This window comes from Nitrincola schmidtii (assembly GCF_008973715.1).
Classification (GTDB): domain Bacteria; phylum Pseudomonadota; class Gammaproteobacteria; order Pseudomonadales; family Balneatricaceae; genus Nitrincola; species Nitrincola schmidtii.
Genome location: NZ_WBOL01000005.1, coordinates 1 through 115,343, shown reverse-complemented (window position 1 = coordinate 115,343; position 115,343 = coordinate 1). Strand labels below are relative to the sequence as shown.

106 protein-coding genes, 4 tRNA genes and 1 pseudogene (1 of these 111 running past the window's edge) are annotated in these 115,343 nt (G+C 45.1%); 45 read left to right on the top strand and 66 right to left on the bottom strand.

What is annotated here, in order from left to right:
* The 3 genes from F7R24_RS06120 to F7R24_RS06110 all read right to left on the bottom strand — a co-directional run.
* Window positions 1–1,157: the beginning of a response regulator gene (locus F7R24_RS06120; protein ID WP_151670363.1), read on the bottom strand. The gene continues 1,951 nt to the left of window position 1, outside the view; the window shows 1,157 of its 3,108 coding nt (coding positions 1–1,157); it begins with the start codon at window positions 1,155–1,157; its stop codon lies off the left edge, out of view.
* A gap of 25 nt (window positions 1,158–1,182) precedes the next feature.
* Window positions 1,183–6,273 (bottom strand): PAS domain-containing protein, encoded by a 5,091-nt coding sequence (locus tag F7R24_RS06115; protein ID WP_151670362.1) that lies wholly within the window; start codon window positions 6,271–6,273, stop codon window positions 1,183–1,185.
* Window positions 6,274–6,542: 269 nt separating this feature from the next.
* Complete coding sequence (locus F7R24_RS06110; RefSeq protein WP_151670361.1) at window positions 6,543–7,313, bottom strand: dienelactone hydrolase family protein; 771 nt, start codon at window positions 7,311–7,313, stop codon at window positions 6,543–6,545.
* 331 nt (window positions 7,314–7,644) lie between these two features.
* Between F7R24_RS06110 and F7R24_RS06105 the strand changes: the two genes are divergently transcribed.
* Entirely contained in the window at window positions 7,645–8,559 is a 915-nt protein-coding gene (locus F7R24_RS06105; protein ID WP_151670360.1) for an MBL fold metallo-hydrolase, read from the top strand.
* Window positions 8,560–8,612: 53 nt separating this feature from the next.
* Here F7R24_RS06105 and F7R24_RS06100 read toward each other — a convergent pair whose 3' ends face one another.
* From F7R24_RS06100 to F7R24_RS06080, 5 genes and pseudogenes are all read right to left on the bottom strand, one after another.
* Window positions 8,613–9,056, bottom strand: coding sequence for a DsrE family protein (locus F7R24_RS06100; RefSeq protein ID WP_151670359.1), 444 nt, complete (start codon window positions 9,054–9,056; stop codon window positions 8,613–8,615).
* Window positions 9,057–9,123: 67 nt separating this feature from the next.
* Window positions 9,124–10,608: pseudogene (locus F7R24_RS06095) on the bottom strand (solute carrier family 23 protein).
* A 104-nt stretch (window positions 10,609–10,712) separates the two neighbouring features.
* On the bottom strand, window positions 10,713–13,025 hold the full coding sequence (locus tag F7R24_RS06090; protein ID WP_168926784.1) for an EAL domain-containing protein: 2,313 nt from the start codon (window positions 13,023–13,025) through the stop codon (window positions 10,713–10,715).
* Between the two features lie 36 nt (window positions 13,026–13,061).
* Window positions 13,062–13,649: a GAF domain-containing protein gene (locus F7R24_RS06085; RefSeq protein WP_168926783.1), complete on the bottom strand. Its 588-nt coding sequence runs from the start codon at window positions 13,647–13,649 to the stop codon at window positions 13,062–13,064.
* Between the two features lie 117 nt (window positions 13,650–13,766).
* Complete coding sequence (locus tag F7R24_RS06080) at window positions 13,767–15,716, bottom strand: methyl-accepting chemotaxis protein (RefSeq protein WP_151670356.1); 1,950 nt, start codon at window positions 15,714–15,716, stop codon at window positions 13,767–13,769.
* A gap of 254 nt (window positions 15,717–15,970) precedes the next feature.
* On the opposite strand from F7R24_RS06080, the gene katG reads away from it, so the two are divergent.
* The 7 genes from katG (at window position 15,971) to ubiT (ending at window position 22,821) form a co-directional block, all read left to right on the top strand.
* Window positions 15,971–18,148 (top strand): catalase/peroxidase HPI, encoded by a 2,178-nt coding sequence (katG, locus tag F7R24_RS06075; RefSeq protein ID WP_151670355.1) that lies wholly within the window; start codon window positions 15,971–15,973, stop codon window positions 18,146–18,148.
* A gap of 210 nt (window positions 18,149–18,358) precedes the next feature.
* Complete coding sequence (gene ppk2 / locus F7R24_RS06070) at window positions 18,359–19,444, top strand: polyphosphate kinase 2 (protein ID WP_151670354.1); 1,086 nt, start codon at window positions 18,359–18,361, stop codon at window positions 19,442–19,444.
* A 252-nt stretch (window positions 19,445–19,696) separates the two neighbouring features.
* Window positions 19,697–20,398 carry an energy-coupling factor ABC transporter ATP-binding protein gene (locus tag F7R24_RS06065; RefSeq protein WP_151670353.1) on the top strand — a complete coding sequence of 234 codons (702 nt, stop codon included), beginning with the start codon at window positions 19,697–19,699 and terminating at the stop codon, window positions 20,396–20,398.
* Window positions 20,395–21,030, top strand: coding sequence for an energy-coupling factor transporter transmembrane component T family protein (locus F7R24_RS06060; RefSeq protein WP_151670352.1), 636 nt, complete (start codon window positions 20,395–20,397; stop codon window positions 21,028–21,030). Before F7R24_RS06065 ends, F7R24_RS06060 begins: the two co-directional genes overlap by 4 nt.
* Entirely contained in the window at window positions 21,017–21,571 is a 555-nt protein-coding gene (locus F7R24_RS06055) for a biotin transporter BioY (RefSeq protein ID WP_151670351.1), read from the top strand. Before F7R24_RS06060 ends, F7R24_RS06055 begins: the two co-directional genes overlap by 14 nt.
* A gap of 16 nt (window positions 21,572–21,587) precedes the next feature.
* Window positions 21,588–22,187, top strand: a complete 600-nt coding sequence (locus tag F7R24_RS06050) for a helix-turn-helix domain-containing protein (RefSeq protein ID WP_151670350.1) — start codon at window positions 21,588–21,590, stop codon at window positions 22,185–22,187.
* A gap of 106 nt (window positions 22,188–22,293) precedes the next feature.
* The gene (ubiT, locus tag F7R24_RS06045; protein ID WP_151670349.1) at window positions 22,294–22,821 is read left to right on the top strand and encodes a ubiquinone anaerobic biosynthesis accessory factor UbiT; all 528 of its coding nucleotides are present in this window, start codon (window positions 22,294–22,296) and stop codon (window positions 22,819–22,821) included.
* Between the two features lie 12 nt (window positions 22,822–22,833).
* Here ubiT and F7R24_RS06040 read toward each other — a convergent pair whose 3' ends face one another.
* Window positions 22,834–23,781 (bottom strand): U32 family peptidase, encoded by a 948-nt coding sequence (locus F7R24_RS06040; protein ID WP_151670348.1) that lies wholly within the window; start codon window positions 23,779–23,781, stop codon window positions 22,834–22,836.
* 7 nt (window positions 23,782–23,788) lie between these two features.
* Window positions 23,789–24,784: a ubiquinone anaerobic biosynthesis protein UbiU gene (ubiU, locus tag F7R24_RS06035; protein ID WP_151670347.1), complete on the bottom strand. Its 996-nt coding sequence runs from the start codon at window positions 24,782–24,784 to the stop codon at window positions 23,789–23,791.
* 145 nt (window positions 24,785–24,929) lie between these two features.
* On the opposite strand from ubiU, the gene F7R24_RS06030 reads away from it, so the two are divergent.
* On the top strand, window positions 24,930–26,030 hold the full coding sequence (locus F7R24_RS06030; RefSeq protein WP_151670346.1) for a malate dehydrogenase: 1,101 nt from the start codon (window positions 24,930–24,932) through the stop codon (window positions 26,028–26,030).
* A 3-nt stretch (window positions 26,031–26,033) separates the two neighbouring features.
* Here the strand turns inward: F7R24_RS06030 and nadC are convergent, their stop codons facing one another.
* The gene (gene nadC, locus F7R24_RS06025; RefSeq protein WP_151670345.1) at window positions 26,034–26,876 is read right to left on the bottom strand and encodes a carboxylating nicotinate-nucleotide diphosphorylase; all 843 of its coding nucleotides are present in this window, start codon (window positions 26,874–26,876) and stop codon (window positions 26,034–26,036) included.
* An 88-nt stretch (window positions 26,877–26,964) separates the two neighbouring features.
* Between nadC and ampD the strand changes: the two genes are divergently transcribed.
* From ampD to F7R24_RS06010, 3 genes are read left to right on the top strand one after another with little or no spacing between them, the layout of a single operon-like run.
* A complete protein-coding gene (ampD, locus tag F7R24_RS06020) occupies window positions 26,965–27,552 on the top strand; it encodes a 1,6-anhydro-N-acetylmuramyl-L-alanine amidase AmpD (RefSeq protein ID WP_240776009.1) in 588 nt (195 codons plus the stop codon).
* A complete protein-coding gene (gene mnmC, locus F7R24_RS06015) occupies window positions 27,539–29,470 on the top strand; it encodes a bifunctional tRNA (5-methylaminomethyl-2-thiouridine)(34)-methyltransferase MnmC2/FAD-dependent 5-carboxymethylaminomethyl-2-thiouridine(34) oxidoreductase MnmC1 (RefSeq protein ID WP_168926782.1) in 1,932 nt (643 codons plus the stop codon). Before ampD ends, mnmC begins: the two co-directional genes overlap by 14 nt.
* Before the next feature lie 54 nt (window positions 29,471–29,524).
* Window positions 29,525–30,175 (top strand): CBS domain-containing protein, encoded by a 651-nt coding sequence (locus F7R24_RS06010; RefSeq protein ID WP_151670343.1) that lies wholly within the window; start codon window positions 29,525–29,527, stop codon window positions 30,173–30,175.
* A 51-nt stretch (window positions 30,176–30,226) separates the two neighbouring features.
* Here the strand turns inward: F7R24_RS06010 and ligA are convergent, their stop codons facing one another.
* The 11 genes from ligA to ccmA are packed head-to-tail and all read right to left on the bottom strand — an operon-like array spanning window position 30,227 to window position 41,874.
* Window positions 30,227–32,593 carry an NAD-dependent DNA ligase LigA gene (gene ligA / locus F7R24_RS06005; RefSeq protein ID WP_151670342.1) on the bottom strand — a complete coding sequence of 789 codons (2,367 nt, stop codon included), beginning with the start codon at window positions 32,591–32,593 and terminating at the stop codon, window positions 30,227–30,229.
* Window positions 32,594–32,644: 51 nt separating this feature from the next.
* Window positions 32,645–34,750 (bottom strand): cell division protein ZipA, encoded by a 2,106-nt coding sequence (gene zipA, locus F7R24_RS06000; RefSeq protein ID WP_151670341.1) that lies wholly within the window; start codon window positions 34,748–34,750, stop codon window positions 32,645–32,647.
* 51 nt (window positions 34,751–34,801) lie between these two features.
* Entirely contained in the window at window positions 34,802–36,055 is a 1,254-nt protein-coding gene (gene ccmI, locus F7R24_RS05995) for a c-type cytochrome biogenesis protein CcmI (RefSeq protein WP_151670340.1), read from the bottom strand.
* Entirely contained in the window at window positions 36,052–36,573 is a 522-nt protein-coding gene (locus F7R24_RS05990) for a cytochrome c-type biogenesis protein (RefSeq protein ID WP_151670339.1), read from the bottom strand. Before F7R24_RS05990 ends, ccmI begins: the two co-directional genes overlap by 4 nt.
* Window positions 36,570–37,109 (bottom strand): DsbE family thiol:disulfide interchange protein, encoded by a 540-nt coding sequence (locus F7R24_RS05985; RefSeq protein WP_151670338.1) that lies wholly within the window; start codon window positions 37,107–37,109, stop codon window positions 36,570–36,572. The genes F7R24_RS05990 and F7R24_RS05985 overlap by 4 nt, the downstream gene beginning before the upstream one ends.
* A 2-nt stretch (window positions 37,110–37,111) precedes the next feature.
* Window positions 37,112–39,082 (bottom strand): heme lyase CcmF/NrfE family subunit, encoded by a 1,971-nt coding sequence (locus F7R24_RS05980; protein ID WP_151670337.1) that lies wholly within the window; start codon window positions 39,080–39,082, stop codon window positions 37,112–37,114.
* Between the two features lie 2 nt (window positions 39,083–39,084).
* Window positions 39,085–39,549 carry a cytochrome c maturation protein CcmE gene (gene ccmE / locus F7R24_RS05975; RefSeq protein ID WP_151670336.1) on the bottom strand — a complete coding sequence of 155 codons (465 nt, stop codon included), beginning with the start codon at window positions 39,547–39,549 and terminating at the stop codon, window positions 39,085–39,087.
* Window positions 39,546–39,692 (bottom strand): heme exporter protein CcmD, encoded by a 147-nt coding sequence (gene ccmD / locus F7R24_RS14895; RefSeq protein WP_276613239.1) that lies wholly within the window; start codon window positions 39,690–39,692, stop codon window positions 39,546–39,548. Before ccmD ends, ccmE begins: the two co-directional genes overlap by 4 nt.
* A 34-nt stretch (window positions 39,693–39,726) precedes the next feature.
* Window positions 39,727–40,488, bottom strand: coding sequence for a heme ABC transporter permease (locus F7R24_RS05965; RefSeq protein ID WP_276613237.1), 762 nt, complete (start codon window positions 40,486–40,488; stop codon window positions 39,727–39,729).
* Window positions 40,489–40,498: 10 nt separating this feature from the next.
* A complete protein-coding gene (ccmB, locus tag F7R24_RS05960; RefSeq protein ID WP_151670334.1) occupies window positions 40,499–41,233 on the bottom strand; it encodes a heme exporter protein CcmB in 735 nt (244 codons plus the stop codon).
* Between the two features lie 5 nt (window positions 41,234–41,238).
* Window positions 41,239–41,874, bottom strand: a complete 636-nt coding sequence (gene ccmA, locus F7R24_RS05955; RefSeq protein WP_151670333.1) for a cytochrome c biogenesis heme-transporting ATPase CcmA — start codon at window positions 41,872–41,874, stop codon at window positions 41,239–41,241.
* 131 nt (window positions 41,875–42,005) lie between these two features.
* Between ccmA and F7R24_RS05950 the strand changes: the two genes are divergently transcribed.
* On the top strand, window positions 42,006–44,168 hold the full coding sequence (locus F7R24_RS05950) for a flagellar hook-length control protein FliK (RefSeq protein ID WP_151670332.1): 2,163 nt from the start codon (window positions 42,006–42,008) through the stop codon (window positions 44,166–44,168).
* Window positions 44,165–44,455, top strand: coding sequence for an EscU/YscU/HrcU family type III secretion system export apparatus switch protein (locus F7R24_RS05945; RefSeq protein ID WP_151670331.1), 291 nt, complete (start codon window positions 44,165–44,167; stop codon window positions 44,453–44,455). The genes F7R24_RS05950 and F7R24_RS05945 overlap by 4 nt, the downstream gene beginning before the upstream one ends.
* A 27-nt stretch (window positions 44,456–44,482) precedes the next feature.
* On the opposite strand, the gene F7R24_RS05940 is transcribed toward F7R24_RS05945, so the two are convergent.
* The 11 genes from F7R24_RS05940 to F7R24_RS05890 form a co-directional block, all read right to left on the bottom strand.
* Complete coding sequence (locus F7R24_RS05940; protein WP_151670330.1) at window positions 44,483–44,914, bottom strand: SufE family protein; 432 nt, start codon at window positions 44,912–44,914, stop codon at window positions 44,483–44,485.
* 55 nt (window positions 44,915–44,969) lie between these two features.
* A complete protein-coding gene (sufT, locus tag F7R24_RS05935) occupies window positions 44,970–45,503 on the bottom strand; it encodes a putative Fe-S cluster assembly protein SufT (protein ID WP_206057484.1) in 534 nt (177 codons plus the stop codon).
* A complete protein-coding gene (locus F7R24_RS05930; RefSeq protein ID WP_151670329.1) occupies window positions 45,503–45,862 on the bottom strand; it encodes a HesB/IscA family protein in 360 nt (119 codons plus the stop codon). Before F7R24_RS05930 ends, sufT begins: the two co-directional genes overlap by 1 nt.
* Window positions 45,863–45,889: 27 nt before the next feature.
* The gene (locus tag F7R24_RS05925) at window positions 45,890–47,143 is read right to left on the bottom strand and encodes an aminotransferase class V-fold PLP-dependent enzyme (RefSeq protein WP_151670328.1); all 1,254 of its coding nucleotides are present in this window, start codon (window positions 47,141–47,143) and stop codon (window positions 45,890–45,892) included.
* Entirely contained in the window at window positions 47,136–48,446 is a 1,311-nt protein-coding gene (gene sufD, locus F7R24_RS05920; protein WP_151670327.1) for a Fe-S cluster assembly protein SufD, read from the bottom strand. The genes F7R24_RS05925 and sufD overlap by 8 nt, the downstream gene beginning before the upstream one ends.
* The gene (gene sufC / locus F7R24_RS05915) at window positions 48,446–49,195 is read right to left on the bottom strand and encodes a Fe-S cluster assembly ATPase SufC (protein ID WP_151670326.1); all 750 of its coding nucleotides are present in this window, start codon (window positions 49,193–49,195) and stop codon (window positions 48,446–48,448) included. The genes sufD and sufC overlap by 1 nt, the downstream gene beginning before the upstream one ends.
* A gap of 39 nt (window positions 49,196–49,234) precedes the next feature.
* Complete coding sequence (sufB, locus tag F7R24_RS05910; protein WP_151670325.1) at window positions 49,235–50,671, bottom strand: Fe-S cluster assembly protein SufB; 1,437 nt, start codon at window positions 50,669–50,671, stop codon at window positions 49,235–49,237.
* A 21-nt stretch (window positions 50,672–50,692) separates the two neighbouring features.
* The gene (locus F7R24_RS05905; RefSeq protein ID WP_151670324.1) at window positions 50,693–51,856 is read right to left on the bottom strand and encodes an IscS subfamily cysteine desulfurase; all 1,164 of its coding nucleotides are present in this window, start codon (window positions 51,854–51,856) and stop codon (window positions 50,693–50,695) included.
* 18 nt (window positions 51,857–51,874) lie between these two features.
* Window positions 51,875–52,360 (bottom strand): Fe-S cluster assembly transcriptional regulator IscR, encoded by a 486-nt coding sequence (gene iscR / locus F7R24_RS05900; RefSeq protein ID WP_151670323.1) that lies wholly within the window; start codon window positions 52,358–52,360, stop codon window positions 51,875–51,877.
* 120 nt (window positions 52,361–52,480) lie between these two features.
* Window positions 52,481–53,260, bottom strand: coding sequence for a serine O-acetyltransferase (gene cysE, locus F7R24_RS05895; RefSeq protein WP_151670322.1), 780 nt, complete (start codon window positions 53,258–53,260; stop codon window positions 52,481–52,483).
* Window positions 53,253–54,053, bottom strand: a complete 801-nt coding sequence (locus F7R24_RS05890) for an RNA methyltransferase (protein ID WP_151670321.1) — start codon at window positions 54,051–54,053, stop codon at window positions 53,253–53,255. Before F7R24_RS05890 ends, cysE begins: the two co-directional genes overlap by 8 nt.
* A 226-nt stretch (window positions 54,054–54,279) precedes the next feature.
* On the opposite strand from F7R24_RS05890, the gene F7R24_RS05885 reads away from it, so the two are divergent.
* Complete coding sequence (locus F7R24_RS05885) at window positions 54,280–55,080, top strand: inositol monophosphatase family protein (protein WP_240776008.1); 801 nt, start codon at window positions 54,280–54,282, stop codon at window positions 55,078–55,080.
* A gap of 148 nt (window positions 55,081–55,228) precedes the next feature.
* On the opposite strand, the gene F7R24_RS05880 is transcribed toward F7R24_RS05885, so the two are convergent.
* The 11 genes from F7R24_RS05880 to F7R24_RS05830 form a co-directional block, all read right to left on the bottom strand.
* Entirely contained in the window at window positions 55,229–56,521 is a 1,293-nt protein-coding gene (locus tag F7R24_RS05880) for an adenylosuccinate synthase (protein WP_151670320.1), read from the bottom strand.
* A gap of 32 nt (window positions 56,522–56,553) precedes the next feature.
* Window positions 56,554–57,726 carry an ATP phosphoribosyltransferase regulatory subunit gene (locus F7R24_RS05875; protein ID WP_151670319.1) on the bottom strand — a complete coding sequence of 391 codons (1,173 nt, stop codon included), beginning with the start codon at window positions 57,724–57,726 and terminating at the stop codon, window positions 56,554–56,556.
* 186 nt (window positions 57,727–57,912) lie between these two features.
* Window positions 57,913–58,794 carry a protease modulator HflC gene (gene hflC, locus F7R24_RS05870; protein WP_151670318.1) on the bottom strand — a complete coding sequence of 294 codons (882 nt, stop codon included), beginning with the start codon at window positions 58,792–58,794 and terminating at the stop codon, window positions 57,913–57,915.
* Window positions 58,795–60,024, bottom strand: coding sequence for an FtsH protease activity modulator HflK (hflK, locus tag F7R24_RS05865; RefSeq protein WP_151670317.1), 1,230 nt, complete (start codon window positions 60,022–60,024; stop codon window positions 58,795–58,797).
* A gap of 69 nt (window positions 60,025–60,093) precedes the next feature.
* The gene (gene hflX / locus F7R24_RS05860; RefSeq protein ID WP_151670316.1) at window positions 60,094–61,398 is read right to left on the bottom strand and encodes a ribosome rescue GTPase HflX; all 1,305 of its coding nucleotides are present in this window, start codon (window positions 61,396–61,398) and stop codon (window positions 60,094–60,096) included.
* A gap of 9 nt (window positions 61,399–61,407) precedes the next feature.
* Window positions 61,408–61,647, bottom strand: coding sequence for an RNA chaperone Hfq (hfq, locus tag F7R24_RS05855; protein ID WP_036519535.1), 240 nt, complete (start codon window positions 61,645–61,647; stop codon window positions 61,408–61,410).
* Window positions 61,648–61,763: 116 nt separating this feature from the next.
* Window positions 61,764–62,669: a tRNA (adenosine(37)-N6)-dimethylallyltransferase MiaA gene (gene miaA / locus F7R24_RS05850; RefSeq protein WP_151670315.1), complete on the bottom strand. Its 906-nt coding sequence runs from the start codon at window positions 62,667–62,669 to the stop codon at window positions 61,764–61,766.
* A gap of 25 nt (window positions 62,670–62,694) precedes the next feature.
* Window positions 62,695–64,569: a DNA mismatch repair endonuclease MutL gene (gene mutL, locus F7R24_RS05845; protein ID WP_151670314.1), complete on the bottom strand. Its 1,875-nt coding sequence runs from the start codon at window positions 64,567–64,569 to the stop codon at window positions 62,695–62,697.
* On the bottom strand, window positions 64,569–66,002 hold the full coding sequence (locus F7R24_RS05840) for an N-acetylmuramoyl-L-alanine amidase (protein ID WP_240776007.1): 1,434 nt from the start codon (window positions 66,000–66,002) through the stop codon (window positions 64,569–64,571). The genes mutL and F7R24_RS05840 overlap by 1 nt, the downstream gene beginning before the upstream one ends.
* 9 nt (window positions 66,003–66,011) lie before the next feature.
* A complete protein-coding gene (tsaE, locus tag F7R24_RS05835) occupies window positions 66,012–66,485 on the bottom strand; it encodes a tRNA (adenosine(37)-N6)-threonylcarbamoyltransferase complex ATPase subunit type 1 TsaE (protein ID WP_240776006.1) in 474 nt (157 codons plus the stop codon).
* Complete coding sequence (locus F7R24_RS05830; protein WP_338087090.1) at window positions 66,478–67,995, bottom strand: NAD(P)H-hydrate dehydratase; 1,518 nt, start codon at window positions 67,993–67,995, stop codon at window positions 66,478–66,480. The genes tsaE and F7R24_RS05830 overlap by 8 nt, the downstream gene beginning before the upstream one ends.
* Window positions 67,996–68,031: 36 nt before the next feature.
* Here F7R24_RS05830 and queG point away from each other — a divergent pair, with 36 nt between their 5' ends.
* Entirely contained in the window at window positions 68,032–69,168 is a 1,137-nt protein-coding gene (gene queG, locus F7R24_RS05825; RefSeq protein ID WP_151670451.1) for a tRNA epoxyqueuosine(34) reductase QueG, read from the top strand.
* Here the strand turns inward: queG and orn are convergent.
* Entirely contained in the window at window positions 69,122–69,664 is a 543-nt protein-coding gene (orn, locus tag F7R24_RS05820) for an oligoribonuclease (RefSeq protein ID WP_151670312.1), read from the bottom strand. The two genes, queG and orn, sit on opposite strands and share 47 nt — an antisense overlap.
* A 136-nt stretch (window positions 69,665–69,800) precedes the next feature.
* Between orn and rsgA the strand changes: the two genes are divergently transcribed.
* From rsgA to ygfZ, 4 genes are all read left to right on the top strand, one after another.
* A complete protein-coding gene (gene rsgA / locus F7R24_RS05815) occupies window positions 69,801–70,826 on the top strand; it encodes a small ribosomal subunit biogenesis GTPase RsgA (protein ID WP_151670311.1) in 1,026 nt (341 codons plus the stop codon).
* 34 nt (window positions 70,827–70,860) lie between these two features.
* Window positions 70,861–72,513, top strand: a complete 1,653-nt coding sequence (locus F7R24_RS05810; RefSeq protein ID WP_151670310.1) for an HDOD domain-containing protein — start codon at window positions 70,861–70,863, stop codon at window positions 72,511–72,513.
* Window positions 72,510–73,370, top strand: a complete 861-nt coding sequence (gene asd / locus F7R24_RS05805) for an archaetidylserine decarboxylase (RefSeq protein WP_151670309.1) — start codon at window positions 72,510–72,512, stop codon at window positions 73,368–73,370. The genes F7R24_RS05810 and asd overlap by 4 nt, the downstream gene beginning before the upstream one ends.
* 87 nt (window positions 73,371–73,457) lie before the next feature.
* Window positions 73,458–74,411: a CAF17-like 4Fe-4S cluster assembly/insertion protein YgfZ gene (ygfZ, locus tag F7R24_RS05800; RefSeq protein WP_168926781.1), complete on the top strand. Its 954-nt coding sequence runs from the start codon at window positions 73,458–73,460 to the stop codon at window positions 74,409–74,411.
* Window positions 74,412–74,421: 10 nt separating this feature from the next.
* Here ygfZ and ung read toward each other — a convergent pair whose 3' ends face one another.
* The 6 genes from ung to F7R24_RS05770 all read right to left on the bottom strand — a co-directional run bounded on the left by ung (window position 74,422) and on the right by F7R24_RS05770 (window position 79,300).
* A complete protein-coding gene (ung, locus tag F7R24_RS05795; RefSeq protein WP_151670307.1) occupies window positions 74,422–75,105 on the bottom strand; it encodes a uracil-DNA glycosylase in 684 nt (227 codons plus the stop codon).
* Window positions 75,106–75,127: 22 nt separating this feature from the next.
* The gene (lysS, locus tag F7R24_RS05790) at window positions 75,128–76,633 is read right to left on the bottom strand and encodes a lysine--tRNA ligase (protein ID WP_151670306.1); all 1,506 of its coding nucleotides are present in this window, start codon (window positions 76,631–76,633) and stop codon (window positions 75,128–75,130) included.
* A gap of 35 nt (window positions 76,634–76,668) precedes the next feature.
* Window positions 76,669–77,763: a peptide chain release factor 2 gene (prfB, locus tag F7R24_RS05785; protein ID WP_151670305.1), complete on the bottom strand. Its 1,095-nt coding sequence runs from the start codon at window positions 77,761–77,763 to the stop codon at window positions 76,669–76,671.
* A gap of 170 nt (window positions 77,764–77,933) precedes the next feature.
* Complete coding sequence (locus F7R24_RS05780; protein ID WP_151670304.1) at window positions 77,934–78,368, bottom strand: c-type cytochrome; 435 nt, start codon at window positions 78,366–78,368, stop codon at window positions 77,934–77,936.
* 72 nt (window positions 78,369–78,440) lie between these two features.
* Window positions 78,441–78,971, bottom strand: a complete 531-nt coding sequence (fldB, locus tag F7R24_RS05775) for a flavodoxin FldB (RefSeq protein ID WP_240776005.1) — start codon at window positions 78,969–78,971, stop codon at window positions 78,441–78,443.
* Window positions 78,971–79,300 (bottom strand): phasin family protein, encoded by a 330-nt coding sequence (locus F7R24_RS05770; protein WP_151670303.1) that lies wholly within the window; start codon window positions 79,298–79,300, stop codon window positions 78,971–78,973. The genes fldB and F7R24_RS05770 overlap by 1 nt, the downstream gene beginning before the upstream one ends.
* A 285-nt stretch (window positions 79,301–79,585) precedes the next feature.
* Between F7R24_RS05770 and F7R24_RS05765 the strand changes: the two genes are divergently transcribed.
* Together F7R24_RS05765 and F7R24_RS05760 are read left to right on the top strand one after the other, a co-directional pair.
* Complete coding sequence (locus F7R24_RS05765) at window positions 79,586–80,386, top strand: tetratricopeptide repeat protein (RefSeq protein ID WP_151670302.1); 801 nt, start codon at window positions 79,586–79,588, stop codon at window positions 80,384–80,386.
* A gap of 80 nt (window positions 80,387–80,466) precedes the next feature.
* A complete protein-coding gene (locus F7R24_RS05760; RefSeq protein WP_151670301.1) occupies window positions 80,467–80,922 on the top strand; it encodes an RDD family protein in 456 nt (151 codons plus the stop codon).
* 3 nt (window positions 80,923–80,925) lie between these two features.
* Here the strand turns inward: F7R24_RS05760 and lptG are convergent, their stop codons facing one another.
* The gene (lptG, locus tag F7R24_RS05755; RefSeq protein ID WP_151670300.1) at window positions 80,926–81,984 is read right to left on the bottom strand and encodes an LPS export ABC transporter permease LptG; all 1,059 of its coding nucleotides are present in this window, start codon (window positions 81,982–81,984) and stop codon (window positions 80,926–80,928) included.
* Window positions 81,981–83,087, bottom strand: coding sequence for an LPS export ABC transporter permease LptF (gene lptF, locus F7R24_RS05750; RefSeq protein ID WP_151670299.1), 1,107 nt, complete (start codon window positions 83,085–83,087; stop codon window positions 81,981–81,983). Before lptF ends, lptG begins: the two co-directional genes overlap by 4 nt.
* A 97-nt stretch (window positions 83,088–83,184) precedes the next feature.
* Between lptF and F7R24_RS05745 the strand changes: the two genes are divergently transcribed.
* The 3 genes from F7R24_RS05745 to F7R24_RS05735 all read left to right on the top strand — a co-directional run bounded on the left by F7R24_RS05745 (window position 83,185) and on the right by F7R24_RS05735 (window position 88,109).
* Entirely contained in the window at window positions 83,185–84,708 is a 1,524-nt protein-coding gene (locus F7R24_RS05745; RefSeq protein WP_151670298.1) for a leucyl aminopeptidase, read from the top strand.
* Complete coding sequence (locus F7R24_RS05740; RefSeq protein ID WP_151670297.1) at window positions 84,708–85,145, top strand: DNA polymerase III subunit chi; 438 nt, start codon at window positions 84,708–84,710, stop codon at window positions 85,143–85,145. The genes F7R24_RS05745 and F7R24_RS05740 overlap by 1 nt, the downstream gene beginning before the upstream one ends.
* A 126-nt stretch (window positions 85,146–85,271) precedes the next feature.
* Window positions 85,272–88,109 (top strand): valine--tRNA ligase, encoded by a 2,838-nt coding sequence (locus F7R24_RS05735; RefSeq protein ID WP_151670296.1) that lies wholly within the window; start codon window positions 85,272–85,274, stop codon window positions 88,107–88,109.
* Between the two features lie 90 nt (window positions 88,110–88,199).
* On the opposite strand, the gene F7R24_RS14890 is transcribed toward F7R24_RS05735, so the two are convergent.
* The gene (locus F7R24_RS14890; protein ID WP_276613236.1) at window positions 88,200–88,334 is read right to left on the bottom strand and encodes a hypothetical protein; all 135 of its coding nucleotides are present in this window, start codon (window positions 88,332–88,334) and stop codon (window positions 88,200–88,202) included.
* Between the two features lie 185 nt (window positions 88,335–88,519).
* Here F7R24_RS14890 and F7R24_RS05730 point away from each other — a divergent pair, with 185 nt between their 5' ends.
* Entirely contained in the window at window positions 88,520–88,720 is a 201-nt protein-coding gene (locus F7R24_RS05730) for a hypothetical protein (protein WP_151670295.1), read from the top strand.
* A 388-nt stretch (window positions 88,721–89,108) separates the two neighbouring features.
* Window positions 89,109–89,369, top strand: coding sequence for a hypothetical protein (locus F7R24_RS05725; RefSeq protein WP_151670294.1), 261 nt, complete (start codon window positions 89,109–89,111; stop codon window positions 89,367–89,369).
* A gap of 73 nt (window positions 89,370–89,442) precedes the next feature.
* Here F7R24_RS05725 and pdxH read toward each other — a convergent pair whose 3' ends face one another.
* Window positions 89,443–90,093 carry a pyridoxamine 5'-phosphate oxidase gene (gene pdxH / locus F7R24_RS05720; protein ID WP_151670293.1) on the bottom strand — a complete coding sequence of 217 codons (651 nt, stop codon included), beginning with the start codon at window positions 90,091–90,093 and terminating at the stop codon, window positions 89,443–89,445.
* 131 nt (window positions 90,094–90,224) lie between these two features.
* On the opposite strand from pdxH, the gene F7R24_RS05715 reads away from it, so the two are divergent.
* Window positions 90,225–90,905, top strand: a complete 681-nt coding sequence (locus F7R24_RS05715; RefSeq protein WP_240776004.1) for a hypothetical protein — start codon at window positions 90,225–90,227, stop codon at window positions 90,903–90,905.
* A gap of 26 nt (window positions 90,906–90,931) precedes the next feature.
* Here F7R24_RS05715 and F7R24_RS05710 read toward each other — a convergent pair whose 3' ends face one another.
* Window positions 90,932–91,915, bottom strand: a complete 984-nt coding sequence (locus F7R24_RS05710; protein ID WP_151670292.1) for a hypothetical protein — start codon at window positions 91,913–91,915, stop codon at window positions 90,932–90,934.
* A gap of 109 nt (window positions 91,916–92,024) precedes the next feature.
* On the opposite strand from F7R24_RS05710, the gene F7R24_RS05705 reads away from it, so the two are divergent.
* The 8 genes from F7R24_RS05705 to F7R24_RS05670 all read left to right on the top strand — a co-directional run bounded on the left by F7R24_RS05705 (window position 92,025) and on the right by F7R24_RS05670 (window position 98,850).
* Window positions 92,025–93,398, top strand: coding sequence for a class II fumarate hydratase (locus F7R24_RS05705; protein WP_151670291.1), 1,374 nt, complete (start codon window positions 92,025–92,027; stop codon window positions 93,396–93,398).
* Window positions 93,399–93,521: 123 nt separating this feature from the next.
* A complete protein-coding gene (gene dapC, locus F7R24_RS05700) occupies window positions 93,522–94,718 on the top strand; it encodes a succinyldiaminopimelate transaminase (protein WP_151670290.1) in 1,197 nt (398 codons plus the stop codon).
* A 17-nt stretch (window positions 94,719–94,735) separates the two neighbouring features.
* A complete protein-coding gene (locus tag F7R24_RS05695) occupies window positions 94,736–95,116 on the top strand; it encodes an ArsC family reductase (RefSeq protein WP_151670289.1) in 381 nt (126 codons plus the stop codon).
* Entirely contained in the window at window positions 95,109–96,137 is a 1,029-nt protein-coding gene (gene dapD / locus F7R24_RS05690) for a 2,3,4,5-tetrahydropyridine-2,6-dicarboxylate N-succinyltransferase (RefSeq protein ID WP_151670288.1), read from the top strand. Before F7R24_RS05695 ends, dapD begins: the two co-directional genes overlap by 8 nt.
* 32 nt (window positions 96,138–96,169) lie before the next feature.
* Complete coding sequence (dapE, locus tag F7R24_RS05685; protein WP_151670287.1) at window positions 96,170–97,309, top strand: succinyl-diaminopimelate desuccinylase; 1,140 nt, start codon at window positions 96,170–96,172, stop codon at window positions 97,307–97,309.
* Window positions 97,306–98,193: a putative RNA methyltransferase gene (locus F7R24_RS05680; RefSeq protein WP_240776003.1), complete on the top strand. Its 888-nt coding sequence runs from the start codon at window positions 97,306–97,308 to the stop codon at window positions 98,191–98,193. The genes dapE and F7R24_RS05680 overlap by 4 nt, the downstream gene beginning before the upstream one ends.
* A 2-nt stretch (window positions 98,194–98,195) precedes the next feature.
* Window positions 98,196–98,486 (top strand): hypothetical protein, encoded by a 291-nt coding sequence (locus F7R24_RS05675; RefSeq protein ID WP_151670286.1) that lies wholly within the window; start codon window positions 98,196–98,198, stop codon window positions 98,484–98,486.
* Window positions 98,470–98,850: a hypothetical protein gene (locus F7R24_RS05670; protein WP_151670285.1), complete on the top strand. Its 381-nt coding sequence runs from the start codon at window positions 98,470–98,472 to the stop codon at window positions 98,848–98,850. The genes F7R24_RS05675 and F7R24_RS05670 overlap by 17 nt, the downstream gene beginning before the upstream one ends.
* Before the next feature lies 1 nt (window position 98,851).
* Here the strand turns inward: F7R24_RS05670 and F7R24_RS05665 are convergent, their stop codons facing one another.
* Window positions 98,852–99,298, bottom strand: a complete 447-nt coding sequence (locus tag F7R24_RS05665; protein ID WP_151670284.1) for a hypothetical protein — start codon at window positions 99,296–99,298, stop codon at window positions 98,852–98,854.
* Between the two features lie 121 nt (window positions 99,299–99,419).
* Between F7R24_RS05665 and greB the strand changes: the two genes are divergently transcribed.
* Window positions 99,420–99,902 carry a transcription elongation factor GreB gene (gene greB, locus F7R24_RS05660; protein WP_151670283.1) on the top strand — a complete coding sequence of 161 codons (483 nt, stop codon included), beginning with the start codon at window positions 99,420–99,422 and terminating at the stop codon, window positions 99,900–99,902.
* Between the two features lie 12 nt (window positions 99,903–99,914).
* Here greB and F7R24_RS05655 read toward each other — a convergent pair.
* The 5 genes from F7R24_RS05655 to F7R24_RS05635 all read right to left on the bottom strand — a co-directional run bounded on the left by F7R24_RS05655 (window position 99,915) and on the right by F7R24_RS05635 (window position 101,455).
* Window positions 99,915–99,990 (bottom strand) — tRNA-Lys (locus F7R24_RS05655).
* 17 nt (window positions 99,991–100,007) lie between these two features.
* Window positions 100,008–100,083 (bottom strand) — tRNA-Lys (locus tag F7R24_RS05650).
* Between the two features lie 29 nt (window positions 100,084–100,112).
* Window positions 100,113–100,188 (bottom strand) — tRNA-Asn (locus F7R24_RS05645).
* A gap of 37 nt (window positions 100,189–100,225) precedes the next feature.
* Window positions 100,226–100,313 (bottom strand) — tRNA-Ser (locus F7R24_RS05640).
* Between the two features lie 83 nt (window positions 100,314–100,396).
* Window positions 100,397–101,455, bottom strand: coding sequence for an AraC family transcriptional regulator (locus F7R24_RS05635; RefSeq protein ID WP_240776002.1), 1,059 nt, complete (start codon window positions 101,453–101,455; stop codon window positions 100,397–100,399).
* A gap of 229 nt (window positions 101,456–101,684) precedes the next feature.
* Here F7R24_RS05635 and F7R24_RS05630 point away from each other — a divergent pair, with 229 nt between their 5' ends.
* Both F7R24_RS05630 and F7R24_RS05625 read left to right on the top strand, forming a co-directional pair.
* Window positions 101,685–103,637: a DUF1302 domain-containing protein gene (locus F7R24_RS05630; RefSeq protein ID WP_151670282.1), complete on the top strand. Its 1,953-nt coding sequence runs from the start codon at window positions 101,685–101,687 to the stop codon at window positions 103,635–103,637.
* Window positions 103,638–103,652: 15 nt separating this feature from the next.
* Window positions 103,653–104,993, top strand: a complete 1,341-nt coding sequence (locus F7R24_RS05625) for a DUF1329 domain-containing protein (RefSeq protein ID WP_240776001.1) — start codon at window positions 103,653–103,655, stop codon at window positions 104,991–104,993.
* An 86-nt stretch (window positions 104,994–105,079) separates the two neighbouring features.
* Here the strand turns inward: F7R24_RS05625 and F7R24_RS05620 are convergent, their stop codons facing one another.
* Complete coding sequence (locus F7R24_RS05620; protein ID WP_206057483.1) at window positions 105,080–105,586, bottom strand: NlpC/P60 family protein; 507 nt, start codon at window positions 105,584–105,586, stop codon at window positions 105,080–105,082.
* Between the two features lie 183 nt (window positions 105,587–105,769).
* Here F7R24_RS05620 and F7R24_RS05615 point away from each other — a divergent pair, with 183 nt between their 5' ends.
* The 4 genes from F7R24_RS05615 to F7R24_RS05600 all read left to right on the top strand — a co-directional run bounded on the left by F7R24_RS05615 (window position 105,770) and on the right by F7R24_RS05600 (window position 110,117).
* Window positions 105,770–107,110, top strand: a complete 1,341-nt coding sequence (locus F7R24_RS05615; RefSeq protein ID WP_151670281.1) for a DEAD/DEAH box helicase — start codon at window positions 105,770–105,772, stop codon at window positions 107,108–107,110.
* 77 nt (window positions 107,111–107,187) lie between these two features.
* Window positions 107,188–107,901 carry a cupin domain-containing protein gene (locus F7R24_RS05610; RefSeq protein WP_151670280.1) on the top strand — a complete coding sequence of 238 codons (714 nt, stop codon included), beginning with the start codon at window positions 107,188–107,190 and terminating at the stop codon, window positions 107,899–107,901.
* Window positions 107,898–109,004, top strand: coding sequence for a flavin monoamine oxidase family protein (locus F7R24_RS05605; RefSeq protein ID WP_151670279.1), 1,107 nt, complete (start codon window positions 107,898–107,900; stop codon window positions 109,002–109,004). The genes F7R24_RS05610 and F7R24_RS05605 overlap by 4 nt, the downstream gene beginning before the upstream one ends.
* 189 nt (window positions 109,005–109,193) lie before the next feature.
* Window positions 109,194–110,117: a histone deacetylase family protein gene (locus F7R24_RS05600; RefSeq protein ID WP_151670278.1), complete on the top strand. Its 924-nt coding sequence runs from the start codon at window positions 109,194–109,196 to the stop codon at window positions 110,115–110,117.
* Between the two features lie 74 nt (window positions 110,118–110,191).
* On the opposite strand, the gene F7R24_RS05595 is transcribed toward F7R24_RS05600, so the two are convergent.
* The 3 genes from F7R24_RS05595 to F7R24_RS05585 are packed head-to-tail and all read right to left on the bottom strand — an operon-like array spanning window position 110,192 to window position 112,908.
* On the bottom strand, window positions 110,192–111,586 hold the full coding sequence (locus tag F7R24_RS05595; RefSeq protein ID WP_151670277.1) for a TRAP transporter large permease: 1,395 nt from the start codon (window positions 111,584–111,586) through the stop codon (window positions 110,192–110,194).
* A 2-nt stretch (window positions 111,587–111,588) separates the two neighbouring features.
* Window positions 111,589–112,137, bottom strand: a complete 549-nt coding sequence (locus F7R24_RS05590; RefSeq protein ID WP_151670276.1) for a TRAP transporter small permease subunit — start codon at window positions 112,135–112,137, stop codon at window positions 111,589–111,591.
* A gap of 30 nt (window positions 112,138–112,167) precedes the next feature.
* On the bottom strand, window positions 112,168–112,908 hold the full coding sequence (locus tag F7R24_RS05585; protein WP_151670275.1) for a sulfite exporter TauE/SafE family protein: 741 nt from the start codon (window positions 112,906–112,908) through the stop codon (window positions 112,168–112,170).
* Between the two features lie 168 nt (window positions 112,909–113,076).
* On the opposite strand from F7R24_RS05585, the gene F7R24_RS05580 reads away from it, so the two are divergent.
* Both F7R24_RS05580 and F7R24_RS05575 read left to right on the top strand, forming a co-directional pair.
* Window positions 113,077–114,003, top strand: a complete 927-nt coding sequence (locus tag F7R24_RS05580; RefSeq protein ID WP_151670274.1) for a DMT family transporter — start codon at window positions 113,077–113,079, stop codon at window positions 114,001–114,003.
* Between the two features lie 109 nt (window positions 114,004–114,112).
* The gene (locus tag F7R24_RS05575) at window positions 114,113–115,207 is read left to right on the top strand and encodes a TRAP transporter substrate-binding protein (protein WP_151670273.1); all 1,095 of its coding nucleotides are present in this window, start codon (window positions 114,113–114,115) and stop codon (window positions 115,205–115,207) included.
* Window positions 115,208–115,343: the final 136 nt, after the last annotated feature.

Below are 115,343 nucleotides of genomic sequence, written 5' to 3'. Positions count from 1 at the left end.
TGTCGCATACCAGCTGACATAGGCTCATTGAGTTGTAACTCACTTAAACCGATGACGGCGTTTAAAGGGGTTCGGATTTCATGGCTCATATTGGCCAAAAATTCAGATTTTGCTTTACTGGCTTTCTCAGCAACGTCTTTAGCTTCTAACAGACTTTTTTCATGTTGCGTTTGTTCTGCATATTGTTCTGAGAGGTCAATTGCTGCTGAGGCTATGTAATCCGGATCATCTCCCTCTCCCTTCATCACCATGCCACTCATTAACATCGGAAAAGTATGACCTTCTCTCGAATAGTGCCAAATTTCGGTGGGTGGAAAATAACCCTTGAGATCAAGTTCATCAAATACTTTGTTAACCGCTTGACGTTGTTCATGGTTATGAAAAACGGATATATGTTGACCAATTAACTCTTCAGGTTTAAAACCATGGACCCTAGCAAAGTAATCATTTACGTAGATCACATTCCCTTTTAAGTCATTGACAACATGGCCAAACAGTGCGTTATCTGCCATAGACTTAAAATGTCTAGCATCGGTTTCCGCTTTATGACGCTTACGCATCACAAACACTAACGCAAAAATAATCGTGAAGGTAATCGCTAAGCCGAACACCAGTAGAAATACGATTTGTCGACTGCGATGTAACAGGTCTTCTGTTTGTTGTTCAACCAAGGCTTCGAGTCGATCTTGATAGTGCCACATGCCATAGGAAAGATTTCTTCCGGGTGTAATGTCTTGCACCATAGACAACAGAAGTTGACGATCGCCACGCTGATAAGGGTGCGAATACACTTCTACCGTTCGCACTTCACCGTTGGCTAAACGATGCCTAAAAATAAAATAGTTGCGCCCTTCTGATGCAGCATAAGCTCTCTCTTCAGCTATTTGCTCTGGGCTAAGCGTATTGATATCTGAAATAAGTAACTGTTTAAAGTCTTCAGGTTGATAGCCATAGAAGGCTTCTGCTGCTGGATTAGCATCGACAATCACGCCACTGGCTGGCTCAATCCATAACATGGGAACACTATGACGTTCAAAGAAGTCATCTAAACTGTCAGCCAGTAGCGGATTTATCTGGAAGAAAAGGCAGAAGAGTATCAGTAAAATCAAACACACATAACGCTGTGTTCTTCGAGCAAGCCCAGTAACAATACACATCAAATACTACTCTTAAAGAGGGATACTAGCCCTCTAGTGTGTTTAACACTTTACCAAGCCTGACTAATGCTTGATCGTAATCAAGTTGTTCAATCGCTTCCATGAAAGTAAGCCAAACTGTCATCACTTCTATGGGCATCTTATCACGCATAGCATGCAACCGTTTTTCAGCAACAAACTCACTTTTACTGAGTGACTGCTGTAATTGTTTCAATTCCAGCAGAAGTTGTGGTGTCAGGGTATTATGCGTTTGCTCTAATTCTGCCTCAGAGGTCAATACAGCAGTTAACAAGGTTTGCAACTCTGTCAGCGTAGCATCTATCAGTCTAGTCAATCTTTCAAGATCATGCGATTTAAACAAGTTCTTTCGCTTAAGTGATTGATCTAGGTCAACCAAAGCATCATATAAGGAGACAATAGCAAGATTACCACAGACTCCTTTCAAACCGTGAACGCGCTTTTGCATAGCATCAAATTGATGTGAATCACTGTCAATATTGAGTTGCGCCAACTCACAAAGTAACTGATCTCTTTCTTCAGTCAATTGCCTAGCAAACTTACCGAGCAATTTAAAATACAAAGGCTTGTTACCTGACATCAAGGCCATTCCTTGGTCTAGGTCGATCATCTTCTCGGCCAGAGTGTTCTCTGATCCATGAAGATCAGCTGAATTCAGATCTATCCAGTCAGCGGGTGTTATATGAGGTAACCAGCGTGCTAGCATTTGATTGAGAGTGGACGGATCTATAGGCTTGGATAAGTGATCGTTCATCCCTGAAGCAAGTGCCTTATGCTGATCTTCAATTAAGGCTGCGGCGGTTAATGCGATTATGGGTCGGTCATAGCCTTGTTGTCGTAATAATCGAGTGGCTTCGTATCCATCCATAAATGGCATCTGTATATCCATCAATACTAAATCGTATGAAGCATCACGGAGCATTTGAACGGCGACTTGACCATCATCAGCCAAATCAACCTCAAGCCCTAAGCGGGTCAATTGATTTTTCGCCACTTCTTGATTAATCACATTATCTTCAACAATCAGCACCCTACCCTTAAACTGATCAGGTAAAATGCTTTCTTCTTGCTGAGCAATTAATTCATCCATTTGATCATCGCTACAGGGCTGCAATGCTAAAGAAAAGCTAAATTCAGAACCCTGTTTGGGATGACTGACGACCTGAATTCCCTGACTACCCATCGCTTCAAGTAAGCGCTGACTAATCACTAAACCCAGACCTGAGCCGCCATAATTCCTAGTAATTTTTGTATCTGCTTGGCTAAACGCCTGAAAAAGTCGCTGCTGCTGCTCTTCAGAGATTCCTATTCCTGTATCCTGAACGCTAAACTTTAGCAATCCATTGTTATTTAATTGTTTTTGTTCATTTATACTAAGCGTTACACTGCCTTTATGGGTAAATTTCAACGCATTGCCAAGCAAGTTGGTTAAAACCTGCCGAAGTCGTAACTCATCACCCACGTAGCCTCTTAGAGCTTTCGAATCAATGTTAAATTTGAGTTCTATGTTTTTATTAGCGGCTAACTCTTCAAAAACCATTTTCAAATGAGAAACGATGTTTGCAATGACAAAAGGTTGGGGATCTATCGTTAACTTGCCAGATTCAATCTTGGAGAAATCTAGGATGTCGTTGATGATACCTAACAGCAAACGACCTGACTGATTGACCTTTATCAAACGATCCTGAAGTACTGAAACCGTATTAATTTCATGTGCATATTGACTCAGTCCAATGATGCCATTCATCGGCGTACGAATTTCATGGCTCATATTTGCCAGAAATTCTGATTTGGCTCTGTTGGCCTGCTCTGATTCCAACATCGCCTCTTTTAAAGCGCGTTCGTGGTTAATTCGTTCGGAAATATCCGTACAAAACGCCATCACACCGAATTGATCAATAGCCACTCCACTGAAAGCGACAGGGACAGTGTGTCCCTGTTTGTGACTCAAATGGACTTCGGTTTGAACGGATCCATCTCTTTGTAACGCATCATTTAATTCTTTCTGGTGAGATTCATATTCGTATGGATAGAGATCGCTAATGGAGAGTGTTAGCAATTCTTCTACAGCGTAACCCAACATTTCACAACCGGCCCTATTCACCTGTGTGAAATGACCAGACTGATCTGTGACAAAAACGCCAACCGTAGACTCTTGCATGAAGAGTTTTAGTCGATATTCGATAGAGCGCTGTTCTGTCAGTAGTTTAATTTTCACTAACGCCAACTCGATGAGCTGTGCGACAGATGCCATAAACAATTTGTCTTCTGCTGTTGGCTCATAAAACTCATCTAGCCAATTAAAAACCAGTATATGGAAGCTTTCATCAGAAAAATTAAACGGAAACCAACTGAGCGACTTTACTGCCAACTCTTCATGTAAGAACGAGGCAAATCCATCTTGCTTAATCAATGGATGAATAGTGTGCTGATGACTAACGATCCAATCTGTTGTTTCTCTCATGTGAGCCATAGAGTTTGCCAACAAATCTAAATCTAAATCTAAATCACTCAATACATTAAGCGGCTTCTTGCTATTAATTTGTTTTAGCCATTCCGTTACACCCAATATTTTTTGTTCTTCTAAATCAATTTTGTATACGATCCCTCTATCAGCATTGAGTGCTTTGGCCATACTTTCACAAGCTGATGCTAAGATCGATAAAGGTTCATCTTTAGCTGCAATCGTCAGCGCTATCTGATCAAGCGCAGTCCGGTAACGAGTGTTTCTTTCTTCAATAAATCTGGCTAATTCAGCTGCTTTTTCAGTGGCGGTGACATCTCGATTGACACCCACAACACGCATAGGGTCTCCGTTGACCTTCCGGACTACCCGTGCCTGACAATGCAAATAACTAATGCGGTTATCCAAAGATCTACGAATAGGAAAGGTAAAGGAAAGTATCGAGTGTTCTCTTAAAGCTTCTTGAAAGTGACCTAGCACTTCTGAACGATGATCGGGTAATACTAAGCTCAACCAGTCTTGCAGACGATGTTTGAAGGTCAATCGAAAGACACCATAAAGCTCAAACATCTGATCATCCCAACTGAGCAAGCCAGACTCAATATCATACTCCCAAACCCCTAACCCTGCAGACTCAGTCGCCAGCATTAAGCGCTCGCGACTGAGACCAAGCTCTGTTTCAATTAACTTACTGTGGGTGATGTTCGTGTGAGTACCCATCATATAGATAGGTTGATGCCGTTGATTGAAAACCGTTACCTTTCCACGGCTTTGTATCCATACCCAAGAACCATCGGCATGAAGTAAACGAAATTGTGCATGTAAACTTTGGCCAAGTTGAATACTTTTTTTGACCGTGCCCATGGTTTTATTCAGATCATCTGGATGCATCAAGGCTTCAAACGTTGCCAGAGACATATCTAACTCACTGGATTGATAACCTAATTGTTGATAGGTGATATCTGACCAGATCACTTGATTGCTGGATAAATCCCAACTCCAAAGACCGGTATCCGTAGCCTCCATCGTCAACTCGAAACGTTTGCGAGTTTCTTCCAACATTAACTGATCTTGTTTGTACTCAGTGATATCGTTGATATAGCCATTCCAAAGAATCGATTCATCTTGCATTTTTGTCGGTGATGCACGCCCCTCCAGCCATATCACTCCTTTAGAAGGATGAACATAACGATACTGAAGATGCCAAACTGACAAATGATGTGCTGAATACTCTATACTTTTTTTGACTGCCTCAAGATCATCAGCGTGGAGTCTATCAAAGACTATACTTGCATCACTGACAACCTGTTCAGGAGTGTAACCATAGACATCTAGCATGCCTTGTGTCGAAAAAGGAAAACAACTGGTTCCATCGGGATAGAAACGGAACTGATAAAGCATACCCGGCGTATTTTCTGCTAATTGATCGAATTTTAGTTTCTGTTCATAAGCCTCAGTGACATCGGTATGACTACCAATGACCCTAACAGGTTTACCATCATCATCTTTTGTGAAAACCTGACCTTTATCTAATATCCATTTATAAGAGCCATCTTTGCAACGCACTCGATGGGTATTTTCATAAAGCAAGGTTTGACCACTGAAATGACGTTCTAAATCAGCATAAACCTCTGCGATGTCATCTGGATGAATACGCGATTCCCACTCCGATAAACTGTCGCCAATTTCATCGTCCCGATAACCCAGCATCGACTTCCAAATAGGTGAGAAATACACCTTGTTCGTGCGTGCATTCCAATCCCACACTCCCTGATGAGTTCCCTCAAGAACCGCCTTCCAACGCTGCTCATTTTCAAAGATGGTTTGAGCTGACTGAGTGCGTGCCTCCTCCTGTAAACCTAGCTCACGCCAATGTTCAATCAAAAAAATAACTAACTCTTTCTGATGCAGCAAACCAACTAGATTACCGAACTCATTAACGACCCCAAGGCGCTTGTGTTGATATTGTTGAATACTAGCCAAAGCTTCAGAGAAAGAGCAGTTTTCACGAATACTAACGAGAGGAAAAGATGCGAAGTTGTTTATCGAAAGTGACAAATCTGCACCGTTAAGAAGCGCCTTGAGCATGTCCGTTTGCGTGATAATTCCTAGTGTCTGGTCATGCATTCTGACCACACAGGAAGTATGTCCAGCGATGTGCATCTTTAGCATGGCAGCTTTTAGACTGACACCTTCTATCACTTCAGTGAAGTCAATGAGGCTACCTATCTCACCAACAGCATTGTCCGAATGAAATAATTCAGGGTCTAATGATTTAATGATATTGCTGTAACTAATAATACCTTGCAGGTTGCAGTGATCATCAATCAGGCAAAGATGCTGAGAATAAGACCCCTCCAGCATCATCAAAGCATCACTAACCGCGACGGATGACTTAACACATTTTACTTGCGGTAGACTGGCATCCGCTAACAGCGTATTAAAGCCTACCCCTGCTAACTGAAGTGTCACCAACGCCCTTGTGGTGACAATTCTAAAGCGGGCATCATCGGTGACAATAATCGAATGCACGTCCTTTTCTGACATCTTCTTCAATGCGTCATAAAGTGTATGCCTAGCATCAAGAGTCACTACTTGCGGTGAAGCGATGTGATGTAACGACAATCCGAGCATTAATGAAACATCTCAAAACACCAATCGGGCTTATTAAGTCAATTTAAGCATCAAAACGACAAAGATACCCAATTGCAATCGGAAAATCATACTCTGAAATTACTATTTGTCTTTAATCATGATTTAAAGCATGGTTTTTTAAGTTAACTGGTAAAGTTTAAACACCCTGTCACAAATATGACAAAGAAAAGCATTCCCTTCAGATCAAGAGCAGTCAATGACGATTATTGCTTAAGGTCAGTTAAACTTAACCTTGTCTAATTAGATAATCATGGCATTTGTTTATTCAAAAATGCTTGAAGTGCGGACCAAGATTGTTGATCTGCAGAAAAGTCATAATCACTACTTGAGTAAACGGTAAACGAGTGCAGTGCACCACCGTATATCTGTGCCGAGTGTTCAACACCATTCGCTTGTAAATCATTCAACAGTGCTGCCAGTTCATCCATTCCAGATACTGGATCAGCAGAACCATGAAGCAGCAGTACAGGCGCTGTTACCGCAGTGTAATCTTGCCCTTCAGGTAAACTCAATCCACCATGAAATGACACAAAACCGTCAGTTTCCATGCCGGCTCTCGCCATCTCTAAAACAGCCGCACCTCCGAAACAGTAACCCATCGCCACAACGCTTTCTGAAGCTCCAGGTATAGATGAAACCTGATTTAAAGAACCCGCTAAACGACGCCGAAACTCGTCTCTATCTGCGTAAAGCGCTGAAGTCAGCTGACGATTTTCATCGATTGACTGTGGTAGTTTTCCCTGACCAAACAGATCAATGGCAAAGGCGGTATATCCCATCGTTGCAAGCATATCTGCTCTTAGGCGCTCATAGGATGTCAATCCATCCCAATCATGTATGATTAATGCTGTTCCCTTGCTGCTGTCTAAACGACTGTTATATGCCACATAGCCTTCATAAGATTGACCATCGATCTCATAAATATACTGAGTACTGACTATCTCTGCTTGTGCATTAACGACGACACTACACATCACTATGCCCAGACAAAAGCTAGATGCTTTAGCGGTTAGATTCATTTATTTGTCCTCACCATTGCGTTTTTGTTTTAATTTAAACCACTAAGGTTTACTCCATCTTACAGTGATGCAACGCGTTAAGATCACTCTTTTTCACCAGCACATGCAACTTAGACGCGGCATTCATAGCAAATGCAATATGAAATGAACTGATGACATAGCGTTTGACAATCGAAATAATAGTTATACCTTTATTCCATTTGGATATTTAAGTGTTATATTAGCGTTACATAAAGAAAACTCTATCGATCTCTTATTTGTATCAACAGTTTTCGCTAGGCTAGGAGCATGAATCCTTTATTGCCTATTTACGTTTTTAAGGAGACACTTCATGAGTCACACAAACGATGCACCAGTTGGCAGCCCTATCAAACCTATCGTGAAAACCTTTTTTGATGAGCCGACCAATACGTTCAGTTATGTCGTTAAAGATCCAGCATCCAACAGCTGTGCGATCATTGATTCCGTTCTGGATTTCGACTATGCCAGCGGTACAACCGATATCGCATCAGCTGACCAGATTATTGACTATGTTAAAGGTAACAACCTAGAGGTTGAGTGGATTCTTGAAACCCACGTCCATGCAGATCACATCTCTGCCGCACCCTATTTGCATCAACAACTGGGCGGTAAAACTGGCATTGGTGCGATGATTACGGTTGTGCAAGATACCTTTGGTAAAGCATTTAATGCAGGAACAGAATTTGCTCGCGACGGTAGCCAGTTTGATCAACTCTTCAAAGAGGGTGATACCTTCAAGATTGGTCAACTAGAAGGATATGTCATGCATACTCCAGGTCACACACCTGCCTGCTTGAGCTACGTGATGGGTGATGCTGTATTTGTTGGCGATACCTTGTTTATGCCTGACTATGGCACTGCACGCTGCGACTTCCCGGGTGGTGATGCAAAAATACTGTATAAGTCTATTCAGAAAGTCCTGAGTCTACCGGCTGATACACGAATTTTCCTATGCCATGATTATAAAGCGCCAGGTCGTGATGAATATGTCCATGAGACAACGGTTGCGGATCAACGCCAACACAATATTCATGTTCATGACGGCATCACTGAGGAAGAGTTTGTGAAAATGCGAACTGAACGTGATGCGACACTTAAAATGCCGACGCTGATTTTACCTTCAGTACAGGTCAATATGCGCGCGGGTGAAATGCCACCAGCCGAAGAGAATGGTCAGGTTTATTTGAAGGTTCCGGTAAACCTGTTCAAGAAATCTGATCAGTAATCTAGTCATAAAAACAGGGCTAAAGAGCCCTGTTTTTTATCACGCCAAAAAAATTAGAACGTAAACACGCGAGTGTTTTCTTCCATCATCTTCTCAGCCATCGCCGGCGGTGCCGCGACTTCAACACCATCACGCAACGCTTCTTGAGTGTTACCGCTGTTTGGTAGGTAAAGTGCACATACGCTGATAGTTGCACCGTTTTGCTGTAAACGCATCATTAACTGTTCTGGCGTAACATCATTAGGCTTCAACAGCTCACTAGTCGTGTCTTGTAAAGCCAAATCAGCCGCTGCATCACATAGCAATACATCAACGTGAACACCCTGACCTTGCATGGCATTTCCTAGCACCATTGCCATTCCTTGAGTCATCAAAGAATCACTGTTCAGCATAATTAATGCTTTTTCGCCTGAATGTTGGTGATTGTCAGCTTGAACAGCTAATGGTGCCAATAAAGTTGCACCCAAAACACAAGCGGCTAGTTTTAATTTCATCATGCTTTTCTCCTTATGATCACTTAGTAATAACTAAATAACATATTAGCATAACCTAATTATATATGCATTAAACTCCCTGATTGGAAGACTTGAAGGCAAACCATCCAAAGAATGCGGCCATCACTAAATAACCCAAAGTGAAGTCCTGTGAGGCGTTAAAAGATAGTTCAGGTGCATGCATCAGGCCTACAAAAGAACAGGCTGCCGCGACTAACGCAAACACAGCTGCCTGACGAAATCTATGATCAATCACGGAGACGGTCATCGCACCTAACAGAATGGCGGTAAACATCGCGCCCTGACCCAATACGACAATGGCGCTGGAAATATTATCAACCACTTCTCCAGCACCACGATTGAATCGAGTCATGACATAATTAGCGAAATAAGGAAGCATCGCCAAGGCAATGGCAGGATAGTAACGCGTTTCGTTACTTTGGAAGGCTGTGGCTATCATCGACATGCCGACAAATACCAGAATGGGCGCTACCACAGATACCGGTATAATCGCTGCCAAGACTGCAATCAAGCCAAACATCGTTGCTAGTCCATAAACGACACCATTCAGAATACTGTATCCACGACCCGCACCCATCCATTTGGATCCAACGGTGGCAATATAGACAGTGGTCGGGAAAACACCACCAAACACGGCACCGATCATCGTCCCCACACCATCAACTGCCTGGCATTCACGCACATCATACTTATCACCGGCAGCTTCCATCGCCTCAACGTTATTCATCGTTTCTATGGCATTATAAAGCGTAATGGGTAGCACCACCGTCAGTATGGCTAACATGCTAGTAAACAGCAGACCTAGCCCTTCAAACCAAGCTAATCCTGGCAACAATGGATAGAAGCCCAAATGAGTGAAGGCATCGCTGAATTTGCTGGTATCTGCTGCTCCGATTAAATAGGCCATCGCCGTACCGACAATAATCGCAAACAAAGACGCTGGTATTTTGAACGGCATGCTCACTCTAGCCACTAAGCCAACGATAATAATCGCCAGCACTAACAGCCCAATGACAGGAATTTCCAAGGTCTTAAATAGCATCTCACCGGCAATAAAGGTCAATGCGACCCCAGCGACAGCACCTAGCATTGCCGCACGCGGGAGATGAGACTGAATCCAGCGACCAATGACACTGATGCACATTTCGATTAAACCACTGATAAAACAAGCGGCAACAGCTATCTTTCATGCCATCATTTCATCCCCTGTCAGTGATTTTGCTGGCAGTAAAACGCCAAACAAAAACACGAACATCACCGGGGTACTGATACCGTAAGATAACGCGGTCACATCGGCTCGATTCTCTTTACGCGCCAAACGCGCCGCGCTCCAAGCATAATAGAAATTACCGACCATCACCGCGACGGCGGCACCCGGTAATACCTGACCAAAAACAATCGACGTGGAAAATCCCATACCTAGCATGGTGATCGCAATGATGACAAAGTTGGCGATATTATTCTGAAACAGGGCAAAAAAGGCGTCCGTATCTTCCTTTTTATACCAAGGGTAATGAACAGGATTTGAATTCATAGGGGGGCGAGACTCTTTAAATGAACGTTTAATAACGTGCTTGATAAAATAAGCGCAGTATTTTAACGATTATCGCCTGAGTCGACCACTGTGAAAGACCTTATCTAGCAGAGCACTGTATCCGTTTTAAGCCACTCCGTTGGGGCGTTCCATGTCTTATGCCACAAAATTACCTTCTCGGCTGGCATGGGTCTGGCAATCACATACCCTTGCGCGGCTTGACAGCCAACATCAATCAGCAAGCAACCCGCTTCAATAGACTCCAAGCCCTCTGCCATTACCTCTATATGAAAAGCCTTTCCTAAACCAATGATACTTTCCAAAATGGACAAGTCATGTTGACTGGTCAAAATGTCTTTAATAAAACTCTGGTCAATTTTAAGAACCTGTATCGGTAACTGTTTCAAATAGGCCAACGAAGAATAGCCAGTACCGAAATCATCCAACGCTATACTGACCTTCAAGTCATTACAAGCTTTCATGGTCCGTATCGCCGCAGGCATATCTTCCAGTGCACTGGATTCCAACACTTCCAACTCCAAACTCGAAGCAGGTACGTCCGAATATTTTTCTAACAGCTCTTTTAAGCGCACCGCAAACTGACTGTCTTGCAGTTGCATGCCACCTAAATTAACACTGACATGGGTTTTGAAGCCCTGATGTAACCAACGTTGCATCTGCCTTAGTGCCGTTTCGATAACCCAATAGCCAATTTCAATAGATAATGGATAGGTTTCTATCACCGGCAAAAACTCACCCGGTGAAATCAGTCCTTTATCGGGATGCTCCCAGCGGATTAGGGCTTCAAAGCCGATCACCTGTCCTTGGGTTAAGTTAACTTTAGGTTGGTAGTACAACACAAACTCATCACGGATGAGTGCCTGATGAATACGTTCCAGTGTTTGATAATAACTTCGTGTGCTTTGTTCTTGATTATTATCAAACAGGTGAAAGCGTTGATTGCCTTTAAGTTTTGCTTGATACATGGATTGTGACGCTTGTCTGATCAGCGTATTGGGGTCACAAAGATTATCGTTGGAGTAGCTGCTGACTCCCGCACTCACTTGGATGTTGATCTCATGCTTATCTAAATGGAATGGAGCTGAAATCTCCGTAAACAAGCTGGATATCTGTTTTTCTAAATCATAATCATTCGAAAAATCTTGCAGAATGAGCACAAACTCATCACCTCCCAAATGATAAGCATGACGATCGATTTGTGTGAGTCTTAAAAACCGTCTGGCCACTTTCTTTAGCAGTTGATCCCCTTGCGACACGCCATACAAATCATTGACGAGGTTAAAGTTGTCAATATCAAGATAGATCAGTGCAATGGCTTGATCTGGTGTGTTTTGTATACGATCAGTTAAATAACTAATCAGGGATGCCTTGTTAGGAAGACCGGTGGTCGCATCATGGTAAGCAAGATGTTCAAGCGCTTTTTTGTGTTTAACACGTTCAGAAATATCTCTAACCACTGCAATCATGTAATGTCGTCCCTTTTCTTCAAAAGAGAAGCCTAAGGTAACTTCCACATCAAGGTATTCATTTTTTGCCGTTAAGATAGTACTTTCGATCTTGTCGTTTGACGTATGCAAGAGTCGTGGACTTTCTGGATGAAAGAATTCTTCAAAGGGTTTTCCTAACACCTTATCCACAGGGAATCCACAAAGTGTTTCAGCTGCACGATTCATATCTGTAAGGGATTCGTTCACTTTATCCACAACAAAGACAGCTTCAGGGATGGAAGCAAATAATGCCTTAAAACGATCCTCACTATTGCGTAACCGTTCTTCTATCAGTGCCTCACTGACATTTTTTAACTGTTGCTCTGCTTTTTCACGCGCGTGTTTTTCACGCATTAAATCCACAGTCCGCTCTGATAACTTACGGTACATACCCAGCACCGCATTAATAAGCGTGTCTAATGACCGGTTCACTTCATCATCGGCCAAGCGTTTAGCTTTATCGATCCTCATTCCCTGTTTGAGGTTCTGCACAGTAATTGCCATACGTCGATCTGAATCGAGAATATGAAAAGCTAACCAATGCACAAGATAGCCAAAGAGTCCTTCTAAAACACCGGATTCTTCGGGATTTTGCTGAGCATACTGCAGCACTTTTTCACGAAACTGTTGGTGAATTGAGCAATGATTTTGGTAGGCAGGATCTTCCTTGAAGTGTTCTTCCCAAATAGTTTCTTCGGTATCAAAATGATAGTCAGCATAATTGACCAATCCCTGAAAAAGGCCATCTAGCCCCTCTGCATCACCACCCTCCACGAAATAAGCAGCTAACTGATTCAGATAGTCAACTAAGCGCTGATGTTGTGCGTCGATCAAATCTATCCCCGTGCAGAAATGATCATTCCAAGGAAAGATTTCAAAACGGGATAGCTGTTCCATGCGTTGACTCATGATCATTACCTTTTTACTTTTAAAGGAGCCATGATTTTATTCATCATCGTGGGTTGTATTAGTTTCAGATAAGCTGGTTTTTTTATGAGCATGCGAATCATGTCTGATTGAAGAAACACATTCTAATTTAGCTTTTTCTAGCTGACTTTCTATCTGGTACAGTCGAATAAGTTCTTCAAGCTGATCGGCTAAGAAACGCAAATTTCTCATCTCTGCAAGTGAATATGACCGAGGCGAATGATCAATAATGCAGAGAGTTCCTATCGGATTCATGCGATCAGGACGAAGCACAGCACCAGCATAAAAAACAACCTTGGGATCATGCGTAACGAGTGGGTTATCTCTAAATCGAGGGTCAAGCCTGGCATCGGGAATCAGCATCAATTCAGGTTCAGATAAAGCATGGCTACAGAAGGCAATATCTCGATCCGTCTGGTAGACATCAAGACCAATTTTGGATTTAAACCATTGGCGATGCTCATCGACTAGTGAAATCAACGCTATGGGAACATGATAGAAATCTGCTGCCAACTGCGTTATTTGATCGAAGTGTTTTTCAGCTTCTGTATCAAGAATGTGAAGCTCTTTTAAAAAACGCAGTCGATCGGATTCGTTGAATGCCAAAATAGAAATCCTTTTTAAGGCTGTAAAGTGTTTATATTAGAAAACATTTTAAAATACGTCTATGTATTCAAGGCCACACTTACTTAATTTGAAACAAGCGTGGCGAATTTAGGTCTTTTAATAATTAAACCGAGATACAGAGCTCTGCATCTCTTTAGATAGTCTAAGCAATCCATCTGCATGCAGAGCACTCTGCTCGGCATTTTGTGCAGCACTAACCGCGAGATCTTGTACCCGTGTAATGCTCTGATTAATTTCATTGGTTGCAGCGGTTTCTTCTTCCGTAGCAGCGGCTATTTGCGTATTCATATCACGAGTTTCGGTCATCATTTCTGCTAAATGATTTAACTGTTGATGAGTATTCTTCACCAACTCCAAACTTTCTAAGGCATGATCTCGATTACGCATCATGCTTTGAACAGCCACTTTAGTGTGATTCTGCAACGTTAATACGGTGCTTTCAATTGTCTGAGTCGACTCGTGCGTTCTTGCAGCTAGATTTCTAACCTCACCGGCGACCACTGCAAACCCTCGACCTTGCTCACCCGCTCTTGCCGATTCTATAGCAGCGTTTAAAGCCAATAAATTAGTCTGCTCGGTAATATCACGAATGACCCTGACCACCTCACCTATAGAATTAGATTCTCCCTCGAGCGCAAGGATGTCATCAGCCGCCTGCTGAATTTCTCGTGTCTGCTGTTCAATCATGCTTACGAGTGAATTCATGGTGTCTTTTGAATCATTTACTGCTTGATGAGCTTTTTCACTAGTCGCTAAGGTTTGTTGTGCATGCTGAGCCACTTCATTTACTGCGGCACTCATTTCGGTGATGGCTGCAGCAATTTGAGTCACTTCCGCCTGTTGCGTGTGAGCACCTTCAAAAGTGATATCAGTTGAGGATTCAAGTTCTTTACCTGCTTTTTCGATCTGCATACCTTGTGCAGCAATGCCTCTCACCAAGTTTTGAATATTATCAGCGAAACGATTAAAGCTTAGAGCAACTTTGCCTATCTCATCTTCTCGTTTCACTTCGAGTCGATGGGTTAAATCACCCCGTCCATCGGCAATATCTGCCAAAGCATCCGCTATTTTACTAATCGGCTGTGTAACTAACTGTCGGGTCAAGAAAATAGCAACTGCTACCATCGCCAGAACCAGCAAAACCATCGCTAATAAAAGCGAATCTGCTAGCGTTGTCGCAACTTTAATATCCTGCTTTAAAACGTCGGCAGGTATTCCTACCATGTGCATCGCTAGGAGTTGGTCGTTAGCACCTACAACAGGTCGATTCACCGAAAACCATTGATCATCCAAATGTGCCATCACACTTGAATGGTTTTGGAGTATGACGGCTTTAGCGAAGCCAACAACGTCGTCTGAAAACCATCGGTCATTTGCTAACACCCAACCTGAATGCACTTCCGTATTGTTTCTAGCAGGTGCGCTAGAAGGTAACTGCGCCGCATTCAACACCATCAAGTAGTTAATATTCTCGTTACCAAAATCACGACTGATACTTCCCACCCCTTGTGTCATTTCAATAATGCCAACTAATTGATCCTGAAAGACCACCGGAGCAAAGGCACGAATCAAAACATTACCATTGGGATCTGGCTCAAAGGCGGCTTGAGCCTGCCGATCCGACTGTGCAGCACGAAAACCTCCTAAACGGGTGTCAATCGGTTGAGAGCGCTGAGCACTTTCATAAAGCGTGGTTCCATCTGGAAGATACAGATGAACGTGAATGCCTTGGTAGTTAGTAAACTTACCATAGGCTTCTCGAAGCTGATTGACGATTGTTTCAGCAGAGCCTCTATTCCGACTCATCATTGCCATGCGCAGGTCTGGATCGCTTGCTAGGGCAACAGCGTTGGTAATACCCACATCAAATTTGGTTTCAAAACGGTTATCTAGGGTTTGAAGCATCTCCGTGGTACGACGATCAATGGCCTGCTGCTCTAGGCCAGAGCGCACATAAAATGCATAGATTACTGCAACACTTAAACACACTAAACCTACAACTAATAAAGAAATAGTCATACGATAACTTAGGCTGATTGACTTCATCTAAAGATCTCCAGGTTAGGTCTGACTTTATATTAGTCGCTTTTGATGTATTAGATAAAGATTTAAGCATATTTGAAACCTTAATTTGACTCTAATCAACTTAACTATAGCCAATAACTATCAAATCGATGTTTATAAAAAATTAAGCAAATAAGGCGAAGCTTAATATTTTCAACTATCCTAACTATGAACTTAAAACACCTGTCCGACTTTGGGTGAATTTTAGGCGTGTAAGCTAATAACAGGAGATGGATATGGATAACAAAAACAGTGGTGCATTGGGCAAGTGTCCAGTCATGCATGGTGCCAACTCAACAGCTAGTAAAACCACGATGAGCTGGTGGCCGAATGCGCTAAACCTCAACATCCTTCATCAACATGACCGCAAAACCAATCCCCTCGGTGACGGTTTTAATTACCGCGAAGAACTCAAGTCTTTAGATGTAGATGCGTTGAAAAAAGACTTAACAGACTTAATGACCGATAGCCAAGAGTGGTGGCCTGCTGACTGGGGGCACTATGGTGGCTTAATGATTCGTATGGCATGGCATGCTGCTGGTACTTATCGAGTTGCTGATGGCCGCGGTGGTGCAGGAACAGGTAACCAACGTTTTGCACCTTTAAATTCTTGGCCTGATAACGGCAACCTCGATAAAGCTCGTCGTCTGTTATGGCCCATTAAACAAAAATACGGTAACAAAATCAGCTGGGCTGATTTGTTGATTCTAGCGGGTAATGTTGCTTATGAGTCCATGGGATTCAAAACCTATGGTTTCTCATTTGGACGCGAAGATATCTGGCATCCAGAAGAAGATATTTACTGGGGAGCTGAAGAAGAATGGTTAGCACCTAGTGATAACGAAAAGAGTCGTTATTCAGGTGACCGTGATTTAGAAAATCCACTAGCAGCCGTTATGATGGGGCTTATCTACGTCAATCCAGAAGGCGTTGATGGTAATCCTGACCCTTTAAAAACCGCAAAAGATGTTCGTGAAACCTTTGCGCGCATGGCTATGAATGACGAGGAAACGGTTGCACTCACCGCAGGTGGTCATACCGTAGGTAAGGCCCATGGTAATGGTGATGCCAGCCTGCTTGGCCCTGAGCCAGAAGGCGCGGATATTGACGAGCAAGGTTTAGGTTGGAACAACAAAACATCACGCGGAGTAGGTAGAAATACCGTTACCAGCGGCATTGAAGGTGCTTGGACCACGAACCCGACTCAATGGGATAACGGCTACTTCCATCTACTTCTGAATTACGAATGGGAACTGACTAAGAGCCCAGCAGGTGCTTGGCAATGGGAACCTGTGAACATCAAAGAAGAAGATAAACCGGTTGATGTTGAAGATCCATCCATTCGTTTAAACCCGATGATGACTGATGCCGATATGGCGATGAAGATGGATCCTGAGTATCGCAAGATCTCCGAACGTTTTTACAAAGACCCAGCCTACTTTGATGAAGTCTTTGCACGAGCATGGTTCAAACTGACTCACCGCGATATGGGCCCTAAGTCCCGTTACATTGGACCAGAAGTTCCACAAGAAGATCTGATTTGGCAAGACCCTATACCAGCAGGAAACAGCAGCTATGATGTTGCGGCAGTTAAAGCCAAAATCGAAGCAAGTGGTTTAAGTATCAGCGAGATGGTTGCAACTGCATGGGATAGTGCACGGACTTTCCGTGGCTCTGATATGCGCGGTGGTGCTAATGGTGCGCGTATACGTTTGGCACCTCAAAAAGACTGGGAAGGCAACGAACCTGCTCGTCTTAGTAAAGTTCTGAGCGTTCTAGAAGGTATTGCCGCCGAAACGGGCGCCAGTGTGGCTGATGTGATAGTTCTGGCCGGTAATGTCGGTGTGGAGCATGCAGCTAAAGCCGCAGGACATGATATCAGCGTTCCTTTCACTCCAGGTCGTGGTGATGCGACGCAAGAGATGACCGATGTTGAATCCTTCCAGTACTTAGAACCCGTTCATGACGGCTTCCGTAACTGGGTGAAGAAGGACTACGCGGTCAGTCCTGAAGAGTTATTGCTGGATCGTGCACAGCTAATGGGCTTAACCGGTCCAGAAATGACTGTATTGATTGGCGGAATGCGTGTTTTGGGGACTAACCATGGTTCAAGCAATCATGGTGTGTTTACCGATCGCGTCGGCCAACTCACCAATGATTTCTTTGTGAATTTAACCGATATGAATTTCACGTGGAAACCCACTGGAAAAAATAGCTATGACATTGTTGAACGTAAATCAGGCTCGACGAAGTACACAGCAACTCGTGTTGACCTAGTGTTTGGTTCTAACTCAATCCTCAGAGCTTACGCTGAAGTTTATGCACAAAATGACTCGAAAGAGAAATTTGTAAACGACTTTGTTGCCGCATGGACCAAAGTCATGAATGCAGACCGATTTGATCTGCAGGCATAACCGCTTAACGTTTAGCAGATAAGGATTCGTTCTCCTGCTGTTTGTGAAAACAGTCTGCTAAAACGTTAAAACAGATGGATCCCAATAATCCGATTATTGGGATCCATTTTTTTTATCCTTAGTATCTAGTCGAATAAAGGAACTGCTGATATTTATTATTTTCGTGGTAATATATTTGACATATTAAGACGAAAAAAGAAGGGACGTTATATGAAAAACGCCGACACATCAAAAGCTAAAACTCCGCGCAAAACCAAACAAAAAATTGACCCTATCGAAGCATTTACGGTTCTTAAAGCAGTGTCAGGCGCTCAATTATCTACCGAGACCTCAACGGATGACATTTTAAAGAAACAAAAAGCGAAATCGGTCGATGCAGCAGCCGTCGTCAAAACGCTTGATACTATTTTAGCAGGCGCGTCACCCGATGATGCGGAAGCCTTAAAGTCTGCCCTATCACGCTGGCACGACCCTGCTCAAGATCAACAACAAATCGATAAAGATGAAGAGCTGGTTGATAACTGGCGTACCGCTGTTTATCCCTACAAAAACCGTCTTTCTCGTAAAGCTTATGAAACACAAAAATATCATCTTCAAGTTGAATTACTCAAACTTCAAGCCTGGGTAAGAGAGACAGGTCAAAAAGTAGTTATTCTATTTGAGGGTCGAGATGCAGCCGGTAAAGGTGGAACCATTAAGCGCTTTATGGAACACATTAATCCAAGGGGAGCAAGAGTAGTAGCACTAGAAAAACCAACAGAAACTGAAAAAGGTCAGTGGTATTTCCAGCGCTACGTTCAAAACTTGCCCACTGTCGGTGAAATCGTTCTATTTGACCGTTCCTGGTATAACCGTGCCGGTGTTGAGCGAGTGATGGGTTTCTGTACTGATCAAGAATATGATGACTTTTTACGCCAAGTGCCCGAGTTCGAAAGGCACCTTGTCAGCAGTGGTATTCACTTAATTAAGTTCTGGTTTTCAGTGAGTCGTGAAGAACAGCACTCACGTTTTGAAGCACGTAAAATACATCCATTAAAACAATGGAAACTCAGCCCGATCGACTTAGCCTCCTTGGATAAATGGGATGCTTACACTGAAGCCAAAGAAGCGATGTTTTTCCATACGGACATGGCCGAAGCACCTTGGACAGTCGTTAAATCAGACTGTAAAAAACGTGCTCGTTTGAATGCGATGCGCTACGTCTTACACAAACTAGACTACACAGGCAGAGATCTTGATACCATCGGGGGTATTGATCCATTAGTTGTTGGACGCGCGAGTTTGATGTCCGATTGATTTAGGGTATTCCCAGTAAGCGTTTAATTAAAGCTGAGTTGAGTTTCAACTCAGCTTTTTTGTGCATGGATTTACGTATACCCTAGAGTGATGGGATGAAAACGAAGGATATTTGTTCAGCATGCACGGTTTAACAATGAAGTAGAGTTAACAACTATCTATAGTGACAAGCTATTTATGGGTAAATAATGCTGATACAATTCTGTTAACCAATAAATCCAATTAAGAAAACATCTGGTTATTAAATAATCAATGCACTTAGATAATATCATTCGATTCGATAAGGTAAACCTTCTTCGAAGCCAAACTAAAGTACTTAACGATTTATCTTTTTCATTATCTGAAAAACGAGTGGGTATTATTGGTCACAATGGTTCCGGAAAAAGCTCTTTAGTCAGGCTGATCAATGGACTACTTCAGCCTAATTCGGGCAATATTCTTGTCCATGGTAAAAACCCATCCGCGGGTCCTCAAAAAATGTCGGCGGACGTCGGATTTATTTTTCAAAATCCTGATCATCAGATTATTTTTCCTACCGTTGAAGAAGAGCTAAGTTTTGGCCTGATCAATCAAGGCTACTCTAAGCAGCAAGCCCAAGAGAAAGCCCTAGGAATTTTAGTTGAACATCAACGATCTGATTGGGCACCTAAAGCAATTCATAGCTTATCAGATGGCCAAAAGCAGTTAGTCTGTATTTTGGCAGTGTTAGTGATGGAGCCTAAAGTATTGATACTGGATGAACCATTCTCAGCATTAGATCTGATTACCCGCTATCAACTATTAAACTTATTAGACACACTTCCTCAACAAGTCGTGATGATCAGCCATGAACTGGAAACCTTGGAAAACTTTGATCGAATTTTATGGTTAGAGGGAGGCAAGATTTTTCAAGATGGCACACCTGCAGAAGTGTTACCTGAGTATTATGCCTCTGCTCGGAAGTTTAGATCATGATTAGCCTGTATATGGCTCACCCAAGTTGGCTTCACAGGCTACCGGCAGGCTATAAGCTGTTGGGACTCATGCTATTGAGTATACTCCTCTATCCGGTTGCCAACCTTGTACTGATGGCGTTAATGTTCCTGTTAACTCTGATTTTATATGCCTCTGTCGGCAAACCTGCCATAAGACAACTGATCCTGTTAAAGCCCTTAGCACCACTTTTCCTGCTTATTTTCTTAATGCAGAGTTGGAGTGTTGGCTGGTTATCCGCAAGCCTTCTGGTATTGCGGATGTTGGTGCTGATTTTGCTCGCCAATCTCATCACCCTAACGACCCGCATGGATGACATGATGGCAGCAATTGCACCTATGTTTGCTCCATTAAAACTCTTCAATATTGATCCTAAGCGCATCGCTTTTGCGGTCACCTTATTGATTCGGTTTGTACCTGTGTTAATGGCAGTTATTCAGCATTTAATGGAAGCATGGCGTGCACGCGGAGGAAAGCGTCAGGTATGGAAACTCGCCATTCCGCTAACGATCCAATCGATCCGTCTTTCTGATCACGTCGCCGAAGCGCTAGCAGCACGAGGTGGCATATCTACTATCTCTAACCCACGAGTTTCTAACCATGAGTCAAGATAAATCTCTAGTTCAAATTGCTCTGTATGCTGCACTCATCGCTGCAATGGGGTTAATCCCTCCTATTCCATTTGTTACGGGAATACCCATAACAGTTCAAACACTGGGTGTCATGCTCGCTGGAGTGATGCTAGGTCCTTGGCGGGGTGCTTTATCCATGGCGCTGTTTATCTTCGTGGTTGCCTTAGGTGCGCCACTGTTATCCGGAGGTCGAGGTGGCTTAGGTGTTTTCATGGGCCCGACTGCGGGTTTTGCTATAGGTTTTCCTTTTGCCGCCTTTGCTGCCGGTTATATGGCTATCCTACTTAGACGTTTACCTATCTTTCCAGCCACCTTATTGGCTGCTATCTTTGGCGGCATCGTTGTACTTTATCTATTTGGTATCACGGGTTTCAAAATCATTTCTGGACGTGAATGGTTAGATGCAGCCTCTGTCATGGCCGTATTTATTCCCGGTGATCTGGTAAAAGCGGTGATTGCTGCCAGCGTTGCACAAGCGGTTGCCAAGGGTCTTCCTGATGCTATTCTGACTCGAAAAGGGTGAAATGATGCTGCCGAACATGGATAAATTGAATAACCCAAAGCTGCGCATCGAGCAATACATCGGCATGAAAGTGAAACGCAAGCGCGTAGAACAAGGCCTTAAAATTATCGATGTTGCTCGCATCGCTGGACTCAGCCAAGGGATGGTCAGTAAGATCGAAAATGCTCAGGTTTCGACTAGTTTAGATACACTGGGTCGCCTGTGCGATGCCTTAGGGTTAACCCTGGCAACACTGTTTGGTGACTACGATCGCCCTGAAGGAGGCGCTCAATTAACACGCGCTGGCGAAGGTATGGAAGTGGTTAGACAAGGTACGGAAAAAGGCCATCGTTATGAACTCTTAAGCTATCATCGCGGTAAACGTAAAAGCTATGAACCCTTTTTAGTCACCATGGATGATGCATCTGAGGTGTTTCCAACCTTTTCTCATGCAGGCCAAGAGTTTTTGTATATTTTAGAGGGCCGTATTGTTTATCGTCACGGCAATCACTTGTATGAAATGGGACCCGGTGACAGCTTATCCTTTGAGGCTGAAATTCCCCATGGTCCAGAAGAGCTTATTGAAGTGCCTATTAAAATGTTATCAGTAATTAATTACGACGAGAGCGTAGATTAACCTATTGAATAACACTTGATACACATCAAGAAAGATGATGACAAGGCCGTTTAGTATGCAAAACCTTAAAGATTGATTCACGCTGATCACTGCCTTGAGGTTTTCCATGCTGAGTTTACCAAGATTTCCACAACCTCCTTTTCCTTCCTCTTTTGCACGTCATTTACTGCGTCAGCTTGATCAGCGAACACCGTTATGGATCAAACAAAAGCTGCTTGAACCTCAACTCAATCAACTCTTTGGCTCTTACATTGAAGAAGGTGAATTTGATCTACTAGCGGGACGATTTATCACCCTTAAATTACGAGATTATGAGATTGAAATCACACTAACGCTTGAAGATGATCAGCTAAGGTTGAGCCATAACTCAGGTGAAGTGACCATCAGTGGCGATCTTGACACTTTTATCCAACTAGCTAAACAGCAGGTCGATGCCGATGGGTTATTCTTTCAACGCAAACTCTTGATCGAAGGGGATACGGAACTTGGGCTAGGGGTCAGAAATCTGCTGGATAGTCTGGAGTGGTCTTTAGAGGATTCGAAGGTCGGTTGGTTACTGACTCAGTTAGAATCATTACGCCAGCGACTCACTAGCGTAATACCGACCTATATGACTGCTGAACAAAACTGTTAAAGGCAATAAGCTTTACTCTAGGTCAATGTTAATATGATCCATCCCGGGACGTCCAAACCAGTAACCGTTGCATTCTTGAGCTGCATGCAAGGGTATCTGCATTATGGTGCTCGACAGACCTGCTTGTAGATTTCTTCTTGCTTCGTCAAATGCCATCACCACAGATTTCATATCCTGTGCTTGCGGGCTTAAGCGAACAATGGAAACACCCTCTTGCTGCATCAAGGGCAGTTGATCGAGCAAATTACATCGAGCCCCCGATAAGGTTTGAATACCATTCAGAACAAATACATCTTGCGCTTCTTGAGAGCGCATCATCAGTCCATCAGGATATTGCTGACACACAAAGCCACAGCGATCCTTAGGTAAATCATGAAAACGTGCGCTAAAGCAGCGTGATGACCAAGCTAAGGGTAAATGTCCAAAAGCAAAGACTTCCGTTTCTAGTTGTCTGTTATGCTCAGCATTAGAATTTGAGACCGTCTGCACAAGAGATCGTTGAAAATCAACCAAGGTTTCACGACTCAGCTCTAGAGGATAACACCACCGTTTCAGACCTAAATTAACCAGTTTTTCCAGACTGCGCAGATTGTAAATATTTAACGAAGGCCCAGTGACAAAAGGTTTCTCTGCTTCAATCAGTAGCTGTAAAGCACTTTGATCATTCGCTTCTACCAACCAACCCAGTTCGCCTGCCCTATGAATTAATTTAGCAAGCTGCTTAAGATCCCCTTCAGATTCAATCAAGGTTTGCGTTGATAATAAGACCTCCTTACCCGCTGATTCTAACCTTTGCCCTATCGCCACCCAATCATCCAATCTTAGATCGCGACGTCGAGCGCAAACCGTTTCACCTAAATAAACTAGATCAATCGGCAAGTCTTCAAGTTGTTGATAGAATGCCTGTGTGCTTTCAGCTGGCCAGTAGTAGAGTAAAGGCCCTAAGGATAATTTTAACATCTGCTCTCTATTTCCATTTACGATGATAAGCGCCCAGTGTGGTCAAACTGCCTTCAGAAAGCTGACTGAGTTCGGCAGCCCAAGCTTGAAGCTGCTGCTCTGTTTTGACAGGAGAATCTATCGCATCTAAGGCTTGACGCCATATGCGGGTGACTTGGGCAACATAGGCTGGACTTCGCTGGCGACCCTCTATTTTGACCGCTGAAATCCCCATGGCATCCAGTTTGGGTAACAGATCCAAAGTGGATAAGCTGACCGGCTCCTCAATGGCGTGATAAGTAGCTCCCTCTACTTCAAAGCGACCTTTACATAAGGTAGGATATCCTGCATTTTCACCCTGCTGAAAACGATCAATTAACACGCCATTTAAACGCGATTCCAAACCTTGATCGGTTTCCTGCCAGCGAACCGCTTTAGCAGGAGAACAAGCACCACGGGTGTTAGGCGATTCGTCCGTCAAGTAAGAGGATAAATAGCAGCGTCCTTCAGCCATAATGCACAGGCTACCAAAGGCAAACACTTCCAGTTCTACTGGGCTTTTTCGAGCTAAATCTTCAACTTGACTGATAGATAGAACTCTAGGCAACACTGCACGTTTGATACCAAACTGCTGCTGATAAAAACGCAATGCTGCATGACTGGTAGCAGATCCTTGAACAGATAGATGACGAGAAACATCGGTGTGCTCTTGAGCGGCATAATCCAATAATCCCATGTCCGCCAAGATTAATGCATCAACGCCTAACGCAGCCGCTTGGTCGACAGCATCTGTCCAGATTTTCCAGCCTGATGGCTGCGGATAAGTATTGATCGCACAAAACACCTTGCAACCGCGACTCTGTGCATAGTCGATTCCCTCTTTTGCACGTTTATCGGTAAAGTTAAGGCCGATAAATTGCCGTGCATTAGTAGAATTCTGAAAACCAAAATAAACCGCATTAGCGCCTTCATCTACCGCTTTTTTTAAAGCCGGTAAATTTCCAGCCGGACACACCAACTCCATGCTGACCTCCTCGAATTTGGGCAAGCATAGCAGCGCAACGACATGAATAACTTGATCGACGTCATGCTGGGAAAAAACACTTCAATTCAGTAAGCCTTTAGTCTAGGATTATAATATAAGAACAAAATAATATAAGGAACACTTCATGAGACGTCCCGTCCGTATCGCCATCACTGGCGCCGCTGGTGCTATCAGTAATAGCCTGTTGTTTCAAATTGCCGATGGCAGCATGCTCGGTGATGATCAACCCGTCATACTTCAACTGATTGAAATGCCTGAGCGCATGGAAGCATTACGAGGTTTGGCCATGGAACTGGAAGATTGCGCATTTCCGCTACTCCACACCATTACTTTGCACGACAATATAGAAGAAGGGGTCAATAACGCCCATTACGCACTGTTAATCGGTGCTCGTCCGCGTGGTCCCGGCATGGAACGACGCGATCTTCTTGAAGTGAATGCTGAAATTTTCAGCCGTCAGGGTAAAGCCTTAAATGATTTCGCCAACCGTGATGTCAAAGTTTTGGTCGTCGGCAACCCTGCGAACACCAATGCACTGATCGCTAGTCGAAACGCCCCTAAGTTGTCACCGTCGCAGTTCACCGCCTTAACACGTCTTGATCATAACCGTGCCAAGGGTATTCTAGCGAATCATACCGGTGCCAACCCACGAGATATCGATGGCATCATTATTTGGGGTAACCACTCACCTACTCAGTTCCCTGATCTGTATCATGCCACTGCTTTAGGACAACCCGTTATTGAGCAAATCGATGAAAGCTGGTACCACCAAGAATTTATTCCTAAAGTACAAACACGTGGTAGTCAGATCATCGATGCTAGGGGAGTATCTAGCGCAGCCTCAGCAGCCCAAGCGGTTATTCATCATATGCATGATTGGGCGTTAGGCACACCGCCGGGGCAAGTAGTCAGCATGGGTATTCTGAGTGATGGCAGTTATGGTATCGAAAAAGGGATCTTTTATTCTTTCCCTGTTCGCTGTAACTATGGCCGCTATCAAATCGTAAAAGGGCTGAATTTAAATGAATTCAGCCTAAAAATGATGCGAAATACCGAGCAAGAATTAATGGAAGAGAAGCAAGCAGTTAATCACTTATTACCTGAAGAAACCGAAGCATCGCACAATAACTTGTCGATCTGCTTACGCTCTGGTGTGACTCTTTATGCCGATGGCACAGGTCCTGCTGAAAACAGCAAATATTTGAATACCAACAGGGTTCTGTAACTTTTACAGGTCGATACGCATGGATAAATCGATCGCTCTGCAATGCTTAGTCAAGGCACCGATCGATATATAATCAACGCCGGTTGATGCAAAAGTGAGCAAGGTTTCATCGGTAATATTACCAGAAGCTTCAAGCTGAGCACGACCGGCAGTGATCTTAACTGCTTCAATCATTTGCTCCGGAGTAAAGTTATCTAGCATGATAATATCAGCACCGGCTTCTAGAGCTTCATGTAACTGCTCAAAGGTTTCCACTTCAACCTCTACCGGTTTGGTCGGATGATTACGTCGAGCTGCCTGAATAGCTGGCGTAACCCCACCACAGGCCATGAGATGATTTTCTTTAATCAAAAAGGCATCAAATAAACCGATACGATGGTTAAAGCAGCCACCACAACTCACCGCGTACTTCTGTGCCAACCGCAAGCCGGGTAAAGTTTTACGCGTATCGAGTAACTTAACGGAAGTTGCTGCCACTTTAGCGGCATATTGTGAGCTGATCGTTGCAGTACCAGACAAGGTTTGTAGGAAGTTTAATGCCGATCGCTCACCCGTTAATAGTGCACGAGCGGGGCCGGATAAACGCAGTAGTTCGGTATTCGCTGCTACCTGATCACCATCAGCAACTAACCAATTTAGCACAACACGACTATCGACTTGCCGAAACACTTCATTGACCCACTCCACGCCACAGATGACTGCGACCTCTCGCGTTATCACACGAGCCTTAGCTTGGTGGTCTGCGGGCACAAGTTCTGCCGTAATATCAGCGGTACCGACATCTTCTTTAAGCGCTACCGCGACATTATCTTGGATTACTGCTTGCAGTTCAGGGAGTGTAAGCATGAGAATAGTGATTTCCGATCGTCGAATATAAAAATGAATAGAGAGTCTAGTGACAGAATAAGTCATTCTAAACCAGCAGGAACGGACAGTGCCAACTTTTAATACGCCTCTGCTAATAGAAAATCATCGTTTAAACATTGCACGACAAGTCGATTGTAGCAACCACAATGAACGCCCATATGCTGAAATTTCTTTACTGGTGATTCATAACATCAGTTTACCTGCGGGTGTATTTGGTGGCTCTTATATAGAAGACCTATTTTGTAATCGGCTTGATCCCGATGCGCACCCCAGCTTTACTGTTATTGCTCCACTTGAAGTGTCTGCACATCTGCTGATTCGACGCGATGCAGAAGTGATTCAATTTGTGCCTTTCGACCGCCGTGCTTGGCATGCTGGCGTCTCAAACTTTGAAGGCCGAGATCAGTGCAATGATTTTTCAATCGGCATTGAGCTTGAAGGCTGTGATGAACAAGCCTTTACTGCTCAGCAGTATGATGTCTTAATTCACATTACCAACGCCTTGATGACTCATTATCCTGATATTACTCCAGCAAGAATTACCGGACATTCCGATATCGCCCCCGGACGCAAAACAGACCCGGGTCCCTACTTTGATTGGCAACGCTACCTCGGTCAGTTAAAACCCCTTGAGGATGACCATGCAACGGATTAAATCAGCGACACTGCGCTGGGATCAAGGTGTACCCATCTCTGACCAGTTTGATGATTTCTACTTTAACTCCGATGGTGGCGTTGATGAGAGCAATCATGTATTTATTCAGGGCAATCAACTTGTGGATCGCTTTAAAGCACTAACGGCTAAAGAATCGTTCGTTATTGCTGAAACCGGTTTTGGCACAGGGTTAAACTTTTTAATCACTCGTCAGCACTGGCTAAAAAATGCGCCTGATGATGCCATATTGCACTTTATCAGTTTTGAAAAATACCCACTGACTGCTGATGATATGGCTCTTGCATGGCAGTCATGGCCTCACTTGAATGACTGTAACAACGCATTATTAGAACAGTATCCACCTGCTATTGAAGGGTTTCATAGCCTTTCTTTTGATCAAGGAATGGTAAAATTAACTCTAATTTTTGGCGACTTACTGGAACAATTACCTAGGTTAGAGGCCAGTATCGATGCGTGGTATTTAGATGGTTTTTCGCCATCAAAAAATCCAGCCATGTGGCAAAGTGACCTTTATCAACACATGGCAAGATTAAGTCACTCACAAACCACCTTCGCAACCTTTACCGTGTCACGACAAGTTAGAGAAGGACTGCAAGCAGCAGGCTATTCTCTAACTAAGCGTTCTGGATTTGGCCAAAAACGTGAGATGTTAACAGGTCGCTGTTTAACGGATAAGGTTAAAAAAACAGCTAAATTAAGCACAGATCTTCCCGTTATCATTATTGGTGCAGGGCTTGCGGGTGCTTGCACTGCCAGACTCTTAGCAGAGCAAGGACAATCAGTGTTGGTGCTGGAATCTAATTCTAAGGCGGCGCAGGAGGGCTCTGGAAACCCTCAGGGTGCTCTTTATGCTAAATTAGCGGTTAAGCCATCGCCTGAAACCTCTCTTCACCTACATGGACTGCTTTACAGTAAACATCAGATTCAGCAACTACCCGAGCTAGATCCTCCCCTGGCCTCTTTATGTGGCGTACTACAACTTGCACTGAGTGAAAAAGAAAGAGAGCGGCAGGCTCAATTGTGTGAATCAAATCTATACCCTAGTAGTTTATTTCATGCGGTTGATCCAGCTGAAGCCAGCCAATTGAGCGGTGCTGAAACGCCGTTTTCGGGTCTATTTTTTCCAGATGCAGGATGGGTAGCTCCTGCTGATTATTGCCATTATTTGCTGGATCATCCATTAATTGACTGTCGCTTTAACCAGCAGGTTGTAAAACTGGAACACCAGGACAGGTTTTGGACTGTAACAACCGATAATCGCCAGTATCAGGCTGAGTATGTGGTTATCTGTACCGCGGCTGAGGCACGCAGATTAACTCAACTGGATCACTTACCGATCAAACCCATTCGTGGACAAACTTCCCAAATGAACGCAAGTGATGACTTACCCACGCTGAAAACCGTCGTCTGCGGTGAAGGCTATATCTCACCTGCACGTCAACAATATTACTGTTTTGGCGCGACGTTTGACTTACATCACCATGATCGTGAGTGCCGAGACAGCGATCACGAAAAGAACATCAATCAACTGACTAAAACCCTGCCAGGATTCTCGGGGACTAGGGTTGAGCATTGCTCTGGGCGGACAGGTTTTCGCTGCAGTACTGCTGATTATTTACCCATCGTCGGTGAAGCTGCTCATTACTCAGAAACGATTAAACGTTTCGCAAAACTTCGCAATGATGCGCAAAGCTGTCAGCAAGTATCGATTCCTAGATTAAAAGGACTCTTTGTTAATCTTGGCCATGGATCTAAAGGGCTAATTACCTGTCCTATCAGTGCAGGTGTTTTAGTGGCGATGATGTTCAACCAACCTAACCCTCTACCGAAAGACTTAACAGAACGCCTTGATCCTGCAAGATTTATTTTAAGAGACCTAACAAGAAGACGTATTTAATGCTTTTCCGTAAAATGTCGATATACTCATAGTGTATGGGGGAGTTAATGAACTATGTCACTGATAATTATTGATCAAGGCAATCGCATTCAAACGCCGGTAAAAGCGCTGTTTAAATCACGCAGTGTAGACGCGTCTGCGGCTAGCAAAGGTTCATCTTCACTGCCTGGCTCTGAGGAGAACTTCAAACGTACTGAAGATAGACTGATTCGCATAGATTCTGAATCAAGCCGACGTCCACCTTCCTCTGCAGGAAGCCCTCAAGCAGCTTATGAACAAACTCAAACTGCAGGAAAACCTAAAGCATCTCGCCCTACACTACGTGCACAGCAGATCATGACCTTCCCTGTGCAAACGATTTTAGTGACCGCGTCACTACGCCAAGCTTGGTTGCAACTGGAGGAGTATCGAATAGCCCATTTGGTGATCATTGATGAGAATGAAAAACCGCTAGGGTTAATTTCTCGCCCTGAAATACAAGAACATGGCACAGACTCGACCGTGACCCTTGCCGCTGTTTATGAAAAACAAATGGTGGCTGCGACACCCGATACTGAGCTATCACAGATTGCCTCCACCTTTGTGAATTACCCCATTGCAGCCTTGCCCGTGATAGACGATCGCGATGAGCTGGTCGGGATTATCTCCAGAACTGATCTAGTGCGCTTATTAATCAACGATGCCCAGGTGGAAAGCTGGGCATAGCCTTAATCAATCAGACTTTATATCCATTATTAAACAATAAGGCTTGCCTCTTTAGCGATAAGACGCTAACAAGGCGATCAAGCCTTGCTCATCCAGTATTTTTAATCCTAACGCTTCTGCTTTAGTCAGTTTAGAACCCGCTCCCGGGCCTGCCACGACAGCATCGGTCTTCTTAGAGACGCTACCACTGACCTTTGCACCCAACTGCTGAAGCTGCTGCTTGGCCTCATCTCGTGTCATGCTCTCTAGCGTCCCTGTCAGTACCCAGGTTTGATTCTCTAAAGGTAAAACAGATTCATGAGTGGGTGTGTTACTGTCATGTTCAACAACACTCCCCTCTAATAGACCAAACTCAATTAACTGTTGATTGAGTTGTTGAGCCATGGTGACGGCCTGATCATCCGCAAGCCATTTCTGTAACGCGAGTTGTGCCGCGTGGCTTAGCTTAGGAAGTTGCGACAGTTGTGCTGCTTCTAGATGAAGCAGTGCGTCCATTGAGCCAACATGGTTGGCAATCAATTTGGCGGTAGTGGGACCAACGGCGCGAATTGATAAGCGTTTTAACACTTCTGCAAAGCTGATTTTACCGCGCAAAGAAGCACCAACCACACCGTTTTCGGCAGGTAGAACACCTTGTTCTAGTAGTGCATCGATCACGCAAGCATTATGCTCATCGCGCATAAAGTGTTCAATTTCTGATGCCACTTCTTGACCGACATCGGGTAAAAATTCCAAGAGTTTTGCACAGGCCGTGCGAATTTTGGTAAGACTGCCTAAGCTAAGTGCTAAAACGCGTGCGGTTTCTTCGCCTACTTCAGGGATGCCCAGCGCATAGATAAAACGCTCTAGGGTCACATGCTTGCTGGCTTGAATAGCCGCATAGAGCTTTTCAGCAGAGACTTGTGCAAAGCCTTCCAGTGTTAAAAAATGTTCAACACTTAACCCATAAAGATCGGCAGGCGTTCTCACTAATGCTCTATCGACCAGTTGTTCGATATTCTTTTCACCCAAGCCTTCAATATCCATGGCCCGACGAGAGACAAAATGCAATAACGCTTGTTTCACCTGCGCCTGACAGGCCAAGCGGCCAACACAGCGGTAGATACTACCGAAGGTCGTGGTGGGCTTTTGACTGGACTGGCTATGACGATTAAGAAGACTGCGCTCGACCTCAGATCCACATACGGGACACTGCTTAGGAAGCTCTATTTTAGTGACACGTTGCGGATCGCGTCTTTCCAATACCACACTGACGATTTTCGGAATGACATCTCCAGCACGGCGAATGATGACTTCATCACCGACCATGACGCCTAAACGTTCAATCTCATCCATGTTATGCAGGGTGGCATTACTGACCGTGACCCCACCAACAAATACCGGTTCTAATCGTGCGACCGGTGTGATTGCGCCGGTTCGCCCCACCTGGAACTCGACGGCTTTTAACAGAGTGATCTCTTCTTGAGCGGGAAATTTACGTGCGATAGCCCATCGCGGTGCGCGTGATACAAATCCTAACTGCTGCTGCAAACGGCGGCTATCAACCTTAAATACGATACCGTCAATATCGTATCCTAAGGATGGGCGCTTTTGTTCTAACGAGGTGTAATAGTCGATACAGCCTTGAATACCGGTTACACGTCGCATTTCTGGATTGACCGGAAAGCCCCATTGTTTAAGCTGCAACAGTGTTTCGTAGTGGCTTTCAGGTAGATATCCACCTTCAACAACGCCCGTACTATAGGCACAAAACACCAGTGGACGTGTCGCGGTGATACTGGGATCTAACTGGCGTAAACTTCCTGCCGCTGCATTTCGCGGATTAACAAAGGTTTTTTCGCCAGCTCTACGAGCCATATCGTTTAGCTGTTCAAAACCACTGTGAGGCATGTAAATCTCACCACGTACTTCTAAGCGCTTAGGCCAATCCTTTCCACGTAATTTCAGTGGCACACTGCGAAGCGTACGAATATTCAGGGTGATATCCTCACCTGTATATCCATCACCGCGTGTCGCTCCCCTGACAAATCGACCCTCTTCATAAATAAGACTAATGGCAATACCATCTAATTTAGGTTCGCATGCAAAGTCGATAGTTTTTAGACTGATTCGATCTTCTACTCGGCGCACAAAACTGCTCAGGTCTTCATCAGAGAAAGCGTTATCCAATGACAACATCGGTAACTCATGGGCAACTTCGGCAAAACCACCTTTGGGTTTAGCACCGACACGCTGCGTTGGTGAGTCTTGTGTAATCAGATCAGGGTGTTCAGATTCAAGCGTTTGTAACTCGTTGAAGAGTCGATCATATTCTGAATCTGTGACACTAGGGTCATCCAACACATAGTAACGATAGCTATGCTGATCAATGGCTTCACGAAGTTCTTCAAGACGAACGGAAACATCTGCTGGATTCATAGCGGCATTCATAGCTGGATTAATAGACAGTAGCGTTAGTCAGTGATGAGACTAGCGAGTTAAATTACGGCGCCGTGTCTGCATTTCGAAATCACGAATACGCTGACGGTAATGCTCTTTGGTTTGCTCTCGCATCACTGAGCGATCTTCATCAAGTAGGTCGCCATCAATATTTTTAGCCAAGGTTTCTGCTGTGGCTAGCATGCACTCATAAGCGGTCATGGCATCGCGCGGTTCACGCATGGACATAAAGAAGGACACTGCCGGTGTTTCCAGTGCATCCATCGCATTAGGATCGAAAGTGCCGGGATTAACCGCATTAGCCATACTGAACTGTAACGACGCGGCTGCTCCGGTACCATCAAAACGATGATAAATAGACATATCGCCATGTTCCATGCCGCAGGCTTCAACAACACGCTGTAAACGCGCACCATCTAAGTGCTGACGATTTTTACCCACTACGGTGATCACTAGCACTTCTTCAGGATCTGGAAGATCAGAGAGTGCTTTTCTTGCCGCTGTGGCTGCTGAACGACTTTTCTCAAGGTCCTGGGCATTGCTAGATGCTTTAATTTCAGCCTGTTTATCCGATTGAGTTTTAGCCTGAAAATCAACTTTTGATTTTTCAATTGGCTTTTCAGTTGGCTTTTCAACGTTAGGTATATAAGTGTCCGCTTTTACGGCAGTTTTTCTGATCGGATCGACACTGACTTCCTCTAGCGGATTAACGCCATCAAAATCAGCAAACAGATCATCTAGTTCTGGCTCTAACTTAGGTTCTGACGCTGGTTCTGACGTTGCTTCTGACGTTGGTTCTAGCTGTCGTTCTAAATCAGGCTCTAAAGGTAAGCTCAAACTCTTATATTCTTCGCGAGCAGTTGGTTTATCCTTAGAACGACGCGCAGCTTCACGATTGACAGCTTTGGTTTCAGCAGCCTTGTTTGCCATAAGCTGATGAATTGGCTGGTCTAGGTCTAGATCCAAAAATAGGTTTGGCTCATCTTTACCGCTATCTTTCTCAGGGCCCTTAGATACTGAACTATCTGTTCTGACTGAACTATCCTTAGACTTTACCGGTGGTAGTGGATCTGTTGGAATATCATCAAATAACGGATCAAGATCAGCAAAGTTTTGCGCTACACGCTTTGGCTCTGAAATCGGCTGATCAACGTTGATAGAGGGTTCTTCACTGGGATCCATTTGATCAAACTGCTTTTCTAACTCTGGGTCCCACGCAAGATCTTGAGGTTCAGATGCTTGTAATTCAGGTTTAACTAACGAAGATTCAGTTTCTCGCTCTGCATACAAAGGACGAGTTTCTTCAGGTGCTTCAGCTTGAACCTCTTCGAAGACCTCTTCTGACATTTCAAATGGGGGTACTTGTTCAAAAGCCCCTTTATCTTCGTCAGTGGACACCTCAGACATGATAGTTGGCTGTTCAGGCTCGACATTGGTCTTTTCAGTAAACTCAACAGTAAGTGACTCTTCTAGAGGTAAACCTTCTAGAGGTGAGTCTTCTAAAGGTGAGTCTTCAACAATTGTCTGTTGATATAAGGGCTGTTCATCAGCAGGTTTTTCAAAAACAACCTCTTCATTAAGCGTTTTATCCTCGACAACCTCTTCAAGAGCAGAATCTTGATTCACAACACCATCGTCAGCTACTGAAGTTTGGATAATATCAGCTTCTACAGGCTCTGCTTTAATGCCATCTTGATCAAGCATAGCGGACTGCAGTTCAATAGGGTCAAGTTCCGGTTCATCATTTGCCTGAAGGTTAAACTCAGGTTCTTGACGATTGTTGCTATGAACTGCGGATGAGTGAACGGAGGAAGACGATGCAAATTTACCAGCCACTTTAGACAATTTACTGGCAGGCTTCTGGACAGGTTTAGGTTTTGGAACATCTGATAGAAGTTCAGTTTCTAAACTGGTTTCGGAAAAGAAAGGCTCTTGGTCGTACTTACGAACGCGTGCACCGCCATTTGGTAATTCAGGATTATGATGGCTGGTTTCACCTAACTCGGAAAGAGACTTATCAATATCTATCTTTAAACGATTGCGGCTAGCGCGAATTCTGCGCCAGCCGTCAAAGAGAATCAGAGCGATCACTAGTATGCCGCCGATTATTAACCATTCGCGAAGACTGATCTCCATGATTCAACTGATTCCCAAGCTGTTACTGTGTTAAAAAAGGTAAAATGCAGACTATTCTATTCTGTCTGCAATGATAAGACTTACAGGTGTCTCATCTTCTGTCACTTTAACATTGCTTAGCTCAGCTTTAAAGTCACCCGGCTGCTCTTCTGCCATTCCGGAAACACTGATTCGTGCAACAATATCAACATTTTCAAAGTCATTTAGGCTAATGCCCTCTACCATCGAGCTAGAACCACTCAAAAATACCTGTGTCGGCAGATCAGCGACACGGATACGTTCAACGGTAATCGGCATACGCTCGCCTGGTGCTCGGGCAAAGATAAAGACAAATTGATCGCCTCGTATTTCTGTCATGATGGAACTATCTACATCTAAATCAATACGAACACCAGGCCCTGTTGCCGGTATTTCTGCAGACAACTCTTCACCGCCTTGAGCTTGCAGCGCTTGTCTTGCACGTTCAATACCTGTTTGTAAGGACATAGCTGACTGTCCGTCAGCAGAGCGTAACGCTCTTTCCCAATAGGTTATAGCCGTTTGATATTCACCTATTTCAAAGGCGGCGATGCCCACTAAGCCCAACGCAGTGAGCTCATCTGGATCTTTAGCCAGCGTCGCTTCGACTTGTTGCAACACCGCCTCAGTCATTTGACCATCAGCAGCAAAGAACATTGCCTGAGCTAATTGACCCATCACCATTGGATACTCAGGAGTTTCTTCTGGCAAATGCTTTAACGACTCTTCAAACGCTGACACTGCTGCAGAAAACTGATTCATATTCATGCGAGTGGTCGCTAATAAGTACCAACCTTCTGCGTTTTGAGGGCGGCGAGCCAACTCATCTTCAAGCTGTGCAATCGCTTCATCAACGGAGAGTTCACTCATTGGAGCTTGTTGCCATGCATCCATTGCCATTCGTGCAGCCACATCATCCGCGCGACCTAAATACGCGTAAAGTCCGAAAGAAGTGGTCGGTACAAGCAAGGCAATCAATGTAATCGTGATAAGCTGAGACTGACCCACCTTTAACACAGGTGCTTGGCGACGATTAACTTCTGCATCAATCAAGAGGTTTTTTTCTAACTCTACTTTAAGCTCTTGAAAATTTTCCTCTGTTAGAGTGCCTGAATTTTTCTCTTTTTCTAGCTCTTCAAGACGCTCTCGAAAAATTTCAATATTCTGTGTAGTTCTATCTGCCTCTGTTTCGACAACTTGCGCTTTTCTACTTTGAATTAATGGCCAAAAAACGAAAGCCACTGCGATCAGTGTTAACACACCGATTCCTACCCACAATAAAGTCATAGATTTTTATCCTGCTGCAATAATCTGTCTAGACGCTCACGCTCTTCTGCTGTTAATGCACTTGTGACGTTCGTTTCTTCTACTGATTCCATGACTACTTGTGGTTGATCCGTCGATGCTCTGGCTCGTAAACGTCTATTACGTGCGACAAAGAACACCACAATAAAACCACCGAACAGCAGTGCGAAAGGTCCATACCATAGAAGATAGGTTTCAGGCGCGATGCGTGGTTTGTAATGTACAAAATCACCGAAACGACTCACCATAAAATCTAGAATGGCATCATCTTGATAGCCTTCTTCGATCATGCGGTGTAATTCTCGTCTAAGATCCGCTGCTAGTGGCGCATCTGAATCAGAAATGTTTTGATTTTGACAGGTCGGACAACGTAACTCTTTAGAAAGTTTGAAGTAACGCATTTCATTATGCGTAGTAGAAAACTCATAAGTTTCGAAGGAAGCCTGTACCGCAAAGCTTAACAACAACAGCAAGATTGGAAGTAGTGTAATCGATCTCATACATCTTCCTCAGTTGCAATAATTTCCATTAAGCCTTTCAGTTGTTGCCAGACTTTTTCAGTGACCTCACCTACATGGCGGTAACGGATAATGCCATGTTGATCAATGATATAAGTTTCAGGAGCACCGTAGACTCCTAAATCCAAGCCTAATCGCCCATCGCGATCCACAACCACTTTGCTATAGGGATCTTGATAGCGCTCCAGCCATGCACGCGCTAATTGAGGATCGTCCTTATAATTCAGACCGTAAATCGGTATACCCTCTTCAAGCCCGATCTTATTTAACTGCTCATGCTCGTCTTTACAGGTAGGGCACCAGGTTGCCCAGACATTTAGCAAAGCGACCTCACCTTTAAAATCCAGCTCTGTCATCATCTGATCAGGCTCATAAAGGGATGGCAAACTAAAGCTAGGAAACGGTCTATCTATTAGGGCAGACGGCAGCTTACTAGGGTCCATAAACAGACCCTTGAATAAAAATACACCCATGACAAGAAATGCCACTAAGGGGGTAAACACCCAAAACTTACGCATAGTTACTCCGTCACTAATTGGCGTTGTGCAGCATCTCGTTTCGCTTGTTTACGGTAACGAGGATCACTTGCCGCCAGTAAAGCACCCGCTGTCATAAACAGCGCACCTAACCAGATCCAACGCACAAAAGGCTTAAACTGCAATCGCATCGCCCAGGCACCATTCTCAAGCTCTTCACCCATAGCGATGTAAAGATCACGCGTAAAGCCGGGATCCAATGCCACTTGTGTCATCACCATACCGCGAGCAGTATACATTCTCTTTTCAGGGAACATTTCACGATAAGGAACGCCATCTCTCAATACCCGCACACGAGCCATATCAGAGGTGTAATTAGGTCCTTGTACCTCACGTGCTCCATCAAAAATAAACGTGTAACCACGGAATTCGATTTGATCACCAGGAGACATGCGAGCATCACGATGCTCAACAAAGACTGTCACCATCGCGATACCGACAATCATCACCGCAACACCTAAATGCGCTAGCAACATGCCATAGTAGCTTCGAGTTTGTCGTGTGAGTCCAGTAACAAGACTATCGCGATTGCGTAACCTAGAAACAAACTCACGACCCCAGGTAAAGACGATCCAATAACTAAGCACCAGCGCTAGAAGCACCCAGGGTTCAATCGATTGACTGTAAATCCAATGAGTCACTACAGCAGCGACCACTGCTAACACAGCTGGCAACCACAGTTTAGAGACATACAGTTCTGTTGGCGTTTCCTTCCATCGACTGAACGCAGCGATGCCTAGGAATATGACCATCAAGGACATCATCGGCACAAAGAGTGCGTTGAAATACGGAGGGCCGACAGAGATCTTACCCAGATCAAGCGCATCCATTACCAGTGGGTAAAGGGTTCCTATCAATACCATGGCACACGCCACTGTGAAGATGATGTTATTAACCAACAACATACTTTCACGTGAACTGAGTGCAAAGGTCGACTCACTTTTCACAGAACCTGCTCGTATTGCATAAAGCAACAGAGAACCACCGATAACGAAGATCAGCATACCCAGGATAAATACCCCGCGCTCAGGGTCGGTAGCAAAAGCATGAACGGATGTTAATACCCCTGAACGCACCAAAAAGGTACCCAGTAGACTCAAGCAGAAAGCCGAAATTGCCAACAGCACTGTCCAGCTCTTAAACACACCACGTTTTTCCGTGACTGCCAAGCTGTGAATCAACGCTGTAGCTACTAACCACGGCATCAGAGAAGCGTTCTCTACCGGGTCCCAGAACCACCAACCGCCCCAGCCTAACTCGTAGTATGCCCACCAGCTTCCTAAGGCAATACCCAAGGTCAGGAATGCCCAAGCGACGTTTGTCCAAGGACGTGACCAGCGTGCCCAAGCAGCATCTAATCGACCACTCAGTAACGCAGCGATGGCAAAGGAGAAGGCAACAGACAATCCAACGTAACCCATATAAAGCGCAGGTGGGTGAACAATCAAACCAAAATCCTGCAACAAGGGGTTAAGGTCTGCACCTTGCGCTGGTGCATTGGGTAAAAAGCGCTCAAAAGGACTGGATGTAAATAGAATAAACAGTAGGAAAGCCGCAGTAATCATCCCCATCACAGCCAATACACGACCAACAATATCGATGGGAAGATTTTTACTCTTCACGGCAACGGCGAGGGTCCAGAAAGCTTGAATCCATACCCATAACAATAATGAACCTTCATGCCCGCCCCAAATAGCACTGATTTTGAAGTACCAAGGCAGATTGAAGTTTGAGCTTTGCGCAACGTAAACAACCGAGAAGTCATCCGTTTGGAAGGAGTAAGCAAGGAATAGCATGGCTAAACTCAGGAAGAAGAACACTCCTTTAGCTAACGGTCGTGCATAATCAACCCAGAGTTTATTACCCGTATATGCCCCTATCATAGGAACAACGGAAAGTATAAGTGATAAGCATAAAGCCAATATGGTTGCGAAGGTACCTAACTCAGGAATCATGCTTAGTAACCCTTACCGGCTGTTGGGGGCATATGTGGCATTTGTCCTGCTGCTTCTAACGCAGCCGCTATTTCAGGAGACATGTAGTTCTCATCATGCTTGGCTAAGACTTCACTGGCAATTAAACGACCGCTACCATCGAGTGCACCCTGAGCCACAATACCCTGACCTTCTCTAAATAGGTCAGGCAAAATACCAACATACTGCACCGTGGTAGAGTGAGCATAATCGGTGATATCAAATTCAACCTTTAAGCTGCTCGGATCACGACGAATGCTACCTTCAACAACAATTCCACCCGCCCTAATGCGCGTATCCGCAGGCGCTTCACCCATTGAGATCTGACTGGGAGAGTAGAATAGGTTAATGTTTTGACTTAGGGCATAAGCCACTAATGCCACCGCGATACTGCTACCAAAAACAATTAACAGTACCAGCGTTAAACGTTGTTTACGTTGTGCATTCATGATTTTGCTTCCTCTCTACGAATACGACGCAACTGTTCCGAAATCAGTTTTTTCCGTTCTAACATCGGTGCAATTACATTTCCGAGCATGACTACGAGGCCTAAAGCAAAACAACTCCAGACGTAAAAAGCGTGTCCACCCATAGCCAGAAAATCAGAGAAACTATCGAAACTCACATTAACCTCTTTGCTGCATCAGTAGTTCACGAACCCAACTTGTGCGACGCTCACGACGAAGAATTTCGTTACGCAAACGCATCATTAGCGTCACTGCAAAAAAGCAGTAAAACCCTATCACCAAAATCAAAAGTGGAATCCACATTTCAGGAGGCATAGCTGGTTTTTCGGTAATTTTAAAGGTTGAAGGTTGATGAAGCGTATTCCACCAATCCACTGAATACTGAATAATTGGAATATTAACCAAGCCCACCAACGCCAATATTGCTGTTGATTGTGCTGCTGTAGACTCACTTTCAATAGCAGAGTTCAATGCCATTATGCCAAAATATAAAAAAAGCAGTATTAACATCGACGTCAGCCTGGCATCCCAAACCCACCAAGAACCCCAGGTCGGTTTGCCCCAGATAGCACCCGTAGCCAGCGCTAAAATCGCCAAAGACGCTCCTATCGGTGCACAGCATTTTGCCACCATATCAGCCACTTTCATTTTCCAGATTAACCCTATGGCACCGGCTATTGCCATAGTGATATAAATGGATTGAGCCATATACGCCGTAGGGACATGTAGATATATGATTCTAAAGCTATTTCCCTGTTGATAATCTGGTGGGGCAAAAGCCAACCCCCAAATCGTGCCACCAACAATTAAGAAGAGTGCTGCTATCGAGAATCCTGGTAAAAGCTTACCCGTAATCTGATAGCACCAGCGAGGTGAAGCCAGCTGATAAAACCAGCGAGGCATCCAATTTTTTCCTGCCATATTTCTCTCTTTATCCACTTACTGAAATTCGTAATGCTGCTGCAATGGCGATTGGCGCTAAAGCCACACCCAAAGCTAACAAGGCTCCCAGTAGGGCAAGATGCCCCGCTAGCGGCAAACTAGTCACAGCTGCTTCGACTGCTGCCGTGCCAAAAATAAGAACCGGTATATACAGGGGTAATACTAATAACGATATCAATACTCCACCTTTTCGCAAACCTACGGTCAAAGCCGCACCGATAGCACCGACTAAACTCAGAGTCGGCGTTCCAATCAGCAAACTTAACATCAGTCCACTCATCCCTTCTGCAGGCAAAAATAGCATTACCGCGATCAGAGGAGCCATTAAAGTCAAAGGTAAACCTGTCATCATCCAATGCGCCAGCACTTTACCTAAGACCACGACAAAAAGTGGCTGAGGGCTCAGTAGAATCTGCTCTAACGAGCCGTCCTCATAATCTGATCGAAACATACTATCCATTGCTAACAGCGTTGATAGTAAAGCGGCAACCCAAACAACTCCAGGTGCCAAAGTTGCTAATATCGTCGGTTCAGGGCTGACACCCAAGGGAAATAAGGTGGCCACCATCAGAAAAAAAATCAGCGGATTCACCAAGTCACTTCGTCGACGCAGCGCTAACTGCAACTCGCGCTTCAAGGTCGCAACAAATATCTTTCCAGGACGATAATCAGCATTTTCTAATTGCTGAAGTTCTGCCAAGGGTTGAAGCTTAGTTTCTGACATAAAGATTAAGTTCCTGACAACTCATCAAGATTAATGCGTCGAACATGCCGACTTAAATCCAGTTCATGATGGGTAGTCAGCATTACTGTACCTCCACGAGCGGCATGTTCTAGCAACAGAGCTTCCTTAGCTGCGACACCTTTTTTGTCGATAGCAGTAAAGGGTTCATCCAGAATCCATAAAGGCGCTCGACTAAGATAAAGCCGTGCAAGGCTAACGCGACGATTTTGTCCGGCTGAAAGCATATGACAAGGCACATCTTCAAACCCTTGTAAGCCTACGGCATTCAGCGCGTTAGGAATATGTTGTAGATCAATATCCGTATCTAGAGCCGCGTACCAGGCTAAATTTTCTTCAGGTGTTAACACCGCTTTTACACCCGCATTGTGGCCAAAATAGAGCAATTCACGCCGAAATTGTTCAGCTTGCTCTGTCACAGAAACACCTCGCCACAATATTTCGCCTTCGTAATGACGTGATAAACCACTCAGAATGCGTAGCAGTGTTGTTTTACCACTACCATTTTGACCTTCAACCTGTAGTATTTCACCAGGAAACACACTGAAATTTAAATTATTGAACAGAACTCTGTCATCTCGCTCACAGAAAAGATCAACAACTTGAAGAAGTGGGTCAGCCACACATCACCCTATCTGACATTTCGCGATTTTCGACATGAGGACTGTAACTTTCCACATTGCCGCCGATATAAATAAGACTATTATTATAAACTGTTCGGGACGGTCATGTTAGAGGTTAACTGGGGAAGACTGTGCAAACCTACTTAAACGTTCGTGCAATGAATGTCGGTAACGATCCTGCACAAGGCTCACGAGGCACGGATCTGTCTCGTGCGATCCCTGCTGGGCGTGAGACAAGCGCAACCGTTTTACAAGTCAGCCAGAGTCAATCTCAATCTGGACAATTTATCATTCAACTGCAAGTCGGTAATCGAACACTGGAATTAGCAACTCCACGCCCTTTCCCTCAAGGCAGTCAGGTACTATTGAGCCGTGATGCTCAAGGTAATATTCAACTTCAATTACCCATTAATAACAACTCAGCAGCGGCTGACAACAGTCGCATTCAGAATGCACCGGCACAGGCTAGAGCTGATGCCGAAGCGCTATTGATGAGAATTACCGCTAACTCATCTCAACAAGCGGCTAATTTACCCCTGAATCAACCCCAAAGAGGGGTCGTTTTGGCGCAACCCTCTGCTAACGGTCAAGCGCCCGCTAACGCTAGCACGTCGAATACTTCATCGGGACAAACCCTGAATAGCCAAGCGCCAGCCAATACCAGTAGCTCAACTCAAAGCCCTACCGTGCCGTCTACCGCCCAATCATCAGGCAATCAATCACCTGCACCTGCACCTGCACCTGCACCTGCACCTGCACCTGCTGCAAATTCTGGAATCTTAGCAACTCAAAGCAACACCGCATCTGCAACCGGTAATCCACCGGCAACAGGACAAGTCGCGCCAAACCAAACCACGACTGCACAAGCAAGCGGTCAACCGGCAGCAGTTAGCAACCCAGCAATGACCGGGCAACAGAGCAATAGTGTTAGTCAACCCGCCCTTAACTCGAATTTAGCTAACACACCTGCGCCTGCCACCACGATTCAGAATGCTTCCAGTCCAGCCACAGTCACTACTGCAAATACTGCAAATACAGCAGCCAATGCGACCGCAACGGTAACACCTGCTAATGCGACCAACTTAGGGGTCAATGTTGCAACGACTGCCAATCAAGCTGCAAATCTTGCCAACATAAATATCACCAATGTCAGCACTGGTAACGCTAATACAGCCAGTAATACCGCAACTTCGCAAACAGTATCTACTGCGCCATCAACAACAGCATCGACAACCACAGCTCCAACAAACCCAGCAACGAATACATCAACTCCCTCGCCCATTGCCAATTTAATCAATAGCAACGAGGCTGCAAATCGACCACAAGGATTTCCGGTCAGGGTGTTAGTAGCAGGGCAGGTAATTGATTTAGTCAGCCCAAGACCGGTTCAGTCAGGACAACAGGTTGACGTGACACGCAATGAGCAAGGACTTATTCGAATTCAATTTAGTCAACCCACCACACCTCTGGCTCAACAACCTGCTGTGCAAGCTATTATGCAACAAGCCCTGCGCGAGGTACTGCCGGTTCAACTGCCACTGGCAGATGGTTTGAATCAACTGATGCAGATCAGCGAGCGCCAAGGTACAAGACAAAACAATGCGCTCAATCAACTCATTCAGTCAATGTTGAGTTTATTTAGTGTAAAACCAGGTTCAGCAGATGCTGATAAAGCGATAGCTAGAAACTTGCAACAAGGTGGTTTATTAAGTGAAGTGGGATTAAGTAAAACGGGGCAACAACCGCCACCTACTGACCTAAAACAACAACTCGGGCAACTCCTGAAGGTCGCGGATCAACTTCCAGCTCAGGCCAGAGAACAGCTCAACCAGCTTGTCAATGCCTTGCTGGCTCGCAGTACTGCACAGCAAATTAGCAGCCTGCAACGCTGGCGAGATCTCCCGGATGGAGGACAGGAACGCCACTATCGCCTTGACCTGCCTATTCAGCAACAGCAAGGTTTTGAAAATGCGGAGCTGCGAATTACCGAACATCGTCGCCGTAATGAAGAAGGCGAATTTGTTACCCTATGGACAGTGAGGTTGCATTTTGAATTAGAAGAAGAGGGAGCGATGGATGCAGAATTAAGTCTGCAAAATCACTTTCAACTGAACGCTAATTTTTGGGTTGAAAAACCTGAAACACTGGAACGATTAAGAGAGCGACTGAATAACTTTGAGCAAGAACTTAAAACCAAGGGCTTTGAAGTGGCGCCTCTGAATGCACGCTTAGGGAAGTTAGAAAATCCTCAGGTGACACCCTTAAGTAAACGTCTTGTGGATATTCATACATGAAGATAACCGTGAAGGATGATGTTAGCAAAAAACAAGCGGTTGCTCTGAAATATGATCAAGAGAAAGGAACTGCACCTAAGGTCATCGCGAAGGGTAAAGGGTTAATCGCTGAACAGATCATCGCGCTTGCAGAAGAGCATGATATCCATATTCATGAGAACCCCGAGCTTCTCGAAGTCCTCATTCGCCTTGAATTGGGGGATGAAATTCCCGAAACACTCTACAAGGCCATCGCGGAAGTGATCGCCTTTGCTTATAACTTAAAGCACTCAACACCTAACACTTAATAAGCTGATTTCTCAACGCTTATTCATTTAAGCCATGGCAGCAATACGGGCGGCGGTTTCGCGAATACGTGCCACCATTGCTTTTAAGCCATTACCACGGCTTGGACTGAGATGTTTTATCAGATTAAGTTCTTCAAAATAACCTTCGATATCAAACGTCTGAATCTCTGCAGGCGATTTTGTATTGTAGGCGGCTAACACGACTGCCAACAGACCTCTAACAATGTGTGAGTTACTGTCGGCCTCAAAGAATAACCGATCATTTTCCAAATGCTCGGATAGCCAGACTAAGCTTTGACAACCTTTGACCTGATTTTCTTCCGTTTGTAAAGATTCCGCCATAGGTGGAAGTTCTTTACCTAAATCAATGATATAGCGATAGCGATCTTCCCAGCTGTCAAAAAAGGCGAGGCTATCAACTATATCGTCGGTGGTGATATCGCTACCAAAGGTTTTCATAACTTAGTCATTCTTCCATTTCACAAAAAACTAACTCAAACGAGCCGACAACACCTTAGTAAAACATACCTGTGGTCAACTGAGCTTCTTCGCTCATCATATCGCGCTGCCAAGGAGGATCAAAGATCAATTCGACCTTAACTTGTTTGACATTAGGCACTTTGGCAACACGGTACTCCACATCACCTACCAGTACTGGCCCCATACCGCAACCTGGCGCAGTCAACGTCATATTAATATCGACTCGCTTGCTTTCTTGATTGATTTTTACAGCATAGATCAAACCAAGATTCACCAAATCAACCGGTATCTCCGGATCGTAAATCGTTTTTAAGGCGTCCCAAACTTGCTCTTCAAGTATTTGATCTGTCTCAGGTTCAGGAAAAGATAGCTTTTCTGGTACTAGACCTAAAGCGCCTGCATCTGTTCCATCGACACGAACCATCTGTCCATTCCAGGTAAGGGTATAGTTACCACCCAACGACTGGGTAATGGTCACAAAAGTATCCTTGGGTATAGTCACTGGAGTTCCTGCGGGTACAATGCGGGCAGGACACTCTGTTTGCGTAACGACCATGCGTCTTTCCATTAGTCATTCACCGTAAAGCTTTCACCACAACCACATTCACTGGTTGCGTTGGGGTTAATAAATTTGACCTGTCGATTGATCCCTTCTTTAACGTAGTCTATTTCGGTACCCGACAAGATTGGTAAACTCCCTTTATCGATCAGGAAAGTCACATCGTCAACCTGCATTATTAGATCTTCACCTGAATCTGCATTGACTAAATCAAGGATATACATGTAACCCGAACAACCGCTGGGTTTCACACTTAATCTAACAGCACTGGCTTCAGGCTGACCTTCAAGCTGTTTACGAAAATGCGATAACGCACTGGGCAGTACTGTGACTGCCTGAGTGGTTGGATTAAACTCTTCAACCGACATACTGACACCTCTCGCTATCAAAACCTATCAAAGTAAAAAGGTTTTAGCCTTTTCTAAACCGGCAAATAATCGATCAATTTCTTCAAAGGTGTTATAAAAACTAAAACTGGCACGCACGGTACCATCAAGACCAAGATGTTCCATGACTGGTTGTGCACAGTGCGACCCCGTTCTTACGGCAATCCCCTGCTGATCCAGCAACATACCGATATCAGCAGAATGAATGCCTTCCAGAATAAAGCTCATCACGCACACTCGGTTACGAGCGCAACCGACCAGTCGCAAGCCTTCGAACGCGTCAGCACGCTCCTGGACACGCTGCATTAGCGCCTCCTCATGAGCAATGGCACCGGCTTTATCCAAACCATTTAAGTAGTTGATCGCCGCCGCTAATCCAATGGCATCGGCAATATTTGGCGTACCCGCTTCAAACTTAAAGGGTATTCGATTAAACGTGGTACCAGCGAAGCTAACGTTTTCAATCATTTCGCCGCCACCATGCCAAGGCGGCATGCTCTCTAATAACTCTGCCCGCCCCCAAAGCGCACCAATGCCCGTAGGTCCGAAAAGCTTATGCCCAGAAAAGGCATAAAAATCACACCCTAAGGCTTGCACATCAGCCATCCAGTGACCAACACCCTGAGCACCATCCACCATCACTAAGGCACCCACTTGATGAGCCTTGTCAGCCATCTCTTTGACTGGATTGATGCTACCCAATGCATTGGAGACCTGCCCAAAAGAAACCATCTTGACTCGGTCATCCAGCATAGCTGCATAGGCATCCTGATCAATTTCACCCAGCTGAGTAACAGGAATCGGTTCGACCGTTGCGCCTTTTTCTGCGGCAACCAACTGCCAAGGTACGATATTAGAGTGGTGCTCCATCATCGAGACAAGAACGCGATCACCCGCCTTCAGGTTCTGACGCCCCCAACTGTAAGCAACCAAATTGACACCTTCGGTAGTACCGCGTGTCCAGATGACTTCACGTGATTCAGGAGCGTTAATAAACTCAGCCAAGGTGATGCGAGCATTTTCAAACTTCTCAGTCGCCTTATCACTTAAAGAGTGCGCACCGCGATGCACATTGCTATTGTAAGTGCTGTAAAACTCTACCAACGCATCAATAACTGCTTGAGGTTTTTGAGTCGTCGCGCCGTTATCCAAATAAACCAAGGGATGCCCATTAACCTGCTGATGCAGTATAGGAAAATCCTGACGCACCGCCATCACATCAAAGGGTTTGATTTGCTCTGTCACCGTGGCTGCCTTATTCATGAATAATGTGTCGTGTCAGCTGATCACTTTGGCCGAACATATGGGCAATTCTAGGTCTAAGCCACTGCTGCAGTGCTTCCAGTTCTACACCTTCAACCAATTCATTAACGAAGCCAAAGCTCAACATCACTCTAGCTTCGGCTTCTGAAATACCGCGACTGGTTAAGTAGAAAAGTGCTTCGTCATTTAGTTGACTGACGGTAGCTCCGTGAGCACAACGCACATCATCCGCATAGATTTCTAATTCAGGCTTGGTATTCACTTGTGCCTGATCAGATGTCAGCAGGTTACGATTACTCATTTCTGCCAATGTTTTCTGAGCATCTTGATGAATATGAATACGTCCATTAAATACTGCACGAGCAGAATCGGCAATCACACCTCTAAACACCTCTGTCGTGGTGCAATGCGGCACAACATGTTCAACACAAGTATGGTAATCCACACGTTGTTGATGACGAGGTAGATAAATACCATTTAGCTGTAAATCTGAACCGCTACCCAGATGCTTGATATGGTAATCAATCCGCTTAAGACGACTGCCATTGGCAACAGTAAAGCCATTAAAACGAGCACTCTCCGCCAGCGCAACATGAACGGCACCGGTATGCAGGGCTTGTTCTGACTCCAAATTAATCCGGTGATGACGCAAAGAAGCATTAGCGCCTACCGAGCATTCAGTCACCGCATTTATCCAACCGCGATCTTGATCGTCGGTGGAGAAAAAGTGTTCCACGACTTGCGCTTCGGCTCCGCTCTCCAGCACCAGTAATAGGCGAGCATTCGTCACCTTAGCATTGGCTTTATCGTTGATATGAACGATATAGACTGGTTTTTCCAAGCGCTGATTTTTACTCAGGTGAAGTAATGCACCTTGATTGAGTAAACTACTACTCAACGCGGTAAATAGATGTACTTGCTGATCGGCAACCTGATTCAAATGTTGCTTAATCACGCTTTGCTGATCAGCATTTGCATCAGCAAAAAGGACTAAACTGGCAGGCAAATCAGAGGACAAATCTGCTCTTAACTGGCCATTAACAAAGACTAAACGATAGGCATCAAACTCGATCAATTCTGCTAACGCGCTTTGCGGCAGGGTATCGGATGCAGTGTCACTTAACTGCCATTGCTCATTTTCCACCGGCAGTAACGAGGTATAGCGCCATGCTTCAGTTTTACGCGTGGGCCATGCATGGGTGTTCCATGCGAGCTGACCTTGCTCGCGCGCATCATTTAACCATCCTAAAACAGATTGCTGACTAGCAAGCGCTATCGCTTGTTGTTGAAATTCAGCTGCCATTACGCCACCTCGTCTTCGAGCCAGCTATAACCTTTCGCTTCAAGTTCCAATGCAAGCGATTTGTCACCCGATTTTACGATACGTCCATTTGCCAGAACATGGACATAATCAGGAACAATAAAATCTAACAAACGCTGGTAGTGAGTAACCACGATAAAGCTACGATCAGGTGAACGCATGGCATTGACCCCTTTGGCAACGACTTGAAGTGCGTCGATATCCAAACCTGAGTCAGTTTCGTCTAGAATACATAAAGACGGCTCCATCAACATCATCTGCATGATTTCATTACGCTTTTTCTCACCACCTGAGAAACCTTCGTTGACACCGCGCTTCAAGAAGCTTTGATCCAAGTCAACGGCTTTGCTGGCTTCACGTGCCATTTTCATAAAATCGATGGCGGACAGTTCTGGCTGTCCTGTATGACTGCGACGTGCATCAACAGCTGCCTTCAACAGCTCCATGTTACTGACACCTGGAATTTCAACCGGATATTGGAAGGCTAAAAACAATCCTTCACGTGCACGAATTTCAGGATCTAAATCAAGCAGGTCCTGCCCTTTAAAGTCAACACTACCCGAGGTGGCTTCATAACCAGGGCGACCTGCTAAAACATTACCTAAGGTGCTTTTACCAGCCCCGTTCGGACCCATAATGGCATGAACTTCACCTGGCTTCACTTCTAATGAAAGCTGACGAATAATCTCTTTATCTTCTACTGAGGCACATAAATCTTTAATTGTTAACATAATCTATTCCAAAATTCGCAAAATTAGCACTCGGAGGAATTAACCTACTGAACCTTCAAGACTGACTTCAAGCAACTTGCCCGCTTCTACCGCGAACTCCATCGGCAATTGCTTAAATACCTCACGACAGAAACCGTTCACGATCATAGAGACCGCTTTTTCAGCGTCTAAGCCGCGTTGTTGACATAAGAACATCTGATCGTCACTCACTTTAGAGGTCGTTGCTTCATGCTCGACGATTGCTGAGGGATGAGCACTTTCAATGTAAGGGAAGGTATGCGCACCACAACGGTCACCAATCAATAAAGAATCACATTGAGTGTAATTACGGGCACCGGCAGCCGATGAACCCATGCGCACCAATCCACGATAGGCATTTTGACTATGACCTGCTGAGATACCCTTAGAGATGATGGTTGATTTAGTATTTTTACCTAAATGGATCATCTTGGTACCGGTATCGGCTTGCTGATAATTATTGGTCAGTGCAACTGAATAGAACTCACCGATGCTGTGATCACCTTTCAAGATACAGCTAGGGTATTTCCACGTCACCGCTGATCCTGTCTCGACCTGAGTCCAAGAAATTTTGGCACGCGTATGACAAATACCGCGCTTGGTCACGAAGTTGTAGATACCCCCTTTACCGTTTTCATCGCCGGGATACCAGTTCTGTACCGTTGAGTACTTGATCTCAGCATTATCTAACGCCACGAGTTCCACGACCGCCGCGTGAAGCTGGTTTTCATCACGCTGAGGTGCAGTACAACCCTCAAGATAGCTCACGTGAGAACCTTCATCCGCGATGATTAAGGTACGTTCAAACTGTCCGGTATTCATCTCGTTAATGCGAAAATAGGTGGATAGCTCCATCGGGCAACGCACACCTTTAGGTATGTACACAAACGAACCATCGGAAAAGACTGCACAGTTCAGCGCGGAGTAATAATTATCACGCTGCGGAACCACACTGCCGAGATATTTTTTAACTAAATCAGGAAAACGATGAACAGCCTCACTGATCGGGCAGAAAATAACTCCGGCTTCCTCTAGCTTGGCACGATAGGTCGTTACTACCGATACAGAGTCAAACACTGCATCAACCGCGACACCTGCCAGCATCTCCTGTTCATGAAGAGGAATACCTAGCTTATTGTATGTTTCGATCAAATCAGGATCGACTTCATCTAAGCTTTTGGGTCGATCTTCATAACTTTTAGGCGCAGAAAAATAAGATATAGACTGGAAATCTATCTCTGGATAATGAACATGCGCCCATTCTGGTTCTTCCATCGTCAACCAAATTTTATAGGCCTTCAATCGCCATTCAAGCATCCATTCAGGTTCATTTTTCTTGGCAGAGATAAAGCGGATGACGTCCTCATTTAGCCCTGGAGGAAGCGTTTCAGACTCGATATCCGTATGAAAACCTGCCGCGTACTCTTTTCTAATTAACTGCTCAACCTGTTCAGACATAACTCTACCTCTGATTACTCTTTATGCGGTGGCGGGAGCGCCTGATAATTGACTAACCACCTGAAGAAAATGTGAAGCAGCAGCTTCTACTTCTTCCATGGTGGTGAAACGCCCGAAGCTTATACGCAACGATGCATGTGCTAAGGCATCTGGCAATCCCAGAGCTTTCAATACATAACTGGGTTCTACGCTGGCGGAGGTACAGGCAGAGCCAGTAGAAATGGCGATATCCTTTAAGGCCATTAATAAAAACTCACCCTCTACACCTGCAACCGCAATATTTACAATTCCATCAATACGCTGGTCCAATGAACCATTGATCTGCACATTCGGCAGTTCAATAACTTCATTCATAAAACGACAACGTAATGATTTAATACGCTTAGACTCTTCGTCCATCAGTTCATAAGCTAAACGAGCGGCTTCACCCATGCCTACCAACTGGTGGGTGGCTAGGGTACCTGAGCGCATGCCACGCTCATGTCCACCACCATGCATTTGTGCTTCTAACCGAATCCGTGGCTGTTGACGAACATACAGCGCACCAACACCCTTAGGGCCATAAATTTTATGGGCTGAAAAAGACATCAAATCCACTGGTAAGGCTTGCAGGTCTATCGGCAATTTACCGAAGCTTTGCGCCGCATCCACGTGAAATAAAACCTCATGCTGACGACAAATTTCACCGATTTGCTGAATGGCGTTGATCGTGCCGATTTCGTTATTGACCTGCATTAAGCTCACCAGCAAGGTATCTTCACGAATGGCATCAGCAACCTGAGAGGGCTCAATCAATCCATCAGCATTAGGCTTTAACCAGGTGATCTCAAAACCCTCTAACTCAAGTTGCTTAAGCGTATCAATCACCGCTTTGTGTTCGATCATCGAACTGATCAAATGCAGGCCTTTACGACGATACTGATGAGCCGCACCCTTTAGCGCTAGGTTATTCGACTCAGTCGCACCAGAGGTCCAGACTATTTCCCGTGGGTCTGCATTCACCAGTTCCGCAACTTGCTGCCGAGCTGTTTCTACCGCTTCTTCTGCTTTCCAGCCATAGAGGTGTGATCGCGACGCTGGATTGGCAAAGTTACCGTCCATCGTCAAACAAGCCATCATTTTTTCAGCTACACGCGGATCAACTGGCGTTGACGCTGCATAATCTAAATAAATTGGTTTTCTCATCACACCGCCATTAGTTACTTAAAGGCCACTCGCTGCGCGAATATCGGTTGCAATCATTTTTTCTGATTGACGCGATTCTTGACGAATGGATACTTCTTTTACGTCTTTGCGTTCGACTAAATCAGCGAGTGTAATGCCACTTAAAAACGTGTGGATCTGATCGCTCAAATCACACCAAAGATGATGCGTTAAGCACACTTCACCTGACTGGCAGTCTCCGCGTCGATTACATCCTGTCGCATCAACATTCTCGTTAACCGCATCAATCACTTCGGCAACATCAATTTCAGCCTTCGGGCGGTTTAATTGATAACCACCACCTGGACCACGAACGCTACCAACAAGCTGATTACGACGTAATTTTGCAAATAATTGTTCTAAGTAGGATAGTGATATTCCCTGTCTTTCAGAGATATCCGCCAAACTTATTGGGCCTTTCCCTTCATGCAGCGCCAAATCCAACATCGCTGTCACTGCATAACGTCCTTTCGTTGTTAACCGCATAATCGACCTCTCTCTTAGCTTACTTTCTGTAAGGATTATGCTAAAACCAACAGTTTTAGTCAACTATTTATCCTACTAAATTAGTCAGCCTTTAGATCACTCGAAAAGCGTGCTTTTTAGTTACCGCGGAAGATCCTCTTCTACGGCACCTTCAAAGTCTTCTTTTTTCAATTCTGGCAACTGCTCATCACAATATTCTGGACGAAGCTCACACAATACACTGCCCATTTTATCCATACGCTTATCCATCGCCTGTAGATGATCTAACATGCAACCTATTGCGTGAGCAACTGGGTCGGATACTTCACTACTCACACCGTAAGCATCGAAGCCAACTTTATCCGCCATTTCTCGACGCTGTGCGTCACTAAACTCGGGATCATCTTCCGCTTTGCGAACAATACGTCCCGGAATACCAACAACCGTTGCACCAGCGGGTACTGCTTTGGTAACGACAGCATTGGAGCCGACCTTCGCCCCAGCTCCCACCGTAAACGGACCCAGTATTTTGGCCCCAGCACCCACAATGACATTATTTTCCAAGGTCGGATGGCGCTTACCCTTGTTCCAACTGGTTCCCCCTAAGGTCACACCTTGATAGATGGTGACATCATCTCCCACCTCCGCTGTTTCACCGATCACCACTCCCATACCGTGATCGATAAAAAAGCGCCGGCCCAACTGAGCACCTGGGTGAATTTCGATACCGGTCATCCAGCGCGCAAAATTGGAGATCACCCTCGCTAACCATTTAAAGTTCCGCTTCCACAGCGCATGCGCCAAGCGATGCCACCAAATGGCATGCAACCCTGGGTAGTTAGTGATCACTTCCAAAAAATTACGCGCAGCAGGATCGCGATCAAAAACAGAGCGTACATCTTCACGAATTCGATCAAACATGCGGTTTCTCCTTATCGGATGGCGGGTGTTGATCATTAGAGAGGGTTTGTTTACTACTGAAAGAAGCCACAGTTTTATTAATGGCAGTCAAAAAACCACGCATCACGTTAATTTCTACTTTATCAGGCACTGATCTTAAGAAAAGACGCCTCAAACGGGTCATTAACTGCCTTGGATTATTAGGATCTAAAAATTCAACCTGAACGAGAGTTTTTTCAAGATGCTCAAACATCAGCTCAACCTCACGAGCATCCGCTAGGTCAATATCCCAATCAGTACCCCACTGAGGCGCTGTGACTGAAGCACTCTCTATACTGGCGACACGCAACTCATAGGCAATCACCTGCACAGCCGCGGCTACATTTAACGAACTAAAATCTGGATTAGTCGGGATATGTACGTGATGATGGCATCGATGTAATTCATCATTGGTTAAGCCACGATCTTCACGACCAAAAAGAATCGCCATTCTTTTTCCTGGCTGCAAGCTTGCCGCTACTGAGGCCATTTCTCTGGGTGAGGTTATTGGCCAGGGAATATGACGACCGCGCGCACTGGTACCGACAACAAAATGACAATCCTCAAGCGCTTCATCTAATGAGGCAACAACTCTAGCAGACTCGAGAATATCCGTAGCGCCTGAAGCACGAGCATCCGCTTCAGGATCGGGAAACCGCTTGGGTGATACAATGCATAGATCGTTAAGACCCATATTTTTCATTGCCCGCGCCACCGCCCCGATATTACCCGGATGAGTGGTTTGAATCATGACGATACGTATCTGATCCAACATGATTGAACTCTTCCTGACAACCTAGTTAAAAAACAAATCGCTTAAGAAACATCTAGTAAATGAATAACAAATGGCCAAAAAATCAAAAGTTAAACAACTAACCCAGAAAAAATAAGCCCGATATAGTAACAGATACGAAGGAAAAAGGCCTGCATCAATAGATAACAGAGCGCCGCTAACGTATAATGATTTTTTTGCTCTTGAACATTTTTGGACGCTTAACCTGATGCAACCGATAGTTAATATCGCACTTCGTGCTGCCCGCCTTGGCGGAGAACAGATTGCCCGTGCGGCAGAACGCCTAGACCTGATTAAATCCGAACAGTCCAGTGCGGCTGAATTTATTACTGAAACTTGCTCACAGGTTGAGCGCACCATCGCTCAGTCAATTCAAAAAGCGTACCCTCATCATACGCTTAAAGGCGCTTTTAGTGGTGCTTATAAAGCGATTGGGGAAGGTCCAACCGCTTGCGATTGGCAGATCAATCCCGTTGATAGCCTAATCAACTTCTCCAATGGCTTACCAGTTTATGCGCTAAGCATGACAGCGCGCATGAATGGCAAAATAGAACACTGCGTTGTGATCAACCCGGTCACGGGTGAAGAATTTACCGCCAGTCGCGGTAATGGCGCCCAACTGAATGGTCGACGTCTTCGTGTCAGCGGCACTAAACAACTCCATCAAGCCCTGCTAGGTTGTGGTTTTGCTTTAGGCGGTAACCGTGAGGAAGCGTTTGCAGAGCACCAAAAACAACTTTATCGCTTCAGTGTGGCGGGTGCGCAGTTTTTTAACGGCGGATCAGCGCTACTCAATTTGGCCTACACCGCTGCGGGTCGTTTAGATGGTTTCTTTCAAGCTGATCTAAGTGAAACAGATATGGATGCTGGTATTTTATTATTGCAAGAAGCGGGTGGATTAGTCGGCGACTTCAAAGGCGGAAACGCTCATCGCCAATCTGGCAGCCTTGTCGCCGCCAATCCGAAAATGTTTAAGCTGCTGGTTAAGAACCTACAAAACGCTGATTAATTTGCATAGCTAAGTCAATCTAACTCACCTAGTCGATCGACTTGCTTCAGTTGAACAGGTTAATACAGCTCTAAGCGCAAAATACTCTAGATACAAAAACGGCCTGAATCGAATATCCGATCAGGCCGTTTTTAGTTAATTGGGACGATCAGTTGAACGGATCGCGCAATACAATCGTTTCGTTTCGATCAGGCCCGGTTGAAATAATGTCAACGGGAGCACCCACCAATTCTTCTAAACGCTTAATATAGGCTTGAGCATTCGCAGGCAATGCCTCGACTGTTTTAACACCCACTGTAGACTCAGTCCAACCCGGCATCATTTCGTAAACAGGCGTAATCGCTTCATAGTCTTCACTGCCACTTAGGGAGTAAACAGGTTGACCATCCGCATCTTGATAACCGGTACAGATTCCGATCTGCTCAAGTCCGTCCAAGACATCTAACTTGGTAAGGCATATACCGGAAACCGAGTTGATCTCGATAGCATGTTTGAGTGCAACTGCGTCAAACCAACCACAGCGACGAGCACGTCCGGTCGTCGAACCAAACTCATGACCCTTTTCCGCCAAACGCTTACCTACTTCACAAGACAATTCAGTCGGGAAAGGACCGCCACCGACACGAGTGGTGTAGGCTTTGGTAATCCCGAGGATATAGTCTAGATACAAAGGACCAAAGCCACTGCCCGTTGAAGTACCTCCAGCAGTGGTGTTTGAAGAAGTGACATAAGGATAGGTGCCATGATCGATATCCAAGAGTGAACCTTGCGCACCTTCAAACATAATACTGGCACCTTGACGACGCAGATCATGCAGAATCGCGGTTACATCAGCAATCATGGGCAGCAGTTTTTCTGCCATCGACATGCATTCAGCAAGCACTTCTTCAAAAACCACCGGCTCAACAGCATAGTAGTTTTCAAGCATAAAGTTGTGATAACGCAGCACTTCTTTAAGCTTAGTTGCAAAGCTCTCAGGATCACGAATATCACCTAAACGCAGACCGCGACGTGCAACCTTATCTTCATAGGCTGGCCCTATGCCACGACCTGTGGTGCCTATTTTAGATTCACCACGTGCCAACTCTCTTGCTTGATCTAATGCCACATGTGACGGCAAAATCAAAGGACACGCTGGGCTTAAACGTAAACGCTTGCTAACGGGTATTCCAGTTGCCTCAAGACCTGCGATCTCTTTAAGCAATGCCTCCGGTGATAGAACCACACCGTTACCTATCAAGCAGAGAACGTTTTCTCTAAGAATGCCTGAGGGAATCAGATGTAAAACTGTCTTCTTACCATCGATAACCAGTGTATGACCTGCATTGTGACCACCTTGAAAGCGCACTACTGCAGCAATCTTTTCAGTCAACAGATCGACAATTTTACCTTTTCCTTCATCACCCCATTGGGTGCCTAGAACAACGACGTTTTTACCCATTGCTGTCTCATGTGCTCATTTAAAGTTAAAAATTACAGCGACTTTACCAGCCACTCGTCACCCTGCTTTTCAAGTACTCTATCGCAATTGCTTGGCGTTAAAGCGCCACTCAGTGCGTGAATCACACGCACACCCTGAGATCGTAACTCGCCTATCGTACGCTGTAACGATGCATCATGGTGGTGTGCAGGGGCTAAAACTGCTTTTTCTGATTGAGCCGACATACCAGACAGGTCAATCAGGGTACTTAAATCGGTACTAAACCCGGTCGCGGGCCTAGCTCGACCAAAATCTTGGCCGATTTCATCATAACGCCCGCCTTTCGCCAGCGCTTGTCCAAAACTTGGGGTATAGGCAGCAAATACAACACCCGTATGGTAATGATAACCCCGCAGCTCTGCCAAATCGACATAGCAACGTACATTCGGGTAATGCTGTTGAACACGAGCCGCTAACTGTTTAAGGTATTCAACCGCTTGATGAGCTTCTGGCTGCGTTAATTTTTCAATCGCCTGATCCAAGACACTTAAAGTACCATGCAATCTTGGTAAGACTAAGAGCTGAAGACGTAATGCCTCATCAACGTCTAGCGCTGCAACAAAACTATCAATTTCTGGCATTGCTTTACGCTGAAGCAGCTCAATAAATTGATCTTTTTGCTGCTGGCTTAATTGAGCTTCTCGCACCAGGGCCCTAAAAGGTCCAACATGACCTAAATCTAACGTCAAGGAGTGATTCAAACCTGCAGCATGCAAGGTTTCAAGCATTAGCGCAATCACTTCAAAGTCACTATCAATACCCGCATGACCATAAAGCTCAGCACCCGCTTGCAGTGGGTTACGACTTGCCAACATATGCGAAGGCTGAGTATGCACAATAGAACCACAATAACAAAGACGACTAACCCCTTCAGTCCGCAGACGATGAGCATCGATGCGTGCCACTTGAGGAGTAATATCTGCACGTATACCTAAGGCATGACCACTTAGGCTATCCGTGACTTTAAAGGTATTCAGATCAAGATCTCTTCCCGTACCCGTGAGCAATGATTCTAAATGCTCAACCAACGGTGGCATCACTAATTCATAGCCCCAGGTATTAAAAAGATCTAACAAGCGTCTACGCATTAACTCTGCTTGTCGCGCTTGCGGCGGCAACAACTCTTTGATGCCTTCAGGCAGCAACCATCTATCTGCCAATGCCATGCATGATTCCTCGTGTGATTCGAAATTTTTCTGCCCGTACTTCCTGTACATCGCCACTCCTGCGCATCCATGCGCCCGTGGCATACTGTACTTCCTGTACATAAAAAAACCGGGAGCTACCCGGTTGATTAATTCTAACATAAAAACGGATGCCATTGGCACCCGCTTTTTAGTCTGCTTTATAGTCTAGTTCGTTGGACGAACCATCGGGTTTTGGAAGAAGCGGAAGAATTCGCTATTCGGCTCCATTACCAGGATATCGCCGCCACCACTAAAGGACTCACGGTAAGCATTCAAGCTACGAACGAAAGAGTAAAACTCTTGATCTTGATTGAAAGCGTTAGCATAAATATTGGCAGCTTCTGCGTCACCCTCACCTCGGATAATCTCTGCTGCACTGAATGCATTGGCAGTAATTACCGTGCGCTGACGATCCGCATCGGCACGAATACCTTCTGCTAACTCAAGACCACGAGCACGTAGCTCACGAGCCAAACGAAGACGCTCTGAACGCATACGATCGTAAACCGATGCAGATACTTCAGTAGGCAAATCGATACGCTTGATACGTATATCAAGAATCTCTATCCCTAACTCACGCTCTGCTACTGTGCTTAGAGCACGATTCACTTCATCCATTAGATCTTCACGTTCACCTGAAACCACTTGATTAAGTGTACGCTCACCAAACTGATTACGCAGGTTCGTTTCGATACGACTGGAGAGAAGACTGTTTGCACGGTTTTCGTCACCAGAGGTCGCGGTGTAGTATGTTTCTACATCCTTAATACGCCATTTGATGAAAGAATCGACGATCAAACGCTTAGCTTCCAAGGTCAAGAAAGATTGAGGACGTGAGTCTAAGGTGACCAAACGCGCTTCAAACTTTTTCACCGTGTTGACGAACGGTATTTTGAAATGCAAGCCAGGTGGAATATCAGGCTGAACGATCTCACCAAAGCGTAACTTAACCGCACGTTCTGTTTCTTTTACGATATAAACTGATTCAGAAACCAACCATACCGCTACGAGTGCAACAACCAGAACAAATACTGAATTGGATTTCATTTATCGACCCTCCCTCAGATTGCCGGCTTGTCGATTGCGTGCCTGCTCAGTAATCTGGTCATTTAACTGACGAAGATTCATCTCTGCACTACCTGTAGAAGAGCGTGTTGTTGTACCTGAACCGCGCTGATCCATCAATTTATCTAATGGCAAGAACATGACATTGTTACCGCCATTTTCAAGATCCATTAACACTTTTGGATTGTTACTCATAACCGCTTGCATGGTATCGATATACAGACGCTCACGCAGTACATCAGGTGCTGCACGGTATTCGGTTAGCAAGGCTAAGAAACGTTGAGTTTCACCGTTCGATCTAGCTACCACTTCTTCACGGTAAGCGCTGGCTTCTTCTAGCATACGCTGCGCGATACCACGTGCTTCTGGAACAACAGAGTTGGCATAAGCCTGAGCTTCGTTGATAGAACGCTGCTCATCCTCACGTGCCTTGATCACATCGTCAAATGCATCTTGAACCTGTGTTGGCGCTTGAGCATTTCGTACGTTAACACCTGCGATACGAATACCTGTTTCATAGGTGTCCATGTGACGCTGTAAACGCTCTTGAACCGACACCGCCATGATTTGACGACCTTCAGTCAAGATAGAGTTCAAATCAGAACTACCCACAACCTGACGCAGAGCTGATTCAGCAGCTTGCGCTAAGCTGTCTTCAGGACTACGAACACGAAGAGTGAAAAACTCGGGATTCTCAGCAATGTACTGAACACTGATATCGACATCAACGATGTTTTCATCTTCCGTTAACATCAACGCACGGTGGTCATGGATACGAACACGGGTAACGTTAACGAGGTTAACATCATCAACTAATGGTGGGTTCCATTGCAGACCTGGATTAACCACTGTATGGAATTTACCAAGTCGAAGCACGACACCCCGCTCTTGTTGGTCAACGGTATAGAAACCCATACCTGCCCAAACAACCAAAGCAAGAATAGCAACAATCCCTAGAAGCTTGAAACTGCCTCCCGAGCCACCAGTCGAACCGGAGGCACCACTACCAGAACCGCCTTTGTTACCACCGAAAAGGCCATTTAAGCGATCTTGTAGCTTTTGCAGCGCTTCATCAAGATCAGGTGGACCTTGATTATTGTTACCGCCACCGCCGCCACCGCTGTTGCGATTTCCACCGCCGGTATTTTTATCACCGCCGCCACTCCAGGGGTCATGGTTTTTGCCATTTCCGCCAGGCTCATTCCAGGCCATAGTGTTCTCCGTTATAAAACAAAATTTAAAGGGTAAAATTTTATGGACCGCAGCACTCAGATGCAACCGCTAATCATTATCGACAACAACCGGCAAATATCGTTCCGCTGGTATCTGTAATCGACTTAACATTTGTCGAAAGTCTTTTTGCTGTAAACGGACTCGTAAATTGATACGCCCATCATCATCAATCCGTTCATCTAATACGGCTTCTTTTGCATACAGCAATGAACGAAACTGCCCTTCTGCTGGCGTTAGTTCTAGAGTCCCCTCAAACATAGATCCAGATAAGCGCTCGTTAACTGCTTCCAATAGCAGATCAATGCCGCTATTTTTTTCAGCAGACAACCACACCCTAACGGGCATGCCATCTTCATCTACATCTATGCGAGGCGCAAAATCTTCCAGAAGATCTATTTTATTGTATACCAGTAGCACTGGTCGATCATCGGCGCCAATTTCATGAAGCACATCGTTGACCTGCTCAATATGAACCTGTCGGTCTTCATCATGACAGTCTATGACATGCAAAAGCAAATCCGCTTCAGCCGTTTCCTGCAGCGTTGCTCTAAACGCTTCCACTAACTTATGCGGTAAATGTCGAATAAAACCAACCGTATCAGCCAAAATCATGGGTCCAGCGTCAGGTAACTGCACTTTTCGTAAAGTAGGATCCAAGGTAGCAAAGAGCTGATCAGCCGCATAAACATTGGCTGAGGTAATACTATTAAAGAGTGTTGATTTTCCGGCATTGGTATAGCCTACCAATGAAACCGTTGGTATTTCAGCTCTAACCCTTGCTCGTCGACCTTGATCTCGCTGCTTACGTACTTTATCGAGACGTTTCAAAATCGCCTTAATTCGGGCACGCAATAAACGTCTATCGGTTTCCAGCTGAGTTTCACCCGGCCCTCTAAGACCAATACCACCTTTCTGACGCTCAAGGTGAGTCCAGCCTCGAATTAAACGAGTCGACATATGCTCAAGCTGAGCTAACTCAACCTGAAGCTTACCTTCATGAGTTCGAGCTCGTTGAGCAAAGATGTCCAGTATTAGACCGGTTCGATCCAATACACGACATTTTATCTCACGCTCGATATTACGTTCTTGGGCAGGACTCAGCGAGTGGTTAAAAATCACCAAATCTGCTTCGTGCAGGGTGACCAACTCTGCCAACTCTTGGACTTTTCCTTTACCAAGGAAAAAACGAGGACTGGGATCGGAGCGAGTCCCTTGCAAAAAGCAAATAGGGTCGGCACCTGCAGATAAAGCAAGCTCTTCTAACTCTCTTGGGTCTTCTGCCTCTGCCTCTGACGCTAAATCAATATGCACCAGAATGGCGCGTTCTCCAGACTGCGGACGCTCAAAAAACAATCAAATTACTCACTCTTCAGGCTTATCTTCAGGCTGTGGCAGTTTGACGGGTCTTGAGGGAACAACAGTAGAGATAGCATGTTTGTATACCATCTGACTGACAGTGTTCTTCAGCAAAATAACGAATTGATCAAATGATTCAATTTGACCCTGCAACTTAATACCGTTGACTAGGAAAATTGAAACAGGAACCCGTTCCTTGCGTAACACATTTAAGTAAGGGTCTTGTAATGATTGCCCTTTTGACATTATTAGCTCCTTGGCTGAAAACATTCAGTCATAAATTTACGTTTAGTTATAATTCTTGGTGATTACAACTGACTCGGTCACCCCATTAGTTAGCTGCAATGCACAAAAGAATAGCATTATATAACGCTACCCTCTATCAACTTCAAGCAATCTTGTAGGTTATTCTGCTTATGTTGCGATAACGGATGCAAATTCTTCCAACTTCGTAACCATGTATACTGTCGTTTAGCCAACTGCCGTGTGGCGACGACTGATTTTTCAGTCATTTGCTGATAGTTTAATTCGCCCTTAAAATATTGCCACATCTGCCGGTAACCAACGCAGCGAATAGCAGGCAAGCCTTCATGAAGATCACCTCTTTGATATAAGGAAGCCACTTCTTGCTCAAATCCGGCTGCCAACATCATCTGGAAGCGTAAGGCTATTCTTTTATGTAGCCAAGCACGATCTGCTGGCAGTAAACCAATAGATAAAGGCTCAAACGGCAGCTCAACTTCTTGCTGCGCTTGCCAGTGCTGAGTTAAAGACTTACCAGTTAACAAAAACACCTCCAAAGCACGCTGAACTCGCTGAGTGTCCGTGGGATGTAAACGCTGGGCTGATTCTGGATCTAACACTTTCAACTGGGCGTGCAACTGTTCTATTCCATCAGCCTGAATTCGTTTATCCAACTCTGCTCGTAACACTGGGTCTGAGACAGGCAGCTCTGCCATTCCCTTTATCAATGCATTGAAATACATCATGGTGCCACCGACTAACAAGGGTAGCTTGCCATTTAACTGTGCCTGTTGAATTAAACTGAGTGCATCTTCTCTAAATTCAGCTGCCGAATAGCTTTCCGATGGATCTTTAATATCAACTAAGTGATGAGGATAGCGCTGAAGTGTGTCGCTATCCGGTTTAGCAGTACCCAGATTCATTCCCCTGTAAATAAGCGCTGAATCGACACTGATCAACTCCACCGGCAAATGATCTGCTATCTGCATCGCTAAGTCGGTTTTACCCGAAGCAGTAGGCCCCATCAGACATACCACAAGCGGTTTTGAATTATTGGCCACGAAGAAACAACTTATCCAATTCAGACATACTTAGGCTTATCCAAGTTGGACGCCCATGATTACACTGACCACTGCGTTCGGTCTGTTCCATATCGCGCAGAAGCGCATTCATTTCGGTTAAGGTTAATTGACGATTGGCTCGGACGGCACCATGACAGGCCATCGTTCCTAGCAATTCATTAATCTGATTTTCAATACGCTGACTTCCACCTAGCTCTTGCACGTCAGCCAACACATCCCTGACTAACTGAGATACATCCGATTTAGCAAGGTAAACCGGTACTTCTCGAATCACGAGCGTTTCATCACCCAAGCGCTGCACAAGAAAGCCTAAACGCTCAAATAATTCCGTATTAACCTCAGCGGTTTCTGCCTCACGACGGCTTACCGCCATACTGACAGGAACCAATAATGGCTGACTTCGAAGACGATCTTCAGTCAGTGCCAGCTTCATACGTTCATAAACAATACGTTCATGTGCCGCATGCATATCAACCAAAATAAGACCCGTTGATGATTGCGACAAGATATAAACACCATGCAACTGAGCCAGAGCGAAACCTAACGGCGGTGTTCCATCCGCACTTTGTTCCGCAACACCTGCGATAGCATGTCCATCAAGACTGCTGTTTTTTTGAGCAATCACGGTATCTACAGAGGTTTGAGGGTATAACTGACCATAGTGGTGAATTTGTCGCTCAACCGCCCTAGCCGATGGTGATGCTGCCGCTTGGGGTGGTAAATGAAAACGACTTTGATCAAACGTTTGATTAGGCGACACATGAACAGGCTGCTGTGCTGTTTGTGCTGTTGACTCTATCACGCTAGCAGGGGTCATCTGTGCAATCACACGATGCAAAGAGCGATAGATAAAATCATGCACTAAGCGACTTTCACGAAAGCGCACTTCATGCTTAGTCGGGTGTACATTGACATCAACCAAAGCCGGATCTAACTCCAGATACAGCACAAACGCGGGGTGTCGACCATTATAGAGAACGTCTTGATAGGCTTGACGCACCGCATGACTGACCACTTTGTCTTTAATAATTCGGCCATTAACAAAGAAATATTGCTGATCAGCTTGGCTGCGAGAATGAGTGGGCTGTGTTATCCAGCCATAAAGTCGTAAACCGGATGCTTCAGCATGCATATCAACGACCAACGCATGCTCAATAAATGGCTGCCCTAGTAATAAAGACAAACGCCTCTCCTGCTCTATGTCTGATTGAGCAGGCTTCAACTGATAAAGCGTTTTAGCATTATGAGCAAGCGTAAAGCTGACATCAAATCGACTTAGCGCAAGTCGACGAACCACCTCTTCGAGGTGATTAAACTCTGTTTTTTCAGTTCGCAAGAATTTGCGTCGAGCAGGTGTGTTAAAAAAAAGGTCTCGTACCTCTACGGTGGTACCCGTTGGATGCGCAGCAGGCGATAAGTTAGGCTCCATATCACGGCCTTCAACAGCGACCGCCCAAGCCTCTGATTGCTCAGCCGTTCTGGATGTTAAGGTCAGCCGAGAAACTGAACTGATACTAGCCAGTGCTTCTCCACGAAACCCAAGACTAAGAACCGCTTCTAAATCTTCCAAAGCACTGATTTTAGAGGTTGCATGACGACTAAGAGCCAAGGGTAGCTGATCTCTATTAACCCCAACACCATCATCTCTAATACGAATCAGTCGAACCCCACCCTGCTCCACCTCAAGAGAGACAGCGCGCGCGCCAGCGTCAAGACTATTTTCTAACAACTCTTTAACGACTGAAGCAGGGCGCTCAACCACCTCACCGGCAGCTATCTGGTTGGCCAGTTGCGGAGATAAGAGTCTGATAGGGTTAAATTTGACGCTCTGTTTTGTTTGCATTAACCAGCAGGAATCCTTAAGACCTGACCGACTCGAATCTGATCTCCATTAATTTGATTTGCCGCACGCAATGCTGATACGGATACGCCATTTCTGACGGCTATCACTGACAAGGTATCACCCGGTTGTACTCGATGCGTACGATTACCACCAGCCACGGCACCACCTTGAGTTTTTCGCCAAGCTATCCAGGTCATATCCGGCGGTTTCTGCCAAAAATAGTCTTGGATACCTTGCAGTATGGCTCTAGCCATGCGTTGCTGATAAGCCGAGGTACGTAACTGAGCTTCCTCTTGAGGATTCGTAATAAACCCTGTCTCTATGAGAATAGACGGAACATCAGGCGCTCGTAGAACGGCAAAATTAGCCATTTCAACATTAGGCTTGTGCATTCTAGCAAACTGACTGACATTACTGTGAATGATGTTGGCAACCTCACGACTACCTGTTCTACTGGCAGTCATGGACATATCTAGCAGCACACTTGCTAGCACTTCATCTTTGTCTTCAAGACTGACGTTGCCCACTCCTCCGATCAAGTCAGCGCTATTTTCACGACTGGCAAGCCATCGACCCATTTCACTACTGGCACCCCGTTCAGATAGCACCCAAATTGAAGCACCTCTTGCCGTTGGTGTTTTCCAACCATCCGCATGAATGGACACAAAAAGATCTGCATTCGCCTGACGAGCCCTCAGCACACGATTTCTAAGACTGACAAAATAATCGCCATTTCGGATCAAGACCGCTTGGTAACCCTGTTCGGCATCGATCAATCTTTTCAATTCTCTAGCTATCGCCAATACAACATCTTTTTCACGCGTACCGTTTGGACCAATAGCACCTGGATCTTCACCACCGTGACCCGCATCAATCGCAACAATGATATCGCGTAAATTTCCCTTTCCATTTGCCGGAGGTGTGGCTGTCGCAACGGGAGTCGATACTTCATTGGCTGAATTAGTGGTAGTCGACGTTGCCACTGTGTTTACTGGAGTTACCACAGAGGTTGAAGCAGCAAGACTATTCGCCGGCGTTTCAAGATCGATGACCAAACGATGACCAAATTGATCATTGGGCGGCAGGTCAAAACTTTTTGGATTCACATTGGCTTTTAGATCCAGCACGATGCGAAGGGTGCCATCGCTGTGACTATGCCTAATACTAGAAACTGGACTGTCAGCAAGCGCCAAATGATCAAATTCCGTTTTTAATCGAGCGTTGCGCACATCGATAACAACACGATCAGGACTTTCGAGCATAAAGATACGATGCTCTACAGGTGCACTAATATCAAAGACTAAGCGCGTATTGTCAGGAGCCAGCCACGCTCGCACATTCTGTACATCGACATTTGCCGTAGCAAAGCCTGGCACCAGAGTGACCATCAGCAGTATTATAAATATGGCGATTGTGCGAGTATTTACTTTCACAATGTGCGCTTACCCATTCAATTTGTTTACTATTCTATCGGCAATGATACACCCTTTTTGAGTGTTTTTTGACCATTTTATCTCTCTTCCTTGATTTTTTTCACTCAAGGAGAGTTCCAAATCTGCAACAGGTAGCATCCCCTGCCCTTTTTCTGGCCACTCAATTAAGCACAAGGAAGTTTCATCAAAATAATCACGAATGCCAAGAAACTCCAACTCTTCAGGATCACCTAATCGATAAAGATCAAAATGATAGACTTTTGTGGTATCAAATTCATAGGGTTCAACGAGGGTATAGGTAGGACTTTTAACCGCACCTGTATGCCCCCAAAAACCCATGACACCGCGACATAAGGTTGTTTTCCCCATACCCAAGTTACCTCTGAGAAAAACCACAGCACCTTCTATGCCAACAGCTTCAGCCAAAACTCGACCGAACTGAACCGTTGCTTGATCATCAGCCAAAAAAAACGAATTACTCAACGAAAAACTCCTCTTTAGCATTCAAAATATAGGGTAATCTTGTAATCAAATCCGTTGCTAACAGCCCTATTTCTCCTTGCTTAGCAGCACACAGATCTGCCGCTTGAGCATGCGCATAGACACCTAAACGAGCGGCATCAATCGGCTTCAAACCTTGAGCCATTAAGGCTCCGATAATCCCTGCTAAGACATCCCCCATACCGCCACTGGCCATACCTGGATTACCGTCACTGCACAGATGAATGACGTCACCATCGAATGTCAGGGTTCCAGCCCCCTTAAGAACCACTACGCCGCCATAGCGATGCTGAAGCGCCCTAACTGCGGCAAAACGATCTTGCTGAACTTCTGCGACATCCCACCCTAGCAAACTGGCAGCCTCACCCGGATGCGGTGTAATAATGCGTTTTGAATTAACGACAGGATTAAGCTTCAAATAATGTAACGCATCGGCATCAAGTACTTGGGGCAAACGACTATTTAGCACTTGTTGCATGACCATATCACTCCAAGCACTGTCTCCAAGACCAGGCCCTACCACCAAAACAGTCGCTTTCGTTATCATTGAGACTAACGTTTGACTATCCAAGACACCTTGAACCATCAGCTCAGGTTGGCGCGTCAGTGCTGCCATGACATGTTCTGGAAGTGTCGCTAGAGAAGTTAACCCCGAACCACTTCTTGCTGAGCTCTGAGCTGCCATCAATGCAGCACCACCCAACCCATGGCCACCACCCACGACCAGAAGATGACCATAAATACCCTTATGTGAAGAGCGCTTACGTTTCGGCAAGAGTTCGATCAGGTCTTGCTGCTCTGTCCGAAAAATACTGACCGGTACACGCTCATAGAGTTCATCCGGAACACGTAAATTATCAAATAAAACCTGACCTGAATAATCAACACCAGCATTCGTCAGCAATCCCTGTTTAACACCAATAAAAGTTAGGGTGAATTCAGCTCGAACAGCAACACCCATTACCTCTCCGGTATCACTGCATAGACCTGATGGAATATCCACAGCCACGACAGGCCGGTGCTGCTGATTCAACTTAATAATCGCATCTCGAACATCACCTCTGACATCACCGGCTAATCCCGTCCCGAGCATGGCATCAACAATGACCTCTCCTTGTATCTCAATATGTGGCTGCCAGGCTTGCCAACTGACGCCCAAACTCTCTGCCCAACGGCAGGCTTCTAAGGCTTCACCCACCAATTGATCTTCAAAAGGAAGGTGTCCAAAAGTTAACACTTGAACCTGTATTCCTTGTTGTTGAGCAAGGGCTGCGACAATCAATCCATCTCCACCATTATTTCCCGTGCCGCAAAAAATGCTGAGACTGCGTACCTCAGGCCATTGATGCATGATCAACGCAAAAAGCGCATGACCTGCGCGCTGCATCAAACGAAAACCAGGAATGCCAAATACTTCTGTGGCTAACGCATCTAGAGCACGGGTTTGTTCAGCCGTGTATACTGTGGCTGGCAGTGTGGTTCGAGTCATCATGCCGCTTTCTCCTTAACCTTTGATAGCTATTCTGGCATGCACAACGAACAGAGCAAGCAAAATCATCCTCTCACAGGAACATTCGAAATTCAGCACCTTGCTGAGTTAATCAAACAGTGGGCTAGCGAGCTAGGTTTTGCCCAATGCGGTATTACTGGAACAGACCTGTCTGCTGAAGCTGAACCACTTGATAAATGGCTAAATGAAGGGATGCAAGGGGAGATGAGGTGGCTTGGAGATCATCGCGATAAGCGCTTAGATGCAAGTCAATTGCACCCAAACACTCAACGTATTATCAGTGTGCGGATGGATTACCTACCTGCAGGTGTAGAAACCTTATCCATACTAGACAATCCCAATAAAGCCTATATAGCACGCTATACTCTGGGCCGTGATTACCACAAACTGATGAGAAAAAAGCTCAAACAACTGGGTCAAAGGATTGAGCTGCACCTGCAGCAAGAAACCCTATTTCGCCCCTTTGTCGACAGTGCTCCGGTTCTAGAACGTCCTATTGCAAGAAATGCGGGCTTAGGCTGGATTGGTAAACACACACTGTTACTGAATCGAGAGGCTGGCTCATGGTTCTTTTTGGGTGAGTTATTTATCAACTTACCCTTACCCATCGATCCGCCTGAAGAAAAGGGCCATTGTGGAAAATGCACCGCTTGTCTGGATGTATGCCCAACCAAGGCGTTTCCTCAACCCTATGTGCTAGATGCACGCCGCTGCATTTCCTATTTAACCATTGAGCACAAAGGATCCATTCCTGAAGAGTTTCGCAAACCTATGGGTAACCGTATTTTTGGTTGCGACGACTGTCAGCTTTTTTGTCCTTGGAATCGTTTTGCACAGCACAGTCATGAAGATGATTTTAAACCACGTCACCACCTTGATGACGCTGATCTAATTTCGTTATTCCAGTGGGATGAGGCGACTTTTTTGAAACGAACCGAAGGTTCAGCGATTCGCCGAACCGGTTTTGAAGGCTGGCAGCGCAATATAGCAATCGCTTTAGGCAACAGTGCTGGCGGCACAGAGGTTATTGACACCTTGATACGTCGACTGCAACAACCAGATTGTTCAGCGCTATTAGCTGAACATATCCATTGGGCTATTCAACAGCTTACAAACGAAACAGGTGACGGCGATAATGACGTAACTCTTCGATAGAGTCTCGAATATCATCCAGCGCCAAATGTGCTCCCTTCTTTTTGAATCCATTCATGATGGAAGGCTTCCAACGTTTGGCCAACTCTTTGATGGTGCTGACATCAATATTTCGATAGTGAAAGTGTGCTTCAAGTTCGGGCATATATTTCACTAAAAAACGACGATCCTGACCGATGCTATTACCACACATCGGCGACACACCTTTATCGGTAAATTGGCGCATAAACGTTAACATGATCTTTTCGGCTTCAGCTTCTGTCGTTTTGCTTTCGCGCACTCTGGCAGTTAAACCCGACTGACCATGCTGCTTGGTACACCATTCATCCATTTGTGCTAATAATGAATCAGGTTGATTCACGGTAATCACTGGACTTTCTGCTAGGGGGTTTAAATCTGCATCGGTCACGATAGCGGCCATTTCAATAATTCGATCTTTTTCTGGATCAAGACCGGTCATCTCCAGATCAATCCATAGCAATGCACTTTCGCGCGGCATTCACCTTTCTCCCCTACTCAAGTCAGCAAAGTCTGACTGTATTAATTTCTGACTATAGAGTACCTTATTGACACCAAAGTGCGAAGCTTAACAACACCCGCAAAAAAACCTTGAGAGCAGGAATAGTCAATCACCAATGAGCAAACGTAAAGTAACGCGTCGCCAGTCATGGCGCATCGATAAAATTCAGGAAGAACGTGCCAATCGTGCTTTAAAACGTGACTCACAGATTGAAAAACAACTTTCTGGTGGTGAGCTAGGACCTGAACAGCAAGGACTGATTATCTCTCACTATGGTAAACAGGTCGATGTTGAAGTACTGGTAGGAAGCCAGCAAGGAGAGATTGTTCGCTGTCATTTACGAACTCACCTTGGGCAATTAGTCACTGGCGATCAAGTGATTTGGTGTCGCTCACCGGACGGCGGCGTTGTGGTGGCCGTTAACCCTCGTAAAACTCAACTACAACGCCCCAACAACCATGGTGAGCTAAAACCCGTTGCTGCAAATATTGATCAAATTATTATTACTCTAGCACCTGAACCCAGAGCGCATGCCAATTTAATTGATCGTTATCTTATCGCCTGCGAGCGATCTGAAATCGAGCCCATTTTACTGCTGAATAAAACCGATCTCATTAACGACGAAAACGCTCAATGGCTGATGCCAATGCTAGAAATTTATCAGAATATTGGTTACAAAATTATTCATACTTCCGCAGGTCGTGATGAAACCTTAGATGAACTGAAGGCTCAATTGAATCATCGTATCAGTGTTTTTGTCGGCCAATCGGGTGTAGGAAAATCATCACTCATTAATGCGCTGCTACCTGGCATAGATCTGAAAGTAGGTGAACTGTCTGAGCAAAGTGGTAAAGGGCGTCACACCACGACAACTGCTCGTTTATTCCACATGCCCGATGGTGGTGATCTTATCGACTCGCCGGGCATCCGTGAGTTTGGTTTATGGCATATGGATGAGGAGCAAGTGTTAGATGGATTTATTGAATTCAGACCCTTTATTGGTCACTGCCGCTTCAGAGACTGTAAGCACCTTCAAGAGCCAGGCTGCGCACTTTTGCAGGCAGTAGAACAGGGTGAAATCACGGAGCAACGTTTTCGTAGTTACCGCATGATTCTTAACTCTATGCAGGAAACGCTGTAAACTTAACTTATCTCTGGCCAGTCGAGTTAACCGGATGTCACGTAAATCGCAATCACCGACCAATTTAGATGAGTGGCTAGACTTCTTTATTGACAAGCCATTACCAGTTAGGGCAAGTACGCTGGTGCGATTGCGTAAAACCATTGATTCACCCAGTAGCAACCTGCTAAGCCTTGCGCCGATTATTCGCACTGATCCCATGATGGTGTTTCAAGTTACCAGAGCTGCGCAGGCATTGTTGACACCCAAAGGAACCCGAGTTGCCAGCATCGACCACGCTGTACAATCTCTTGGTTTCGACAAAATTGAAGAATTACTAAAAAGCTCACAGGGATTTAAATTAAACCCGCTAAGTACAGTGCATACATTGTTTATGCGCGCTGTCGCTGATAGTCACCATGCATCCACTCAAGCAGCTGAGTTTGCTCGCCTTAAACATCTTGCACAAGCGGAGGAGATTAAATTAGCGGCACTCCTTTATGGTTGTGTTCATTGGTTTGCTTGGCTGTACGCCCCTCTTCATAAGGAAGCTTATCAACGAAAAGTTCTCGTTGAGGGCGTTGATGTTGCCTTGGCTGAATATGATGTTTTTGGCTGCACCCTTCAGTCAGTCGGTCATCATCTAGCTAAACACTTGAACCTACCGGAGTTAACAGTCACTGCTCTGAGTCATGACACCTCACCCTCTTCTGACCTACTGAGTAAGTTACATATGAAGGCGATGGGTGACCCTCGCCTTGAGGGTGAAGCACTTAGAGAAATTAATCACTTTTTCCAACAGCCTTTGTTTCCAGTCAAACTGGCTAATTGGCTGGCCCTAACCGCAACACGTGGCTGGAATACACCTAAAGCCAAAAGACTTTACGAGATTATCAGCGACTACCTTGCAATGGATAAAGATCTCGCCCTAGCTCATCTGCACAGTCAATGCGCGCAATCCGCTCGAGAATATCATCAGCCAGGTGTACTTTCTCCGGCAGCTGAAATTTTATTACTTCCAGATACTCGAAAATCCGCTCATTTTATCGGCATGATCGGCGAGAAAGAAAGACAAAAGCTATCTGAACAAACACCTAAAGTTGTTGTAAAGACTGACAAACCTGCTACTACAACACCAAGATCAGCTGCAGAAATTAAACCCGCTGCGATACCCAGTGACTTCTTAGATAAGCAGAGATTCGACGCCATCAGCGCCGAATTTCAATCACTTGCAGAAGCGAAACATTTTATTAAAGCAGGGCATATTATTAAGCAGCTTCACAAAGGTCTAGCTGAAGGGCTTGGCATTAAACGTGTATTAATTTTTCAAGTTTCTCAAAAAGAAGCTCGCTTGAAGCCACTGTTAAATAGTGGATTTAATCCTGATGATCCGTTGAAAAGCTTCTCTGCGGATCTCAAAATCCCTAGCATTTTCAAGCGTGCATTGACTAAAGCCACCTTTGTCTGGTTTTCCAGTGACACGAGCCAACGCTTGCTGCCACTCATTCCTGCTCAACTAGAACAAATCATGCCTAATAATGACTGGTTATTAATGTCGTTATTTGACCCGAAGGGCCCCTTAGTGATGGTTTATGCTGATCATGGACAGGATGCCCCACCCTTAAACAAATTTCTTGCCGATCGCTTTCGCTTCTTATGCACTGCGGCTAACCAAGCTTTAAAAAACTTACCACAGGAAAAACAGTGAAAAATCGTCTCTTTATTTTTTTTCAATACCTCGTTCCTCAACATCTTTTATCCCGCCTTGTGGGTCGATTAGCAGACTGCAAAACAGCGTGGGTTAAAAACGGCTTCATCCGTTGGTTTAATCGCCAATACCAAATCAATATGACCGAAGCGGCTGAAGAGAACCCCCTCGCCTACCCAAGCTTCAATGCCTTTTTTACCCGTGCGTTAAAACCAGAAGCAAGACCTATTGACAGTGATCCTGATGTACTGATCTCGCCTGCTGATGGTGCCATTAGTCAATTGGGTAAGATAGAGCATGGCAGAATTTTCCAAGCGAAAGGACGTGATTACGGTTTAACCACGCTACTGGGGGGTGATCTAAAACGCGCTGAACCTTTTATAAATGGTGAATTTGCCACTATTTACCTATCACCTAAGGATTACCATCGAGTGCACATGCCGATCAGTGGCGTACTTCGTGAAACCGTTTATGTACCGGGTGATTTATGGTCGGTGAATCAGGTTACTGCAGAAGGTGTAGACCAGCTGTTTGCACGTAACGAACGGTTAGTGGCTATCTTTGATACGGAAATTGGACCTATGGCGATGGTGCTTGTCGGCGCTATGATCGTGGCCGGCATTGAAGTTGTTTGGCAAGGGCATGTTGCACCGGTACTGAAAACACCCTTAGTGCTCGGTAAACGCTATGAAGATCTCATTACGCTAACACGAGGTGAAGAGATGGGACGCTTTAAACTAGGTTCTACGGTCATTCTTCTCTTTGGTGAAAATGCCTTGCAGTGGAATAGTGAACTTAGCGCAGGAAGTGGCGTCAAATTAGGCCGCGGTATAGCCAAGCTAGCCACAACTCAATAGCTCTATAGATAAAAATAGAACGACGGCAGAATAGCTGCAAAGAACTGCACTCAATCATTACTATAAATAGGTTGTATGGATCTCACTATGAACTGCTTTTACACACCACTGAGTCATCAACAACTGATTCAAGTTGAGGGAAAGGATGCATTTACCTTTTTACAAGGGCAGCTCAGCTGTGATCTTCGTGATGTGGTTAAAGAAGGAAGCCGCTTAGGAGCACACTGCAATATTAAGGGCCATATGATCTCGCTTTTTAGAGTGATGGCAAACAGTGATGCGTGTTTTCTGCTTAGATCTCATACCTCTTTGGCTGAAAAAGCGCTTGCCCAGCTAAAAAAATATATCATTTTTTCTAAAGCCACCGCGAATATAGAAACAAAAGCCAGAGGGATAGGCTTTTACGGCACGGATCTGACTCAAACATTACCTAGTTTATTGGATATAGCAGCGGAGAAGTTGCCAACAACCCCGTCTCATACCTTAGTGACTGAAACCGGTATTCTTTGCTGTATTCAAGCCAATCGATATGAATTTTGGACAACAGAGGCCACTGCCAAGTCCTTACTAGAATCACTTGCACAAACGACTGAAGAGATGACGCTGGAACAATGGATACTGCATGAGATACGTGAGGGTATTGCAGATCTTCGAGAAGAAACCTCAGAGCTTTTTATTCCGCAAATGCTTAATCTTCAGGTATTTGAGGGCATAAACTTCAAAAAAGGTTGCTACACTGGGCAAGAAATCATTACCCGCTTACAACATCGCGGCATACTTAAACGTCCAATGTATCGCGTGACCTGTAAAGCGTCTGAAACACCTCAGATCGGCAGCATGATCCACTGTGATGACAAAGAAGGTGTTGGTCAGATCGTGTTGGTAGCCGAAACAGAAGAATCAGGTGTTTACGAAATGCTAGCCGTTATTGTCAAAGATAGAGCAGAGCAAGATGCATTATGGTTTGCAGATCATGTTGCTATTAAGCTGTTGGATTTACCCTACACTTTAGATGATCGTTTATTTGAAAGTAAACGCTGAATAGCAAGGTTCAATCTAATGCCGGCAACTGCCAGTTGATCGGCGTTTTTCCTTGACTGATCAACCACTCATTCGCCTGACTAAAATGCTGACAGCCTAAAAACCCCCGATGAGCAGAGAGAGGTGATGGATGAGGAGCCTTCAGAACAAGGTGCTTTTGGTTATCGATACCTGAACCTTTCTTCTGCGCGTAACTCCCCCAAAGCATAAACACCGCATGATCACACTGTTCATTAACCAACTCAATAATGCGGTCAGTAAAGATTTCCCAACCTTTTCCTTGATGAGCATTGGCATTGCTTTGCTCAACCGTCAACACAGCATTGATCAATAACACACCCTGAGTTGCCCAAGGATCTAAAAACCCATGGCCGGGCTGATCAATACCTAAATCGGTTTTCAATTCTTTGTAAATATTTTGCAACGAGGGAGGAATGCGTACACCGGGTTTCACAGAAAAGCACAAGCCATGCGCCTGTCCCGGTTGATGATAAGGGTCTTGACCCAAAATCACGACGTTGACTTGATCGAGAGGAGTTACTTCTAACGCGTGAAACCAGTCGGAAGAAGGCGGAAAGATCACTTTATGCTGATCTTTCTCGCTTCTTAAAAACTGCTTCAACGCCTGCATATAAGGCTTTTCAAACTCTGGATCAAGAAACGGCTTCCAACTGGGTGCGTTCTCTAATGCCATGATCAAAAAACCTCTTCAGCGTCTACTGACTGCGCGGGCGCATGGCAGGGAACAGGATGACGTCACGAATTGAAGGTGAGTCGGTAAACAACATCACTAATCGATCGATACCGATACCTTCACCTGCAGTAGGTGGTAAACCATACTCCAATGCGTTGATGTAGTCTGCATCGTAGTGCATCGCTTCATCATCGCCAGCATCCTTTTCTTCAACCTGAGCACGGAAACGTGCTGCTTGATCTTCAGGGTCATTTAACTCCGAGAAGCCATTGGCCAACTCACGTCCACCGACAAAGAACTCAAAACGATCAGTGACATGAGGGTTGCTATCATTTTGACGCGCCAGAGGACTCACCTCGGTTGGGTATTCGGTGATAAAGGTTGGTTGATCCAGATGATGCTCAACAGTTTTATCAAAGATCTCCATCTGTACGCGACCTAAGCCCCAATTATCCATCAAGTCGATATGCAAACGCTCAGCAATTTGACGAGCAGCATGATCATCAGCAAGCGCTTCCGGCTTAATGTCAGGGTTATAATGCAGAATAGAGTCAAATACACTGATGCGACGGAAAGGCTTGCTTAAGTCATACTCAAAGCTTTCTAACACCTCGCCATCTTCATTACGCACGGTATTCACGATGGTGGTGGTGCCAAGGATATCTTTCGCCAAGGTGCGCAACATATCTTCGGTCAAATCCATCAGGTCGTGGTAATCGGCGTAGGCCTGATAGAATTCGATCATGGTAAATTCAGGGTTATGACGAGTCGATAATCCTTCATTACGGAAGTTACGGTTGATCTCAAACACTCGCTCAAAACCACCCACGACTAAACGCTTCAAGTACAACTCGGGTGCGATACGTAGATACATATCAAGGTCTAAGGCATTGTGATGCGTCACGAATGGACGCGCCGTTGCACCACCAGGAATGCCATGCAGCATCGGCGTTTCAGCTTCAATAAAGCGACGAGCCGATAAATACTGACGAATACCGGAAACAATTTTTGAACGTACTTCGAAGACTCGTCTTGAGCTTTCATTGGTAATCAAGTCAACATAACGCTGACGGTAACGCATTTCAGTATCTTGCAGACCTTTATGTTTTTCAGGCAGTGGGCGCAGGTTTTTGGTCAGCAGCTCAAACTCAGCCATATCGACATACAAATCACCTTTGCCAGACTTATGCAGCACACCCTTCACACCGATGATATCACCTAAATCCAGTGATTTAGCGAAAGCACGCGCTTCTTTATTCACATATAACTGAATACGGCCGGTCATATCTTGCAGTACCATAAAAGCACCGCGATTCAGCATCACCCGTCCAGCGACACTCATCTGTAATCCTTCAGCTTCTAATTCTTCCTTAGTTTTATCAGCATGAGCAGCTTGAATATCCGCCGCATAACTGTCACGACGGAAAGTGTTTGGAAAGGCTTTGCCTTCAGCACGTATCTGGCGCAGTTTTTCTCGACGCTCGGCAATAAGGCGGTTTTCATCTTGGGGTTGATTCACTTCGGACATGAAGTTGTTTCCTAATTCTGTCGGTTGTCGATTAATCAAAGGCCGGCTTTTAAGCTGGCAACAATAAACTGATCCAGTTCACCATCTAACACGCGATCACAGTTAGAGGTTTGTACACCGGTGCGAAGATCTTTGATACGCTGATCATCTAAAACATAAGAACGAATTTGACTACCCCAGCCGATGTCGGCTTTGGAGTCCTCCAGTTCTTGTGCTGCGGCATTACGCTTCAGCATTTCCATCTCATAAAGTTTTGAGCGCAGTTGCTTCATACATACATCACGGTTTTGATGCTGCGAACGTGCTGACTGACTTTGCACCACAATACCAGAGGGTTCGTGAGTAATACGCACAGCAGATTCGGTTCGGTTAACGTGCTGACCACCGGCACCCGATGCACGATACACATCAACACGAAGATCGGCAGGGTTAATCTCTATATCAATGTTATCATCGATTTCTGGCGACACGAATACCGAGGCAAAGGAGGTATGACGTCGACCACCCGAGTCAAAGGGTGATTTACGTACAAGGCGATGCACACCGATTTCTGTGCGTAACCAACCAAAGGCGTATTCACCTTCAAAGCGTATCGTCGCACTTTTAATACCAGCCACATCGCCATCCGAGACTTCAATCAACTCGGTTTTGAAGCCTTTGTCTTCCCCCCAGCGCAGATACATTCTCAGCATCATATTCGCCCAATCCTGCGCTTCGGTGCCGCCGGAACCTGACTGAATATCAAGGAAAGCATTGTTAGGGTCGGCTTCACCCGAGAACATTCGGCGAAACTCAAGGTCTTCTAAGCGTTTACCCAGACCTTCCAGCTCTTTGACCACTTCAGCAACGGTGTCTTCGTCATCTTCTTCAACGGCAAGATCGAGTAGTTCACGGGCATCTGCAACACCGGAAGTTAAATCGTCTAATGTAGTGACGGTATTACTTAGGTTATTGCGCTCACGACCTAGTTGCTGAGCATTTTCAGGATTATTCCACACATCGGGGTTTTCAAGCTCTCGCTCGACCTCTTCCAAACGCTCACGTTTGCCGTCGTAATCCATATAACGCTTAAGAGTATTGGTGCGCTCAGCGTAATCTTTGAGACTGAGAAGAATTGGATTGATTTCCATTTTAGAACTTAGAACTCCGGCTGTGGAAAAGGGCTATCAAAAAAGGGCTATCAAAAAAAGAGCACTATTCTAACCGATATGCGAAAGGGATTGAATGTTCTGAGCAGGGATTAAACAATTGAGGCCGCAATTGCGACCTCAAACTCTCTAACTTAAGCTGATCTTGAAAATCAGTTGCGGAAGTTATCGTGACAGGTACGGCAAGTTTGACCCATTTGTCCGACGGCTGGACGCAAAGCTTGCAGAGTTCCCTCTTCAGCAGCAGCAACCATGGCACCACTCACTTCTTGAAACTTTTCCATACCACCGGAGAACTGATCCCAGTTCGCCCAAATTTCTGGCTTAGCGTCACCACCTTGTGTACCTTCACCAAAACCCTCTTTCGCCATGAAGCTTAAGGCATGAACTTGACGTGAGTGATGAAGTGCAGCATCAGCATCAAACTCAGCATCACCGCGAGCCATCGCACCCAGCGAGTCCATATGCCACTTAACAACTTTGTAAACGGATTGACGATACTCAATGGAAGCATCAGCATCAGCCAACACCATACCAGTACCAAACAGTAACGATGCCGTTAAACAAGTAAGCGCTAGTTTTTTCATATTTATATCCTTATTTTTCGTTGACAGACCGCACTCAAAATATCAGTGCTGACTAATTTATCAATTTCTAGTCTACTCAGCTTCAAACGCATTGCAAACTTCTTTTAGCCATTTCTCAATTCTGTCATCAGTTAAACTGGATTGACCGTCTTCGTCAAGCGCCAATCCAACAAACCATTGACCATCTTCAGTTAAGGCCTTAGAGGCTTCGAAGTCATAGCCTTCAACAGGCCAGTAACCAATCATTTGCGCACCTAAAGTAGCAAGCTGATCATGCAACTGCCCCATGGCATCTTGAAACCATTCGCCATAACCAATTTGATCACCAAGGCCAAACAATGCGACTTTAACATCGTTAAATGAATGTTTTTTTAAATCATCCCAATGCATCGCCCAGTCTTCTTGCAACTCACCGAAATCCCATGTGGGAATCCCCATGATCACACAAGAATAGTTTTCAAGCTCTGAAAACCCTTCACTGGAAATATCGTGACACCTAGCTTGAGGACCTAGCAACAGTGCTATTTTTTCTGCAATCTGTTCCGTATTACCTGTCGTGCTCGCATAAAAAACTCCTACGTCCAGATCCTGCGTTAACATCATTACTTTTTACCAGTCGCCTTATCTAAAGAACCTTTAGCCAATTTTTCCATTGCCTCACGAGCATCGCTTAAGGCTTTCATATTTTGTTCATTAGCTGAACGCAACGTTTTTTCTAACTCTTTTGCGTATGCCTGCTGCAACTCCATTAGATCAACAGGAGTTTTACATTGCTGCAGTTGCTTGGTTTGCTGCATGGTTGCTTCTAAACAAGCCTTAGTACAGTCCATTTGATGGCGAGTTAGGTCTTCCAACATACGGGTTTGAATGTTAACGAAGTCTTTGAAAGGCTCCATTGAATCGGTCATGTGTTTGGTCATATCCTGAAACATTGTCTACTCCTTAGCAGATAATTTTTTCCACAATAATACTAAGTGTAACGTCATTATAGACTTTTTTCATGCAAGTCATGACACAAATCAGCTCTAACTCGATGCATATTGCGTAAACTTGCACGGTGTCGTAGATCGCTTTTTTTGGTACTATTCATTTTAACTAATAAAAACACTCTTCTCTGCGTCAGTACCGGCAGAGCTTCGCTGCTACAAAGACGTTAAATTGTTCCAAAACAACTTAACACAGCTCATAATCCAGTTATGAATAGAAGGTTAGTTTTAATGAAAAAATCAACATTCCTAGCAACAGCAGGCCTCCTGCTGACACTGCAAATGGGAGCTGTTTCTGCAAACACGGTGCAGGACGCAAGAAGCGCAATTGAATCACAAAACTACGCAGTCGCATTAGATCAGCTTCGCCCCCTCGCGCGAGAAGGTAATGCAGATGCCAGTAACTTACTCGGACAAATGTACGAGCAAGGCTTAGGTGTTAATGCAGATGAAGAAGAGGCTGCTCGCCTATATCGCCAAGGTGCTAACCAAGGACACTTAGACAGCATTACCAGTCTTCGTGCATTACAAAACAAAGCCTTTGCTCAAGAGTTTTCGCGCCTTATGCCGATCGCTAAAGCTGGCAATGCCGAAGCGCAGAACCGTATCGGTGAAATGTTGGAGTTTGGTCAAGGTGTTGAGCGAGATAAAGACGCTGCTTACCAATGGTTCCAACGTGCTGCCGAACAAGGCGAACTGTCTGCTTGGCATAACTTAGGTCGCAGCTACAATTTTGGTAGCGGTGTAGAACAGGATTACGCTATTGCCGAAGAATGGTATCGTAAAGCAGCCGAACGTGGATACACACAATCACTGTTCTTCTTGGGTACACTTTATGCAACTGCTCACGGTCAAGACGATAGTTATAACACTGATATCATTGCTTATGCCTGGTTGAAAAACGCGGCTGACCTGGGTGATCAAACGGCAAGACCCATCGCTGACAGATTACTTCTTAAGTTAAATGAAGAAGAAATCGAAACAGCCAAATCCTTAGCTGAACGCTATAAAGAGCGTTATATTTCACAGTAAATCAGTGACCTTCCCCTCAGCAAGGCTGAGGGGTCACGCTCTCTATTTCCAATTCCATTAAGTTATTCAGGTATGATTTGATGAAGCGCGCCTTTCGAACAGAAATCCCAGATACTCGTCCAGCATCTTTTGGTAAACGGATTTTAGCCATGACCTATGATCTGATGCTGATTGTTGCCATTTGGATGATTACCGGTTTCGCTGCCGTTGCGCTGAATGATGGTGAGGCGGTTGAAGGCCCTTTATTCAACACCAGCCTGTTTATCATTACCTTTCTATTTTTTGGTTTCTTCTGGACACGAAATGGTCAAACATTAGGAATGCAGGCTTGGCGGATCCGAGTTCAAACACTGGATGGCTATAAACTTAGCTGGAGTCGATCTTTAATGCGCTTCATGCTGTCGATATTGTCTTGGATTCCATTCGGATTAGGATATATCTGGGTTCTTTTTAGTGATGAACGTCTAGCATGGCACGATAAATGGTCTGAAACCTGTGTGGTTCAATTGCCGAAAACCAAGCCAGTTGACGATTAATCGTTAACCGGCACGTTTCAATAGATAGATGCCACCCAAGGCACAAAACAAAATTGGCAACAATGTTGCTAACAGTGGTGGAAAACCATAAACACTACTTGCTGGCCCTAACAGATCCTGAGCAAACTTAAACACCACACCTAAAATAACACCGGTCACAATTCGCTGCCCAATAGGCACACTTCTCAGTGGCCCAAATACGAAAGAGATACCGACCAGTACTAATGCTGCAATTGATAATGGCTGCAACAGTTTAGCCCAAAAAGCTTGTAGGTAAACATCTGCACTAACCCCTTGCTGCTTTAGATACGCAGAATAATCCCACAGCCCAGTGATCGACAGATCTACAGGCTCCACCACCACAATTGACAAAAGCTCCGGTGTTAGACCACTGCTCCAGCGCTCTTCAGACAAACGCTGTGTCTGCGTTTGCTCATCCAAAATTCGCGTTTCCGTTACATTTTGTAACGTCCAGGCGCCATCATGATATTCACCTAAACGTGCAAAGCTACTGCGCACCATCTGTAAATCATCGGCAAACTCATAGCGAGTGACACCGTGAATTTTTTCACCGCTTTCAACGGCGTTAATAAAAATAAAGGTGTTACCTTCTTTATGCCAAACGCCGCTAGCGGAGTAACTTCCACCACCTGCCATCGCAATCGCTCTGACGCTTTGAGCTCGCTGCTCAGTGACCGGCGCAATAAATTGTCCTAAGACGAGACCTAAAACAGCCATTAACATTACTGGCTTAAAAACCGTCATCAATATACGACCTGTCGAGACGCCAGCCGCTCGCATCACGGTTAACTCGCTTTGCGACGCCATCATCCCAAGACCAATCATCACACCCACCAAGGTACCTAACGGCACATATTCGTAAAGACGACGAGGCATGGTCCAAGTAACATAATGAACCGCACCCGCTAGGGTGTAGTGATCGTTAAGGTTACTCATTTGATCAAGAAAGGCGATCAGTACATCAAGACCCAAAATGACCAGCAACACGACCATTACTGACTGAAATACTTGACGAAAGATATATCGCTCTAAGACTGTCATGCAATTGCCTTGTTAAACACTCTGCGCCAGAGGGATATTAGAAAACCATATGCTCGTCGCCAATAATCACCTAAATAAAGCAGATTAACAGCCACCCCTAAGAACAGAAGATGAACCGACCAAAGCTGCAACGGCGAAGCACCCGATTCAACGTTGGAACGAGCAGTGGTTAGGAAAGCCATATAGAGCAAATAAAGCAAAATAGAGGGAATCAACTTTGCGAAACGTCCTTGACGAGGATTGGTATAACTCAAAGGCACAGCTAAGAGCGCAACCACCAAAACCAAAGCCGGTAATGCAAAACGCCAATGCAACGCTGCTCTATCACGAACATTATCTGACGCTAACAGCATAGCGGTTGGTTTAGCATCGATTTCACGTATTTCAGCAGCTAATTCAGGCTCTTCTAGTTGAACACCGTATTCGCTATAGCGAATACGAGTGATCTCTTTCTCGCCAGGACGTCCATCATAACGATAGCCATTTAAGAGCACTAAAAAACGTTGCTGAGCTTCTGGAAAGAGTCGTCGTTCAGCGGCTTCAGCAATCAAAATATTGGGTCGACCATCATCGCCGCGTCGCGATAAAAAAACCTGCTTTAATTGATCACCCGCTACCGCTTCGGCATAGGTCACTTGACCAGAAGATTGAGATAAAAAACGCCCAGGCGTTACCAGTTCTAACTCACTTCTAGCATCTTGTGCGGCTAAAAGCTGCTCTGCTTTTTGCAATCCCAAAGGCGTCAGCCAAAGACTGAGCAACATCACCAAAAGACCAATAAACACGCTTGGCCCGTAAGCGTATCGCAGCAAACGATGATCACTAAAGCCAGTTGCTCTTAGCACCACCATTTCACTGTCTAAACATAAACGACCATAAGCGAGCAATATTCCTAAAAAAAGCCCTAACGGAAGCAACAATTCAAGAAATCCTGGCATACGGTAGAATAGCACCAGCAACACAGCGCCTGCCTCTAGCTTTCCAGCAGCAGCATCAGATAAATACTTAATCAGTCTGGCGCTAGTGATGATTAACATCAGTACCGCGGTGACAGCTAAGGTGCTTGCTAGCACTTCACGAGTAATGTAACGAAATATAATCAACGCAGAATCCTAGTCACCAACATGGTTTCGAAGGATGAAAATGGTTTATAGTGTCATTATTACCTAATCGCTATTGAAAGTCTTCTTTGGAGTGCTCATGTTTTTTGAAATTCTCGGTGACGCAGCAGAAAAAATTACCACTGAATGCTTAGTAGTGGGTGTTGAAGCGGAAGGAAAACTTAGCCCAACCGCCGCAAAATTGGATGAAGTAACTCAGGGTGCTATCAAAGGGCTGATCAATTCAGGAGATTTTTCAGGTGCAGCCGGAGATCAACATCTTCTGCGCAATTTACCCGGACTCACCTCACCTCGTTTATTAGTGGTGGGTCTTGGAAAGCCGGATGAACGTAAAGATCGTCATTACCGCAAACTGGTCAAGGGCATCAATCAAACCATCAGCAAATTAAAACTGAAAAGTGTTGCGGTAGCGTTGGATGGTTTAGCCAGTGACCACTCTGACCCTTATCGTCAAACACGCTTATTAACTGAGTGGACATCGGCCGACTTTTATCAATATGACACCACTAAAAGTAAAAAAGCCGACCCTCTTGCATTAGAGCAATATGCCATTGTTCTGAATGATGAAGAGATAGAACTAGGTGAAAGTGCTTTACTTGATGGTGTTGCCATTGCGAACGGTGTTAATGCTGCAAGAGAGCTTGGCAATCTGCCCGGCAACATTTGCACACCAACCTATCTTGCGGATAAAGCTAAAGCACTCGCTGAAGAGTTTGATTCGTTAAAAGTCAAAGTACTTGATGAAGAAAAAATGGAAAAGCTCGGCATGCACAGCCTTTTATCTGTGGGTCGTGGCAGTGCTCAACCTTCAAAGCTTATTATCATCGAATATCGTGGTGGCAAAAAAGATGAAGCGCCTCACGTACTCGTCGGCAAAGGTATCACCTTTGATACGGGTGGCATCAGCTTAAAGCCAGGTGCTGGCATGGACGAAATGAAGTTCGATATGTGTGGCGCCGCTAGCGTAATTGGCGCGATTGAATCAGTTGCGGAAATGCAGTTACCGATCAATGTCACGGCTGTCGTTGCTGCCGCTGAAAACATGCCCGGTAGCCAAGCGACTAAACCCGGTGATGTGGTGACTACCATGTCAGGTCAAACCGTGGAAATTTTGAATACCGATGCTGAAGGTCGTTTAGTCTTGTGCGATGCGCTGACCTATGTTGAACGCTTCAAGCCTGCCAGCGTTATCGATGTTGCCACCCTAACTGGTGCATGCATTATTGCACTGGGACATCACGCCAGCGGCCTACTTTCAAATAATGAATCATTGGCAGAATCTTTATTGAAAGCAGGTGACTACGCATCCGATCGTGCATGGCCACTGCCGTTGTGGGATGAATACCAAGAATTGCTTGATAGTAATTTTGCCGACATGGGCAACATTGGGGGTCGCTCGGCTGGAACCATTACTGCGGCTTGTTTCCTATCGCGCTTTACCAAACAATACCCTTGGGCACACTTGGATATTGCCGGTACGGCATGGAACAGTGCTGGAAAAGAGAAAGGCGCCACTGGTCGCTGCGTTTCGTTACTCTGTCAATATCTGATCGATCAAGCAGAGCTGGTTGAAACATCTGAAGCTGAACATCATCACCACTGATGTCTCGTCGAGCTGATTATTACATTCTGCCGCAAGCAGATGATGACAGCCGAATGCGGTTTATCTGCAGAGTCTGTGAAAAGGCTCTGCAGCAACAGCTCAGTGTATTCATTTTCACTGAGCACCCCGCTCAAGCTGAACGCCTAGATCGACTTCTTTGGAGTTTCCCTGAGGAAAGCTTCTTACCGCATTATTTGATTGGCACTGAACCCGTAGCACCGATCAGTATTGGTTATGCTGACCAGCTACCAAGTCATCGAGAGCTAATCATTAATGCTGCCAACAAATTACCTGAGGTTGCATTTGAGTTTACTCGCATTGCTGAGGTAGTGATTCAAGAACCCGAATTGCTGCAAGTTTCAAGACAGAACTATGCAAGGTGTCGAGAGTTAGGCTATGAAATGCACCGAACGGATATGCGCCAGCGATCTCGGTAAATCTAATTTACGACAACCCTACACCCTCCTGACTTCAACCGTTATAATATCGGGTTTTCTGGAAGCCTTGCGATTTCACGCAGAGCAATCACTTCCCAGTCCCAAATCACATTGACCGAGATAAGCATGGATAAAACCTATCAGCCACATGAAATCGAACGTACTTGGTACGACAAATGGGAACAAAGCGGATACTTCAAGCCGTCAGGACAGGGCGATGCCTATAGCATCATGATTCCACCCCCCAATGTCACCGGCAGCTTACACATGGGCCACGCTTTCCAAGATACCATCATGGATAGTTTAATCCGTCACCAGCGTATGCTCGGCAAAAATACCCTGTGGCAAGCGGGAACGGATCATGCCGGTATCGCAACGCAGATGCTGGTTGAACGAAAAGTAGCCGCTGAAGAAGGTAAAACGCGTCATGATTTAGGACGCGATGCGTTTATCGAAAAGATCTGGGAATGGAAAGAAGAATCCGGCGGTACGATTACTCGCCAACTTAGACGCATGGGATCATCGATCGACTGGAGCCGTGAGCGCTTCACCATGGATGATGGTTTCTATAAAGCCGTTCAAGAAGTGTTTATCCGTCTTTACGATGACAAGCTAATTTATCGCGGCAAGCGTCTGGTTAACTGGGATTGCAAGCTCCATACCGCGATCTCTGATCTGGAAGTTGAAAATAAAGACCAAAGCGGATACCTATGGCACTTCCGCTATCCCCTAGCCGATGGCGCAAAAACAGCTGATGGTAAAGACTATATCGTTGTTGCCACGACGCGCCCAGAAACCATGCTCGGTGATACCGCAGTTGCGGTTAATCCAACAGACAGCCGATACACTCACTTGGTTGGCAAATTCATTGAATTACCACTGGTCGGTCGTCGCATTCCGATTATTGCTGATGACTATGTAGAGGCAGACTTTGGCAGTGGCTGTGTAAAAATCACCCCGGCCCATGACTTCAATGACTATGAAGTAGGCAAACGCCACCAGCTGCCGATGATCAATATCCTCGATCCTAACGGTGCTATTTTAACTCGTGCCGAAATCTACAATACCGATGGCTCAGCCAATGCGGAACTGGATGACCGTTTACCGGAAAATTATCTGAGTCTGGATCGCTTTGATGCGCGCAAACAAATTGTTGCCGAGTTTGAAGCTAACGGCCTGCTTGAAAAAATTGAAGATCACGCCTTAAAAGTGCCTTATGGCGATAGATCCGGTGTTGTCATCGAACCTTTATTAACAGACCAGTGGTTTGTGGCAGTCGCTGACCTAGCGAAACCGGCTATTGAAGCCGTTGAAAATGGCGATATTCAGTTCGTACCCAAGCAGTATGAAAATATGTATTTCGCGTGGATGCGCGATCTTCAGGACTGGTGCATTTCGCGTCAACTCTGGTGGGGTCACCGGATTCCTGCTTGGTATGATGATTGTGGCAATGTTTATGTTGCTCGCACCGAAGCAGAAGCACGCGAAAAGTATAAACTCAGTCATGACCTGCCGTTAACTCAGGATAATGATGTACTCGATACGTGGTTCTCATCTGCGCTTTGGACCTTTGGCACCTTGGGCTGGCCTGAAGACACGCCGGAACTAAAAACCTTCCATCCTAGCAGTGTGCTAGTGACAGGGTTTGATATCATTTTCTTCTGGGTTGCCAGAATGATTATGTTCACCTTGAAATTTACCGATCAAGTGCCTTTCAAGAAAGTCTATGTCCATGGACTCGTGCGTGATCAGGATGGGCAGAAAATGTCTAAATCCAAAGGTAACGTTCTTGATCCACTCGATCTGATTGACGGCATTGATCTGGAAACGCTGGTGAATAAACGCACCGGCAATATGATGCAGCCGCAACTGGCCAAGAAAATTGAAAACCAAACTCGTAAACACTTCCCTGAAGGTATCGATGCCTACGGTACCGATGCGTTACGTTTTACTTTCTTGTCGCTGGCTTCCACCGGTCGTGATATTAAATTCGACATGAATCGCATGGAGGGCTATCGCAACTTCTGCAACAAACTCTGGAACGCAGCCCGCTATGTGTTGATGAACACAGAAGAGCAAGACTGTGGTATTCATGGTGAAGCGGTTGATTTGACGCTCGCTGATCGCTGGATCATTTCTCGCTTGCAAGAGACGGAAGCTCAAATCGACAAACACTTTGCCGAGTATCGCTTTGACCTGTTAGCCAATACACTTTATGAATTCGTCTGGAATGAATATTGTGACTGGTATCTGGAACTGTCAAAGCCCGTACTCTGGGATGATCACGCATCACCTGAGCGCCTGCGTGGAACTCGTCGCACACTCGTCAGAGTGTTAGAAGCGATCTTGCGTCTAGCACATCCATTAATGCCTTACATCACCGAAGAGATCTGGCAAAAAGTAGCACCTTTAGCTGGCAAGCAAGGTGATACCATCATGCTGCACGCCTATCCTCAAGCAGAGGTCGATAAAATCGATGCTCAAGCCAATGCTGATATCGAATGGCTAAAAGCTGTGATGCTGGCGATTCGAAATATTCGCGGTGAAATGAATCTGTCACCTGCCAAAGAGATCAAGGTATTGCTGCGCAACGCCAGCAGTGAAGATCAGCGCCGCTTAGAAGAAACACGTATTCTTCTGAACAAGCTGGCTAAGCTAGAACAAATCGATCTGCTAGCTGAAGGTGAAGAAGCACCTATGTCAGCCACTGGCCTGGTGAGTCAGATGGAAATTCTTGTTCCGATGGCTGGCATCATAGATAAAGATGCAGAATTGGCTCGCTTACAAAAAGAGCTGGATAAGCTGGACAAAGAGATTACTCGTTTGGATGGAAAACTATCAAATCCAGGATTTGTTAGCAAAGCCCCTGCTGATGTGGTCGAGAAAGAACGCGCTAAGCTAAGCGAAATGCAATCGTCTGCTTTACGTCTAAGGGATCAACAACAACGTATTGCTAGCATGTAAAAAACAAAACCTGCTGATAGTATTACTATTAGCAGGTTTTACATGGTGTTAGAACATAGATCGAACGAACCAGATATGGCTTTATCCAATTTACTTCTTTTTTGGATCTTCGTTCATCAGCGAACGTAGCTTAAACCCAGTCCATACCATTACCGCAGTAATAGCGATGATGCCAATCATACTTGGAAGCAATACTTCCATACTGTGAGTATCTATACCAAACATCTTGTTTCTCCCCCTAAATTAGTGAGTCTAGATTACCCGCATATGTATTGCGGAATATTGATGTAGCTCAACTTTTATGTCGGTCAGATCAAGCAATGGAATTAATACAAAGGTTACTGGTAAACCTAGGCCATGTAACACTAAACTTAAAGTGACCCCATTAGTTTTAGCCTAAGGAGATCCACATGGCCAATCGATTTAAACGTTGGACAGCTGAAGAAGTCATTAAGATGAACGAAGAAACCTTCATGGTAGAAGTCTTGGACATGATCAAGTTCTCACCTGAGTTAGATGAAACTGATCAAGCAGTCGCGCTCACCAAGAAGAAACTTGAAGCGATCGAACAGGCTTTAGAAGCACGCATCAACGCAGCCAAGTCAAACTAATCACGCTAAACCCAGGGCATCATTGACTTGATGCCCTTTCTTCCTTCCATCAAATCCTCACCCTAGACCGCACTTTTTCAGCAAATCTTTTAGAAAAATCAAAAATAACTTTTGAATCATTCAAAAAGTGCTTTTTGATTACTCCTTATCGTCTTTTTATAGCAATTTCTTCTAAAAAGCCAATTCCTCGATATTCATTTAAATACATATATATCAATAGCTTACATACCATCTCAGAAAAAACCCATGAACTGAAAAAATATTTATAAAATCCATAAATTTCAATAACTTACACAACTAAAAATTGCAATATTTATTTGCGATATATCATTTTCTATTTTATAATTATCATAACAAATAAATGATTAATCTAAATGAGGAAATGAAGATGCAAGAGAAGGAAATAAGGCTGCTTTTTAAAGCGGGTGTATTCGAGTCTTGCCAGGCAACTCCAATCGCCATGTCACGTGGATGGACGTTGAAGTTCATTACCCGAGACAAAGAGGTGCTAACGCTGAATCTTCAACGTTCAAATACAGAAAGAGAGTTCAAAAGTTTGGATGGCGCAGCAGCGGTAGCTAAACGCATAGGTTTTGATTGGTTAAATGTGCAGATAGGTGAGTTGCAATGGCGCGAAAAGGTTTCCTAAGCACTGGATATGATCGTCAATATCGAGCGTAGGAAACCTTAGCTAAACGCGTTGAGCGGATTCTACGTGAGGGTTAAGGCTGTAATCGCTGAATGGTCCACTGACCATCCGAAAGCTGAAATACAAAGCGGTCATGTAATCGACTTGGACGCCCTTGCCAAAACTCAAAACGCTGAGGTATTAAACGATAGCCACCCCAATTAGGGGGACATTCGATATTGCCATCGGGATATTGAGCTTTTAATGATTCAATGGTTTTTTCCAGCACTTCTCGCGACTCAACTGGATGACTTTGACAAGAGGACGCAGCACTCAAACGACTACCGACAGGACGCTGGCTGAAATATAGCTGACCTTCTTCAGCCGGAAGTTTTTCGACCAAACCCCGAATACGTATCTGACGGGAAAAATCAGGCCAATAAAATAACAATTCCGCTTTCGGGTTGTGTTCAAGTTGCTGACCTTTTTCACTGCGATAGTCAGTGAACCAGCTAAACCCATCTGCATCATACTGCTTTAACAGCACAACACGAGCAGAGGGCATACCTTCGGAGTCAGCAGTGGCTAAAGTCATCGCGGTTGCTTCATCCGCATAGGCTTCTAACGCTTGATTAAACCACACACCAAATTGTTCAATGGGATCAGCTTTTAAATCTTCACGGTTCAAATCGCCTACCACATACTCGCGTCTTAATGACTTGAGATCGACTTTATCTTGACTCATGGACTGTCTCCAGTTGTTATAATGCAGCTACTATATCGAAAAAATGATCTCTTAAGATAGGACTCTTGCCCGTGTTTGGATTACTCATCCGGCTTATTAAGGATAAACACCTGCAATGTATCAGGTTATTTGTGCTAATTTTGATCACAAGCTTATTGATGGGTTGCCTATCCCAATCCTCCAGTGATCGTCCTTTTCGCATTAAAAATTTGGCTAAGAGCGATGTGGATTTAGTCGCAGATGCCCATGTTGAAATCACCACAGAGTTACTTAAAGAATTGACCACTAAACTCTACCATCGCAACCCACGTGAGTTAAGCAAAGCGCCAGCTGGCACCACCATCGAGATGCGTTTGCAGCAGATCTTTGATTCACCAAGACAATTAAGCCATTCAGAAGTTTATTATCGATACGGTGTTGATGCGATTCCTCTAGCCTTTGATGAAACATTTCAAGGAGATAGAGTATTTGCTTTTATGATAGGCGTCGCTGGAATGATCCACGCTTCTTACGAATACCGTGATGAATTTTTTATGTTGAATGATCTAAATCAACAACGCCTGTACAACAGTGCTAGAAATATAGAGATCATCGTTTGGCGATTAAGTAATCGTAAAGACAGCCGTGGCCAACTCTTCCTGCTCAGTAATGGCGTAACAGACAGAGGCGTACAAAACTTAAGCTTTGAACGCCTCTTTGGTAAACTGATTGCACATCAAGATATGATGGCAAGAATCGTATCGGATAAAAATAACCGCAGTATTAACAAAGTTGTTATCAGTGTCGCAACGGCAACACTGTTTCCGATCTAAACTAATTTACCTGTTAATTCAAATTCTTAGTTAATACGTATCTCTTCAATTTTGTGGTTTTCGTTCAATCTTAATACTAAATCCGCTTGATCAGGCATCTGCTCTAACATGGCTCGTGTCAGTCGCTCGTAGTGCTGTATAAACCTTACGATTTGCTGTTCATTCATGATGCGCAAATGATCGCTAGGCTGCTTGGTATCGTGAATATACAGCATACGTTCAGCTAGCTTTTTTTCTTGCAGTGATCGCCACTCAAAAACAGCCTGCATACTCGGCACTTGCAGCATGAGTAACAGATCTAAACGAGCAAACAACTCTGCATATTTCTCTTTAAGTTGTTGATTTGCGTATTGACGCCAAACACCTTCTGGGTCTTCGACTCTCTCAAGTTCATTCACAGGCTCGATCAAGGCCTCGTCCAACTGAGGGTTTGCACCTACGCACCAACCTTCGAAAACAATCACATCAGGTCTACCAACCCATTCTTGCCAAGTATGCTCAGGGCAGCGATCATCGATCGATTTATCAAAGATCGGAATCGACGTAACGCTGTGCTGATCAGCCTTAAGCAATGAATCAATGATATCAATCCCCAGCTCAATATCATGAGTTCCAGGCACGCCACGTGTGAGTAATAAGGGATGTATTTGCTCTGCTAGCTTTGCTCGATCCGCACGTGTCTTATACAGATCATCGATTGAGAAACCGACAACATTTAAGCCAAAACCTTCGGTTAGGGTAACCTCAAGCAAGTTAAACAGGGTCGATTTACCCGCTCCCTGCGCTCCGTTAATACCTAATACCAGAGGCTGCTGCTTTTGATTTTGATGCTGGGCTATCCATGCTCCCATCGGGACATAGATCTGCTCTACCATTTCTTTAAAGCCTATATCCACCTGCAGATTTTCCAGAGCAGAGCTAAACGCAGCAGCAACTGCTGACACAGCTGTTTGACGCTCAGTTTCAGTTAAGCACAAGTGGGAGGAAGGCCAGCTAGCAAGCACACTCATCGTCGAATCCTTAAAACATATCTATTTAAAGACAATTGTATTCCGGTTTTTCTGGAACTTGTCATAACCACTAGTATACTTAGGTCGACTGAGATTAAGGAACTGGATTATGAAAGCTTATCGCACTGAAAAAGATACCTTGGGTGAAATTCGCGTTCCTGAAAAGGCTCTTTATGGTGCTCAAACACAACGTGCTGTTGAAAACTTTACCCTAAGTGATCTTAGGATGCCGAAAAGTTTCATTATCGCGTTGGCTCAGATTAAGTCTGCAGCAGCACAAACGAATGCTGAACTCGGTATGCTCAACACAGCACAAGCGAATGCCATTATCAGTGCTGCCCAACAAATACAGAGCCACTATGAAAGCGATGCATTTCCAGTAGATGTATTTCAGACAGGCTCTGGCACCAGTACGAATATGAATATCAATGAGGTGCTAGCTTCCCTTGTCAAACAACAAACAGGTATGGAATTACACCCTAATGATCATATCAACCTGAGTCAAAGTTCGAACGATGTTATTCCCACCGCAATTCATTTAAGTGCATTACACCAATTAGATACCCAGTTACTTCCTGCTTTACAACATCTCCACACTTGCTGCACCCGAAAGGCGGCTGAAGTATCAGAAGTTATTAAAACAGGTAGAACACACCTGATGGATGCCGTTCCCATGCGCATGGAAGATGAGATAATGGCTTGGGGTGTGCAGATCAAGCAAGCCAAAAAGCGCATTGAGTTTATTCGTCCTGAATTGATGAAACTTCCCCAGGGTGGCACAGCGATAGGTTCAGGCTTAAATGCTCCAAAGGGCTTTTCTCGGCGCTTTTGTACTCATCTCAGCAACATGACCACTTATCATGTCTCTTCGCCCGAGAGTGCTTTCGCCGCCCAAGCTAGTCAAGATACCGCTTTGGCGCTGTCTGCTGAAATAAAAACAACCGCAACCGCTTTGTTAAAAATTGCTGAAGATTTACGCTGGATGAACTCTGGTCCTTATGCAGGTATTGGCGAGATCACCCTTCCTGTTCTTCAGCCAGGATCATCCATCATGCCTGGCAAGGTGAATCCAGTGATACCTGAAGCGGTCATTATGGCAGTGGCTCAAATAACAGGAAATGACGCAAGCATCACCTTCTGTGCTCAACGGGGTAACTTCCAATTGAACACAGCCCTGCCCTTAATCGCTTACAACCTATTACAAAGCCTTCAATTACTTGCGAATGCTGCAACATCCTTAGCAGATAAAGCCATTGCAGGATTTACCGTTAATGAACAACGGATCCATGATGCACTACTCAAAAATCCTATTTTGGTAACCGCACTCAATCCCTTAATTGGCTATGATGCTGCCGCGGCAATTGCCAAAGAAGCCTATGCCAGCGGTCGAATTCTTATTGATGTTGCCGTAGAAATGACCGATATACCCAGAGAGCAGCTTGAAGAACTCATGAATCCGGCTCACATGGCACAGCCGTACTAGCCATGACACCTATCATTTAACCACAACAGAATTTGGCTGAACTCGCTGCATTGGGTATACTGCTTGCCCTATTTGGCAGAGGTCAAACCCTGAATCTATCAGGGGTTATTACAGGATACCGGCATGAACAACGATCTAAACAAGCTGCACCCTTACCCATTTGAAAAGCTTGCTGAACTCACGCGAGATATCAAACCTGCTGAACATCTTAATGCGATATCACTCGGTATCGGAGAGCCAAAACATGCCTCTCCTGCCCTGGTCGTCGATGCCGTTCGCAACAATCTTGCTGGATTATCTAACTATCCGACCACGAAAGGCATCCTGACGTTACGTCAAGCCATAGCAGATTGGGCAACACGCCGTTTTGACCTGAAAGTCGGAAGTCTAGATCCTGAGCAACACCTATTGCCTGTGAATGGAACACGAGAAGCTATTTTTGCGTTTACTCAAGCACTGGTGAACCGTTCTGACGATGCCCTAGTCGTATCGCCTAACCCTTTCTATCAAATTTATGAAGGCGCTGCCTACCTGGCCGGTGCAACACCTTACTACCTAAATTGCACTGAAGAAAATGGCTTTATCCCTGACTACGATGCCGTACCTTCAGAAGTTTGGGAAAAATGTCAGTTACTTTTTATCTGTTCGCCAGGCAACCCTACGGGAGCTGTTCACGACGCCGCAACCATCCAAAAGTTGATTGCCTTAGCCGATCAATATGACTTTGTGCTTGCCAGTGATGAATGTTATTCCGAGATTTATTTAGACGAATCTAAACCACCGGTTGGTTTGCTGGAAGTCTGCGCCTCGATAGGTCGTCATGATTATCACAACTGTGTCGTGTTCCATAGCTTGTCGAAGCGTTCCAACCTACCTGGAATGCGTTCAGGCTTTATCGCAGGAGATGCGAAACTTATCCAGCCTTTCCTGAAATACCGCACCTATCACGGTTGCTCTATGCCGGTTCAACACCAGATTGCATCCACCGCTGCATGGCAAGATGAAGCACATGTTCTGGAAAATCGCGATCTCTATCGAGAGAAGTTTGCGGCGGTCAGCGAGATTTTATCACCGGTCATGCAGATTAACTTACCCGAAGCCAGTTTCTACCTTTGGGCCAAAACTCCGATTGATGATGAAGCCTTTACACGCGGCCTGTTAGCGCAACAAAACCTTACGGTTTTACCCGGTCGTTATCTGGCACGAGAAGTGGCTGGAGAACAGCCAGGAGCAGGCTATATCCGCATGGCCTTAGTGGCTACCGTAGAAGAATGTGTTGAAGCCGCTCAGCGTATTCGCACCTATATTGAATCTCTTTAATCAGGTTACTAAGCAGCATGTTAACACTTTACGGTATCAGTAATTGCGACACCGTTCGTAAAGCAAAAAAATGGCTGGATGCACATCAGGTTGACTATCGTTTTCATGACTTTCGCAAAGATGGTCTGACTGCGGCAGATATTGAAAGTTGGCAATCGCAGTTAGGATTAGAAAAGCTAATCAACAAGCGTGGCACGACGTGGCGCCAATTATCGAACGCAGAACGTGAAATGGCAGAAAATCCTAACTCTCAAGCAACTGAACTGCTTTTGCAGTATCCTGCCCTTATCAAGCGCCCCCTATTAGAAGGTTCTTTACCAGAAGGATCTTCCATTTGCGAGGTGGGCTTCAACGAAACACTTTACAACGATTTAATTAACGGAGTCACCCATGAGTAATTTTGCATTTGGTTTAGGTATTGGCACTCGCTCTGCAGCAGGTCAATGGTTAGAGGTCTACTACCACGCTCCGTTAATGAATGCTCCTGAAAATCTTATTCAGGCCATTGCTAAAGAGGTGGGATATGAAGGTGGAAATCGCACTATTGAATTAGCGGAAAACCAGCTTAAAGCACTTGAAGTGGCGTTTTTGTCAGTCGATGCTGAAGACCAAGCGGAACTGACTGAAATTCTTGAAGGCACACCGCAACCATTGGTACTGTGCATTTTAGAAAATGATGCACAACCTGAAACCACGGCTGAAGTTTACTTAAAACTTAGTTTGCTGTCGCATCGCTTAGCTAAGCCACATGGCCTTAACTTGAACGGCATGTTTGGTTTACTGCCGAATATCGCTTGGACTTCAGAAGGTGCCATTGCCGTAAACGAACTGGCTAAGCGCCAGCTATTGGCTCGTGCTCAAGGGCGCATTTTAGAAGTTTATAGCGTCGATAAATTCCCGAAAATGGCAAATTATGCCGTACCCGAAGGTATTCGTATTGGCGATGCGTCACGCATTCGTTTAGGCGCTTATGTAGGTGAAGGCACTACTGTTATGCATGAAGGCTTCATCAACTTCAATGCCGGCACTCTGGGTGTCAGCATGGTAGAAGGCCGTATCTCGGCAGGTGTTGTGGTTGGCAATGGCTCTGACCTAGGTGGTGGTTGCTCTACCATGGGTACGCTCTCCGGTGGTAATAATGTGGTCATCTCTGTTGGTGAAAACTGCTTGATCGGCGCTAATGCTGGACTAGGCTTGCCATTAGGCGATCGCTGCACCATTGAAGCAGGTCTGTATGTCACTGGCAGCTCTAAAGTCACCCTGCTGGATGAAAACAAAACGGTGTCGGTGGTTAAAGCTGGAGAACTGGCAGGTAAGTCTGACTTACTTTTCCGTCGCAACTCGCAAACCGGTCAGATTGAAGTGAAAACCAATCAGTCAGCCATTGAACTCAATGCTGAATTGCATAAGCACAACTGATCACAAATTTGATTTAACACTAGGAATCGTCAATGTCATCTGAGTCTGCCACGCTCACGCTTGCTAAAGAATTGATCAGCCGCCCTTCGGTTACACCTGAAGACGCAGGCTGCCAAGATTATCTTGGTGAAAGATTAACAGCAGTCGGTTTTACACTAGAGCCGATGCCCTTTGAAGAGGTCACCAATCTTTGGGCAAGACGTGGCACGGAAGGCCCTTTATTCTGCTTTGCAGGCCATACCGATGTGGTGCCTTCTGGACCAGAAGAGCGTTGGCGTTTCCCTCCGTTTGAACCGACGGAAGTCGATGGATTTCTGTGGGGACGTGGAGCTGCAGATATGAAAGGCAGTATCGCTGCCTTCATTACCGCACTTGAGCGTTTTATAGAAAAACACCCAGATCATCAGGGCTCTATTTCCCTACTGATAACTAGCGATGAAGAAGGTCCTTTTATCAACGGTACCACTCGGGTCGTGGATACACTGGAAGCACGCAATGAGAAAATCACTTGGTGCATCGTCGGTGAACCTTCCAGTACAGATCAGGTGGGCGATGTCATTAAAAATGGTCGGCGCGGATCGATCAGTGGTTCTTTGACGATTAAAGGAAAGCAAGGACACGTTGCTTATCCTCATTTGGTTCGCAACCCCATTCACTTAGCAGCGCCAGCCTTAGCTGAGCTTTCTCAAGAAGTATGGGATGAGGGTAACGAATTTTTTCCACCCACAAGTTTTCAAATTTCGAACATTCATGCAGGAACCGGTGCAACCAATGTGGTTCCAGGTGAGCTAAAGGTTGAATTCAACCTGCGCTTCTCGACTGAAATTACCGACACCGAGATACGTGAACGTGTGGCCGCCATACTCGATCGTCATCAACTGGATTGGCATATTGACTGGACACTTTCAGGTCAAGCATTTTTAACCGCAGCTGGCTCATTGGTAGATGCTTGCAACGATGCGATTAAACAGGTCACTGGCTTAGAAACAGAACTATCGACGGCTGGTGGTACCTCAGATGGACGATTTATAGCGCCTACTGGCGCGCAGGTCGTTGAACTCGGTCCGATTAATGCCACCATCCATCAAATAGATGAACGGGTTAGTATCGCTGATTTAGATAAGCTTTCTGAAATCTATGAGCAGATTTTAATTAAACTGCTAGCATCATGATGCCATCGGCTACACTACCACCGCTGCGCTGCCCAGTTTGCAGTGCAGCCTTACTACCTGACAATCTCAGCGAAGCCAAACAACTCGTTTGTGAATCGGGTCATAGCTTTGATCGCGCTCGACAAGGCTATTGGAACCTGCTGCTAGCGCAACGAAAGCGTAGCAAAGCACCTGGCGATAACGAAGCGATGGTGCAAGCTCGCCACAACTTTTTATCACAGGGACATTATCAACCCATTGCCACTGCGATTCAGGAATGCTTAGCTGGTTTGGTTGCGGAAAAATTAGCCGACAAAGTAGCGCACTCAAAACCTGCTCTCGTGTTAGATCTCGGCTGTGGTGAAGGGTATTACACGCAACAGATCCATCAAGCACTAACATCGGTATCAAAAGATTCCCAATGTGTCGGATTAGATATTTCCAAACCTGCCATACTGCATGCTAGCAAGCAACATAAACAGATGACTTGGCTAGTCGCGACAGGTGCAGATATACCCTTGATGCCTGAATCAGTCGATATTGCGACTCTTATTTTTGCTCGACTCTTGCCAGAACCTACTGTTCAAGTAATCAAGCCTGGTGGTTACTTTTTAGTAGTCTGGCCGGGGCCGGATCACCTTCGCGAATTGCGCGAGCAGATATATACTGAGGTTAGAGATTCAGACCTGAGCCCTGATTCACAATTGCAGGCGCTATTTGAACCTATCAGTACGCAAACACTCCATTTTCGCTTCTCATTAAGTCAGGGTGATGCTATTGATAACCTGTTGATGATGACACCGCATGGCCAACGTTTAAGCCAAACAGGGCGAGAAAAGCTGATTTCACTGCAACAACTGGATATACAGGCAGATATTCGACTTAGCCTTTACCGCAAACGCTAATAATGATGAAATCTAAGCTGCAACGACTGCGCACTGTTTTACATAAACGAGCCGACAATCCTAGACAGAACTTCATCTGGCTAGTCACTGGCTTTACGATATTTATGTTAGGTCTGATGGCCATTAGCATCGCGCAGTTTGCCATGATGGACTCGATGACTGCAGAGATAATTGCACTGCTGGGGTTAATCCTGATGATCATGGGTGGAGTATTAGCTCTGATCGGCTATCTCAGCCTGAGTATTTTAAGAATTTTTCGTTTTTTGGATTCCGACGATGACAAGACACCCTGATATTGAGATTTATATCAAAAACACCTCTGTAGAAAAGATTACAGCCTGGCTTTCACAACGACTGGATAAAATACACGCGTTAGGCAATAAAGGCTTATTGCATCACTTTACAGGTGAATATCAACAACACACTTTCGAGGTAATTATCCACGAGCGTGCGTTAGGTAAAGGCTGGTTGAGTGTCTGGTTTCAGTCAGACCAAACCCCTTGGGAAGTTGACTTAGACTGTGCTCGTGAAGCCTCTATTGAACTCAATGCACAAGTTCGCTGCATCGCTTCAGGCTGGCAAGAGGGAGATGATCCTGATGAATGGTGGAAAGTTGAACAGGGACAAGAAGAAAAGATTCAGTGGGCAACAGATTAATTTAAGCGACCGCTTGAAAGCCTTCTCGTGCAGCCGTTATTTGCTCTAGCATTTGACCGCCTAAGGAGGCTAAAGAGAGTTGCGCGAAACGATCATTACGAATGGGGCGATCGATCGGAGTTTCAGCTTTAACCTTTAGGTAGCTGACCAGATAGGCAAACTCACCACGCTGCTGCTCAGTAACAGAATGGTTAAGTCGCTTAACCAGATCGGTATTAAACAAGCTATCAGGATTAATGTACTCTAACTTCGCAGGAAGCTTAAACTCCCCACCACTCTGATTCGGCTGAGCGGCGCCCGTAGGACCTTTTTCATAGGTAGATGCAATTAGGCTAAGCAACATACCAAACTCTGCACTACTGGGCGCACGCACAGCCTGAGGCAGGCCAGAGGTATATCCCTCTACCCTACGTAACATCAGATCAGTGTTTGTTTGATCGACAGCCATACGCTACTCCACTAGTATCATAAACTTAGCGGCCAATGTCAGATAAACTTTAGTTGTTTATTTTTCCAATCTATTATCATGACACTTTCTTATTCTTTGTTTTTTGGAACCTAACGACCTCATGAAACGCAAACTCATTACACGAGCAGGATATAACAACTTAAAGCAAGAGTTTGACACCCTATGGAAAGAAGAACGTCCAGAAGTCACGCGCAAAGTGACCTGGGCCGCTAGCCTTGGTGATCGATCGGAAAATGCGGATTACCAATACAACAAAAAAAGATTGCGTGAAATCGATCGTCGCGTTCGTTACCTGCTAAAAACGCTAGAAGAAATAGAAATCGTCGACTACTCGCCTCAACAGGAAGGAAAGGCATTTTTTGGTGCATGGGTCACTGTCGAAAATGATGATGGCGAACAGCGGCGTTTTCGCATTGCGGGCTATGATGAGATTTTTGACCGTAAAGACTATATATCGATTGAATCGCCCATGGCGAGAGCACTTTTGAAAAAAGAAGTTGACGATGAAGCTTGGGTTGAAACACCCACAGGAAAAGTGTGCTGGACTATTCTGTCTATAGAATATGAGAATACACAGGATTAATTGAGGTATAAATGGTGGGTCGTATAGGATTCGAACCTATGACCAATTGGTTAAAAGCCAACTGCTCTACCAACTGAGCTAACGACCCAAGATGGCGAATATGAGTGGTGGGTCGTATAGGATTCGAACCTATGACCAATTGGTTAAAAGCCAACTGCTCTACCAACTGAGCTAACGACCCGCTCATTTGCCTAGCGCTTGTTAAGTTGTTGGCTCCCCGAGCTGGACTCGAACCAGCGACCAATAGATTAACAGTCTACTGCTCTACCAACTGAGCTATCAGGGAACATTTTAACAACTAACGCTTCACACATTTCATCCTTTGGCGGAGGGACAGGGATTCGAACCCTGGGAGCCTCTCGACTCGTCGGTTTTCAAGACCGGTGCTTTCGACCACTCAGCCATCCCTCCAAAGGATGAGCGCAAATTTTACAGTCTTAGCCGAACATGTCAACAGTTAATTGAAAAACTTACTAAAACAATCGCGAAAAAGTTTATTTACGATAGAGATCCGTGTACTCCGCACTGCGCCGATACTCGCCTGGCGTCATTCCTGTCCATTTTTTAAAGGATCTAAAAAAAGCAGAGGGTTCATCAAATCCCATCAAACCTGCCACATCATTGATCGATAATTGTGGTGAGTTCATATAGTTCACTGCAGCGGCTTTACGCTCATCATCCTTTATTTTTTGATACGAGGTTCCCTCCTCCAATAAACGACGCCTAAGTGTCGATACTGACATGTGCAACGCTCTGGCGACTTCATCCGCAGAAGGCATCTCACGACTAAAATCTTTACCCAGCATGGAGATCACTCTAGCCTTTAAGCTCTTGTCATCATCCACCATCACAATCAACTGATAGGGTGCGGTTTTTAAGAACCCTCTTAAAGACTCTTCATTTTGCGCTAAGGGCTGATCTAAAAACTGTGCTGGAAAAACGATCGCATCTTCATGTTGATTGAATTTAACTTCCGACTGAAACAGTTTGATGTACTGATCAGCGTCTCCATGATGTGCATGTCTAAAATAAGCGGCTTTCAACTCTAATCGCCGACCGATAAGCCAACTCATAAAGTGATGCCACATGGATAAAGAGGTACGAATCTGGAGTGGTGACTCTTGATCCATTAAGGCCCTAAACTCAGATTCATCAAGCACTTCTGTCGGTGCAAACGAGACTTTTGCATAACGGCCTCGGCGTATCAGAATCGGTTTCACCATAGATCCACGGCAGATTTCGTAGAAGTCACTGCAGCGTCTTAGGGCGCGCTCTAAGGTGCTGCAGTGAATAATGGCGTGGCACATCATGCGAAATGTTCCATTAGGAACACGGCCGCCGCTGAGCATCCCAAAGGACTCATCTTGTGCAATCCACATGATATGCTGATACAACAAGCCAAACTTGAAGGCTGGAATGGCGTTATGTTCGTCTAACTCAGACTGTGAAATATCAATATGGCGAAGCAGATCCTCTATATCGAACCCCTGAGATTCAGCCATCGACAACAAATGGCGCACATATCCGGTTGGCACCGTGATGGTTTTCTCCACTGTTTCCTCCTGTGGGTTTCAGAAATCAGCATAGATTTGATCCAGCGCACTAAAATGTCAGCCGGATTGAACTCTAATGTTATTGTTCGCTTGTCCAATTTACATAAGACTGGCAAAGAGTAAAGTTCCAATCTAAGCTGCGTATTAGGTAATGTTAATACCTCTAAACAACAGCCTAGCTTAATAATAAACCTCAGTAAGACAATAATAACAAGGTGGATTGAACGAAATGGCAACTAATCATTCGTATCTCACGCGAAACATACCCCAGCGCCGTCCCAAATTAACTCCTGTTTTTCTGACCTCATTGCTTGCCGCAGGTTTCACTGCACATGTACAAGCCGTGGAGTTTGAGCTTGGCGAAATACAAGGACGCTTCCAATCTAACATTTCTATTGGTACCAGTATCCGACTGGATAACCCGGATAGATCGCTGATATCTCAGCCCAATAGCGGCAGCAGTGCTGGATCTGGTAGTTACGATGATGGCACACAAAACTTCAAAAAAGGGAAACCCTTTTCGACGGTTGTTAAAGGTGTTCATGATCTAGAGCTAAGTTATGAAAATGTTGGTTTCTTTGGTCGTGGTAAGTACTGGTACGACTACGAACTAGAAAAAGGGAATCGCCCCCATGGTCATATCCCTAACGGTTATGCACCTAATACTCGCTTGAATGATAGCGGATTTAACGACTTCGCTAAATTTAGTGGTATTGAATTACTGGATGCTTATTTCTACGGTGGTTTTGACCTTGGCACCATGCCACTTGATATCCGCGTGGGTCGTCAAGTGATTAACTGGGGTGAAAGTACCTTTATCCAAGGCGGTATCAACTCCTTTAACCCTGTTGACGTGACCGCTTTCCGTCGTCCAGGTGCAGAACTTAAAGAAGGTTTGCTACCCTTCGGCAGTGTATTCGCTTCACTTGGTTTAACTGATAACTTGACGGTCGAAGGCTTTTATCAATACAAGTGGGAACCAACGGTTGTTGATGGGTGTGGTACTTATTTTTCGACAAATGATTTTACCTCTCAAGGCTGTGATGGGATTCGAGTCTTTACTGAACTCGGACAACCCTTAATTGATTTGACAGTTAACGATCAGGATTATTTAAATCTTGCCTCTGGAGGTCAATGGGCAGTTAACGGAATTAACCCTATTGTTGAACGAAACATCAATGGTCGACGTGAAGGTTCCGATGATAATCAATTTGGACTAGGATTTAGATACTTCGCTGAGAATTTAAACAATACTGAATTTGGTCTCTATTTTGCTAGATACAACAGTAGGTTACCCTTAATCAGCGGCATCAACACGAACGCAAATCCAAGTAATACTCGCATATTCATCCCTGGTGTAGGACTTGCAGACCAAGCAACAGTTACAGGGTTGGTTGGCGCAGGAATATTACCACCTGAAACATTAGCTCTTTTCCCCTTAATATCAGCTTTTGATTCAGAATACTTTGTTGACTATCCCGATAACATCAAAATGGCTGGCTTAAGCTTCAGTACTAATATTGGTGATATTGCCTGGTCTGGTGAAATTAGCCATAAAAAAAATGTACCAATTCAAGTCAATGGACCTCTTTTAGTATCTGCGATTCTTAGACAAAATCCCTTACTGGGAGGTTCGGGTAATGCAGGTGCTGATCAACTAGTTGCCAATGCTGGCCCAGGAGGAGTCATAAGAGGATATGGTACCTTTGACGTCACACAAACTCAGACTACATTTATTAAATTCTTTGATAATGTTCTAGGTGCGAGCCGTCTGACCACTATAGGTGAGCTTGGCTGGACACATGTTCACGGTCTAGATGAAAGCGCAAACGCACTTAAGTTTGGACGCTCCGGTATATTTGGGTATCAACCAGGCGACACCAGCGGTTTCGTTACCAAAAACTCATACGGTTATGTCCTACGTGGAGCACTGGAATATCCCAACGCCTTCGCCGGAGTCACATTGATCCCTGAACTGAACTTCCGTCATGGCGTAAAAGGTAATGGACCTGAACCAGGCGCTGCTTTCCGTGAGAATGAAAAATCGGTCAATATCGGTCTGACTGCAGACTATATGAATCGTTATCGTTTTGGCGCGTCTTACACCACTTTCTTTGGTGGCTCTTTCAATGCTGAAAAAGACCGCGACTATATTTCACTGAATGCATCAATCGCCTTCTAAGGTTGGAGAATAATAATGATACAAATGAGTCTTCCGAAGAAACTTCTCTGTACGGCGCTGCTGCTAACCCTCGCTGGTGGCGCGCAGGCAAATCCTGACCGACTAGGTCAGGATTTAACACCCGTAGGCGCTGAGCGTGCTGGTAATGCTGCTGGCACTATTCCTGAATGGACCGGTGGCATTTCACAAAGTGATGATCGTTACACCAACCCCTTTGCTGGCGAGCAACCGCTGTTTGTGATTACCGCCGCCAATTATCAGGAGCACCGCGAGCAATTAACCGATGGGCAGGTGGCAATGTTCCAGCGCTACCCGGATACCTTCCGCATGCCGGTTTATACCACTCATCGTACCGCAGCCTTACCTCAGCATATCTATGATGCAGGCAAAGAGAATGCAAGAAATGCACGTCTAACCGAAGACGGTAACGGCCTGTTGAATCTTAAAGAAGCCCTAGCCTTCCCTATTCCAGAAAATGGCTTACAAGTCATTTGGAACCACATGACACGCTATCGTGGTGGCGCACTGGAAAGGACCTTCGTACAAGTTCCTGTTCAAGCCAACGGCACTTTCACTCCTGTGCGCATCAATGAGAAGCTCTCTTGGCCTAGCTACTTATTGGACGCTAACAGTGGTGAAGAGCGCCATGACAATATTCTCTTCTACTTCGTTCAAGAGGTGACTGCGCCAGCACGTTTAACCGGTACTATCCTGCTGGTTCATGAAACCATGAACCAAGTCCAGCAGCCACGTCAGGCTTGGACTTACAATTCCGGTCAGCGTCGTGTTCGTCTAGCACCTAACATCGCTTACGATGCTCCAGGCACGGCGACAGATGGTATGCGTACAACGGATAACCTTGATATGTTCAATGGTGCGCCGGATCGTTATAACTGGGAGTTAGTTGGCAAAAAAGAGATCTACATCCCTTATAACAGCTGGAAACTGGCTGACCGTAACCTATCCTATAGCGATATTATTCAAGCAGGTCACTTAAATCCTGACTTGACTCGCTATGAGCTGCATCGTGTCTGGAAAGTCGAAGCAACACTGAAAGACGGTCAACGTCATGTTTACGCTAAACGTACCTTTTATATAGATGAAGATACCTGGCAGATTGCTACGGTTGATCACTATGACGGTCGTGGCGAACTTTGGCGTGTAGGCGAAATGCATAAAGTCATGTCACGAGACGTTCTTGTTCCTGGCTCTGCTGCTGAAACCTTCTATGATCTTCAGTCAGGACGTTACTTAGTAGGTGGTTTAACCAATGAAGAGAGAGTGGGTTACGACTTTACTCAACGCTTCAACTTCCGTGACTTTACGCCACAAGCGATTCGTCGTGCAGGTCGATAAGTATTAATACTGATTCACCTAACTCAAGACAAAAAAATGCCCGCTAACTGCGGGCATTTTTTTAACTAAAACTTTTAATTAGACTGTTACATGCTTGCTAGTTGAATAGCATCTAATGGTCTTCTTGCTGTCCAATAATTTCGTTTCCAGTAAGGATTATCCATTTTCGAAATTATCACACCGCGACTGGTTGAAGCATGAAGAAACTCACCATGACCTAAATAAATACCCACATGCTGGGTTCTACCGGTTTTAAAGAAAACTAAATCTAATGGCTCTAACGCTTGACGCTGAACGGGAACACCTAAAGATACTTGTTCAGATGTCGTGCGAGGTAATTTGACATCGAAGGCTTCGGTGAAAATGGTTTGTACAAAGCCAGAACAGTCGATCCCTGATTTGTCACTTCCGCCCAATCGGTAGGGGGTTCCGGCCCATACTTCGTACTTTTCCTCAAGCACTAAACGAATGTCGTTTTGAGCTGGAGCAGTAATCGGTTGAGGTATGGCTACCAAAGGCTGAGTAGCGTGACGACCCGTTGAAAAACAACCCGTTAACAACAATGATAAAGAAACAAGTAAGATAATTCGCATAAGCATCAGATTAGTATAAAAAATAATCGTCAAAATTAACCCATATCTACATCAATCACAAGTGATTTTTATCACTCTGATCGTGTATATTCTGATTTATCAGAGTGACAACATGCATTTATCCGACAGAAGAACAAATTTCTGGTAGGATAAACGTAATTTTTAGCAGGAGATTTAGCTTAAGTGTTTACTGACATCCAACTGAACGAGCGACTACAAAAGGCGCTTGACGCTCAGGGCATCACAACGCCGACACCCGTGCAAGCAGCAACCCTAGCGCCCGCACTGGCAGGCAAAGATTTAATGATTAGTGCCGTGACAGGAAGTGGTAAAACTTACGCTTTTCTTTTGCCTATGCTTCAACGTTTTATCGACACTCCAGCGCCTAAATCAGGTACTCGAGCACTGATTCTAGTGCCAACACGTGAACTGGCTGAACAAGTTAGCAAAAGCTGTGATCAACTAGCGGCTTTCACTCACATTAAATCCTCTAGTGTCTTTGGTGGCGTAGGTTTCAAAGAACAGGCTGCGCGCTTAAGAAAGAATCCCGAAATTCTTGTCGCCACCCCAGGCCGCTTAATTGAACATCTGGAAAAGCGTACCGTTGATCTGAGTGATCTAGAAGTGCTTGTGCTGGACGAAGCCGATCGAATGCTGGATATGGGTTTTAGTGATGATGTTCTTAAAATTGCGGCAGAGTGCCGTGCAGAACGTCAAACGCTACTCTTTTCAGCAACACTGGATACCGGTGAAATTGGTCATTTAACTAAACAGGTAATGAAAGAGCCTGAGTCCTTGCTTCTCAGTGATGCAAAAACACAGGTCAAGGCCATTTCGCAGCAAATCATTCTTGCTGATGATCTAAAGCACAAAGAACGCTTACTGGACAAATTACTAAGCGATACGCCCTTTGATCGAGCGCTAATTTTTACTAATACACGAGCTGCTGCTGACCAATTAGGCAATATTCTTCGTTATCACAAACACCGTACCGCCGTGTTGCATGGAGATATGGATCAGCCGCAACGCCGCCTGGTGCTGCAACGCTTTAGAGATAAATCCGTCAGTATATTGGTCGCAACCGATGTAGCGGCACGCGGCTTAGATATTGAAGGTGTGGATTTAGTCGTCAACTTCATGATGGCACGCAGCGGCGATGACTATGTGCATCGTATCGGAAGAACCGGGCGTGCTGGACAAGCAGGTACGGCTGTTTCTTTTATTTCTGCGGCAGAATGGAACTTGATGTGCAGCATCGAGCGCTACCTTAGAGTCAAGTTTGAACGAAAACAGATCGCAGGATTAGAAGGTAGCTTCAAAGGCCCTACCCACACCAAGTCATCGGGTAAATCAGTTGGGAAGAAAAAGCGCCTTGATTCGAAGAAGAAAGAACCCGAAAAACCTAAGGTTAAAAAACGTTTAAGAGACCAAAAAGCGATTGGCAAACGCCGACAACCACAAGCTGCTGCAAACGCCACAGTCGATCATGGTTTCGCGCCCTTTAAGAAAAAAACCACAGAATAAAGGCTGCGAAGTAAGGCACTTGATCTTAACGGTAAACATGTACGTAGATTAGCAAAACCTAAGACAATGTGACCGTTATGCAAATTAATGCAAACTTTGAAAAACCTGTTTTTATTTTACCCTCCCACTATGACTGGGTTGAATCAACTCAGTCAGGTGTCACACGAATGATGCTAGATCGCATTGGAGCGGAAAAAGCTCGTGCCACTAGCCTTGTTCACTACCAAAAAAAAGCTAGTTTTCCTGCTCATGCTCACCCTGGCGGAGAGGAAATTTTCGTTTTATCGGGTACCTTTTCTGATGAAAGCGGCGATTATCCCAAAGGCTATTACCTTCGCAACCCTGTTGGTTCTTCTCATACTCCTAAGAGCCATGAAGGTACGCTTATTTTTGTTAAGCTTTGGCAAATGGACGCTCAGGATGATGTCTTTATCACGGTAAACACTGAGGATGAAACGAACTGGAAAATCGAGAATGGCAAACGGATCTGCTCACTTTATGATGGATTCAATGAAAAAGTGTATCTACAGTGTCTTGAACTTGATGAGCAGCTTATCAGCTCAAACAAAGCTACAGAAATTCTAGTATTAGCAGGCGAACTAACAATTTCGGAGTTAAGGTCATCAAGGCTTATTGACAGTTGCGGTGTAGAAAGCAAGGTCTTTCCTAAAGGCAGCTGGATGCGCTTACCCGAAAACTTTTCTATTGAGCTCATCGCACTTCAGCCTGACACCCGTGTTTTTATCAAAGAAGGATCGTTTAAGAACACCCTGTTTGAGTTAACTCCATGAAGCGAGTTAAGACCGTTATTGTAGGAGCAGGTCTGAGCGGTATTTATGCGGGATACTTGCTGACAAAAAAGGGGGATGATGATTTCATCATTCTTGAAGCTCGAGATCGAATCGGCGGTCGCATTGAAACCTTCAATAACAGCTTCGATTTAGGCCCCACTTGGTTTTGGCCTGAGATGCAACCTGCCCTTTCAAGATTAATAGACACACTCGATCTAGAGACATTTGATCAATATGACACGGGGAATATGCTGTTTGAGATAGATCCTCACATCCCCCCCAGAAGAACAAATGGATATCACTCATCTCCTCAGTCGAAACGATTTATAGGTGGAGTTAGTCAACTGGTTTCAACCTTAGCTAACCAGATCACGCCTGACAAAATCCTGCTGAACAGCTTGGCTAACAGTATCGCAATAGATGATTGCCAAATCATCGTTAGCTGCGAATCCACTAACAACCAACAGCATTCACTCATTTCAGCAGAACAGGTTTTGTTAGCTTTGCCACCGCGACTTGTAATCGACACATTAAAATTTTCACCCGCTTTACCGCAAGAGCTTTCTAACCAATGGCATCAAACTGGTACATGGATGGCTTCTCATGCGAAGTATGTAGCTATCTATGATCAACCCTTTTGGCGAGAATCAGGCCTATCGGGTAGCGCACAAAGTCGAATCGGCCCGATGGTTGAAATACATGATGCCAGTATGCCAGAAGAAAAAGCAGCCCTATTTGGCTTTATTGGCCTCGATGCAAAAACACGAAAAACACTAGGCAAAGATCAACTCACTGATCTTTGTCGTGATCAGCTAGTGAGATTATTTGGAGATGACGCAAAGCAAATTAAAGCAGATTTTCTTAAAGACTGGTCTCAGGAAGCCCTTACTGCAACCCCAGCAGATTTAAATCCATCGCACGCACATAGCCCAGCACCATCATTTATGGTTCATCAAGGTGATTGGAAGGATCGTCTTTTGGGTATAGGAAGTGAGTGGTCTAACCAATTTCCTGGCTATTTAGCCGGCTCAATTGATGCGGTCGAAAAGTCTCTGATACGATCCTCAACTGATCAAAAAAGAAAGGCACCTGACGCTGGGTGAAACGTCAGATGCCAAAAGTACAGTTCTATGCTGTAGAGGCAGTCTACCTCGACACATCGCTTTTTTTATTTGATCTAAATCAAAGAACCTTTGCATAGATGATTATTTTCACAATTAATACTTTCGCCTAACGCATAATGCTGCGGTTTTCCTCTAAAATGGGTTAAGAGATGAGGAGAACAATAATCTATGACAACCGCCTATATCACCCACGAAGATTGCCTGTTGCACAATATGGGACCCGATCATCCCGAGAGCCCTGTTCGTCTGCAAGCTATTCGTAAGGTACTAGAAAGAACCGGCTTAATGGATCACATGGATCAATTAACCGCTGTTCCTGTGACTCCCGAGCAGATTCAATTGGCACACGCCAAACTTCACCTTAAGAAACTAGAGATGAAAGTACCTAGCGAAGGTGTTGTCTATACGGATGAGGATACAGCCCTTTGCCCTCACTCGTTAGAAGCTGCACAACTGGCTGCTGGTGGTGTGATTTTAGCCACGAACCGAGTGTTATCAGGTAAAGCGACCAATGCGTTTTGTGCGGTTCGACCACCCGGACATCACGCTGAATATAACTTACCTATGGGTTTTTGTTTTTTTAACAACGTTGCCATCGGTGCTTGCCACGCGTTACTTCAACAAGGCATCGAACGTGTAGCGGTACTCGATTTTGATGTTCACCACTGCAATGGCACGGTGGATATTTTTAAAGATCGTCCAGAGGTTTTGGTTTGCTCAACCTTCCAACACCCCTATTATCCAGAGCGCTATACGACAATTGAACGCCCTAATATTGTCAATTGCCCAATACCTGCCTACTCAGAAAATACTGTTTTTCGTGAAGCGATTGAGAAACATTGGATACCCGCATTAGAAGCTCATAAGCCCGATATGATTTTCATATCAGCTGGCTTTGATGCACATAAAGAAGATCCAATGGCAGACTTAAATCTAGATGAAGAAGATTATCGCTGGGTCACACAGCAGATTATGCAGGTGGCGAATAACCACAGCAAAGGTCGTATCGTGTCAGTACTTGAGGGCGGCTATAACCCAGTTGCGTTAGCCTTCAGCGTTCAAGCACATCTTGAGGTACTGGCAGGATTTTAAACGCCTCACCTCATCTCTACAAAAAATATCGAAAAAATAAGAGGGCTCATGAGGCCCTCTTATTTTTTGCAGATTTAGCGTCCATATATTTTATCAGGCAGCCAAGTCACTATCTCAGGGAAGATAATTAATAGCGCTATCACCGATACCTGAAGAACCACGAATGGTAAAGCGCCTTGATAGATATGCCGAGTCGTAATTGCATCGGGTGCAACACCCCTTAAATAAAAGAGGGCAAATCCAAAAGGTGGTGTTAAGAAACTAGTTTGCAGGTTAACCGCTACCATGACACCTAACCAGATAGGATCTACATCCATCATTAACAAGATGGGCGCCGTAATCGGAATCACCAAGAAAATGATTTCAAAGGTATCCAGAATAAATCCGAGTAAGAACATCAGTAGCATTACGAAAATAATCGCGCCTACTTTTCCACCCGGCAGACTGTTTAAGAAGTCACTGACAAGCTCTTCTCCACCCATCATTCGGAACACCAGTGAAAACACAGACGCACCGATCAAAATGATGAAAATCATCGTCGTGGTGTTGGCTGTCGCAAACATAACTTGACGTAAATTAGAGAAGGTCAATTTCCGACGAATGGCGGCTAAAAACATCGCACCCACAGCACCAACTGAAGCGGATTCTGTCGGCGTAGCAACACCACCTAAAATAGATCCCAAAACAGCAATGATCAGTAATAATGGTGGTATTAAGGTGAAGAAGACATCATGCAGTAAACGCTTACGTTCATCTTCAGTCACTTCTAGCGCAGGACAGGTTTCGGGCTGAGTCACCGCTTTGTAAATCATAAAGAGCATGTACACAAAAACTAAAATCAAACCCGGTATAAATGCACCAGCAAACAGGTCACCTACCGATACGGGTGTCGGTGCAAAGTTACCTTTTGCCATTTGCACCTGCTGATTGACCCCTGCCAACATATCACCCATGAAAATGAGAACGGTTGATGGAGGAATAATTTGCCCCAACGTCCCTGATGCACAGATAACACCTGTAGCCAACTTAGGGTCATAGCCGGCACGAAGCATTGCTGGCAAGGATAATAAACCCATGGTAACCACAGTCGCACCGACGATGCCGGTAGATGCCGCCAAGAGCGCGCCCACGACAATAACGGATAAGCCTAGACCACCTCGAAGCTTCCCAAACAAACGACCCATGGTGATCAGTAGCTGCTCAGCGATACCTGATCGTTCCAGCATCATGCCCATAAATATGAAAAGCGGAACGGCTACCAACACTTCATTTAGCATGACACCCATGTAACGAGGCGCTAAGCTTGAGAAGTTAGATAGATCAAACACGCCTAACATATAACCGACGGTTGCAAAAATGACTGACGTTCCGGCTAAGGAAAATGCCACAGGAAAGCCCATCATCAGAACGCCGATGATGGTAAAAAACATCAACAAGGAGAGTAATTCGCCTAATAACACTGGATCCATGATCAACCCCCTACCTTGTAACGATAGTTTTCAGGAACCAGCTCTTCATTTTTAGTCAGTATCAGAATACTGCGCATCACCATGGCAACAGCTTGTAAAGCAATGACTACCACAAAGACCAAGAGGAATGATTTGACTACATATAACCCTGGCATTCCGCCAAAGTTGGCCGAGCCTTCCATAAACCGCCAGGAACGCTGTACATAAGGCAGGCTATAAGTGGTTAAAATATAGAGAAAAGGCGCTACAAAAAGGATACAACCAATGAGATCAACCCAAGCTTTGCGTCGAATACTGGCGGGGCGGTAAAAAACGTCGACTCGTACATGGCCGTTTTGAAACAGAGTAAAGCCTGCTATCCCCATAAACATCATGCCGTTCAACCAAACGTATAGATCTTGCATCCACACAAACCCAGTTGAGAAAAAATAGCGCAGCACGACGACCGTAAAACAAACTAACACTATCCCCAGAGAAAACCAGGAGAAAAAGTGACCCAGTATAATATTGATTCGACAAATAAGCCGAACTAGCAATGAGAGCAATTGCATAAGACCTCTCTCTATTTCATGTTTTTGTTTTTATATCAATCGATAGGTGAAAATCATGGTCATGATTAGCCCTACCACTATGACAAATCGTTTAACCCAAATAACAGGCAGACGCCTCGACAATGCAGCACCTTGATAACCTCCAAGGGTTGCTGCCAGCATCATCATCATACCTTCAAACCAAATAATTTTACCCGCAACTGCAAATGCAGCAACCGATATAAAGGACAGTACAAAAGACAGACTGTTCTTCAGTCCATTCATCAGGTTTAAGTTACTCATGCCTGCCGCTGCAAACAGCGCTAACAGCATAATACCCAAACCACCGTTAAAATAACCACCATAGATTGCTACCAAGAATAATCCTGGCAACAAAGGTAAAGGTAGCCCGCTTTTCCTAACTTTTGCCATAATTTTAGGGCCAAGTGCAAACATCGCAGTAGCGAACAACAGCAATAGAGGAACAACAAAGGCAAATACAGAAGCAGGTGTCACTAAGAGCAGCAAAGCACCCGCTAAACCACCCGCTAGAGCAACAGCTGACAATATAAGGTGACGCTGAATACTTAGCTCACGTAACTCTTGACGAAATCCAAGCGCACCCCCCGCATAACCGGGTAAAACGGCAACCGCACTGGTTGCATTCGACACAATTGGGGGATATCCCGCCCACACAAGTGCAGGAAAGGTTAAAAAACTTCCTCCTCCAGCAACAGCATTGAGCACACCTGCTAAATAGCCGGCCAGCAACAATACAGTCCACTCGATCATGCGAAAGCTCCAACTTCTATTAATCAATGAAAATCTGATAAAGTCGGGCGTTTATACCGATATCGATTGCAATGGTCAAATAGATTCCCAAAAAACTGGTCATACCATCTTGAAACAGCCGTCAATAAAGGTTCAAATGCTCTAATATATAACGATAAAGATAAATTAATGCGATTAAAACCTGATCATCTCGCTTTCTTACTCTTGGGTATGACCACTCTGTTTTGGGGTGGAAATTTCGTTGTTGGTAAAGCCGTTTCTGCTGAAATCCCCCCGATTGCTCTGGCATGGTGGCGATGGGTTTTTGCGCTGATCGTGATCCTTCCTTTTACCCTGCCATTGCTATGGTCGATACGCCAAACCATCCTAAAGCACTGGAAGTATCTACTATTAGTATCAATATTGGGTGTGACTAACTTTAACACCTTTGTTTATTTAGGCCTGCAAACCTCAACAGCAACAGATGCTGTGCTACTGTTATCTGCCACACCGGTAATCATCCTGATCTTTTCAAGGCTATTGTTCGCAGTTCCGATCAGTGTTCAGCAACTTATCGGTATAGCTATTTCGTTGATGGGCGTCTTAATCATCATCTCAGGTGGCGTACCTTCTAAGTTGGGTACTGTTTTACAAGGTGCTGCGAGTAGTCTTTGGATTATTGCAGCGGTTGTTAGCTGGTCACTTTATTCCGTGTTACTCAAAAAACGTAGTAATGATATTAACGGACAAGCATTTTTCGCCATCACCTGTCTACTTGGCTGGTTCGTCATTACGCCTTTTTACCTGCATGAACACTGGATAACTGAGCAAACTATGCCTTGGAACCTCAATTCAGTGCTTAGCATTATCTATGTGGGTCTGTTTGCATCAGTGTTTGCTTTTTTATTCTGGAATCGCGGTGTCGAGATTCTTGGAGCGAATCGTGCCGGAAACTTTATTCATCTTATTCCAGTATGGGCTCTTTTATTAGCCAGTCTAACCTTGGGTGAACGTATGTATTGGTTCCATTGGTTAGGCATCGCCTTTATCTTTTCAGGCATTGGTTTAGCCAGTTATAAAGGCCGTTTTCAGAAACCATTAGTAAAGAGTGGCTAGACGTAAAACCATCATAAACAAATCGTTGCTTTCAAACAGAGAGTCGCTATTCTTAGTGTATTCATCTGAATAAAACTGTGTAAAACAATAACTCTAACGGAGATTTAGCATGAAACGTCGTAATTTTATTAAAGGTGCCGCCATCGGTGCTGGTGTTGCTGCTACCACTATTGCTGCCCCAGCAATAGCGCAACGACGCATCACATGGCGCATGGTTACCACATGGCCACGTAACTTCCCTGGCTTAGGAACAGGCGCACAACGTCTTGCTGACCGCATTACAGCAATGTCTGAAGGTCGCTTAACGGTACAAGTCTTTTCTGCTGGCGAACTCGTACCAGCACTTGGAACATTTGATGCGGTTATCGAAGGCTCCGCCGAAATGAGCCACGGTGCTGCATACTACTGGCAGAACAAAAGCCAAGCGACCTCTTTCTTTACCGGTGTCCCTTACGGTATGACCTCACGTGAACTCGCGGCGTGGATGCGCTATATGGGTGGTCAAGAGATTTGGGATGAGGTCTATGACCAATTTGGTGTTAAAGGCTTCCTATCCGGTGATACAGGTACGCAAGCAGGTGGATGGTTCCGTAAAGAACTAACAGGCCTAAGTGATATTCAAGGTCTTCGCTTCCGTACACCGGGTCTAGGTGGACAAGTATGGCAACGCATGGGCGCGACAGTGGTCAACATGGCGGGTGGTGAAATCTATGCCGCTTTGCAATCAGGTGCGCTAGATGCGGCTGAGTTTGTCGGTCCATACAACGACCTAGCTTTGGGTTTCCACCAAATCTGTAAAGATTACTACTTCCCAAGCTTCATTGAGCCAGGTCTTGCCACAGAACTGGTTGTGAACAAAGAAAAATTTGCTGCTCTACCCGCTGATCTTCAAGCGATCGTTGAGTCTGCATGCCAAGCGGAATACGACCAAGTCGCTTCTGAGTTCTATGCAAATGACCCGATCGCCCTGAAAACACTGGTTGAACAGCATGGTGTTCGTGTTCGTCAGTTCCCTGATGAAATATTAGAAGCCGGCGCTAAAGTATCGATGGAACTCTTAACTGAGATCCGCGAAGGTGGCGACGCATTAACTAAGAAGACTGCGGAAAGCTTTGTCAGTGCGTTAAACATTCTACGTACGCGTACTGAGAATACTGACCAAGCCTTCTTGGCAGCGCGCGCTAAGTACTTCAAGCTTGATTAATCAGTTCTAAATCGAGTAGGGTGAGGAGTTACCTCCTCATCCCTCTCACAGAACCGTGCGTACGGGCCTCGTACACGGCTCATGCTACCCACTATCCCAATTCAGGGACTAAGATACCCGTCCTTACCTTCGATAT

Excerpts from the sequence above, each read along its gene's own strand:
- F7R24_RS06115 (WP_151670362.1), bottom strand. The coding sequence starts at position 6,273 with ATGCTCGGATTGTCGTTACATCACATCGCTTCACCGCAAGTAGTGACT.
- F7R24_RS06110 (WP_151670361.1), bottom strand. The coding sequence starts at position 7,313 with ATGAATCTAACCGCTAAAGCATCTAGCTTTTGTCTGGGCATAGTGATG.
- F7R24_RS06105 (WP_151670360.1), top strand. The coding sequence starts at position 7,645 with ATGAGTCACACAAACGATGCACCAGTTGGCAGCCCTATCAAACCTATC.
- F7R24_RS06100 (WP_151670359.1), bottom strand. The coding sequence starts at position 9,056 with ATGATGAAATTAAAACTAGCCGCTTGTGTTTTGGGTGCAACTTTATTG.
- F7R24_RS06090 (WP_168926784.1), bottom strand. The coding sequence starts at position 13,025 with ATGAGTCAACGCATGGAACAGCTATCCCGTTTTGAAATCTTTCCTTGG.
- F7R24_RS06080 (WP_151670356.1), bottom strand. The coding sequence starts at position 15,716 with ATGAAGTCAATCAGCCTAAGTTATCGTATGACTATTTCTTTATTAGTT.
- katG (WP_151670355.1), top strand. The coding sequence starts at position 15,971 with ATGGATAACAAAAACAGTGGTGCATTGGGCAAGTGTCCAGTCATGCAT.
- ppk2 (WP_151670354.1), top strand. The coding sequence starts at position 18,359 with ATGAAAAACGCCGACACATCAAAAGCTAAAACTCCGCGCAAAACCAAA.
- F7R24_RS06065 (WP_151670353.1), top strand. The coding sequence starts at position 19,697 with ATGCACTTAGATAATATCATTCGATTCGATAAGGTAAACCTTCTTCGA.
- F7R24_RS06060 (WP_151670352.1), top strand. The coding sequence starts at position 20,395 with ATGATTAGCCTGTATATGGCTCACCCAAGTTGGCTTCACAGGCTACCG.
- F7R24_RS06055 (WP_151670351.1), top strand. The coding sequence starts at position 21,017 with ATGAGTCAAGATAAATCTCTAGTTCAAATTGCTCTGTATGCTGCACTC.
- F7R24_RS06050 (WP_151670350.1), top strand. The coding sequence starts at position 21,588 with ATGGATAAATTGAATAACCCAAAGCTGCGCATCGAGCAATACATCGGC.
- ubiT (WP_151670349.1), top strand. The coding sequence starts at position 22,294 with ATGCTGAGTTTACCAAGATTTCCACAACCTCCTTTTCCTTCCTCTTTT.
- F7R24_RS06040 (WP_151670348.1), bottom strand. The coding sequence starts at position 23,781 with ATGTTAAAATTATCCTTAGGGCCTTTACTCTACTACTGGCCAGCTGAA.
- ubiU (WP_151670347.1), bottom strand. The coding sequence starts at position 24,784 with ATGGAGTTGGTGTGTCCGGCTGGAAATTTACCGGCTTTAAAAAAAGCG.
- F7R24_RS06030 (WP_151670346.1), top strand. The coding sequence starts at position 24,930 with ATGAGACGTCCCGTCCGTATCGCCATCACTGGCGCCGCTGGTGCTATC.
- nadC (WP_151670345.1), bottom strand. The coding sequence starts at position 26,876 with ATGCTTACACTCCCTGAACTGCAAGCAGTAATCCAAGATAATGTCGCG.
- mnmC (WP_168926782.1), top strand. The coding sequence starts at position 27,539 with ATGCAACGGATTAAATCAGCGACACTGCGCTGGGATCAAGGTGTACCC.
- F7R24_RS06010 (WP_151670343.1), top strand. The coding sequence starts at position 29,525 with ATGTCACTGATAATTATTGATCAAGGCAATCGCATTCAAACGCCGGTA.
- ligA (WP_151670342.1), bottom strand. The coding sequence starts at position 32,593 with ATGAATCCAGCAGATGTTTCCGTTCGTCTTGAAGAACTTCGTGAAGCC.
- zipA (WP_151670341.1), bottom strand. The coding sequence starts at position 34,750 with ATGGAGATCAGTCTTCGCGAATGGTTAATAATCGGCGGCATACTAGTG.
- ccmI (WP_151670340.1), bottom strand. The coding sequence starts at position 36,055 with ATGACTTTATTGTGGGTAGGAATCGGTGTGTTAACACTGATCGCAGTG.
- F7R24_RS05990 (WP_151670339.1), bottom strand. The coding sequence starts at position 36,573 with ATGAGATCGATTACACTACTTCCAATCTTGCTGTTGTTGTTAAGCTTT.
- F7R24_RS05985 (WP_151670338.1), bottom strand. The coding sequence starts at position 37,109 with ATGCGTAAGTTTTGGGTGTTTACCCCCTTAGTGGCATTTCTTGTCATG.
- F7R24_RS05980 (WP_151670337.1), bottom strand. The coding sequence starts at position 39,082 with ATGATTCCTGAGTTAGGTACCTTCGCAACCATATTGGCTTTATGCTTA.
- ccmE (WP_151670336.1), bottom strand. The coding sequence starts at position 39,549 with ATGAATGCACAACGTAAACAACGTTTAACGCTGGTACTGTTAATTGTT.
- ccmD (WP_276613239.1), bottom strand. The coding sequence starts at position 39,692 with ATGGGTGGACACGCTTTTTACGTCTGGAGTTGTTTTGCTTTAGGCCTC.
- F7R24_RS05965 (WP_276613237.1), bottom strand. The coding sequence starts at position 40,488 with ATGGCAGGAAAAAATTGGATGCCTCGCTGGTTTTATCAGCTGGCTTCA.
- ccmB (WP_151670334.1), bottom strand. The coding sequence starts at position 41,233 with ATGTCAGAAACTAAGCTTCAACCCTTGGCAGAACTTCAGCAATTAGAA.
- F7R24_RS05945 (WP_151670331.1), top strand. The coding sequence starts at position 44,165 with ATGAAGATAACCGTGAAGGATGATGTTAGCAAAAAACAAGCGGTTGCT.
- F7R24_RS05940 (WP_151670330.1), bottom strand. The coding sequence starts at position 44,914 with ATGAAAACCTTTGGTAGCGATATCACCACCGACGATATAGTTGATAGC.
- sufT (WP_206057484.1), bottom strand. The coding sequence starts at position 45,503 with ATGGAAAGACGCATGGTCGTTACGCAAACAGAGTGTCCTGCCCGCATT.
- F7R24_RS05930 (WP_151670329.1), bottom strand. The coding sequence starts at position 45,862 with ATGTCGGTTGAAGAGTTTAATCCAACCACTCAGGCAGTCACAGTACTG.
- F7R24_RS05925 (WP_151670328.1), bottom strand. The coding sequence starts at position 47,143 with ATGAATAAGGCAGCCACGGTGACAGAGCAAATCAAACCCTTTGATGTG.
- sufD (WP_151670327.1), bottom strand. The coding sequence starts at position 48,446 with ATGGCAGCTGAATTTCAACAACAAGCGATAGCGCTTGCTAGTCAGCAA.
- sufC (WP_151670326.1), bottom strand. The coding sequence starts at position 49,195 with ATGTTAACAATTAAAGATTTATGTGCCTCAGTAGAAGATAAAGAGATT.
- sufB (WP_151670325.1), bottom strand. The coding sequence starts at position 50,671 with ATGTCTGAACAGGTTGAGCAGTTAATTAGAAAAGAGTACGCGGCAGGT.
- F7R24_RS05905 (WP_151670324.1), bottom strand. The coding sequence starts at position 51,856 with ATGAGAAAACCAATTTATTTAGATTATGCAGCGTCAACGCCAGTTGAT.
- iscR (WP_151670323.1), bottom strand. The coding sequence starts at position 52,360 with ATGCGGTTAACAACGAAAGGACGTTATGCAGTGACAGCGATGTTGGAT.
- cysE (WP_151670322.1), bottom strand. The coding sequence starts at position 53,260 with ATGTTTGATCGAATTCGTGAAGATGTACGCTCTGTTTTTGATCGCGAT.
- F7R24_RS05890 (WP_151670321.1), bottom strand. The coding sequence starts at position 54,053 with ATGTTGGATCAGATACGTATCGTCATGATTCAAACCACTCATCCGGGT.
- F7R24_RS05885 (WP_240776008.1), top strand. The coding sequence starts at position 54,280 with ATGCAACCGATAGTTAATATCGCACTTCGTGCTGCCCGCCTTGGCGGA.
- F7R24_RS05880 (WP_151670320.1), bottom strand. The coding sequence starts at position 56,521 with ATGGGTAAAAACGTCGTTGTTCTAGGCACCCAATGGGGTGATGAAGGA.
- F7R24_RS05875 (WP_151670319.1), bottom strand. The coding sequence starts at position 57,726 with ATGGCATTGGCAGATAGATGGTTGCTGCCTGAAGGCATCAAAGAGTTG.
- hflC (WP_151670318.1), bottom strand. The coding sequence starts at position 58,794 with ATGAAATCCAATTCAGTATTTGTTCTGGTTGTTGCACTCGTAGCGGTA.
- hflK (WP_151670317.1), bottom strand. The coding sequence starts at position 60,024 with ATGGCCTGGAATGAGCCTGGCGGAAATGGCAAAAACCATGACCCCTGG.
- hfq (WP_036519535.1), bottom strand. The coding sequence starts at position 61,647 with ATGTCAAAAGGGCAATCATTACAAGACCCTTACTTAAATGTGTTACGC.
- miaA (WP_151670315.1), bottom strand. The coding sequence starts at position 62,669 with ATGGGGCCTACTGCTTCGGGTAAAACCGACTTAGCGATGCAGATAGCA.
- mutL (WP_151670314.1), bottom strand. The coding sequence starts at position 64,569 with ATGCAAACAAAACAGAGCGTCAAATTTAACCCTATCAGACTCTTATCT.
- F7R24_RS05830 (WP_338087090.1), bottom strand. The coding sequence starts at position 67,995 with ATGATGACTCGAACCACACTGCCAGCCACAGTATACACGGCTGAACAA.
- queG (WP_151670451.1), top strand. The coding sequence starts at position 68,032 with ATGCACAACGAACAGAGCAAGCAAAATCATCCTCTCACAGGAACATTC.
- orn (WP_151670312.1), bottom strand. The coding sequence starts at position 69,664 with ATGCCGCGCGAAAGTGCATTGCTATGGATTGATCTGGAGATGACCGGT.
- rsgA (WP_151670311.1), top strand. The coding sequence starts at position 69,801 with ATGAGCAAACGTAAAGTAACGCGTCGCCAGTCATGGCGCATCGATAAA.
- F7R24_RS05810 (WP_151670310.1), top strand. The coding sequence starts at position 70,861 with ATGTCACGTAAATCGCAATCACCGACCAATTTAGATGAGTGGCTAGAC.
- ygfZ (WP_168926781.1), top strand. The coding sequence starts at position 73,458 with ATGAACTGCTTTTACACACCACTGAGTCATCAACAACTGATTCAAGTT.
- ung (WP_151670307.1), bottom strand. The coding sequence starts at position 75,105 with ATGGCATTAGAGAACGCACCCAGTTGGAAGCCGTTTCTTGATCCAGAG.
- lysS (WP_151670306.1), bottom strand. The coding sequence starts at position 76,633 with ATGTCCGAAGTGAATCAACCCCAAGATGAAAACCGCCTTATTGCCGAG.
- prfB (WP_151670305.1), bottom strand. The coding sequence starts at position 77,763 with ATGGAAATCAATCCAATTCTTCTCAGTCTCAAAGATTACGCTGAGCGC.
- F7R24_RS05780 (WP_151670304.1), bottom strand. The coding sequence starts at position 78,368 with ATGAAAAAACTAGCGCTTACTTGTTTAACGGCATCGTTACTGTTTGGT.
- fldB (WP_240776005.1), bottom strand. The coding sequence starts at position 78,971 with ATGATGTTAACGCAGGATCTGGACGTAGGAGTTTTTTATGCGAGCACG.
- F7R24_RS05770 (WP_151670303.1), bottom strand. The coding sequence starts at position 79,300 with ATGTTTCAGGATATGACCAAACACATGACCGATTCAATGGAGCCTTTC.
- F7R24_RS05765 (WP_151670302.1), top strand. The coding sequence starts at position 79,586 with ATGAAAAAATCAACATTCCTAGCAACAGCAGGCCTCCTGCTGACACTG.
- F7R24_RS05760 (WP_151670301.1), top strand. The coding sequence starts at position 80,467 with ATGAAGCGCGCCTTTCGAACAGAAATCCCAGATACTCGTCCAGCATCT.
- lptG (WP_151670300.1), bottom strand. The coding sequence starts at position 81,984 with ATGACAGTCTTAGAGCGATATATCTTTCGTCAAGTATTTCAGTCAGTA.
- F7R24_RS05745 (WP_151670298.1), top strand. The coding sequence starts at position 83,185 with ATGTTTTTTGAAATTCTCGGTGACGCAGCAGAAAAAATTACCACTGAA.
- F7R24_RS05740 (WP_151670297.1), top strand. The coding sequence starts at position 84,708 with ATGTCTCGTCGAGCTGATTATTACATTCTGCCGCAAGCAGATGATGAC.
- F7R24_RS05735 (WP_151670296.1), top strand. The coding sequence starts at position 85,272 with ATGGATAAAACCTATCAGCCACATGAAATCGAACGTACTTGGTACGAC.
- F7R24_RS14890 (WP_276613236.1), bottom strand. The coding sequence starts at position 88,334 with ATGTTTGGTATAGATACTCACAGTATGGAAGTATTGCTTCCAAGTATG.
- F7R24_RS05730 (WP_151670295.1), top strand. The coding sequence starts at position 88,520 with ATGGCCAATCGATTTAAACGTTGGACAGCTGAAGAAGTCATTAAGATG.
- F7R24_RS05725 (WP_151670294.1), top strand. The coding sequence starts at position 89,109 with ATGCAAGAGAAGGAAATAAGGCTGCTTTTTAAAGCGGGTGTATTCGAG.
- pdxH (WP_151670293.1), bottom strand. The coding sequence starts at position 90,093 with ATGAGTCAAGATAAAGTCGATCTCAAGTCATTAAGACGCGAGTATGTG.
- F7R24_RS05710 (WP_151670292.1), bottom strand. The coding sequence starts at position 91,915 with ATGAGTGTGCTTGCTAGCTGGCCTTCCTCCCACTTGTGCTTAACTGAA.
- F7R24_RS05705 (WP_151670291.1), top strand. The coding sequence starts at position 92,025 with ATGAAAGCTTATCGCACTGAAAAAGATACCTTGGGTGAAATTCGCGTT.
- dapC (WP_151670290.1), top strand. The coding sequence starts at position 93,522 with ATGAACAACGATCTAAACAAGCTGCACCCTTACCCATTTGAAAAGCTT.
- F7R24_RS05695 (WP_151670289.1), top strand. The coding sequence starts at position 94,736 with ATGTTAACACTTTACGGTATCAGTAATTGCGACACCGTTCGTAAAGCA.
- dapD (WP_151670288.1), top strand. The coding sequence starts at position 95,109 with ATGAGTAATTTTGCATTTGGTTTAGGTATTGGCACTCGCTCTGCAGCA.
- dapE (WP_151670287.1), top strand. The coding sequence starts at position 96,170 with ATGTCATCTGAGTCTGCCACGCTCACGCTTGCTAAAGAATTGATCAGC.
- F7R24_RS05680 (WP_240776003.1), top strand. The coding sequence starts at position 97,306 with ATGATGCCATCGGCTACACTACCACCGCTGCGCTGCCCAGTTTGCAGT.
- F7R24_RS05675 (WP_151670286.1), top strand. The coding sequence starts at position 98,196 with ATGATGAAATCTAAGCTGCAACGACTGCGCACTGTTTTACATAAACGA.
- F7R24_RS05670 (WP_151670285.1), top strand. The coding sequence starts at position 98,470 with ATGACAAGACACCCTGATATTGAGATTTATATCAAAAACACCTCTGTA.
- F7R24_RS05665 (WP_151670284.1), bottom strand. The coding sequence starts at position 99,298 with ATGGCTGTCGATCAAACAAACACTGATCTGATGTTACGTAGGGTAGAG.
- greB (WP_151670283.1), top strand. The coding sequence starts at position 99,420 with ATGAAACGCAAACTCATTACACGAGCAGGATATAACAACTTAAAGCAA.
- F7R24_RS05630 (WP_151670282.1), top strand. The coding sequence starts at position 101,685 with ATGGCAACTAATCATTCGTATCTCACGCGAAACATACCCCAGCGCCGT.
- F7R24_RS05625 (WP_240776001.1), top strand. The coding sequence starts at position 103,653 with ATGATACAAATGAGTCTTCCGAAGAAACTTCTCTGTACGGCGCTGCTG.
- F7R24_RS05620 (WP_206057483.1), bottom strand. The coding sequence starts at position 105,586 with ATGCGAATTATCTTACTTGTTTCTTTATCATTGTTGTTAACGGGTTGT.
- F7R24_RS05610 (WP_151670280.1), top strand. The coding sequence starts at position 107,188 with ATGCAAATTAATGCAAACTTTGAAAAACCTGTTTTTATTTTACCCTCC.
- F7R24_RS05605 (WP_151670279.1), top strand. The coding sequence starts at position 107,898 with ATGAAGCGAGTTAAGACCGTTATTGTAGGAGCAGGTCTGAGCGGTATT.
- F7R24_RS05600 (WP_151670278.1), top strand. The coding sequence starts at position 109,194 with ATGACAACCGCCTATATCACCCACGAAGATTGCCTGTTGCACAATATG.
- F7R24_RS05595 (WP_151670277.1), bottom strand. The coding sequence starts at position 111,586 with ATGGATCCAGTGTTATTAGGCGAATTACTCTCCTTGTTGATGTTTTTT.
- F7R24_RS05590 (WP_151670276.1), bottom strand. The coding sequence starts at position 112,137 with ATGCAATTGCTCTCATTGCTAGTTCGGCTTATTTGTCGAATCAATATT.
- F7R24_RS05585 (WP_151670275.1), bottom strand. The coding sequence starts at position 112,908 with ATGATCGAGTGGACTGTATTGTTGCTGGCCGGCTATTTAGCAGGTGTG.
- F7R24_RS05580 (WP_151670274.1), top strand. The coding sequence starts at position 113,077 with ATGCGATTAAAACCTGATCATCTCGCTTTCTTACTCTTGGGTATGACC.
- F7R24_RS05575 (WP_151670273.1), top strand. The coding sequence starts at position 114,113 with ATGAAACGTCGTAATTTTATTAAAGGTGCCGCCATCGGTGCTGGTGTT.